Origin of the sequence: Sphingopyxis sp. HIX (assembly GCF_001468285.1) — a bacterium.
GTDB lineage: Bacteria > Pseudomonadota > Alphaproteobacteria > Sphingomonadales > Sphingomonadaceae > Sphingopyxis.
Window position 1 is genome coordinate 1 of record NZ_LNSB01000016.1, and the last position, 91659, is coordinate 91659.

The window sequence follows — 91659 nt, forward strand, 5'->3', positions numbered from 1 at the left end:
GGGCTGATGGGCAGGGGCGGACGCTCTTCTCCCCTCCCGCAAGCGGGAGGGGAGAAGAGCGTCCGCCCCTGCCCATCAGCCCTCCCCAGCCCGATCGATCAGATCCATGAAGTCGCGCGCCGAATTGCGGTCGGCCTCGTCCTTGAATGCGACATCCAGATCGGGCGCCGCGCCGAGCATGTAGAGCAAGGCCCATAAGGCGAACCGCCGCGCGCCGTTGGTTTCCAGCCCGAAATCGACCTGCATGTGCTCGGTTCCCGCGACGAGCGCCGCGGGCGGAATCGCCCCAAGGTCGGCGGTGCCGAAATAGCGGCGGAGCTGGTCGTCGAAATCCATGCCCCCTCCTCGCCCCACGCGCTGTGCTTGGCAAGCATCGTCCCAGCAAAAATCGGACCAGCCGCGCCGCGCTCCGGTTGTCATCGGCATGTGCGCCCGATAGGGCGGCGCGCGTGAACATCAGCATCGAAATCGGAACCGACGCCGGGGGGCAGCCGGTGCAGATCGACGTCCAGGAACTGCTGGCGACGCGCTTGCTCGTCCAGGGCAATTCGGGGTCGGGCAAGTCGCACCTCTTGCGCCGCCTGCTCGAGGAAAGCGCCGCGATGGTGCAGCAGGTGATCATCGATCCCGAGGGCGATTTCGTCACCCTCGCCGACGCTTACACCCATGTCGTGATCAACGGCGGCGACTATAACGAGCGCGAGATCGCGGCGATGGGCGCGCGCATCCGCGAGCATCGCGCGTCGGTCGTGCTCAGCCTCGAATCGCTCGACCTCGAGGCGCAGATGACCTGCGCCGCGGCCTTCCTGAACGCATTGTTCGATGCGCCGCGCGAGCATTGGTTCCCCGCTTTGGTCGTCGTCGACGAGGCGCAGATGTTCGCGCCGAGCGTGTCGGGCGACGTTTCCGACACCGTCCGCCGCGCGAGCCTCAGCGCGATGACCAATCTGATGTGCCGCGGGCGCAAGCGCGGACTCGCGGGCGCGATCGCGACGCAGCGGCTCGCCAAGCTCGCCAAGAATGTCGCCGCCGAGGCGAGCAATTTCCTGATGGGGCGCACCTTCCTCGACATCGACATGGCGCGCGCTGCCGACTTGCTCGGCATGGAGCGCCGCCAGGCCGAGGCGATCCGCGACCTCGAACGCGGGCATTTCCTGGGTCTCGGCCCCGCCATCTCGCGCCGCCCGCTGTCGGTGCGCATCGGCGCGACGCGCACCGCCACGCGCATGGGCACGCACAGCCTGATGCCGCTGCCGAGCGCCGACGGCGCCGACATGCGGTCGATGCTGTTCACCGAGAGGGAGGCGCCGGTCGTGCCGCGCGTCTTTGCGCCCGAACCCGCGCCGGTCGCCGCCGACGAGCTGCTCGAACGCATCGCCGCGCAGGACGCGCCGCACGAGGGCGAGGCGGCGCCGCCGGTGCTCGACATCGTCGCCGCGGTCGAGGTCGCCGAGGCGAGCGACGCGGTGATCGTCGCGACGCTGGCGGAAATGCTCGCCGATCCCGACTGCGCCTTCCACCCCGAGGCGTTCCTCTACCAGGATTTCACCGTGCGCTGCCGGATGCAGCGATTGCAGAAGGTGCCGCTCGACCTCGCCGCCTTCCGCCGCCGCTTCGCGCTCGCCAAGGGCGGCGTGCTCGACCCCGGCGAGCCGCGCTGGCGCGAGGCGCTGGCGGTATCGGCACGCCTGCCCGACGAGATGGTCGCGCCCTTCCTGCAGATCGTGCGCGCCGCGATGGACGGCGAGCCGTGCCCCGACGACGAGATCCTCGGCCGCGCCTATGGCAGCCGCTCGCCCGGCCGCATCCGCCGGCTGGTCGACTATATGGAAAAGCAGGGCGCGATCGTCGTCCGCTCGGATTTCGGCGGCCGCCGCTCGATCGGCATCCCCGATCTGGGGCTGAGCACCGAGGCCGAATAGCGCTGGAAACGGCGGGCCCTTTTCCGTAGCTTGGGCGCGGGGGGAACGGCGGCCATGCAGGTCCTGATTTGCGACGATCATCCGTTCATGGCGCGGGCGCTCGCGATGGCGATGGAGCATGCGCTCGGAGCCGAAGTCACCGTCGTCCATCGCTTTGCGGACGCGGCGACGACCGCCGCGACGCTGGCCGACCTCCGCCTCTGCCTCGTCGATTTCCATATTCCGGGCGAGGATAGCGGCGCGGGGCTCGCCGCGCTGCGCGCCGCGGCACCCGAGGCGCGGCTGCTGGTCTTTTCGGGGTCCGAGTCCGACGCCGACCTGCGTATCGCGCTCGCCGCGGGGGCGCATGGCTTCCTGCCCAAATCGGCATCGCCCGACGTGATCGAGGCCGCGGTCAAGCTGGTGCTCGCGGGCGGCCGCTATTTGCCCGAGCGCGTCGAGACGCTCGCGTTCGGCAACGCCGAACCGGCCGCCGCCGCGCCCCGCGCCGAAGCGCTCACCGGCCGCCAGCGCGACGTGCTGGGCCATGTCGCGCGCGGGCTGTCGAACAAGGAGATCGCGCGCGAGCTCGCCATCTCGCCCGCGACGGTCAAGGTGCATGTCGCGCAGATCATCGGCATATTGGAAGCGAACAACCGTACCGAAGCCGTGGCGAACGCGCGCCGCGCCGGGCTGATCTGATTGTCCGCGAGCGACCCCGTAGCTGACGAGCGGCAGGCGCACCGCGAAATCCGCGCGAGCGAATCGCGGCTCGAATTCGCGATGGCGGGCATCTTCACGATCCTGATCGCGGGCACCCTCTACTATGTTTACCAGCTGTTCGCGCCGCTGGTGCCCGCGACGAACCTCCACATTTGGGCGTCGTTCACCGCCTTCGTCACGCTGGTGATGGCGGTGACGCCGATCGTCTTCTTCATCCGCCGCCCGAGCGCGCAAGCGATAGAGCGCTACTGGAGCCCGTTCGGCAAGCTCGTCGCGATCCTGTTCGACCTGTCGGCGGCGGCGAGCGTGTGGCTGCTCCTCCCCTTCGCCAGCGAGCCGCTGCAATTGCTGATGGTGATCTTCTATTCGGCGGCGATCAGCGGACAGGTGATCTCGACCGCCGAATCGATCGGCACCAACGTCTTCGCGGTGCTCAGCATCTTCGGCTCGGCGGCGATCTTCTTCCTCCAGTCGGACACCGAATATGCGGGGTCGGTCGCGGGTTTCCTGATGGCGTTCGGCGGGCTGATGATCGTCGTCGCGCTGATCTTGAAACAGGCGATCCGCTCGGCGATCGCCAGCCGCCTCGCCGCCGAACGGCTGTCGGGCGAACTCGCGGTCGCGCTCGAGGATGCGCAGGACGCGCGCGACGCCCGCACGCGCTTCATCGCCGCGGCGTCGCACGACCTCCGCCAGCCGCTGCAGGCGGCGATGCTGTTCTTCCAGCAGATGCGGCGCCATCCCGACCCCGCGCGCCGCGAGGAAGCCGCCGAGGGCGTGACGCACGGCTTTGCCGAGGCCAATGCCTTGCTCGAACGGATGATGGAGCACCTCCGCATCGAAAGCGGCGCGGTGACGGTGCATCCGGAAGCCGTGGCGCTAGCGCCGCTATTCGCCGCGCTCGCCGACGAGCTGCGCCCGGCAGCGGCGCAGGCAAAGTTGAAGGTCGATGTCGAGGCGACGCCCTTGTGGGTGTTTGCCGACCCGACGCTGGTGACGCGCATCCTGCGCAACCTGATGCAGAACGCGATCGTCCATTCGCGTGCTGCGCAGCTGCGCCTGTCCGCCGCGAGCGAAGGCGTGCAGGTGCGGATCACCGTCGCCGACGACGGCGTCGGTTTCGACGAGGATTTCGCGGCGGCGGCTTTCGACGCCTATTCGCAGGGCGGCCAAGGAACGGGCATGGGTCTCGGCCTGTCGATCGCGCGCGAACTGGCACGGCTGATGGGGGGCGAGCTGGCGCTCGACGGCCGCGGCAAGGGTGCGTGCTTCGCGCTGACGCTGCCCGCCGCCGAAGCCGTCGTGGCGCCCGCGGCCGAGAACACGACGAGCGAAGTCGCGCTGACCGGAATCGCTGTACTGGTGATCGACGACGACCGCGCCGGGGCGACGGCGCTGGCCAATCTTCTGACGCTTGCGGGGGCCGATGCGCGGGCGGTACATGACGCAGCGGAGATCGCGGCGGCCCGCGACGGCGCATGGCGCGCCGACGTCATCGTCACCGACTGGCATATCGGCCGCGAGATGACCGGCGCCGATGCCATCGCGATGCTGCGTCCCGGCTGGCCCGACGCGCGCGCGCTGGTGATGACCGGTGACGCCGCGCCCGCCACCGCGCGGGACATCGCGGCGACGGGCTGGCCCCTGTTCATCAAGCCGGTCGACCCGGCCGCGCTCGGCCGGGCCATCGTCGGCGGCTAGCGTCGCCGGTCGGCGCACTCGCCGACCTGCGTCGTGTAATTATAGGTCGTGTCGAAGACGTAGAAATTGGTGATGCCCGCGGGAACGTCGCTTTCGAGCTGCGCCCAGCTGGCGTCGGGGTTGTCGGTGATGCGCTGGCCGCGCGGGACCGAGACGACGCGCACCTTGGGCTCGCCGGCGAGCTTGATCCCGATCGGCAGCGCGCCGGGCGGCGGCGAGTAGAAGACCTTGTCCTCGACGGTCTGGTCCTTCCAGACGAGGTAGGGCCGATCGCATTTCACCGGGTCGCCGTTCTTGGGCAGGTCGGTGCCGCGTTCGGCCGGCGCGCTGCGGAAGAGATGCTTGCCGCCGAACTGCGCGACCGACAGCCGCCGGCGGACGGTGCGATCGACCTCGCTGTCGATCGTCGTGCTCACCGCATTGCTCTCGCCATAGGGCCCGGTCAGAACGATCCGCACGCTCTTGCCGCGGCCGATGTCGGGGACCTTCACCGTCAGCGTCGCGGGCAGACGATCAGGCGCGACGGGATTCTCGGTGTCGCAGGCATAGCGAAAGCTGCCATAGAGGCAGATGATCTCGCTGCCCGGATCGAGCGGATGCCAGTTGATCACCGAACCCGACGCGGGCCGGATCTGCACGCTGTTGTACGGCACGAAGGGCACCTCACCCGTGGGCACGAAATCGAGCTGCGCGGCGTTGAAGCCGGCCGAACGGTCGGTGACGCGCTCCTGGCTCGCGGTCGCCGAGGCGACGAGCGCGGGCTTGGCGGCGGCGCGCATGAAGCGGATGGTGAAGGTCCGGCTGATGCTGTTGCCGTTGCTCTCGCGCGCGGTGACGGTGACGCGGTGCTCGCCCGGCATCGTCGAGGGGAAGGCGCCGGTGCCGGTCACCTTGAGCATCCGGAACACCGGATCGGCCTCGAGGCTGGCGGCGGCCATCACGGGCTGCTGCTGGATGCCCGCGGTGACGATCGGCTGGCCGCCGACCGAGGTGATCGGCGGCGGGTCGACGAGGGTGAAGCGGCTGGCGTTCGCGCCGTCGACCGCGATCGACAGCGTCACCCTGCCCCCGCCGCCGACGGTGCGGATACGCAGCGGCACTTCGGTCGTCGACCCCACGCCGGTGCCGGTGGTGACGGGGAGCAGGATCGTCCCCGACGGCACCTCGGTGAAGCCGAGCGGCGCGATCTGCAGCGCGGGTTTCTTCGCCAGCGGGTTGTCGGGCAAGGGCTGGATCTGCGCCGCAAGCGGTGCGGCGATGGCGGCCAGGCTTATCGCCGCCAATATCAGTGGTTTCTGCATCATCTTTCTCCTCGAAGTTCAAAGGATGGGACGACCCCTTGTTCTTATGCCGGTCAGCCCTCGCCCGGCCCCTTGGGTTTGGGCGCCGCGGGCGCGTTCGGATTGATCGGCTTGGGCTTCAGCGTGTCGGGGACCTGCGGCACCAGCGGCTTCGGCTTGCTCAGCGTCGAATTGTCGAAGAAGCGCACCGCGACCGTCTTGGTCACGCCGTTGCTCGTCACCTTGATGTCGCCGCCGCCATTGGTGCAGGTCCCGGGCGCCGCGGCGAAGATCGGCAGCGTCATCTGCTTGGGATCGGTGGGCCGCAAGAAAGGCGAGAAGAAGCGCCCGCGCGCCGGCGAACCCGGCACCGCGCTCTCGAAACAGGCCGGAAGGCTGATCTGCACCTGCTGGCTCTGGCACGGCAGCGGCTTGTCGAACCTGAAGGTGAAACTGCCCTGGCCGCCCGCGCCGATCGCCTCGGTCGAAGCGGTGAGTGTGGTCAGTGCCGACGCGGTTTCCGTGATGTTGCTGCAGGTGATCCGCCCGTTGAACCGGATTGCGCCATTGGCCTTCGAGATGGTGAAGGCGACCGTGTCGCCGACCTGCGCGCCGCGCTGGACATTGACTTCGAACGCCTTGACACCCGCCGCCGCGACGCTCTGCCGCCCGCCGAACTCGACGATCGGCAGCAGCACGCGCGCGAGACGGCCGTCGCTCGAGGTGAATTCGCTGCCGCTGACATTGGCGTCATCGTCGCTGAACTGCGTCGGGATCAGGTTGATGCCATGTTCATAGACCCACAGGAATGTGTCGCTGCTACGTTCGATATCGACCGTCCCGCCCGGCGAGACGAAGGGCGTGTCGTTATCGTGGTCGGTCAGCTTGCCGATGTTCGCGCCGGGCGTGCTGTCGTGCGGCTCGACGATGATCCGCACTTCGGCGGATGCCGTCGCGATGGTCGATGTCGCCGCGAGCAGCGCTGCAAAATGTCTCCAGTTCATGTCTTCCCTCCTCGAAAAATGGTGGTGGTTCAGCTTCCCGGGGCGAGTTCCCCGATCATTTCGGCGGCGACCTGCCGCGCGCCGGGCATCGGCATCGCGACGTCGGCGCGGGTCATGCGCGTGAAAAAGGGCATGCGCGCCAGACGCTGCTCGGCGACGCGCGCGTCGCTCATCGGGTCGATGACGTCGGTCCATAATTTCGCGAGTCGCTCGACCTGTTCGGAGCGTGCCCAGGGCCGGCCGGGCAGCGCCATCGGCCGCGTCGGGGTGACGAGCACGAGCACCGAATCGCGGCGCTGCGTGCTATTGCGTTCGTTGAACAAATTGCCGACCAGCGGCACGTCGCCGAGCACGGGAGTCTTCGAGAAAGTCTTGTCGTCGACCGTCTCGGTCAGCCCCGAGAGCACGAGCGTCTCGCCGAAGCGGATCTCGGCGGTCGCCGCGACCTTCTGGCGGAAGGTGGTGAGCTGCTCGCTGAAGCTGCCCGCGGGGTCGCTGGTCAGGAAGCTGCGCCCCGTCTCGATGCGGATGCGCGTGCCCTCTGCGGTGATCTCGACCGGGGTGACCTTCATCTCGATGCCGATGTCGATCTGCTCGAGCGTGCCGAGGTTGACCCCGCTCACCGCGACGCGCACCTGGCGCCCGACGAAGAATTCGCTCTGCTCGCCGCGATAGGCGGTGAGCTGCGGCCGCGCGACGACCGAGTAGAATTGCCCGCCGCGGTTGAAGAGGTTGAGGTTGTAGTTGAGCTGCGGGATCGAAATCGAGGCGGTCAGCACGCGCTGGTAATTGTTGCCGTTATTGCCCTGCCCGTCACGGGTGATCGTGCGCGTCGACTGGCGCCCCAGCCCATATTGCAGCCCCAGCCCGTCGAGCAGGTTGATGCCGGTGCGCTCGCGGTGGGTGTTCTGCGCGAGGATGATCGCGACATCGAGCGATATCTGGTCGGGCGAGGCGGCGACGCCGGTCTCGCCCTCTTCGGATGCAGGCGGGGTATTGAGCGCGCCGGTCTGGAGCAATTGCATCGCGCGATTGCGGTCGCGCTCGGCCTCGGCGGGGACGAGCGCCGCGAGGCGGTCGAGACCTGCGAGTGCCGCCGCCCGGTCGCCCGACGCTGCGGCGGCGAAGGCAGCGACGCGCTGCGACGCAGCGTCGGCCGGGTCGAGCGCGACGGCGCGCTCGGCCGCCACTCCGGCTAGCCCCAGATCGCCGTTCATATAGGCCGCCGACGCCAGCGCCGCGAGCGCGCGACCGTCGGCGGGACGCAGCAAGGCGGCGCGCGCAAAATGGTCGGTGGCCTGGTCGTATTTGCCTTGGTCGAAGGCGACGCGCCCCGCCATCGCGGCGGGCCAATATTGCCCCGGCTCGGCGCGCCCGGCGAGGTCGTAGCCCGCCTGCGCGAGGTCGAGCGCCTGCGCGTCGGTCTCGCCGCGCATCTGCCAGGCGAGCGCCAGCAGCGCCTGATTGCCGCCGTGGCGCGGCTGGCGCGCGACGAGTTCGGAGAGCAGCCCGATGGCCCTGGCGCTGTCGCCGCTGCGCAGCGCCGCGGCGCCTTGCCCCGCGAGCGCGGCGGGGCTTTCGGCCGAGAGGTCGACGGGCGCGGGTTCGCGCTTGCGTGCCTCGGCGGGCGCCGCCGCGAAGGCGAGCAAGGACGCGCCGGCGAGCGCCAGCGTCAGCGAATGACGGTTCATGATCTTTCCCCCTGAGCCGCGGGGCGCCGGACACAGCGATCGGCGCGCCCCGCGGCGTCGATGCGATAGCTGTCGCTTTCGCGCGGGCAGGTCGTGGGCAGATAGCCCATCGCCATCGGCTGCCCCGCGCGATTGAGGCTGGCGCCGCACACGTCGCGCCCCTCGCGGACGAGCAGCCGCTCGTGGCTCGCGCGCTGACAGACGGGCGAGACCGAAGGCTCGGCCGCGGCGAACGCGGACGGTGCGCCCGCTGCCGCGATGATCGCGATGATCAAACCCACTGCCGGATCAGGCCGCATTGCCGACTCCCCTTTCAAGCAGGAGGAGTGTGCGGCGCCGCGGCGGCGGGCGCATCGCCCGGACGGGCTAGCCCGATGGCCTAGGCCGGCGGGCCCGGCCTATGGCGGCGGTGGCTGGGGCTCGGGCGGCGGCGTTTCGGATTTGGGGATCGGGAGCTTGAGATCGATACGCGTGCCGTTGATCTCGGTGGTGATCACCGCATTGCCGTCCTGCACACCGACCTGCGTCGTCTCGCCCACCGGGATCGCCCCGATGTCGGGGACGTCGAGCGGCTGCACCGGGTCGGTGGGCCGGCTCTTCACCGGCGGCGCGCGCTGGCCCTTGCCCGAGGCCTGGACCATGAAGTCGCGCCAGATGCGCGCGGGGATGCTGCCCCCGGTGACGCCCGCGAGCGGGGTGTTGTCGTCGTTGCCGACCCACACGCCGACGACGAGGCCATTGGCATAGCCGACGAACAGCGCGTCGCGGCTGTCCTGACTGGTCCCGGTCTTGCCGAAATTGGCGGTCGGCAGCCGCGCCGCGCGGCCGGTGCCGCGGTTGACCGCGGCGCGGAGCAATTGCTCGATCGCCTCATGATCGCCCGACGAGAAGCTGTCGGGGCCCGAGAAGAGGCTTTCGAACCAGCCCGGCTCATCGGCCTTGAAGGCGTGCGGCTCGACCGGATAGCGGTTGCCCGCGACCCCGGCATAGGCGGCGGTGAGCTCCATCAGCGTCATGCTCGACGTGCCGAGCGCGAGGCTGGGGTCGCCCTCGGCGAGCGGCGCGGTGACGCCGAGCGCGCGCGCCAGCGCGATGACCTTTTCGCTGCCGACCTCGTTGAAGAGGCGCACCGCCGCGACATTGCTCGACGAGGCGAAGGCATCCTCGAGCGTGATGCTGTCCGAATAGGCGCCGCCCGCATTTTTGGGGCGGTACGATCCCGTCTCGATCGCACGGTTGTCGATCGTGTCCTCGGGATCCCACCCGGCTTCGAGCGCGGCGAGATAGACGAAGAGTTTGAAGGTCGAACCCGGCTGGCGCCGCGCCTGCGTCACGCGGTTGAAGGGCGAGGCGGCATAGTCGCGCCCGCCGACCATCGCGACGACCTCGCCATTGGGGCGCATCGCGACGAGCGCGACCTGCGCCTTGCCGAGCGACGCGCCGTTGACCGCGCGCCGCGCCGCCGCCTGCAACCGCGAATCGAGCGTCGTGGTGATCGTTTGGCGCGCGTAACCGACGTCGCTCTGCTTGCGCGCCTCGGGCAGCGCCCAGTCGGCGAAATAGGTGCCCGTCGGCAAGGTATTGCGCGTACGCACGTCGATCCGCGGGGTGCGCATCGCCTTGGCCTCGGCCGCGGTCAGGTAACCGACGTCGGCCATCGCGCCGAGCACCAGCCGCATCCGCGCCTCGGCAAGCTTGGGGTTCTTGGTCGGCGCGAGGCGCGACGGCGCCTGCACCAGCCCCGCGAGCATCGCCGCCTGCGCCTTGGTCAGCTTTTCAGGCTGGCGGTAGAAATAATGCATCGACGCAGCGCGCAGCCCATAGGTGTTGTCGCCGAAATAGGCGTTCGAGAGATAGCGTTCGAGGATTTCGTCCTTCGAAAGCCAGGCTTCGAGCCAGAAGGCGATGAGCGCCTCGCGCGCCTTGCGGCCGAGCGTCTTCTTGGGCGAGAGGAAGGTGAATTTGGCGAGTTGCTGGGTGATCGTGCTGCCGCCCTGCGTGCGCCCGCCGGTGACATTGGCCCAGACCGCGCGCGCGATGCTGCGCGGATCGACCCCCCAATGGCTGTAGAAGCGCCGGTCCTCGATCGCGAGAAAGGCCTGCTTCACATGGTCGGGCAGTTGGCTCGCCTTCACCGGATCGTCGACGATCGCCCCCATGCGCGCGATCGGCGTGCCGTCGGAGGCGAGCAAGGTGATCTGCGGCGGCGCGATCGGCTCCAATGACTTCGACAAGGGGGCGGTGATCGCGAGCCAGCCGACGAGCAGCAGGAAGAGCAGGAAGGCGATGGTGAGGACGCGCAGGAAACGCCGCCAGCGGCGCCGGCGCGGCGACTCGGGTTGCGGCGCAGGTCCGGCGCCGGGGTCGGGGATCGGCGCGAGGCCCGGCTCTTCGGTCGCGGGCGGCATGGTCACGGGACGGCGGAATGAAAACATCTTCGGCGCCGTATTAAATGGCCAACACAGCCTTGGCAAATGCCTTGGTGGGTTGTGGGGGCGGGCGCTCTTAATCCTCCCTGCGGCGCAGCCGTGGGGAGGGGGACCATGCGAAGCATGGTGGAGGGGTCGAGGCTTTGGGCGCCGGCCTTATTCCGCCACCCCTCCACCACCGCTTCGCGACGGTCCCCCTCCCCATCGCTTCGCGACAGGGAGGATTAGGAAGGCCGCCTTCGCCCACGTCCCGCCCGCAAAAGCCGATTGCCAAAATGCGCCGCTTCGCTATGGGCCGCACCGCGGGAACCACAAACTCCCGCATGATCGCGCCGGTGCCCGAAAGGGCTTAAAATGGGAACGCGGTGAGGAGGCCTGCGAGCAGGTTCTTCGATTCCGCGGCTGTCCCTGCAACTGTAAGCGGCGAGCGCGATGCACCGGCCCGATGATATCGGGCCAGCCACTGGGGCAACCTGGGAAGGCGTGCATCGAGCCCTGACCCGCGAGCCAGGAGACCTGCCGGCGTGGGTCGCTCAATGCCTCGGTCCAGGGAAAGGCCAGGGCACGGAGACTTCCGTCGAGCGACGACCAAGGCGGGCTGGAGCCGCCTTCGGTGCGAGGGATGCGGCGCCGACGCCCGTCCGCCCCTCGCCCGGCCGGTCGCGCCCGCGCCCCGGCAGGCTCCCGCCCTCGCTCATGGCGTTCGGGGGTTTTCGATGTTCAAGCCGCTTCTGCTTTCCACCGCCGCGCTCGCGGCTGTCACGCCCTCTTTCGCCGCCGAGAGCCCCGAGGGCGACATCGTCGTCACCGCGTCGGGCATCGAACAGCCGCGCGACGAGGCGGGCCAGGCGATCACGATCATCGACGCCGCGACGATCGAGACGCGCCAGGCGGTCGATGTCGTCGACCTGCTCGCGACCACCCCCGGCGTGCGTTTCAGCCGCACCGGCGGCACCGGATCGGTCACCGGCATCTCGCTGCGCGGCGCCGAGACGACGCAGACGCTCGTGCTGATCGACGGGGTCAAGGTCAACGACCCGAGCGGCATCGGCGACGGCTACGACTTCGGCCATCTGCTGACCGCCAATATCGACCGGATCGAGGTGCTGCGCGGCTCGAACTCGGTCGTCCACGGCAGCCAGGCGATCGGCGGCGTGGTCAGCCTGACCACCGCGACCCCGGCCGAGGGCTTCGCCGCCCATGCCTCGGCCGACTATGGCTATAGCGACACGCTCGGCGCCAAGGCCGATGTGTCGGGCACCGCGGGGCGCATCTCGGGCGGCATCGGCGCCGCCTATTTCCGCACCGATGGCATCCCGGCGGTCACGGTCGGACCCGAGAAGGACGGCTACAAGAATTTTGCGGGCAACGCCCGGCTCAATATCGCGCTCGGCGACGCGCTCAGCCTCGACCTGCGCGGCTACTACATCCACGCCGACCTCGATTATGACAGCTTCTTCGGCGTGCCCGCGGACAGCCCCGACGTCGCGAAGCTCGACCAGTACACCGGCTATGCCGGGCTCAACCTCGCGCTGTTCGACGGGCGCTTCACCAGCCGCGCCGCGGTGACCTGGCTGCAGAACGACCGCGACTATTATTTCGTGCGCGGCACCGCGCCCGACTATGGCTATTCGGGCACCAACCTGCGCTTCGAATATCAGGGCGTCGTCGCGCCGAGCGAGGCGGCGAAGCTGATCTTCGGTTACGAGCACGAACGCCCCGATTACGACTTCTTCGGCTTCGGATCGACCGACAGCCAGAAGGCCAACATCGACAGCGTCTATGCGCTCGCCATCGTCCAGCCGCTGGCCGGCCTGGCGCTGACCGGCGGGGTGCGCCGCGACGACCACAGCCAGTTCGGCGGCGCCACGACGCTCGGCGCCAACGCCAATTATTCGCCCAACGGCGGCGCGACGAATTTCCGCCTGAGCTATGGCGAGGGGTTCAAGGCGCCGTCGCTCTACCAGCTGTTCGATGCGTTCAGCGGCAATGGCGCGCTGCGCCCCGAACGCTCGAAAAGCTATGACATCGGCGTCGATCAGAGCCTCGCCGACGGGCGCGCGACGCTCTCGCTCACCGCCTTCCTGCGCAACACCATCGACCAGATCAATTTCGACAATGCGACCTTCACCTATGGCAATATCGACCGCATGCGCGCGAAGGGCGTCGAGGCCGCGCTGGCGCTGCGCCCGGTCGACGCGCTGAACGTCACCGCATCGTACAGCCTGATCGACGCGCGCGACCGTTCGGGCCGCCCGGGTTTCGACGGCAACCGCCTCCCTCGCCGCGCCGAGCATGCCGCCAGCCTGTCGGTCGATTATGACTGGGCGTTCGGCCTGTCGACCGGCGCGACGCTGACCCTGGTCGGCGACAGCTTCGACGATTTCGCCAACAACACCCGCCTCGATGGCTATGCCCTCGCGGGCGTGCGCGCGTCGTTTGCGATCGGCGACCATCTCGAGCTTTACGGCCGCATCGACAATCTGTTCGACGTCGATTACGCGACCGCCTTCAATTACGGCACCTACGGCCGCTCGGCCTATGGCGGCGTGCGGGTGCGCTTCTGATGAAGCCGCCCCGCACCGACGCCGAGCATAAGGCGAAGATGCAGAAGCTGCAGGCGGCGCAGGCGAAGAAGGTCGCGAAGAAGACCGTCGAAAAGGGGCTGGTCATCGTCCATACCGGGCCGGGCAAGGGCAAGACGTCCGCGGCGCTGGGCATGGCGATCCGCGCGATCGGGCACGACATGAGGGTCGGCATCGTCCAGTTCGTCAAGGGCGCGATGGCGACGGGCGAGCGGGCGGTGTTCGACCGCTTTCCCGAGCTTGCCGAATTCAAGCCGATGGGCGAGGGCTTCACCTGGGACACGCAGGACCGCAGCCGCGACATCGCGGTCGCGCGCACCGCATGGGAAGAGGTCAAGCGCATGATCGCCGACCCCGCGTACAAGATGGTCATCGCCGACGAGCTCAACATCGTGCTGCGCTACGACTATCTGCCGGTCGACGAAGTGCTGGCGGCGCTCGCGGACAAGCCAGCGATGACGCATGTCGTGATCACCGGGCGCAACGCGCCGCAGGCGCTGATCGACGCCGCCGACCTCGTCACCGAAATGGGACAGGTCAAGCATCCCTTCCGCGAACAGAATGTCCGCGCGCAGGCGGGGGTCGAGTTTTGAAGCGGGCCTGGCTCGGCGGTGCCACACTGCTGCTCGGCGGCGCGGGGGTGCTGTGGGCGGCTGCCCCTGCCCCGGCCGCCAAGGCGCCTGCCACACCGCAGCGCATCGTCTCGATCAACCTCTGCGCCGACCAGCTCGTGCTCGCGCTCGCCGACCGCGGGCAGATCGCGGGGCTGACCAAGAATGCGACCGACGTGGAAATGTCGGGCGAGGCCGCGAAGGCGCGGGGCATCCCGCAACTCAGCAATTCGGCCGAGCAGATACTGGCGATCGAACCCGACCTCATCGTCGGCATGCCCGCGAGCCGCAGCGCGGCGCTCGCGGCACTGCCCGAGGCCGATTATCCGCTGCTCGACCTCGAAACCGCCGATCGCGTCGACCAGATCTACGCGTCGATCCACCAGACCGCCGCCGCGGTCGGCCATCCCGCGCGCGGCGAGGCGCTCGTCGCCCGCATGCAGGGCGAGCTGGCGGGCCTGCCCAGGCCCGGGCGCGGGCGGGTCGCGGCCTATTATCAGCGGCGCGGTTATATGACCGGCACCGGCACGCTGATCGACGAGCTGATGGACCGCGTCGGCCTGGTCAATCTCGCGGGCAAGCTCGGCAAGCCGCCGCTGTCGCAGCTGAGCCTCGAGGAAATGGTCGCCGCGCGGCCCGATTTCCTGATCGTCGAAAGCGCGACCGACACGGTCACCGACCAGGGCAGCGAGATGCTCCACCACCCCGCGCTCAAGGACATCCCGCGGATCAGCGTGCCGCAAGCGTGGACCGTCTGCGGCAGCCCCGCCTACACTTTGGCCGCGCGCAGCATCGTCGACCAGATCGCGCGCCACGATGCGGGAGGCGCGTCATGAGCCGCTTCGCTTTGCCGCGCTGGACGCTGGTGGCGTCGCTCGCCGCGCTGACGCTGGTGGCGGCGGTTGCGTCGCTGCTGTTCGGCGCGGTCGACCTGTCGGTGCCGCGCCTGGTCGCCGCCGCGACGGGCGATGGCGACAGGGTCGCGACGATCATCCTTTTCGACCTCCGCCTGCCGCGCACGGTTTTGGCGCTCGCAGTCGGCGCGATGCTCGGACTCGCGGGCGCCGCGCTCCAAGGCTATCTGCGCAACCCGCTCGCCGAGCCCTCGGTGCTCGGCACCTCGAACGCCGCCGCGCTCGGCGGGGTCGCGGCGATATATTTCGGGCTCGCCGAGTTGCATCCGCTGATGCTGCCGGTGCTCGCGACGGGCGGCGCCTTGCTGTCGCTGGTGCTGCTCTTCGCGCTCGCAGGACGCGCCGAGAGCCCGCTCACCCTGATCCTCGCCGGGATCGCGGTGGGCACGCTCGCGGTCGCTGGGACCAGCCTCGCGCTCAACCTGTCGCCCAACCCCTTCGCGGCGATGGAGATCATGACCTGGCTGCTCGGCAGCCTCGAGAACCGCTCGTTCGACCATGTCTGGATCGCGCTGCCGTGCATCGCGATCGGCGGCGCGATGCTGCTGTGGAACGGCCGCGCGCTCGACGCGCTGACGCTTGGGGAAGACGCGGCCCAGGCGCTCGGCACCGATATCGGCAAGCTGCGGCTGCGCCTCCTCGTCGGCACCGCGATCGGGGTCGGCGGCGCGGTCGCGGTGTCGGGGGCGATCGGCTTCGTCGGGCTGATCGTGCCGCACCTGATCCGCCCGCTCACCGACCGCAGCCCCTCGGCGATCCTGCTGCCCTCGGCGATCGGCGGCGCGGCGCTGCTGACCTTCGCCGACCTCGGCGTGCGGATCATCCCGACGACCAACGAGCTCAAGCTCGGCGTCGTCACCGCCTTCCTGGGGGTGCCGGTCTTCCTCCTCCACCTGATGCGGGAGCGGCGGATATGGTGAGCCTGACCCTCGACGATGTCGGCGTAACGCTCGGCCGCCGCGCGGTGGTCACGGGCGTCAGCGCGGCCTTCGCCCCTGGCACGCTGACCGGCATCGTCGGCCCCAATGGCGCGGGCAAATCGACGCTGGCGCGCGCGATGCTCGCGCTGGTGCCAGCGACCGGGCGGGTCTTGCTCGACGGCGAAGATGTCGCCGCGACCCCGAGGGCGACGCTCGCGCGGCGAATCGCCTATCTGCCGCAGGGCCAGACCCTGCACTGGCCGCTCACGGTCGAACGGCTCGTCGGATTGGGCCGCCTGCCCCACCTCGCGCCGATGTCGAAGATCGCCGAGAGCGACAGCGCCGCGATCGCCCGCGCGATGGAGCGCGCCGACGTGCTCGGCCTCAAGGACCGCATCGCCACCGAATTGTCGGGCGGCGAGCGCGCCCGCACGCTGTTCGCGCGCGCGCTGGCGGTCGAGGCGCCCGCGCTGATCGCCGACGAACCGCTCGCCAGCCTCGATCCCGGGCACCAGATCGACGTGATGGAGCTGATGCGCAGCGAAGCCGACGCCGGCGCGCTGGTGATCGCGGTGCTCCACGACCTCACCATGGCGGCGCGCTATTGCGACCGGCTGCTGCTGGTCGACGGCGGCACGGTCGCCGCCGACGGGTCGCCCGCCGATGTGCTGACGCCCGAGCGGCTGCGCGCCGTCTATGGCATCGACGCACGCGTCGAGACCGGCGGCGCGTGGCCGACGGTGACCACCTTCGGCCGCGCACGGCCGTGAGCGCCGAGGATTTTGCTGCCGAGGGCTATGCCACCCTGCCCTTGTTCGACCGCGAGCAGGTGCTCGCCGCGCGCGCGGATATCGCCGAGCATATCGACCGGGTGTCGCGCGCGCTCTACCTGCCCTTCGACCAGACCGCGCCCGATGCCTCGCTGACCGAGCGCATCGACCGGGTGTTCGCGCACGAGCGCAGCGTCGCGAACCTGCTGCGCGTCGCGGTGTGCACCGACGCGCATCGCGGGCCGCGGCTGCAGGCGCTCGCGAACGACCCTCGCTTGATCGAAACCGCCGAAACGCTCTGCGGCCGCAAGCTTTCGGGCAGGATCGTCCGCGTGCGCGCCAGCATCGCCTGTTTCCCCGAGCATCGCCACGCGTGGCACAGCGACGTCGCGCGCGACGACGGCACCGGCTGCGGCAAGGTGCTGGTCACCGCGTGGGTCCCGCTCGGCGACGCCGGGCCCGGCAGCGGCGGACTGGAAGTCGTCGCCGCGCGCCAGCCCGCGCCTCTCGGCGAGCAGGTCGATGACGGCTTCGAGATCCCCGACTATCGCCTTGCCGGGCTGCCGCGCGTGCGCCCCGATTGCCCCGCGGGCACGGCGCTGTTCCTCGACCGCTTCACCCCGCACCGCACCTTGCCGACGCGCACGACGCGCTTTGCGCTCGTCGTGTGGATGAAGGCCGCCTGAGCGCTGCTGCAACGCAGCAATTGACCGCCGCTACGGAATCGCGTTAGGGGCGCGACCAGCGACAGGTTCCCCGAGAGGGGATCAAAAGGGAATGGGGTGCAAAGCCCCGGCTGCCCCTGCAACTGTAAGCGGAGAGCCATCGGGCCACATGCCATTGGGACGAAAGTCCTGAGAAGGCGGCCCGGACCGGCACCGACCCGCGAGCCAGGAGACCTGCCCGTCGCCGTCGTCTTTCGTGCGGACAGGGTGTGCCGGGCGGACGGGGAGTGAACCCGAGCGACGACAAAGGTGGCCGTGCGCGTGCACGGGCCGATGTCGCGCGTCCGATCCCGGACCATCGCATCGACCCGGCGCGCGAGCGGCCTTGTCGATGGGGTTATCATGTTCAGGACTATCATTCGTACCACGCTTTCCGTGGCCGCACTCACGGCCGCGCTGCCCGCCTTTGCCGAAGAAGAAGCGGGCGAGGCCGACAGCATCATCGTAACCGCGACGCGCGCGCCGCTGACGCTCGACGAGATCCCCTCGTCGGTCGCGGTGCTCGACAAGGAAGCGATCGACCGCAGCCAGGATATCGGCGTCACCGAATTGCTGCTGCGCACGCCGGGGATCAGCATCGCGCGCAACGGCGGTTACGGTACCTCGACCTCGCTGCGCATCCGCGGCGCCGAATCGGAGCATACGGTCGCGGTGATCGACGGGGTCAAGCTCAACGATCCCTCGTCGACCGGCGGCGGCTTCAACTTCACCAATTTGCTCGTCGGCGACATCGACCGGATCGAAGTGCTACGCGGACCGCAGTCGATCCTGTGGGGCAGCCAGGCGATCGGCGGCGTGGTCAACATCGTCACCGCCTCGCCCGAAAAGGCGCTCGAAGGCAGCTTCGATCTCGAGGCCGGATCGCGCGATACGGTGAGCGCGCGCGCCGCGCTCGGCGGCAAGACCGGCCCGCTCGCGTGGCGCATCGGCGGCCAGCGCTTCACCACCGACGACATCTCGTCGCACGCCAAGGCGTTCGGCGGGGTCGAGGCCGACGGCTATCGCAACAGCAACGTCTCGGGCCGCGCCGAACTCACCCTCGCCGACAATGTCAGCGTCGACCTGCGCGGCTATTATTCGAGCGGACGGGTCGAATTCGACGGCTTCAACACCGACAGCGCCGACTATGGCCTCAACAAGGAGTTGATTGGCTATGCGGGGCTGAACCTCGATCTGGCGGGCGGGCGCTTCCGCAACCGCTTCGCCTATGCCTATACCGACACCAACCGCGACAATTTCAACCCGACACGCGCGCGGCCGCAAAGCTTCGAGGCCGACGGCAAGAACAAGCGCTTCGAATATCAGGGCAGCTTCGACATCGCCGATCGCATCACCGCGATCTTCGGCGCCGAGAACGAACGCTCGACCTTCCGCAGCCGCTCGCCCTCGGCGTCGCTCGTGGTACCCGTCCCGGCCTTCGCGCGCGGCGAGGCCGAGATCACCAGCGCCTATGGCCAGCTCAGCGTCGAGCCCATCGATGGGCTGACCCTCAACGGCGGCGTCCGCTACGACGATCACGACCGCTTCGGCGGCCAGACCCTGTTCGCCGCGGGCGGCGTATGGCGGCTGTCCACCGGCACCGTGCTGCGCGCCAGCTATGGCGAGGGGTTCAAGGCGCCCAGCCTGTTCCAGCTGTTCAGCGAATTCGGCAACACGGCGCTCGACCCCGAGGAGGCGAAGGGCTGGGAAGCGGGCATCGAGCAGCAATTGTTCGATCGCAAACTCGTCGTCGGTGCCGCCTGGTTCGATCGCCGTACGACGAACCTCGTCATCTTCAACAGCTGCAGCGGCACCTCGACCAACCCTTTGTGCTTCGTCCCCGGCGATCCCGCCACGCGCCGCTCGGGCTATTATTCGAACGTCGCGCGCGCCGAGGCGCATGGCGTCGAGGCCAGCGCCGCGCTGACGCTCGGTGGGCTCAGGCTCCACGGCAATTACAGCTGGATCGTCGCCGAGGACCGCTCGCCCGGCGGCGCCAATTTCGGCAAATGGCTGCCGCGCCGCCCGCGCAATATGGCGAACGCGTCGGTCAGCTATGGCTTCGATTTCGGGCTCGAACTCGGCGCCGCGCTGCGCTGGTCGGGCAAGAGCTTCGACAACGCCAGCAACGCCCAGCGGCTCGACGATTATACGCTCGTCGACCTGCGCGCCGAGATGGCGCTGTCGGACGCGGTGAAGCTGTTCGCGCGCGCCGAGAATATCTTTGACGAAAGCTATATGACCGCGTTCCGCTACGGCTCGATCGGCCGCAGCTTCTACGCCGGCATCAGGGGGCGCTTCTGATGGCGGCGCTGTCAGACCGCGGCGCCTTGGCGCTCTGGGTGTCGCTGCTCACCGCGGCGAGCACAGCGACGACGCTCGTGCTCGCCTGCGCGACGCCCTTCCCTTCGCTCGCGGCGCTCGCGGCGGTGCATATGCGCCGCCGCGACGGCCTCGCGCTGATGCTGCTCGCCTGGGCGGCGAGCCAGTTCATCGGCTTTTTCCTGCTCGGCTATCCGCGCGACGGCAGCACGCTGGCGTGGGGCGTCGGGCTCGGCACCGCCGCGATCGGCTCGGCGCTCGCGGGCTATGCAGCGCTGCGCGTCGCGGGATACCGCTCGGTCGCGGCGCAGCTGAGCCTCGCCTATGCGGCGGGTTTCACCGCGTTCAAGGGGATCATCCTGCTCTGGGCGCTCGTCCTCGGCGGGCTGCACACCGCGATGGCGCCCGACCTGCTCGTCGAGCAGTTCCTGCGCAACGGCGCGATCCTGATCGGGCTTTACGCGCTCTATCGCCTACTCGTCTTCGTCGGCGTCCCCGCGCCGCCGAAGCCGGCGGCGGCATGATCGGCGCATGCTGACCCCGGTCGACCCCGGCCCCGCGGTCGTGGCGTGCAGCACCTGCCGCCACGACCGCCTGTCGCGCACCGATGCCGCGGGCGTCGCCGGCGGCGCGCGGCTGGTCGAGGCGCTCGATCGCGTCAAGGCATCCAACCCGCGCTACGCCGGCATCGCGGTGCAGGCGATGCCGTGCCTCTTCGCGTGCCAGGATCATTGCACCGTCCACCTGCGGGCGCCGGACAAGGTCGGTTATGTCCTCGGCCGCTTCGCCCCCGACGAGGAAGCGGCGCGCGCAATCCTCGATTACGCCGTGCACTATGCCGCCAGCGAGCATGGCCGCGTCGCCTACGCCCTGTGGCCCGAAGGCGTGAAGGGCCATTTCATCACCCGCACCCCGCCGGCAGGATTTATCGCCGAATGACCATCTTCGCCTCCATCGCCGCCTTCGAGGCCGCGCTCGCCGACCTGCCGGGCCCCGACAGCGAAGCGCAGCATGCCGCCCGCGCACGGCAGGCGCAGCTCACCAAACCCGCGGGATCGCTCGGGCGACTTGAGGAGATCGCAATCTTCTTCGCCGGCTGGCAGCGCCGCGAGCGCCCGCGCGTCGAGCATGGCCGCGCCGCGATCTTCGCGGGCAATCATGGGATGACCGTCCACGGCGTCAGCGCCTTTCCGCCCAGCGTCACCGAACAGATGGTCGCCAATTTCCGGAGCGGCGGCGCCGCGATCAACGCGCTCGCGGGCGCCGCGGGGCTGGACCTCGTCATCGTCCCGCTCGACCTCGATCGCCCGACCGCCGATTTCACCGTCGGCGCCGCGATGTCCGCGACCGAATGCCTCGACGCGCTCAATACGGGCGCCGCGGTGGTCGACGAAGGCCTCGACCTGCTGCTGCTCGGCGAGATGGGGATCGGCAATTCGACCGCCGCCGCCGCGCTCTGCGCGCGCAGCTTCGGCGGCACGGCGGTCGACTGGACCGGCCCCGGCACCGGGGTCGATCGCGATGGTATCGCGCGCAAGATCGCGGTGGTCGCGCGCGCGCTCGAAGTCCACGCCTATGCCGCGACCTCGGCGTTCGAGAGTTTGCGCCGCGTCGGCGGGCGCGAGATCGCGGCGATGGCGGGCGCGGCACTGCGCGCGCGCCAGCTCGGCGTGCCGGTGCTGCTCGACGGTTTCATTTGCAGCGCGGCGCTCGCCCCGCTCGCCGCCGATAATCCGGCGATCACCGACCATTGCCTCGCGGGCCATTGCTCGGCCGAGCCGGGGCATCGGCGTCTGCTGGACAGCCTCGGGCTCGAACCCATCCTGTCGCTCGGCATGCGGCTCGGCGAGGGCAGCGGCGCGGCGGTCGCGGCGAACATAGTCCGCGCCGCGCTCGCCGCACATGGCGAGATGGCGACCTTCGCCGAAGCCGCGGTGTCGGAATCGCTGTGAAGCCATACGCGCTCCACCTGCTCCGCCACGGCGCGCCCGAAACGCCGGGATTGCTGCTCGGCCGCACCGACATGGCGCCCACGGCAGACGGCATCGCCGCCTGCGCGGCGCAGGCCAAGGGTCTTGCGATCGAGACGCTGATCAGCTCGGACTTGGCACGCTGCCATGCCGCCGCCACGGCGATCGGCGAGGCGGCTGGCCTGCCCGTGACGACCGACCCGCGCTGGCGCGAACTCGACTTCGGCGACTGGGACGGCCAGCCCGGCTCCGCGATCGACGCCGAAGCGCTCGGCCGCTTCTGGAGCGATCCCGACGCCAACCCGCCGCCCGGCGGCGAGCCCTGGTCGGCGCTCGCCGCGCGCGTGGCGGCGGCGCTCGCCGACCTCGCGCCATGCGCCACCTTGGTCGTCACCCACGGCGGCACGATCCGCGCCGCGCTGCACCGCCTCTGCGGCTTCGACCAGCGCCAGCTCTGGTCGTTCGACCTGCCCTATGGCGTGCTCGTGTCGTTGCAGGTCTGGCCTGATAGCGCGCAGCTCGTGGCGATCCGGCCATGAAAGGGCTCGTCGTCGCGATCCAATTCCTGACGCGCCTGCCGACGCCGCGCATCGCGGTGTCGAGCGAGGAATTCGCCGCCTCGATGCGCTGGTTCCCCGCCGTCGGCCTGATCGTCGGCGCGCTCGTCGCGGCGGGCGGCTGGGCGGGCGCACGGCTCGATCCCTGGACCGGCGCGCTCGCCGCACTGCTGCTCTGGGTCGCAGTCACCGGCGCGCTGCACCTCGACGGGCTCGGCGACATCGCCGACGCCGCGGGCGCGGCACACAAGGACCGGGACCGGATGCTCGAAGTCATGTCGGACCCGCATGTCGGCAGCTTCGCGGTGGTAGCGATCGCTCTGCAACTCATCGCCAAGCTGGCCCTGCTGCACGCGCTGATCGAGGGCGAAGCCTTCATTGCCATCGCGCTCGTCCCCTTCGTCGCGCGCATCGGCCCCCTGCTCTGGTCGCGCTGGTTGCCCGACCTCCACGCCGGGCTCGGCGCGCGCTTCCGGGGTGTGATCCGCCCCGTCGATCTCGCGATCTGGGCGCTGCTGCTTTTCACCGCCGCCTGGTGGTCGCCATCGCTGCTGCTTACTCCGCTGCTGCTCGCCGCATGGGGCTGGTGGCTGCTTCGCAAGATCGGCGGCATCTCGGGCGATGGCCATGGCGCCGGGATCGAGATCGTCGAAAGCGCGCTCCTGCTCGCCGCGCTCGTCTGGCCGCACGTCGCATGACCGGGGCCTGGACCTGGCACGGCGGCAACCTCGCCGCCGCCAAGCGCCGCTTCGGCGGCGGCGATTGGATCGACCTGTCGACCGGGATCAATCCGTTGCCTTGGCCGGACGCAAACCGAATTCCTATCGACTGGCAGCGCCTGCCCGACCGCGACGCGCTTGCAGAACTGGAGGCCGTCGCCGCCGCCTTTTTCGGCGCCGATCCCCACCACGTCTGCGCCGTTCCCGGCACCGAAATCGGCCTGCGCCTCGCCGGGCGGCTGATCGGCGGCGAAGCGCGGCATGCGGCGCCGAGCTATCGCACGCACAGCGAGATGATCGCGGGCAGCCTTGCCGCCGCCGACGCCGACCTCGCGGTACAAGGCGGCACGATCATCCTCGCCAACCCGAACAACCCCGACGGGCGTATCCTCGCACCGGAAGCCCTCGACGCACTCCTCGCTACGCGCGGCGACGCCGGCTGGCTGCTCGTCGACGAAGCCTTCGCCGATTGCGACCCGGCGCCGAGCATCGCCGCGCGGATCGCCGACGACCGCCGCCTGCTCGTCTTCCGTTCCTTCGGCAAATTTTTCGGCCTCGCCGGGGTGCGGCTCGGTTTCGTCCTCGGCCCCGAGCCCTTCCTGCAAGACCTGCGCGCGATGCTCGGCGCCTGGCCGCTTTCCGCGGCTGCGATCGCCATCGGGACTGCGGCCTATGCCGATACCGACTGGATCGCCGCCGCCCGCCGTCGCCTGCCCGGCCAAGCCGCTGCGCTCGATGCCATACTGGCTGGAGCTGGCTACCGCCCGCAAGGCGCCTGCCCGCTGTTCCGGCTGATCGAAACCGAAGCCGCGCCCGCGCTGTTCGACCGCCTCGCCCGCCGCGCGATCCTCGCCCGCCCCTTCGCCGACCAGCCGCATTGGCTGCGCCTCGGCCTGCCCGCCGACGACGAAGCGCTCGTCCGCCTCAGCGCCGCGCTCGCCGATGGCTGAGCCGGTCGCTCTTGCCGCGCTGGCGCTCGATGCCGCGTTCGGCTGGCCCGCCGCGCTCTATCGCCGCGTAGGTCACCCGGTCGGGCTATTCGCATGGCTGATCGAGGGGCTCGAGCGGCGCTGGAACCGGCCCGAACAAAGCTTCGCCACCCGCCGCCTGCTCGGCCTGTTCGCGCTGCTCCTGCTCGTCGCGCTCGTCGGCGGCACCGCATGGCTCATCCAAAGCACGCTGCTCCGCCACCTCGGCACCCACGGCTGGCTCGCCGTCGCCTTCCTCGCCTGGCCCGCGCTCGCGCAGCGCAGCCTCTTCGAGCATGTCCGCGCCGTCGCCGACGCGCTCGAACACCACGGCCTTCCCGCAGCGCGCGAAGCCGTCGCCGCGATCGTCGGGCGCGATACCGCCGCGCTCGACGAAAGCGGCGTCGCGCGCGCCGCGATCGAGAGCCTCGCCGAAAGCTTCTGCGACGGCGTCGCCGCACCGCTCCTCTGGCTCCTCCTCCTCGGCCTGCCCGGCATCTGGATCTACAAAGCGGTCAACACCGCCGACAGCCTGATCGGCCACCGCGAGCCCCGCTGGCGCGCCTATGGCTGGGCGTCAGCCCGCACCGACGACGCGATGAACCTGATCCCCGCGCGCCTTGCCGCTGTCCTTATCTGCCTCGCAGGAAGCAGCGGCTGGCGCATCATGGTCCGCGACGCGCGCAACCACGCCTCGCCCAACGCCGGCTGGCCCGAGGCCGCGATGGCGGGCGCATTGGGGCTTCGGCTCGCGGGACCGGTCGCCTATGAGGGCGTCATGCACGACAAGCCCTGGATCGGCGACGGCAGCTCCGCCGCCACCGCCTTCGATATCCGCCACGCGCTCCGCATCTACCGCATCGCCTGTGCCCTGCTCTGGCTGATCGCGGGAGGCGCCGCATGGGCGCGCTGATGCTGCAGGGTACCGGCTCGGACGTCGGCAAGTCGGTGCTCGTCGCCGGCCTCTGCCGCGCCTTCGCCAACCGCGGGCTGACCGTGCGCCCCTTCAAGCCGCAGAATATGTCGAACAACGCCGCGGTCACGATCGATGGCGGCGAGATCGGGCGCGCGCAGGCGCTTCAGGCGCTCGCCTGCCGCACCCAGCCGCACAGCGACATGAACCCCGTGCTACTGAAACCGCAGGCCGACCGGACGTCGCAGCTGATCGTTCACGGCCGGGTCCGCGGCACGCTCGGCAGCGGCAATTTCCGCGAGGCGCGCGGCAGCCTGTTGGCCGAGGTCATGCAGAGCTACGACCGGCTCCGCGCCACGTGCGACCTCGTCGTCGTCGAAGGCGCGGGCTCGCCCGCCGAGATCAACCTGCGCGCCGGCGACATCGCGAACATGGGTTTCGCGCGCGCCGCGGCCGTCCCCGTCGTGCTGATCGGCGACATCGACCGCGGCGGCGTGATCGCCTCGGTCGTGGGGACCAAGGCGGTGATCGATCCCGCGGATGCCGCGATGATCCGCGGCTTCCTGATCAACAAGTTCCGCGGCGACCCCGCGCTGTTCGAGGACGGCTATCGCGAAATCGAAGCGCGCACCGGCTGGCCGGGTTTCGGCGTCATCCCCTGGCTCGCCGCCGCCGCGCGGCTGCCGAGCGAGGATGCGGTAATCCTCGAACGCCCCGCCGATCTGCGCGAGGGGCGCAAGCTGATCGCCTGCCCGATCCTGCCGCGCATTTCCAACTTCGACGACCTCGACCCGCTCAAGCGCGAACCCGCGGTCGAGCTGGTCATGGTCCCGCCCGGCCGCCCGATCCCCGCCGAGGCGGCGATGATCGTCCTGCCGGGATCGAAGGCGACGATCGCCGACCTCGCCGCGCTGCGCCGCGAGGGCTGGGACATCGACATCAAGGCGCACCACCGCCGCGGCGGCATGATCCTGGGGCTGTGCGGCGGCTACCAGATGCTCGGCCGCAGCGTCGCCGACCCGCTCGGCATCGAAGGCGAAGCCATGCACGCCGAGGGGCTCGGGCTGCTCGACGTCGAGACGATCCTGTCGCCCGCGAAAAGGCTGCGCCATGTGAAGGGCGAAGCGCTCGACGTCCCCGTTGCGGGCTACGAGATGCATATGGGCGAAACCGGCGGCCCCGGCACCGCGCATCCTTTCGCGCGCCTCGACGACGGCACGAGCGACGGCGCGATCAGCGCCGACGGCCGCGTCATCGGCTCCTATCTCCACGGCCTGCTCGCCGCGCCGGACCTGCGCAGCGCCCTGCTCGCGCGGCTCGGCCTCACCGGCAACGGCCGCGACCATAAGGCCGACGTCGACGCCGCACTCGATGACATCGCCGGCGAACTCGCTGCGCATGTCGACATAGATGCCTTGCTCGCGCTCGCGAGGCGCGGCGCATGACCAGCCTCTTCGTCCTCGGCGGCGCGCGCTCGGGCAAGAGCCGCTACGCGCAGGCCCGCGCCGAGGCCATCGCGGGGCGCCATATCTTCGTCGCCACCGCCGAAGCCTATGATGCCGAAATGGAAGAGCGCATCGCGCGCCACCGTGCCGACCGCGACGCGCGCTGGACGACGGTCGATGCGCCTTACGACCTGCCCGCCGCCATCGCCGATCACAGCGCCCCGGACGCGGTATTGCTCGTCGACTGCCTGACGCTCTGGACCTCGAACCTGCTGCTCGCCGGACGCGACATCGACGCCGCGACCGCCGACCTCTGCGCCGCGATCGCGCGTTTCGAAGGCCATGTCCTGCTCGTCGCCAACGAGGTCGGGCTCGGCATCGTGCCCGACAATGCGCTCGCCCGGGCCTTCCGCGACGCGGCGGGACGCCTCAACCAGGCGGTCGCGGCAACCACCGCCGAAGTCGTATTGATCGCCGCGGGCCTGCCGCTGACGCTCAAGTCCCCGCCCTCCTTTCGCGAGTAACCATAACAAGTTGGTCGACTTCGCTTCGCTCGCTGTTAGGATGGCGCGGGTGTAGGGGATCGCAGTGCTCGGCTTTTTCGCTTTTCTGTCGACTGTCGTTCTTTTCCTTCTGCTGATGGACGCACGGGCCCGGCTCAAGCGGGCCGAGGCGACGCTCGCCGAAGCCGCCAAGCGCATCGGCGCGTTGCAGCGCCACGCCGGATTGCTGCCTCCCAAGGAAGGCGAGAGCCCCGAACAGGCGCGCGCCAATGCGGCCGCCCCGTTGCCCACGGCGACCCCGTCGCCCGCTCCCGCACCGGCGCCCTCGTGGGTCGCGCCCTCGCCCGAAACGATCGACCGCTGGAAGCCGAAGCCCGACGTACCGGCGCCCGAAGAACCGGCACCCGCGGAAATCGAGCCCGAGGCGGCTGTCGAACCCGAAACCGAAGACCTGCCCGCACCGGTCGCCGCCGCGAGCGCGCCGCTGCCGTCGATCGAGCAGGAAGCCCCGGTCGAGGATGAGCCGATCGTTCCTGAACCCGTCGCCGCCGAACCCGCGGCGCCGGAACCGGTTGCCCCCGAACCCGCGGTCGAGGAGCCCGTTCTCAAGGCCAAGTTGCCCGAGCCCGAACCCCCTGCCGGACCGCCCCCCGCCCCGCCCGGACCGCCGCCGACGATGGCGTCGCGCTTCGAGAACCTGTTCGGCAAGACGCTGCCGATCTGGGCCGGTGGCATCACCCTCGCGATCGCGGGCGTGCTGATCGTCCGCTATGCGATCGACGCGGGCTTCTTCGCGCGCGTCTTCACCCCCGGTGTCCAGGTCATCGCCGGCATGCTCTTCGGCCTCGGGCTGATCGGCGGCGCCGAATATGCCTGGCGCAACGAGGACAAGGTGCGCGACCTCCGCGTGCCGCAGGCGCTGTCGGGCGCGGGCATTGCGACGCTCTATGCCGCGATATTGGTCGCGGCCAATGTCTATGGCCTCATCGGCCCGCTGGCGGCCTTCGTCGGGCTCGCCGTGGTTACCGCGGGCGCGCTCGGACTGTCGCTACGCTTCGGCCCGCCCAGCGCGCTGCTCGGGCTGGCAGGCGGTCTCGCCGCGCCCGCGCTCGTCGGAGCGATGGAACCCAATGTGCCGCTGCTCGCGGTCTATCTCGGCCTCACCATCGCAGGGCTCGCGGGGGTCGCGCGGATGAAGCGCTGGCCGTGGCTCGCGCTCGCCGCCTTCTTCGGCGGGGTGGGCTGGAGCCTGTGGATGCTGCTCGCGACCACCGCGCTCGACACTTTGGGCTCGCTGTCGATCGGCGGCTATGTGCTGCTCCTCGCGCTGGCGCTGCCGATGATCGCCTTCGACGGCCCGCGCGCCGCGCTGCTCCGCGCCGGATCGGCGATCGTGGGCGCGTTGCAGCTCGCGCTGCTCGTCGGCATCGGCGGCTTCGCGCCGCTCCACTGGGGGCTGTTCATCCTGATCGCCGCGGCGGGCCAGTGGCTCGCCTGGCGCGAAAAGGACTTCGCGATCGTCCCCTCGATCAGCCTCGCGCTGTCGATCCTGCTGCTCGCCGTCTGGCCCGATCCGGCGGCGGGCTGGTTCGCCACCATCGGCCTCGCGCTCGCCGCGATCCACGCGCTGCCCCTGCTCGCGAAGCTGTGGGGCGAGACGCGGACCTTGCGCCGCACGCTCGAGCTTTGCGCGCTGGCGCTCGCCGCGCCGCCGCTGGTCAAATGGCATTTCTGGGATATCGCCGACAGCGCCCTGGCGCTCGTCGCACTCGGCGCCGCGCTCGTCGCCGGCACGGGCATCGCGCTCGGCTGGAAGGCCGAGGATCGCACCGCCGACAGCCGCTTCGCCTGGCTGACCGCGACCGGCGGCATCCTGCTCGCGCTCGCGGGCATCCTCCTGCTGCCGCACTGGATGACGCCCTTCGCGATCGGCGGCGTGGCGGCCGCGCTGCTCTTCTTCGGCAAGACGGCGGGCGACAAGCGCATCGAGCCGATCGCTGCGGGTTTCGCGGCCACGGCGCTGGTGTCGCTGGTCGCGACCCCGCTCGCTTTCGCCGAACTGCCGCGCCTCTTCGTCGGCGCCGGTGACGGCTTCGCCACGCAGGCGCTGCTGCGCTGGGCGGGCCTGACGGCGCTGCTGGCGCTGTTCGCCGGCAAGGCCGAGGGCCGCGTCCTGCGCGCCGCCGCGCTCGCCATCGCCGGCGGCCTCGCCTATGGCATGCTCGCACAGGTCGTCCCGGGATGGAGCCTGACGCTCGCGATGGGCGCGGTCACGCTCGGTCTCTTCCTCCTCGCGCGGCGCGGCGCCTCGCTGCCGGTCGAACTCCTCTCCGCCGCCTTCGGCCTCGCCGCGCTCGCGCTGCTCGCCGCGACGGGCCCCAATCTGCCCGCGCAATGGAGCCGCTTGTTCGGCAGCGACGCCGCGGTCGCCGCGACCGACGTCATCCGCTGGGCGGGCATGACCGCGCTGTTCGCGCTGTTCGCGGCGAAGGCCGGCCATCGCGCCCTGCGCTTCGCCGCGCTCGCGACCGCGGGCGCGCTCGCCTATGGCACGCTCGCGCAGGTCGTTCCCGGCTGGAGCCTGCCGCTCGCGATGGGCGCCGTGGCGATGGCGCTCTTCGCCATCGGCCGGCGCCGCGCCGCCTATCCGGTCGAATTGCTCTCGCTCGTCTATGCGCAGCTCAGCCTGTTGCTGCTCGCCGGAACGGGCCCGAACCTGCTCGCGCAATGGACCCGCCTCTATGGCAGCGACGCCGCGGTCGGGGCGACCGAAGTGCTGCGCTGGGCCGGCCTCGCTTTCGCGGGCCTCGCTTATGCGCTCCGGTCGGACACCCCCGTCATCCGGCGCGCCGGCCAGATCGCCGCGGCGCTACTCGCTTATGGCGCCTTCGCGCAGATCGTCCCCGGGGGCTGGCTGATGCTGGTCCCGGCGATCGGCGGCGCGACCGCCTTGCTCGCGGTGCGGCGCATCGCCTTGCCGCGCATCGACGGCGCGGCCGCCAGCTTTGCCGTGCTCAGCCTCGCCTGGGCTGCGGTCCCGGTCGCGGCCTGGGCGCTCGAGGCGCTGATGTCGATCGCGGGACAGCCGATGCTGCTCGCCCACCCCGCGCTCGCGGTCGACCAGTTGCTGCTGCGCCTGCTGATCCCCGCCGCGCTGTTCGCCGCGCCCCTGTGGCTGATCCGCGACCGGCTGCCGCGCTGGCTGCTCCTCGCCGGCTTCGCCATCGCGGGCATCGTGGGCGGCATCGCGGTCCATTGTCTCTATCGCCTCGGCTTCGCGGCGGTCGCCGGCGACGATTTCGTGACGACCGGCGTCGGCCAGCGCGTACTGTGGGAGGCATTGCTGATCGGCGGCGGCTGGCTGGCGATGGCGCGGCAATGGACAGGCCTCGCCCGCGCGCTCGTCTTCGCGGGGACGGCGCATGCGGTCTGGTACGGGCTGATGCTCCACAATCCCCTGTGGAAGGCGCAGGCGGTCGGCGACTGGCCGGCCCTCAACCTGCTCATCCCCTTCTTCCTGCTGCCCTGGCTGGGGCTGAAGCTGATCCAGCGGCTTTTCCCGAACGCCCCCGCGCTGCTCGACCGTGTGGTGCAGGTTGCGACGATGCTGCTCGTCGCGGGTTTTGCCTGGGCGACGCTGCGCCAGCTCTTCCACGGGGGCCTGCTGGTCGAACCGGGGGTCACCGCGACCGAGAATATCCTGCGCTCGATCCTGATCCTCGCGCTCGCGATCGGCTTCCTGCTCTGGGGTATCCGCCGCAACCGCCACGACTGGCGCATCGCGTCGCTGATCCTGATGCTCGGCGCGGTGGGCAAGGTGTTCCTGTTCGACGCCTCGGGGCTCGAAGGATTGCTGCGCATCGGGTCGTTCGTGGTGCTGGGGTTCAGCCTGATCGGCATCGGCTGGCTCTACAGCCGCCAGCTCGCGCGGCCATCGGCACCGGCGCCAGAGGCACCTGAAAAGCTGGAGTGACGGGAAAAGGTGGGACGATTCTGTTGCCCGGCTCGTCCCCAGCCGCTGGTATCCGATTCTGTTGCCCGGTTCGGTCCGAACCGCGTTCTATTTGAATAACCTTAGGCCGTGAGGCTTATCGGTTACGCAGCCAGAGCGAGTGCTTCGTTATCGTTAGCACTTATTGGTTTTGAGCCTTTAACGGGTTACTCAGCCCGGAAGAAACCACCGTCTTTGAACACACGTCGATCCTGGTTCGGCCCCGTCAGAAACCCGCGCACCCCTTCTGGAAGGGCGCGGGTTCGTGGTGGAGCCGCCGGGTACTGCCCCCGGGTCCGCTGTGCCTATTCCACGGCAACATTTATCCTCATAGTCGGCCGAGGCCGACCTTCCCCATATAGGAAGCCCGCCCGCGCTTGGAAAGGGCGCGGACGGGCTTGCCGTTGAAAAGCGGTGGAAAATTATTTCTTGCGCAGTTCGTCGCGGATTTCGGCCAGCAGTTCGACCTCGGTCGGGCCCGCGGGCGCGTCGGGTTCCCTGCGCACGGCCTTGTTCACCGCCTTCACGAGCAGGAAGATGATCCACGCCAGGATCAGGAAATTGATCGTCGCGGTGATGAATGCGCCATAGCCGAACATCGCGACCCCGGCTTCCTTGAGCTTGGCATAGTCGGTCGGCGAGACGCCCGCGGGCACGTCGCCCAGCAGGATGAACATGTTCGAAAAATCGACCCCGCCGAAGATCCAGCCGACGACGGGCATGATCAGATCCTCGGTCAGCGACTTGGTGATCGTCGCAAAGGCGCCGCCGATGATCACACCGACCGCGAGGTCTATGACATTGCCGCGCGCGATAAATTCCCTGAACTCTGCCAACATCTTGGCTCTCCCCGGATGGTTGGTCCTGCGTGCCGAAGGTGCCGCGCGGATTGCACAAAGGCAAGCACCATCCTATTATCTGTATTGTTGCGGCAAAACGCCGCCGGAGGGAGCCTCGATGACCATGACCATGCGTTCCGCCCGCTGGATGATCCTGCCCGTCGCCGCGCTGAGCCTGTCCGCCTGCGGCATCAACAGCGTGCCGACCAAGGAAGAGGCGGCGAAGGCGAAATGGGCGAATGTCGAAAATGAATATCAGCGCCGCGTCGACCTCTACCCCAATATCGAAGCGCTGGTGAAGGGCGCGATGAACCAGGAGAAGTCGGTGTTCGTCGGCGTTGCAGAGGCGCGTTCGAAAGCCTCGTCGATCCAGCTCACCGGCGACGACCTCAAGGACGCCGCCAAGGTCGAGCAATATCAGCAGGCGCAGGACCAATATGGCAGCGCGCTGAGCCGCCTGCTCGTCACGGTCGAGCAATATCCGAACCTCGTCTCGCCCAAGAATGTCGAGACCGCGCAGATCCAGATCGAGGGCACCGAGAACCGCGTGTCGCGCGCGCGCGAGGAATATAATGGCGCGGTGCAGGACTATAATACGACGATCCGCACCTTCCCCGACATCATCGGCGCGAAGATCGTGCACGGCGCCGAGCCGATGGTGCCGTTCAAGGCGGTCACCAAGGGCGCCGACGAAGCACCGAAGATGAACCTCGGCCAATAGGGTGCGCGCAGGCGCGGTCCTGACGGCTTTGGCAACGGCCTTGCTGCTCGTAGGCTGCAAGGCTGCCCCCGCCCCGGAGAAGGCAGCCGCGGCCGAGGACGCCGAATGCGCGCCGGTGCCGAAAGTGGAACTGGCCGGCCGGGTGACCGACGCCGCGGACATTCTCGCCGCGGCCGATGAAAGCCGGCTGGAAGCCCGCCTCGCCGCCTATGAGCAGGCGACGCGCCACCAGATGGTCGTCCTGACCGCGGCGAGCCTAGCGGGCCAGCCGATCGACACCTTCGCCACCTGCACCGCCAACCGCTGGGGCATCGGGCGCAAGGATGCGGACGACGGCATCCTGGTCCTCGTCGCGCCGGCGGAAAGGCAGGTGCGGATCGCAACCGGCCTCGGCATGGAAAAGACATTGACCGACGCGAAGGCGGCAACGGTGATCGACAGGATGACCCCGCATTTCACGGCAGGCGACTATGCCGGAGGCATCGACACCGCCATCGCCGCGATCGAAGCGGAAACGGGAGGGAGCCAATGATCGGGCGCTTGCTCGCGCTGCTCACGATGCTTGCGGCATTGGCGCTGTCGCCCGCCGCCGCGCAGACGATCCCCAAGCTCACCGGCCCGGTCATGGACCTCGCCGACCAGCTCGACCCCGCGCAGGAGGCGGCGCTCGACGCCAAGCTTCGCGGTTTCCAGTCGGCGACACAGCAACAGTTCGTCGTCGTCACCCTGCCCGACCTCGAAGGCTATGACATTTCCGACTGGGGCTATCGGATGGGTAATGCCTGGAAGCTGGGCGACGCCGAGCGCGACGACGGGCTGATCCTGATCGTCGCGCCCAAGGAGCGGCGCCTGCGGTTCGAGGTCGGCGACGGCATCGAGGGCGCCTTTCCCGACGCCATGGCGTGGATCATCATCCGCGACGACATCACCCCGCGATTCAAGGCGGGCGATATTCCCGGCGGCATCGACGCCGGGGTCGACGCCGCGATCAAGCAACTGCAACTGCCCCCCGAGGAGGCCGCCAAGCGTGCCGCCGCCGCCGACAAGGCCGAGCGGGACAGTGCCGACGACGGCGACATCGGCGGGCTGATCTTCGTCGCGATCATCATCTTTTTCTTCTTCGTCCTGCCGATCCTCTCGAGCCTCGGGCGCAAGGGGAAGAAGCGGCGCCGCAAGAACAGCCCGTGGGGCGCCCCGATCATCATCTGGGGCGACGATGACGACTGGGGCGGCGGCGGCGGATCGTCGGGCGGCTGGTAGGAGGACGGACGATGCCACGCAAAGTGAGCCATGTGAGCAGCGCCGATCACGACCTCGTCACCGCCGCGGTCGCCGCAGCCGAGGCGCGCACGAGCGGCGAGATCGTCACCGTCGTTGCGGCGCAGTCGAACGATTATGACGATGTCGCGCTCGTCTGGGCGAGCGTCATCGCCTTCATCGCGATGTCGGTGATCGCGCTCTTCCCCGAATTCTACCGCGGGCTTTACGACCGCATCACCGGCGGCTGGGGGCATGAGCTCACCGCCAATCAATGGCTGGGCACGGTGATCGCGGTCGGCGTCATCAAATGGATCGGCATGTGGCTGATCCTGCTGTGGCGCCCGCTGCGGCTGTGGCTGACCCCGCGCGCGATTCTGGCGGGCCGCGTCCGCGCGCGCGCGGTCGACCTGTTCAAGGTCGGCACCGAGGCCAAGACGCAGGGCCGCACCGGCGTGTTGCTCTACGTCAGCCTCAAGGAGCACCGTGCCGATATCGTCGCCGACCAGGCGATCGCCGCCAAAGTGTCGCCCGAGGTGTGGGGTGACGCCATGGCGGCGCTGATCGACCATGTCCGCGCGGGCCGCCCCGGCGAAGGCATGGCCGAAGCGGTGCGCCAGATGGGCGCCGTGCTCACCGAGCATTTCCCGCGCGGCAGCGAAAATCCGAACGAACTGCCCGACCGGCTGATCGAGCTCTAGAAAGAGAATAGCCCATGTCCCGCCCCGCCCCCGGCACCCCCATCGAAACGCGCTGGGAGGGCCGCTTCGTCACGGTGAAGCAGCAGGGCACGTGGGAATATGTGTCGCGCGCGCGCGGCATCCATGCCGCGGTGATCCTGGCGATCGACGATGCCCCCGACGGGCGCCATGTCATCCTGGTCGAGCAATATCGCGTGCCGATGGGGATGAACTGCCTCGAGATGCCCGCGGGGCTGGTCGGCGACGACACCGCGGGCGAGGCGGCCGAGCTCGCCGCGGCGCGCGAACTCGACGAAGAGACGGGTTATGCCGCCGCCCACTGGCGCAATGTCGGCGAATTCTACTCCTCGCCCGGCATGGTCAGCGAAAGCTTCACCCTGCTGGTGGCGACCGGCCTCACCAAGGTCGGCGAAGGCGGCGGGGTCGATAGCGAGGATATCATCGTCCACCGCGTGCCGCTCGCCGGGATCGAGGATTTCGTCGCGGCGAAACGCGCCGAGGGCTGCGGCATCGACGTGCGCGTCGCGATGCTGCTGGTGGGCGGGCTGCTCGCGGGGGTCTAGCGCCCCTTGAAGCGCCAGCGCAGCAGCGGGCGCGCCAGCAGCAGTCCGGCGAGGAAGCCGCCGACATGCGCCCAGATCGCGATATTGGCGAAGTCGCCGCCGCCCGCGATGCCGATGAGCAGTTGCAGCCCGATCCACGCCGCGGCGAGCCACAAGGCGCGCACCCAGGGACCGGGGATCGGCCCGATCGCCGAAGTCCGCGTGCGGCTGAAGATCAGCGCATAGACCGCGAGCAGCGCCGAAATCGCCCCGCTCGCGCCGATCACCACGACGAGCGATGCGGGATTCGCGATCCATTGCGCGAGCGCGCCGGCATAGGCCCCGGCGACGAGCAGGAAGGCCGTCGCCGAGGAACCGAGCGGCGTTTCGAGCTGGCGTCCGATGAACAGCAGCATCACCATGTTGAAGACGAGATGCAGCACCCCGGCGTGCAGGAAGGCCGAGGACAATGGCGTCAGGGCGAAGGGCAGCAGCGTCCCGGGCGGCGCGATCAGCTCGCTGCCGAAACGCCCCGGGATGAACCCGGCGCCGACGAAGGCCTGCTGCTCATAACCCGTGATCGCCAGCAGCACGAAGATGACGACGCACGCCACCGCATAGCCGGTGATCACGGGGGTCCGGGCGGCGTTCATCGACGCGGGCACCCGGTCAGACGAATTCGATCTTGGTCACCAGATAATATTTGTCGCCCGCGGGCACGGTCACCTCGATCTCGTCGTCGACGCGGCGCCCGATCAGCGCGCGGCCCAGCGGCGAGTTGTAGCTGATCTTGCCGTCCTTGGCATCGGCTTCAGCCTGCCCGACGATCTGGTAGCGGATCGGCTTGTCGTCCTCGTCGGCGAGGGTAACGGTCGCGCCGAACACGATGCGGTCGCCCGACAGCGTCGTCGGGTCGATCACCTGCGCGCGCGACAGCCGGTCCTCAAGGTCGCCGATCGTCGCTTCGACCTGGCCCTGACGCTCTTTCGCGGCGTGATATTCGGCATTTTCCGAAAGGTCGCCATGCGCGCGCGCTTCCTCGATCGCATCGACGATCAACGGTCGCTCGGCCTTGAGAGCGCTGAGCTGTGCGCTCAGCTTCTCATAGCCTTCTGCCAGCATCGGCACCTTTTCAACGCTTGCCATTATCCTGTTGTCCTTCGTCAATAATCCTGCCCCGGCGGGAGAGCGCCGGGCGGCAGAGCCGCTGGTTCCGTCGATGTCGGGGGGTGGAGCGGTCCCTCAATAATAGTCCTGAAGCGGCTTTACTTCAAGACTGTGCGCGCGCAGCGCCCCGATCGCCTGCGTCGCGGCTTCGCTTGCGGCGGCCGTGGTGTAATAGGCGATGTCGGCCGCCAGCGCCGAGGCGCGGATCGACTGCGAGTCCTGCAGCGACTGCCACCCCTCGGTGGTGTTGAAGATCAGCTGCACGTCGCCGTCCTTGATCCGGTCGACGATATGCGGGCGTCCTTCGGCGACCTTGTTGACGCGCTCGACGGCGATGCCCTGTCCATCGAGATAGTCGGCGGTGCCGCCCGTCGCGATGACGCGCCAGCCCCAGGCGCGCAGCTGCCGCACCGCATCGACGATGCGCGGCTTGTCGCTGTCCTTGACCGACACGAACAGCCGCCCGTCGGTCGGCAGGCGGTCGCCCGCGCCGAGCTGCGCCTTCGCAAAGGCCAGGTTGAAATTGCTGTCGATTCCCATGACTTCGCCGGTGGACTTCATCTCGGGCGACAGCACCGGGTCGGTGCCGGGGAAGCGCGCAAAGGGGAACACCGCTTCCTTCACCGCGACATGCGCGATGTCGCGGTTGATCTTCGGCAGGTCGGCGAGCTTCTCGCCCGCCATCACCCGCGCCGCGATCTTGGCGATCGGCGACCCCACGGCTTTCGCGACGAAGGGCACGGTGCGGCTCGCGCGCGGGTTGACCTCGATCAGGTACACCTCGTCGCCCTTGACTGCGAACTGGATGTTCATGAGGCCACGGACTTCGAGCGCGCGCGCCAGCGCATCGGCCTGGCGCTCGATCTCGGCGACGATCTCCGCCGACAGGCTGTACGGCGGGATCGAGCAGGCGCTGTCGCCCGAATGGACCCCGGCTTCCTCGATATGCTGGAGCACCCCCGCGACGACGACGTCGGTGCCGTCGCACAGTGCATCGACATCGACCTCGATCGCATCGCGCAGATAGCGGTCGATCAGCACCGGCGAGTCGCCCGACACCTGCACCGCGGTCTCGATATAATTTTCGAGCTGCGCCTGGTCGTCGACGATCTCCATCGCGCGGCCGCCGAGCACGTAGCTCGGGCGCGTCAGCACCGGGTAACCGATGCGCGCCGCGACCGCGACGGCTTCCTCGCGGCTGCGCGCGATGCCGTTCTCGGGCTGCTTGAGCCCGAGCTTGTTGACCAGCGCCGCAAAGCGCTCGCGGTCTTCGGCAAGGTCGATCGCATCGGGCGAAGTACCGAGGATCGGGATGCCCGCGGCGGCGAGCGCCTGCGCGAGCTTGAGCGGTGTCTGCCCGCCGAACTGGACGATCACGCCGACCAGCGTGCCCTTCGACATCTCGACGTGCAGGATCTCCAGCACATCCTCGGCGGTCAGCGGTTCGAAATAGAGGCGGTCCGAGGTGTCGTAATCGGTGCTCACCGTTTCCGGGTTGCAGTTGATCATGATCGTCTCGTAGCCCGCATCCTCGAGCGCAAAGCACGCGTGGCAGCAGCAATAGTCGAACTCGATCCCCTGCCCGATGCGGTTCGGGCCGCCGCCGAGGATGACGATCTTCCGCCGCTCCGACGGATTCGCCTCGCACTCGGGGGTGCCGAAGGTCGGCGCCTCATAGGTCGAATAGAGATAGGGCGTCTGCGCCTGGAATTCGGCGGCGCAGGTGTCGATCGTCTTGAACACCGGCCGCACGCCCAGCTTGTGGCGCAGGTCGCGCACCTCGGCCTCGGTCACGCCGCCGGTCATCGCCTTCACCGCCTCGTGGATCAGGCCCGAACCACGCGCGGTCGCGCGCTGGGCGCCCGGATGGAGGTTCGCCGACTGGAGCGCCAGATAGGCGAGGCGCTTGTCCGAAAAGCCCATGGCTTTGAGCTTGCGCAGCCCCTCGGCATCGCGCGGCAGGCCGTTGGTGCAGACCTCGGTCTCGGCTTCGACGATCTCGGCAATGCGTTCGAGGAACCACATGTCGTAGCCCGCGACGCGGTTGATCTCGGCGAGCGGCAGGCCCTCGCGGATCGCCTGCGCGGCGTTGAGCAGCCGGTCGGGGGTGCGCTGCGCGAGTTCGCTGCGCAGCTGGTCGTGGCTCGCGCCCTTGAGGCGGTCGACGAAGTTGAAGCCCGAAAGGCCCGTTTCCAGCCCGCGCAGCGCCTTCTGCAGGCTCTCGTGGATCGTGCGCCCAATCGCCATCACCTCGCCGACCGACTTCATCGCGGTCGACAAGGTCGCCTCGGCGCCCTTGAATTTCTCGAAGGCGAAGCGCGGGATCTTGGTGACGACATAATCGATCGTCGGTTCGAACGACGCCGGGGTCACCCCGGTGATGTCGTTCATGATCTCGTCGAGCGTATAGCCGACCGCCAGCTTCGCCGCGACCTTGGCGATCGGGAAACCCGTCGCCTTCGACGCCAATGCCGACGAGCGCGACACGCGCGGGTTCATCTCGATCACGATCAGGCGGCCGTCCTTCGGATTGACCGCGAACTGGACGTTCGACCCGCCGGTCTCGACCCCGATCTCGCGCAGGCACGCGATGCTCGCGTTGCGCATGATCTGATATTCCTTGTCGGTCAGCGTCAGCGCCGGCGCGACGGTGATGCTGTCGCCGGTGTGCACGCCCATCGGATCGACATTCTCGATCGAACAGATGATGATGCAATTGTCCTTGCGGTCGCGCACCACCTCCATCTCATATTCTTTCCAGCCGAGGAGCGATTCCTCGATCAGGACCTCGGTGGTCGGCGAGGCGATCAGCCCGCCGCGGACGATATGTTCGAACTCCTCGCGGTTATAGGCGATGCCGCCGCCGGTGCCGCCGAGCGTGAAGCTCGGGCGGATGATCGAGGGCAGCCCGGTGCGTTCGAGCACCGCAAAGGCTTCCTCCAGCGTGTGCGCGACGCCGCTGCGCGCGCTTTCCAGGCCGATCTTGTCCATCGCGTCGCGGAACTTCTGCCGGTCCTCGGCCTTGTCGATCGCCTCGGCATCGGCGCCGATCATCTCGACGCCGTACTTCGTCAGCGTGCCGTCGTTGAACAGCGCCAGCGCGGTGTTGAGCGCGGTCTGCCCGCCCATCGTCGGCAGCACCGCATCGGGACGCTCCTTGGCGATGATCTTCGCGACGATCTCGGGCGTGATCGGCTCCACGTACGTCGCGTCGGCGAGGTCGGGATCGGTCATGATCGTCGCCGGGTTGGAGTTGACGAGGACGATGCGATAGCCCTCCTCCTTCAGCGCCTTGATCGCCTGCGTCCCCGAATAGTCGAACTCGCACGCCTGGCCGATAACGATCGGGCCGGCGCCGATGACGAGGATGGATTGGATGTCGGTTCTTTTGGGCATTATTCTTTTTCTCGAAATTCGATTTGAACGTCGTGGCCGTTTTTGCGGGCGACTTCAAAAATGCAGGAAAATGCTTTGCTATTTTTTTTGACGACCGGAACTTCGGTAGCCCCAGGGCTACTGTGCGGAGTACGCGGATGTGCTCGAAACACGTAGTCCTCGCCGCCACATCCATGCACCAGCTTCGCGCTGACCGATCCATTCCGGCCGTCTTCGTAGACCATCGAAGGCAGGCTTGTTCCGTAGTCGTCGATAATCAGAACCGCTTGCTCCACGGGGCGCTGGCTCCATGCGAGGTAAGCAACGCACGAGATCGCGCTGGCCGTTGCCGCACCAGCCAAAAAAGCGCGTAGCAAACTGATCTTCACTGCACATTCCGATCAACGCCGATCTGCGGGTCGGTCCCGCCGACCTCGGCGATGAAGTCGAGCACCGGCCGCGCCGTCGCCGCAACCCAGGCAGAGTCGGGCACGACATCCTCATATTCGAAGATCAGATGATGCCGCCCGACCCCGCGCGCTTCGGCAAAGCCACGCGCCTCTGCAAGCTGCACCGCCTCATAGGGCAGCCGCCGCGCGCAGGTGATGTTGAGCCGCACCCCCGCGCCCCAGCGCTCGGGATGCGCCGCCGCATCGGCCGCCAGCGCGTCGAGCTGGTCGGCAAAGCTCACTTCAGCCCACCCACGAACTTCTCGAACAGGTAGAAGCTGTCCTGCGGCCCCGGGCTCGCCTCGGGGTGATATTGCACGCTGAACGCGTTCTTGCCGGTGATCGCGATGCCGCAGTTCGATCCGTCGAACAGGCTGCGGTGCGTCTCGACCACGCCCTTGGGCAAGGTCGCGGTGTCGACCGCGAAGCCGTGGTTCATGCTGGTGATCTCGACGATTCCGTCCTCGCTGCGCTGTACCGGGTGGTTCGCGCCGCGGTGGCCCTGATGCATCTTCACGGTCTTGGCGCCCGCCGCCAACCCGAGCAACTGATGGCCGAGGCAGATGCCGAAGATCGGGACGTTACGCTCGAGCAACCCCTTGATCACCGGCACCGCATAGTCGCCCGTCGCCGCGGGATCGCCCGGGCCGTTCGACAGAAACACCCCCGCGGGGCGCAGCGCGACGATCTCGTCGAGGCTCGTCTTCGCGGGCACCACCGTCACCCGCGCACCGGCCTTGACCAGATTGCGGAAGATATTGTCCTTCGCGCCATAGTCGACCGCGACGACATGCGGCGCAGCGTCGGCGGCGCGCTTGTGATCCGAGACCTCATAGCCCGACCCCAAATGCCAGACGCCCCCGTCCCAGCTTCCCTGCCGTTCGCGCGTGACCGTCTTGGCCAGGTCCATGCCCTCCAGCCCCGGCCAGCCCTGCGCGAGCAGCAGCAGCCGGTCGATGTCGAACTGGCCGTCGGGGCTGTGTGCGACGACCCCGGTCGGCGCGCCCGCATCGCGGATGCGGCGCGTCAGCGCGCGCGTGTCGATGCCGGCGAGCCCGATCAGCCCCTGCGCCTTCATCCAGTCGGGCAAGGTCTGCACGCTACGAAAGCTGCTCGGCGCGGTCGGCAGTTCGCGGGTGATGCAGCCGATCGCGGCGCGCTTCTCGCGCTCCATATCCTCGGGATTCGCGCCGACATTGCCGATATGCGGGAAGGTGAAGGTGATGATCTGCCCGGCATAGCTCGGGTCGGTCAGGATTTCCTGATAGCCGGTCATCGCGGTGTTGAAACAAATCTCGCCCACACCCGCGCCCGCGGCGCCATAACCCACGCCCCACAGGATCGTGCCGTCGGCGAGGACCAGGACGCCGGTCGCGCCATCGGGCTGACTTTTGGGCGCGACTTTAGGCGCCTCTGGGGGGTTGGCTGGTGCCATTCAACATGCTCCGGACGGGGGGCTAAACGGCCGACCAAGTAGGAGGCAAAAAAGTGATTCACAAGCTATCGGTTTTGGAAACTTGCCGCTAGAGAGGGCCTTTCCGAAATTTGCAGCGCATGGGAACACGCAATGATTCGTGACGACATCAAGGCTGCGCAGGTTGCCGCGATGAAGGCCGGCGACAAGGCGCGGCTCGGTACCATCCGGCTGATGCTGGCCAAGATCAAGGACAAGGACATCGAACTGCGCACCGGCACCGCGCCGGCCGACGACGATGTGCTGGTCACCGATGTCCTGCAGAAGATGGTCAAGCAGCGCCGCGAGTCGATCGCGATGTACGAACAGGGCGGGCGGCAGGAGTTGGCCGACATCGAGGCGGCCGAGGTCGTGGTGATCGAGGATTTCCTGCCCGCGCAGCTCAGCGAAGCCGATGCGACCGCGGCCATCAAGGCGATCGTCGACGAACTCGGCGCGACGAGCCTCAAGGACATGGGCAAGGTCATGGCCGCGGTGAAGGACCGGCTGGGCTCGCAGCTCGACATGAGCAAGGCGAGCGGGTGGGTGAAGGCGGCGCTGAGCTGAACCCCAGCGTCCCGCCCCGCTTGCGGGCGGGCGCGGGGGTGGGCATATCCGGATTATGGCGCTCACCCCGCAATGGCTGGACGAACTGCGTTCGCGCATCACGCTGTCGACCCTGATCGGGCGCACGGTGAAGGTCACGCGCGCCGGCCGCGAATATAAGGCCTGCTGCCCCTTCCATAACGAAAAGACCCCCAGCTTCACGATCAACGACGAGAAGGGCTTCTACCACTGCCTGGCGGCGGACACGCCGGTCATCACCGAAAACGGCCGGATGCCCATAGCGACGCTTGCCGACCGGACCGTGCGTGTTCTGTCGCGCAACGGCGAATGGGTCGCCGCTCCCTTCAGATCCTATGGCGAGCAACAGCTCTGGAAAATAGGGCTTTCGCGTAACGGCGTCCGCAAGGAAATCTATGCCACGTCGGGCCACCGCTGGTTCGTGAACGATCGGTCCCGAACCTATACCACCGAGGAACTGAGACCGGGACATGCCCTTGAAGCGGCACTTCCGGCCAAGCGATCGGATTGGGCACTCGATCCGGACGGCGTGCGGCACGGCATCGTCTTTGGCGACGGGACCATCAGCAAGGCCGTTTACGGCACCCTGAACCTTCATGGCGAGAAGGATGCCCAATTGCGGCACTGGTTCCCGGCCCAGGAGCATCATGTCCACGAGCGCAAGGGTGGAGCCCTTTATCTGCGCATCTATGGCGGTCGCGCCTTTTCGCATATGAAGACGCTGCCCGGCGCCGGCCGGTCGCAAGCCTATCTGCTGGGCTTTCTCGCGGGATATCTGGCCGCCGATGGCCATGTCGCGAAAGACGGCACTGTGATTCTCAACTCATCCTCGGCAGAACATCTGGAAGCGGTCCGCGACATCGCGACGACGCTGGGCATCACAACCTATGGCCGGACGACCCTGATGCGCAAAGGCTATGGAGCCGACCCGAGCCCATTGCATCGCATCCATTTCGTAACCTCCACCCTGTCGGAGGAATTGTTTCTGCTCGATACGGCGCGGCAGCGCTTTGCCGCACGAACGAAGAAGTTCGACCGGTTGCGCTGGGTGGTGCGCTCGGTCGAACCCACGGACCGCATCGAAACCGTCTATTGCGCCGAAGTCCCACGCCACCATGCGTTCGCGCTCGACGACAATATCCTCACCGGCAATTGCTTCGGCTGCAGCGCGCATGGCGACGCGATCCGCTGGATGACCGACCAGCGCGGCCTCAGCTTCATGGATGCGGTCAAGGAACTCGCCGCCGAGGCCGGCATGGAGGTGCCCGCCGCCGACCCGCGCGCCGCGAAAAAGGCCGAGGAGCAGGCGAGCCTGCGCGACGTGACGCAGGCCGCCGCCGACTGGTTCACCCAGCAGCTCGGCAGCAGCAACGGCGCCCCGGCGCGCGACTATCTGGCGAAGCGCGGCATTTCGGAGGCGACGCGCAAGGCCTTCGGCTTCGGCCTTGCCCCCGACAGCCGCAGCGCACTCAAGGAAGCGCTCAAGAAATTCCCGACCGCGATGCTCGTCGAATCGGGGATGCTCATCGCGGTCGACGACAAGGAGCCCTACGACCGCTTCCGCGGGCGGCTGATGATCCCGATCCGCGACGCGCGCGGGCGCGTGATCGCTTTCGGCGGCCGCATTTTGGGCGACGGCGAGCCCAAATATCTGAACTCGCCCGACACGCCGCTCTTCGACAAGGGGCGCACGCTCTACAATCTCGACAAGGCCTCGCCCGCCTCGCGTCAGACGAACCGGATCATCGTCGTCGAGGGCTATATGGACGTCATCGCGCTCGCCGAGGCGGGGATCACCGACGCCGTCGCGCCGCTCGGCACCGCGCTCACCGAGAACCAGCTCGGCATGATCTGGCGCATGGTGCCCGTGCCCGTCCTGTGCTTCGACGGCGACGCGGCGGGACAGAAGGCCGCGATGCGCGCCGCCAACCGCGCGCTGCCGCTGCTTCGCCCGGGCTTCAGCCTCGCCTTCGCAACGCTGCCCGCGGGGCAGGATCCCGACGACCTCGTCCGTGCACGCGGCGCCGCGGGTTTCCTCGAAGTTCTCGAAGACGCGCAGCCGCTCGTCGAGCGCCTCTGGGCGCATGAGGTTGCCGCCGGCCCGCTCGCGACCCCCGAGGAGCGCGCCGCGCTCAAGACGCGCCTGCTCGCGCATGCCGATGCGATCGAGGATGCCGACGTCCGCCACCATTATCGCGAAGCCTTTCGCGAGCGGCTCGACACGCTCTTCACGCGCAAGGCGCCCGAGCGCGGCCCGCGCGTCCCCTGGGCGCCGCAAGGCCCGCGCGGCGGTGGCCGCGGCCGCTTCGCCCCCGACCCGCGGCTGCAACCTCCGGCCGACGAGACGCGTAGTATCGGCCAGGCCGGAATCGCCGCGCCGCTGATCGCCGCGCTGCTCGGCGGATTGCTGCGCCACCCGGAGGCGCTGCGCCGCCACGAGGAGGCACTTTGCCGCCTGCCGGTCGGCGATTCCAGCGACGCCGAACTGCTCGGCACAATGCTTGACACGGCCATGCGCCAAGAAGGGCTTGATACTGAGGGCTTGCTTGCCATATTGGAGCCGATGAAAGTGTATAATAGGGCGACGACATTGCTCAGAGCCGATGGAATGCACTTCTCGTTCAATCGCAGGCTGGACAGCAAGGACGGGGCCGATGCGGCGCGGAAGGCCGCGCTTCGCGACCTCGACGAATTTATCGGCGTGCTCGTGACGCAGCCCGAAATCCGCGCCCGGCTCGCCGAGGCGACCGCGGATTTCCAGCGCACGATGGACGACGCAGGATTGGAGCGACAGCAAAAGCTGCGCGCGATGGACGAGGATCTGACCCGCCGCCTGGCCGCGCTGTCCGAAGACAGCCCGCAGGCTTGATGACTTTTCGCCTCTAGGCAGGAATGAATATGGCCACCAAGAATACCGAAGCCGATACCGACGCCCCGCTGATCGACCTCAACGAGGCCGACGTCAAAAAGCTGATCGCGCGCGGCAAGAAGCGCGGTTACCTGACCTATGACGAATTGAACGCCGCGCTGCCGCAGGACGAGATGTCGTCGGAGCAGATCGAGGACATCATGTCGGCGATCAGCGACATGGGCATCAACATCGTCGAGAGCGACGAGGACGTCCAGGAAGAGGCCGACCAGGAAGCCGACGACGATGTCGACGTCAGCGCCGGCACCGGTTCGCTGTCGAACCCCGCGGTCGAGAAGAAGAAGGAAACGGTCGATCGCACCGACGATCCCGTTCGCATGTACCTGCGCGAGATGGGCGCGGTGGAACTCCTCAGCCGCGAGGGCGAGATCGCGATCGCCAAGCGCATCGAGGCGGGCCGCGACACGATGATCCTGGGGCTCTGCGAAAGCCCGCTGACCTTCAACGCGATCATCGAATGGTCGAACGCGCTCAACAACGGCGACATGCAGCTGCGCGAGATCGTCGATCTGGAAGCGATGCTCTCGAAGGACCCCGCGCCCGAAAACCTCGACGAAGAAGGCGCCGAGGACGACGGCGAGATCAGCGAGAAGACCGCCGGCGTCTCGTTCAAGGACGAGGACGAGGTCGAGGAAGAGCCCGCCGCCGATTCGGATGACGAGGACGGCGAAGGCACTTCGGGCAAGCGCGAGAGCTTCGAGGAAGACGACGAGGACAATACGCTGAGCCTCGCGGCGATGGAGGAATTGCTCAAGCCCGACGCGCTCGAGAAATTCGCCAACATCACCAAGAGCTTCAAGGCTTTCTCGAAGCTGCAGGAATCGCGGCTCGAAGCGCTGTCGCTCGGCGGCGAATTCCCCTCGGCGTCGGAAAAGAAGTACCACAAGCTGCGCGAGGAACTCACCGCGCAGGTCGAGAGCGTGCAGTTCCACGGCACCAAGATCGAATATCTCGTCGACCAGCTCTACAGCTACAATCGCCGCCTGACCGCGCTCGGCGGCCAGATGCTGCGCCTCGCCGAGCGCCACAAGGTGCCGCGCAAGGCCTTCCTCGACAATTATGTCGGGCGCGAGCTCGAGGAAACCTGGCTCGAGGCGGTCGGCTCGATCGACAAGAAATGGGCGGCCTTCGCCGAGAACGAAGCGAGCGCGGTCGACCGCATCCGCATCGAGATCAGCGAAATCGCGCAGGCGGCGGGCATGAGCCTCGTCGAATTCCGCCGCGTCGTGAACATGGTCCAGAAGGGCGAGCGCGAAGCGCGCATCGCCAAGAAGGAAATGGTCGAGGCGAACCTCCGCCTCGTCATCTCGATCGCGAAGAAGTACACGAACCGCGGCCTGCAGTTCCTCGACCTCATCCAGGAAGGCAATATCGGCCTGATGAAGGCGGTCGACAAGTTCGAGTATCGCCGCGGCTACAAGTTCTCGACCTATGCGACCTGGTGGATTCGCCAGGCGATCACCCGCTCGATCGCCGACCAGGCGCGCACGATCCGCATCCCGGTCCATATGATCGAGACGATCAACAAGCTCGTGCGCTGCAGCCGCCAGTTCCTCCACGAGAGCGGCCGCGAGCCTACCCCCGAGGAAATGGCCGAGCGCCTGTCGATGCCGCTCGAAAAGGTCCGCAAGGTAATGAAGATCGCCAAGGAGCCGATCAGCCTCGAAACGCCGATCGGCGACGAGGAAGACAGCCACCTCGGCGATTTCATCGAGGACAAGAATGCGGTCATCCCGGTCGACGCCGCGGTGCAGTCGAACCTCAAGGAGACGGTGACGCGCGTGCTCGCATCGCTCACGCCGCGCGAGGAACGCGTGCTGCGCATGCGCTTCGGCATCGGCATGAACACCGACCACACGCTCGAGGAAGTCGGCCAGCAGTTCAGCGTGACCCGCGAACGCATCCGCCAGATCGAGGCAAAGGCGCTGCGCAAGCTCAAGCACCCGAGCCGCTCGCGCAAGATGCGGTCGTTCCTCGACCAGTAAGCGGGATTTGCTCGGTTAGATTTAGGGCGCGGGGTAAAACCCGCGCCCTTTTGTTTGGAGCGCATCGTCGAGGACCGATATCGGGCGACGGTTTGGGGAACGTCCGCTCTCCACCCCAACACCGCCATCCTGCGACAAATGCTTTGAACCCCGCCCCCGTATTTGCCATTGGCGTAAATAATGCCCGCCACGCCGACCTTCGCCGAAACCGCCGCCGAGGCCTGGGCGCCCATAAGCGGCTGGGGCGCCAAAGCGCGCAGCGCCGCGCGCGCCGCGCGCATCCGGCTCGAAGCGCTGAAGCGGCGCCCGCAAACCGCGCCCTTCGTTCGCTGCCTCTACGCCCACGCCGTCTTTCCCGACACCGTCCCGACCTTCCGCGCCTTCCTCAAGGCCGCGAAGCAGGAAGGCGAGTTCGTCGACACGCCGACGCTCCGCGCGATCATCGCGGACGGCAGACCCAGCGACGGCCGCTTCTTCCACCTGAGCTTCGACGACGGCTTCGCCAGCGTCTACGAAGCCGGCGGGCCGGTGATGGAGGAGGAGCTTGTCCCCTATACGATGTTCGTCGCGACCGACCTGATCGACGCCGACCCCGACACGCTCGCCGCCTATTTTGCGCATATGCCCGCCTACCGTGCGCGCGTCCGCACGCTCGACTGGCCGCAAGCGAAGGCGGCCGCCGCGGGGATCGGCGAGATCGGCTGCCACACGCGCACCCATGCCCGGCTGTCGAAGATCGCAAACGACCCCGCGCGTCTGACCGACGAGATCGCGGGCGCCAAGGCGATCATCGAGGGGCATGTCGGCCGGCGCTGCGACAGCTTCGCCTGGCCCTATGGCACCGCGAGCGACATCGACGCCGCGGGCCGCGCGGCGATTGCCGACGCGGGCTTCACCAGCAATTTCAGCGCGGTGCGCGGCGCGGTCCGGCCCGGCGCGACCGACGTCATGGACATCCCGCGCCACCAGCTCGAATTCCACTGGCCGCTGCACGAACTGATGGTCTGGGCGCGGGGTTTCCGCGAGGGATGACGCTGCGCGTCGCCCTGATGACCAGCGGCCCGATCGGCGGCTCGGGCGTCGTGCTCGAACGGCTGACGCGCGTTCCCGAGGTCGATCTCGTCTGCCTGATCGTCTCCGAGACGATCGTCGCCAAGCGCAGCCGCAAGAAGATGCTCCAGAAGATCTGGAAGATCGGGCCCCTCGGCGCGCTCAACGGCATCCGCATCCGCAAATGGTTCGGCCACGACATGCGCACCGACGCGCGCGAGGTCGCGAAGGCGCACGGCATCCCGATCGTCACCGTTCCGCGCGTCAATTGCGACGAGACCGTCGAAGCACTCAAGCAATACGCCCCCGACGTCGGCCTCTCAGTCGGCAACTCCTATATCGCCTCGCGGGTTTTCAGCGTGCCCGCGCAGGGCTTCGTCAATTTCCACGGCGAGCTGCTCCCCGAATATCCGGGCGCGCAGAGCGTCGTCTGGCCGATCTATTTCGGGCGGACGCAGTCGGGCTACACGATCCACCGCATCAACAAGGGCATCGACACCGGCGACATCCTCTACAAGCGCGCGGTCGACATCGAATTCCAGCCGAAGCTCGCCGACACGATCCGCCGCACCAACGACAAGGTGCGCGAGGAGTTGCCCGAGGCCTTCGCCGCGCTGCTCACCGACTGGGACACGCACGCCGCCGCGGCGGTTCCGCAGCAGGCCGGGCGCCATTTCACGACCCCGACCTTCTGGGAATATCTGCGCATGGAGCGCAACAACAAAAGGCTGTGGCGCGAAGCCCAGCGCTAAGCATCGGCACCCGCGATTGTGCATCGCACAATTTTTTCCGCCAAGCCTCTTAAAATCTTCATCTTTGCGCCCCAGATAGCGCCCCGGCCATGATCGCGGCGGGCATGTAACCATCGGCATTATCGCTGCGAACAAATGGTCGATTTTCCCGCTCAATGGGAATTCGCCCAAGACTAAAAACACCTGCCCGCGCGGCCAGAACCCGAAAAAGCCCGGAAATCCGGGACTGCGCAAAATTGGCACGCCCATTGCTTAACATGGGACAGAGCCGCGGTATCCCCCAACCGCGGGCAAGAGGAAAGACGAGACACATGAGCCAGGACAATCTCTTCCAGCGTCGCGACACGATGTTCGGCATCTGCGAAGCCGTCGGTCAGGACTTCGGCTTCAACCCGACCTGGCTGCGCCTGGCGTTCATCGCCCCGCTCTTCTTCTTCCCGGTCCAGACCTTCGCCGCCTATTTCGGCCTCGGCGCCGTCGTGCTCGCCTCGCGCCTGATCTTCCCCGCGAAGAAGGCCGCGGCCCAGCCCGCGCTGACCGCGGTCGAGGGCTCGCGTCCGGCCGAAGCCACCGAAGAACTCGCGCTCGCAGCTTGATCGACGCCGGGCGGGCACTCCCTCTCCCCGCGCCCGCCCGCGCTTCGATCCGCCCGGCCGCCGGACGATCTCCCGGCCGTGCAGCAACCGGCGCCGGCAAGCATCCCCCGCTTGCCGGCGCCTTTGTGTCTCGGCCTGACACACAGATTCCGCAGATGGCGGACCCCTCATAAACGCGCTGTTTACTGCGTTGCGCTATGCCGTCCGGATGAAGTTCGGCAGCATCGCTGCCCGCAGGCAAGGAAGTCGCGTTGAGCCAGTCGCCCCAGCTCCAGCCGCAGGCGCGCAGCGTCGCCGAAATGCTCGATTCGCTGGTCGCCAGCGAGGGCACCGGCGCGCATCGCCATGTGCGCGCGGGCGGGTTGTCGAACGGCCCCGACGCGATGCGCAACCTCGCCGACGCCGTCCATTTCCTCTGCCTGCTCCACGGTCGCCATCCGGGCGTGATCGACCTCGCCGCGCGCAAGTCGGTCGACCCCGTGTCGCGCGAATGGATGGACGAGGCCGCCGACGCCTTCGTCCAGGAACGCGCCTTCCTCTCGAAGATCGCCGCCGCGGTCGGCCCGGTGCCCAGCACCCAGGGCCAGGACCAGTGCGAGGCCGCGGTCGCCGCGCAGCGCAAGGCGCTCGACATGCTCGCCGAATCGGACCGCCACGGCTGCGCCGTCGGCGCCGCGATCGCGCTGACGCTCGACTGGCGCACGATCCGCGTGCTGCTCGACATCAGCGCGCAGCGGCTCGACATGGCACCGCCGCGCTGCGCCCTCCCCGACCTCCGCGACACCGCGCGCCTTGCCGGCGCGGTCGCCGACACCCCCGCCGCCGAACGCGCCTTGGTCTTCGGTGCGCAGCAGCTGATCGCGCAGCACAGCGGCCTCTGGGACCTGCTCGAAGCCCGCGCCGCGAGCCGCCACCATTAAACCATATCTCCCCTCCCGCAGGCGGGAGGGGAGATTAGATTTGCACCCTCCCCCGCCCCCCGCTATGCCCCTTGACGTTCACGTTAAGGGAAAGGCTCTCCGCCCATGCGCTTCGAAGGAACCAGCGCCTATATCGCGACCGACGACCTGAAGGTCGCGGTCAACGCCGCGACACTGCTGCGCCGCCCGCTGCTCGTGAAGGGCGAACCCGGCACCGGCAAGACCGTGCTGGCCGAGGAAATCGCGAAGGCCTTCGACGCGCCGCTGATCACCTGGAACATCAAGTCGACTACGAAAGCCCAGCAGGGCCTCTACGAATATGACGCGGTCGCGCGCCTCCGCGATGGCCAGCTCGGCGAAGAGCGCGTCCACGACATCCGCAACTATATCCGCAAGGGCAAGCTGTGGGAGGCGTTCACCTCGCCCAAGCTCCCCGTGCTGCTGATCGACGAGATCGACAAGGCCGACATCGAATTCCCGAACGACCTGCTCCAGGAACTCGATCGCATGGCCTTCCATGTGTACGAGACCGACGAGACGATCGTCGCGAAGGAACGCCCGATCGTCGTCATCACCTCGAACAACGAGAAGGAACTGCCCGACGCGTTCCTCCGCCGCTGCTTCTTCCACTATATCAAATTCCCCGACCGCGACACGATGGCGTCGATCGTCGAGGTTCACTTCCCGGGCATCCAGAAGACGCTCGTCAGCCGCGCGATGGACATCTTCTACGAAGTCCGCGACGTCCCCGGGCTCAAGAAAAAGCCCTCGACCAGCGAGCTGATCGACTGGCTGAAACTGCTCCTCAACGAGGACATGCCGCTCGAGGTGCTCCAGAACCGCGACGTCGGCAAGGCGATCCCGCCGCTCCACGGCGCGCTGCTCAAGAACGAGCAGGACGTGATGCTGTTCGAAAAGCTCGCCTTCATGGCGCGCCGCCAGGGCAGCTGACCGCCTGCCTTCCGCTCATATGGCGAGCGCTGCGGAATTGCAGCGCCCGCGCGGTCTGATATCCTTCGCGCCGATAACGACGGGGTGAGGCATGGCGGACACGAACGGCAAATCCTTTTCGGGCAGCTGCGCCTGCGGCGTAGTGACCTATCGCATCGCGGGCGAGCCCTTTGCGGTGCGCCAATGCTGGTGCCGCCATTGCCAGAAATTGTCGACCGGCGGCCCGACGCACAACGCCTTCTTCCGCACCGACGCGATCACCGCCGAGGGGACGATCGCATCGAACGTCCACGCCGCCGACAGCGGCAACCAGCTGACATGGTATTTCTGCCCCGCCTGCGGGACGCAATTGTTCGGCGCGTCGTCGGCGCGGCCCGAGATGCGCGCGGTGCGCCTCGGCAGCCTCGATCAGGCGCACGAGCTGGAGCCCACTATCGCGATCTGGGTGCAGGAAGCGCCCGCCTGGGTCCGCATCGACCCCGCGCTGGAACAGCATCCGGGCCAGCCATAGGCCCCTCGGTTCAGAGCTGGTACGCGACCTCGACGTCGCCCCAGCGGCGCCCGCCGATCACCACCGGCATATAGACGTTGCGCACCGTGACATAGTTGGTGCCGTCGCCTTCCTGGCGATAGACCGCCATGAAGAAGGGCGCATTGCTCTTCTTCGCGGCCTTGTCGGTGTCGTCGAACAGGATGCGCCCGTTGCGGCAATGCGCGGTGTCGTGGACGACATCGCCGGTCGGCGCGCGCGAGCAGTCGGTGATGTGCGTCGGCAAAAAGCCGTTCATGTCGCCCGCCGAGGACATCTTCACCTCGGGATGATTGCTCACGATATGGTCGAACAGCGGCCGCCAATTGGTGTCGGCCCAGTCGCAGAGGCTCGTGCGGAAACGTTCGGGGTTCGACCCCGGCACGCGGACATAATTGGTGTCGAACAGCTGCTCGGTCGACAGCTCGCCCTTGGCGAGCGCCAGTTCGGCGATCGCGACGAACTGGTCGCGCACGCGCGAGGCAAGCTCGACCACCGCCGAATCCTTCGGCGACACCCCGGCCGAGATCACGGCGTTGAACATGCGGTTCGACACATGCTCCATCTTCAGGATCGAATCGCGCGTGCCGTCGAGGGTCGCGCTATTGTCGCGCACCGACGCGACGACGCGGTCGACCGCGTCGCGGACCTTGGCGCCATTGGCATGCACCATCGCGCTCGACTGCGCGATGCGGTCGCTCTGGTCGTCGAGCAAGGCGACAAGGTGCGTCGCGTCGTGCAGCGCGTCGGTGATCGTCTCGAACTGCGCCTCGGCGCGGCTCGACTGCTCGACCCCCGACTGGATTTCGGTGACGAGGCCCGACGCCTCGGTCGCGAGGCTGCCGATCGACCGGCGAATCTCGTCGGTGGCGCTGCGCGTATTCTGCGCCAGCTTCTTCACCTCGGCGGCGACGACGGCGAAGGTGCGCCCGGCATCGCCCGCGCGCTCGGCCTCGATCGCGGCGTTCAATGCGAGCATGTTGGTGGTCTTGGCGATCGACTCGATCGACTGGCTGACCTGCTGCACCTGCTCCATCACCGCGGCGAAATTGGTGACGTGCGTGCCGAGCCGCGCGATCAGGTCGATGACCGAACGGAACTCGCTGACCGCGGCGTTGACGCGTTCGGCGCCGGTGTCGAGCTGCTCGCAGGCGCGCGCCGACAGCAATTTCGCCTCATCGGTCGAATCGGCGATCTGGCGCTGGTCGGCCTCGAGGCCGACGACAAATTCCTCGAGCCGCCCGAGCTCGACGATCTGGCGGTCCATCTGGTCGGTCGAACGCTTGATCCGCCCCGCCGCCTCGCTGCACCCGACGGCGAGCTCGCCGCAGTCGCCCGCGACCGACTGGTCGAGGATCGGAGCCGCCGGATTTATGGACTCGAATTTCATTGCGCCACCCACTCTGAATTAATCCGCAGGTGATGACCGATAATGGTTAACGGGGGGTCAATGGGAAGCGAGAGCCAAAAGTCGGCTTTGGGGTGGGAAGCCGACGCCCCCTCAGCATAACCTAATTGCGGCTCTGATCCCCTCTTTGGAGAGTGCGTGGGCCAGCCACTCGGCTTCCGCTTTCGTGCCAATTCGGAAATGAGGAAAGGATTGTAGCAAGGCGGCGGTATCAGCGTTCGATAACGACAATGTGCGTTTTGCAATGTGAACGGAATTTGGCTTATCCGCACCCTCTACCAAAACTTCCCACGTACCTTGAGATTTAAGCAACTCAGCGCGCAGGTCGGCGGGACCGCTCCCAGTCCCGTCCTCTTCTGCTTTCCCCGAAATTGGGCATGTAATCGAACGGTACCACCGTAGCTTACCGTCGATGGCCGACTGCCCGAAGACGGCGTGATCGAGCCCGCCGCAGTAAGGGCAGGAAACTGCCGTCACAGATTGATCGAAATTTGTGCCCACGGGTCTGCTGATGACAGTGCTTTCGAATGTCCGCAACCGGTCGTTAGCGGCCATTTGCGCCAACCCGATCAAAAACCGCTTTCCGAATAAATCCCGCTGTGGCATGTTCTTCTTTCGTTCTTTGATTCCGTGGATATCCGCCCGCCGTCCCCGCCGTCCGGGGCAATCCTCGTGGTCGGCCACCGGAGACAAAACCCGTCGCCCAACCAGCAGGGAAGACCTCGGAAAAAATGCGTCATTGGGCTGAACTTTCCTGAACTTTGCCCCGGCGCCGGTTAAAAATCGCGCCGCATCGCTAATTCGCGAATGAAGGTGCGCCGGTTTCCGCCACTCTGTCGCGATCCAATGGCGCGCACTTTCCGTTTACGTAAAGCAGTTGCGCCCGCCCCCGCGACCGTTTACGCTTTACCCCATGCTGTTCGGCTTCCTCGAAGAACTCCGCACCGCGGGTATTCCCGTGAGCATGAAGGAGCATCTGCTGCTGCTCGAGGCGCTCGACCGCGAGGCGATCGACCGCAGCCCCGAGCAATTCTACTACCTCAGCCGCGCGATCTATGTGAAGGACGAGGGCCTGCTCGACCGCTTCGACCAGGTGTTCAACAAGGTCTTCAAGGGCCTGCTCACCGATTACGGCCAGAACCCGGTCGACGTCCCCGCCGACTGGCTGAAGGCGGTCGCCGAGAAATTCCTGACCCCCGAGGAAATGGCCGCGATCGAATCGCTCGGCGACTGGGACAAGATCATGGAGACGCTGAAGGAGCGGCTCGAAGAACAGCAAAAGCGCCACGAGGGCGGCAGCAAGTGGATCGGCACCGGCGGTACCTCGCCCTTCGGCAATTCGGGATATAACCCCGAAGGGGTGCGCATCGGCGGCGAGAGCAAGCACAAGCGCGCGCTGAAGGTCTGGGAAAAGCGCGAGTTCCAGAATCTCGACAACACCAAGGAGCTCGGCACCCGCAACATCAAGATCGCGCTCCGCCGCCTCAGGAAATTCGCGCGCGAGGGCGCGGCCGACGAGCTCGACATCCCGGGAACGATCGACGGCACCGCGCGCCAGGGCTGGCTCGACATCCGCATGCGCCCCGAGCGGCGCAATGCCGTCAAACTGCTGCTGTTCCTCGACGTCGGCGGCTCGATGGATCCCTTCATCAAGCTCTGCGAGGAACTCTTCAGCGCCGCGACGACCGAGTTCAAGAATCTCGAATTCTTCTATTTCCACAATTGCCCCTACGAAGGCGTGTGGAAGGACAACAAGCGCCGCTGGTCCGAACGCCACCAGATGTGGGATATCCTCCACAAATATGGCCATGATTACAAAGTGATCTTCGTCGGAGACGCGTCGATGAGCGCCTATGAGATCACCCATCCGGGCGGCAGCGTCGAACATTTCAACGAGGAATCGGGCGCGGTTTGGATGCAGCGCATCACCCATGTCTATCCCGCCGCGGTGTGGCTCAATCCGGTGCCCGAGGCGCATTGGGGCTACACCCAGTCGGTCAAGCTGATCAAACAGCTTATGAACGACCGCATGTACCCGCTGACGCTCGCCGGCCTCGACGACGCGATGCGCGAGTTGACGCGCAAGCATTGACGCGGGCCATGGCGGCGCTAGGGGCGCGAAGATGTTCGACCTCCCTCTCCTGACCATCCTGCTGCTCACCGGCTTCATCAACCTGATCGGCGCGCTCGCTTATGCCGCGCGCATCGCCGGGGTGCGGACGCGGCGGATCGCCATGTCCTTCGCGCTGTTCAACATCCTCGTGCTCTTCTCGCGCACCTCGAACAGCTTCCTCGGCCCCTTCCTTGCCAAGCGCATCGAGACGCGCATCCACGACGGCAGCGGCCTCTCGCTCTTCCTAGACATGCAGTTCGTGCTCGCCGCGGCGAGCGTCGCGACGCTGGTCGGCATCCTCCTCGTACCCACCGGCCAGCGCATGTTCGCCGCGGCGATCGGCTGGTATCAGGACAACCGCTCGACGACGCGGCTCGCGCTGAAAGCCGTCAGCCCGACCGGCCTGCGCACGCTCCGCCAGTCGCTGACCTTCCCCAGTCTGTCGCACCTCAAGAGCTGGAAAATGCCGAAGGGCATCGGCTGGGGCGTGCTGATCGCCAACTGCCTCGCACAGTCGCTGCTCGCCGTCGGCGTCGTCGCCTCGCTCTACGCCGGCTACCTCGCCCCCGAATTCCGCGTCACCGCGTCGCAGCTGTCGGCGCTGATCAACGGTTTCGCGACGATATTGTTGTTCGCCTTCATCGACCCGCAATTGTCGGTGATGACCGACGACGCGGTCGAGGGCAAAGTCGACGAGGCCGATTTCCGCCGCGCGATCACCTTCATCTCGCTGAGCCGCCTCGCCGGCACGGTGCTGGCGCAGGCGCTGCTGCTCCCCGCCGCGATGCTGATCGCCTGGGTCGCCGTGCATGTCTGAGCCCGCGTCGGGCCAAGGGGGGGCGCACAGCCGCTTCCACACGGTCCGCTCCCGGCTCGAGGCGATGGCGGTCGAGCCAGGGCCGCGCGGCTGGTTCCTCGAATTCCTCGTCTTCGGTTTCAAGCAGGGCTGGGCATGCCTGTTCGGCGGCCTGATGCTCGCGCTGCTGCTCGGCACGCATCTCTTCTGGCCCGAAAGCGCGCCGCTCCATCGCTACGACGCGATCACGATCGGCGCGGTGCTGATCCAGCTCTTCATGCTCGCCTTCCGGCTCGAGACACCGAAGGAAGCGCTGGTCATCCTGATCTTCCACATCGTCGGCACGGTGATGGAATTGTTCAAGACCGCCGCGGGCTCGTGGCAATATCCCGAGGCGAGCCTGCTCCACATCGGCGCCGTCCCGCTCTTCTCGGGCTTCATGTACGCCGCGGTCGGCAGCTATATCGCCCGCGTCTGGCGCATCTTCGATTTCCGCTACACCGGCTATCCGCCGCTATGGGCGACCTATGCGCTGGCGGCCGCGATCTACGTCAATTTCTTCGCGCACCACTGGCTGCCCGACATCCGCTGGCTGCTTTTCGCCGCGACCGCGTGGCTCTTCTGGCGCTGCCAGGTGTGGTTCCGCCCGCTCCACATCCACCGCCGCATGCCCCTGCTCGTCGGCTGGGCCATGGTCGCGCTGTTCATCTGGTTCGCCGAAAATATCGGCACTTTCGCCAGAGCCTGGACCTACCCCAGCCAGGACGGCGGCTGGCACATGGTCGGCCTGGAAAAGCTCGGCAGCTGGTATCTGCTGATGATCATCAGCTTCGTGCTGGTCAGCCTCGTGCAGCGACCGAAGGCGCCCGATTAAGCGAACGGCCGGTCGATCGACGGCGGCGGTTCGCTGAACCATTTGGGGCCCGTCTCGGTCATGTAGAAACAATCCTCGAGCCGGATCCCGAATTCGCCGGGGATATAGATGCCCGGCTCGTTGGAGAAGCACATGCCCGGCGCGAGCTTCGTCGTCTCGCCGCGCACCAGGTTGACCGGCTCGTGCCCGTCGAGCCCGATGCCGTGGCCGGTGCGGTGCGAGGTGCCGGGCAGCTTGTAATGCGGCCCCCAGCCGAGCCCCGCATAATAGCGGCGCACCGCATCGTCGACCGCCCCCGCCGGCGTGCCGAGCTTCGCCGCGGCGAAGGCGACGTCCTGCCCCTTGCGCATCTGGTCCCACACCTGCCGCTGGCGCGGGTTCGCCTTGCCGTAGACGAAGCTGCGCGAAATGTCGGACTGATAGCCGTGGACGGTGGCGCCGCAGTCCATCAGCACGACTTCGCCGTCGCGCACCGCCTGCGGCTTGCCCGACCCGTGCGGATAGGCGCTCGCCTCGCCGAGCAGGATCAGCTCGAACTCGCTGCGCCCGCCGAGCGCGGTCGTCGCGGCCGCCATGATCGCGCCGATGTCGGCGGGGGTCATCCCCGCCTCGATCCGCGGCGCGGTGTGGCGATAGGCGGCGATGGTGATGTCCGACGCGATCTGCATCAGCGCGATCTCGGCTGCCGACTTGTGCATCCGGCACCCGCGCACCACCGGCGCACCGTTGACCACCGTCGCCTCCGGCATCGCCTTTTCGAGCCCGTCGACCGCGAAATAGCGCACCGTTTCCTCGACGCCGATCTTGCCCTTCGCCAGCCCGCGCTTGCCGAGCCAGGCCGCGACCGCCGCGAGCGGATTCTCGTCCTCGTTCCACGTCAGAACCTCGGCATCGATGCCTAGGCTCTCGCGCACCGACGGTTCCTCGAAAAAGGGCGTGACGACCGCGACCTCGCCTTCGCGGGTCAGGATCGCCGCGGTCAGCCGCTCGCTGCGGTTCCAGCGCACCCCGGTGAAATAGATCAGGCTCGACCCCGGCTCGATCAGCAGCGCGCCGATGTCGTTCGCGGCCATCAGTTCCTTCGCCTTGGCGAGGCGCGCCAGACGCTCGGGCTTGCCGATCGGCACCGCCTTCGCCGCGAGGTTCGGGAGGCCCGCGGTGTCGGCGGCGAGCACCGATGCCGGCAGCGTCGCCGCCAGCCCGGTCAGCGCCGCGGTTCCCAGAAAGTGCCGCCGGTACATCGTTTTCCCCTCAGTCATAGATCAGCAGATCGGCGATCTCGGCGCGCCACGCCGCCTCGTCAGGCCCCGCCAGTGCATCGAGATCCCCCGCCTCGGCCGCGGCATCGTCGACCCATTCGCGCAGGCCCGTGCCGCCGTTGATCACGTCGATCGCGAGCACATCGTCGGTATATTCATATTTGAAATCCTTGCCGCGCCAGATCGGATAGTCGGGATAGAGCGACCGGATCGCCTTGAACCCCAGCGCCTGCACGCGCCACGGCCGGAACGCCGCATGATCGTACCAGCCGCCCTCGGCATGGATGAACACGCCGTTGTTCAGCACCTTCATATGCTTGTGGAAGGTCGGCTCGAACCAGATGTCGCGCAGCCTGCACCCCGCGAGCCATCCGGGCGCGAGCCGCTGCATCTCGGCGATCACCCCCTTGGCGTCGATATCGGGCGCGCCGAAGAGTTCGAGCGGACGCGTCGTCCCGCGCCCCTCGCTCAAGGTCGCGCCCTCGACCATCACCGTCCCCGCATAGGCGCGCGCCATGTTGAGGTTCGCGGCATTGGGGCTGGGGTTGATCCACACGCGCTCGGTGGGCCAGCCGAAGCCCGGGCCATCGGGCTGCCACCCCTCCATTTCGATCACGCGGTACTCGACGTCGAGCCCGAAATGGCGGATGAACCAATGCCCCATCTCGCCCATCGTCAGCCCGTGGCGCATCACCATCGGCCCCGCGCCGACAAAGCTTTCCCAGCCCGGCTGCAGTAGAGTGCCTTCGACCGGTCGCCCGGCGGGATTGGGCCGGTCGAGCACCCACACGCCCTTGCCATGCGCCGCCGCGGCTTCGAGCACATAGAGCAAGGTCGTGACATAGGTATAGATGCGGCAGCCCAGGTCCTGCAGGTCGACCAGCATCACGTCGAAGGTGTGCATCGACTGCCCGCTCGGCCGCCGCACCTCGCCATAAAGGCTGAACACGGGCATGCCATAGGTCGGGTCGGTGAAGTCGGGCGACTCCATCATATTGTCCTGCAGGTCGCCGCGCACGCCATGCTGCGGCCCGAACACCGCGGTGACGTCGATCCCGGCGGCGACCAAGGCGTCGATGCTGTGCGTGAGGTCCGCGGTAACCGAAGCCGGATGCGCGAGCAGCGCGACCCGCTTGCCCTCGAGCGGTTTGCGAAGCGCGGGGTCGGCGAGCAGGCGGTCGATACCGAAGGCAATTGTCATGCGGGCGGAGGTGCCCCAAGCGTCAGCGCAAAGCAATCGGGATGATGGAAGTCGGGCTTGCCCGGCGGATGGCGCAGCGCCCAGTAGCTTTTGGTGCCGTCGGTTTCTTCGACGACGGCGGAGAGGGCTGCTAGGAGCGGAGCATCCGTCCACCCCCGCGGCAACTGAACCGTCGCCTCCAGCGCGAGATGCGAGGCACTGCAATCAAGGAATATCGCGGGGGGCTCAATATCGAGATTCTCGCCGCCGTCGCGATAGCTCGCAAACCGGTACGCCGCCCATTGGCTCGACGGCGAAAAGTTGAACTCCAGATATCCCGGCTCGCCGGGCTGCTTGAGAAAGAGTTCACAGCACGTCGTTTTCCAGAGCCCGTCGGCCCGGTCGCGTTCCGCCGGGTCAGGAAGCGTGAGGTCAGTCTCGGGCACTTCGATATGATAGCGCAGCCACAGGGCGCCGTCGGGAGACAACTCGAATTGCACTTCGACGCTCTCAACCGCGCGCGCCGGCGCTTCGGGGTGCGCGATGAGCATCAAGCCTACGGTAGGCTCCGGCCAATCCGGCTCGAGATCAAGCGGCATCATATTCTCCCTGGCTGCCGCGAACTAAAACCAAGGACCGTCCGCATACAAGCTTGAGACAAGCCGATTGGTCGGAAACGAACCGAGTTGGGTTTACCCGTTTCCCATGCTAAGCGCCCGCGCGCTATGACCAGTTACAAATCCGATCTGCTCCGCGTGCTCGACAGCCGCGGCTATATCCACCAACAGACCGACGCGGAAGGGCTCGACGCCCTTGCCGCCAAGCAGATCATTCCCGCCTATATCGGCTTCGACGCCACCGCACCCAGCTTGCACGTCGGCAGCCTGGTCCAGATCATGATGCTGCGCCGCCTGCAGCAGACGGGGCACAAGCCCGTCGTGCTGATGGGCGGTGGCACCACGCGCATCGGCGACCCCACGGGCCGCGACGAGAGCCGCAAGATGCTGGACGACGCGACGATCGAGGCCAATATCGCGTCGATCCGCACGATCTTCGAACCCTTCCTGACCTTCGGCGACGGCCCGACCGACGCGGTGATGGTCAACAACCACGACTGGCTGGGCCAGCTCGGTTATATCGAGTTGCTGCAGGAGGTCGGAACCCACTTCACGATCAACCGCATGCTGACCTTCGACTCGGTCAAATTGCGGCTCGAGCGCGAACAGCCGATGACCTTCCTCGAATTCAACTACATGATCCTGCAGGGCTACGACTTCCGCCACCTGTCGAAGGCGATGGGCGTGCGGCTGCAGATGGGCGGGTCGGACCAGTGGGGCAACATCGTCAACGGGATGGAGCTTGGCCGCCGCATGGACGGCGCCGATCTCTATGGCCTGACGACTCCTCTGCTGACCACCGCGGCGGGCGCCAAGATGGGCAAGACCGCCGCCGGCGCGGTATGGCTAAATTCGGATCAACTGTCCCATTTTGATTACTGGCAGTATTGGCGCAACGCCGACGACCGCGACGTCGGCAAGTTCCTGAAGCTGTTCACCGACCTGCCGCTCGACGAGATCGCCCGCCTCGAAGCGCTCGAAGGCGCCGAGATCAACGAGGCGAAGAAGATCCTCGCCGACGCCGCGACCGCGCTGTGCCGCGGCGACGAAGCGGCGCGCACCGCCGCCGAGACCGCCGCGCAAACCTTTGAAAAAGGGCAGATCGGCGGCGATCTCCCGCAGGTCGCGGCGCCCGCCGAAGGCATCCGTATCCTCGATGCGCTCCGCGAACTCGGCTTCGCGGCGTCGAACAAGGAGGGGCGGCGCAAACTCGACGAGGGCGCAGTCAAGGTCGATGGCGTCGTGATCCGCGACCCCAATCATGTGATTTCGCCCGCCGCCGACCCGGTGCCGCTGAGCCTCGGTGCCAAGAAGCACGGGCTGGTCACACGCTGACGGCTTGCCGCAGCGTTTACCACTTCTTAGGTGAATCGCGGCGATCACTTCGCGCTCGACCAGCGAGAGTGATGGAATGCGCAAGATCGACACCAACAAGGCCCATTATGTCGGGCTCGACCAGCGGCTTTCGCCGCGCAGCGACGTCTATTGCCGCCTGCCGATGATCCTGCCCGACGGCGGCCAAGATATGTGCACCTGCGTCAACATCAGCTCGGACGGGCTGCTGATGCGCTACGAACGCGGGCTCGAAATCGGCGACCTCGTGGTGTTCCGCATGCCGATCATCGGCCGCATCGCCGCCAAGGTCATCTGGTCGCTCGCCGGCAAGACCGGCGTCCAGTTCGAAAAGATGATCGCGGTCGAGGATTATCTGCCGATGATCCGCGCCATGGGCGCCCGCGGCGACCTCTAACCGCTCCGGAGCAGCGGCACCGCCGCATCGCGTTCGAACAGATAAAGGCAGAGCCGCACCGCCTCGCCGCGTGCGCCGTCCATGCCGCCGTCGCGCTCGACGAACAGCCGCGCATCGTCATGCGCCACGGGCAGCAGCCGCACGAGCTGCTCGGCGCTCGCGACGCGGTAATCGGCGTCGCCCGACTGCTTGAGCCCCAGGAGTTCGCCGCCGCCGCGCAGTTCCAGATCCTTCTCGGCGATCACGAACCCGTCGTTCGTTTCGCGCATCAGCGCCAGCCGCTCGCGCGCGGTCTCCGAGAGGGTCTGCGAGCGCAGCAGCAGGCACACCGATTTCGCCGCGCCCCGCCCGACGCGCCCGCGCAGCTGGTGGAGCTGCGCCAACCCGAAATTCTCGGCATGCTCGACGATCATCAGGCTGGCGGCGGGAACATCGACCCCGACTTCGATCACCGTCGTCGCGACGAGCACGCCGATCCGGCCCGCCTGGAAGCGCGCCATGACCTCGTCCTTGTCGGGGCCCTTCATCCGCCCGTGCACCAGCCCCACACGATCGTCACCGAGCCGCAAGCGCAGCAGCGCCGCCCGCTCCTCGGCCGCCGCCAGCTCGCTCGCCTCGCTCTCGGCGACCAGCGGGCACACCCAGTACGCCTGCGCCCCGCTCGCGAGATGGCGTTCGAGCCCGCCGATCACCTCGTCGAGCCGGTCGACCGAGACGACGCGCGTATCGACCGGGGTGCGCCCCGGCGGCATTTCGTCGATCCGCGACACGTCCATCTCGCCATGATTGGCGAGTTGCAGCGTGCGCGGGATCGGGGTCGCGGTCATCACCAGCAGGTGCGGCGGCCGCTGGCCCTTGGCGGTGAGCATCAGCCGCTGTGCGACGCCGAAACGATGCTGCTCGTCGACGACGACCAGCGACAGGTCGCGGTAATTCACCGCCTCCTGGAAGATCGCATGCGTGCCGACCAGGATATCGATGCTGCCGTCGGCCAGCCCCATCAGCGTCGATTCGCGCACCCGTCCCTTGTCGCGCCCGGTCAGAATCGCGATGTTCACCGGCAGCCCCGCGAGCATCGCCTGCAAGGTCGCGAAATGCTGGCGCGCCAGTATCTCGGTCGGCGCGAGCAGCGCCGCCTGCGTCCCCGCCTCGACCGCGGTCAGCATCGCGCGCAGCGCGACCAGCGTCTTGCCCGACCCGACATCGCCCTGCAGCATGCGCAGCATCGGCACGTCCTGCGCCATGTCGCCCGCGATCTCGCGCCCGACGCGTTCCTGCGCACCCGTGAGTCCAAACGGCAGCTTGAGCGCCCCGGTCAGCCGCCCGTCGCCGGCGATCCCGCGCCCCTTGCGTTTGCGCAGCCCCTCGCGGATCAGCATCAGCGCGACCTGGCTCGCGAAAATCTCGTCATAGGCGAGGCGGTCGTGCGCCGCGGCATCGTGCGGGCTGGCATGCGCGCGCGCCAGCGCCTCCTGCCACGCCGGCCAGCTGCGCAGCGCCAGCAGCGGTCCGTCGATCCACTCGGCGAGCTCGGGGCGCCGTTCGAGCGCGATCTCGACCAGCTGGTTCAACCGCGCGTTGGTGAGCCCCTCGGTCAGCGGATAGACCGCCTCGCTCGTCGCGATCTCCCCCTCGCCCGGCTCGCCGACATGGTCTGGATGGACGATCTGGCGCATGTCGCCATAGGCGTCGAGCCGCCCCGACACCTGCCGCGGCTCGCCCAAGGGGAAAAGCTTCTTCGCCAGCCCCGCGGTGCGCCCGAAATAGACGAGCCGGACATGGTCGCCCGCGCCGTCGAAGGCCTCGACGCCGAAAGGCGCGCGCGGGGACCGCCCGGGGCGATAATCCTGCGCGGTCAGCGTCACGATGATCTGCTGCCCGACCTGTGCTTGGTCGAGCCGATCGACCGGATAGCGCTGCACCAGCCCGGTCGGCAGGTGGAACAGCACGTCGACCACGCGCTCGAGCCCGAGCCGCGTCAGCGGCTTGGCGAGCTGCGGCCCGACGCCCTTCAGGTCGGTCAGCGCGGCAAAGAGCGGATTGAGTATCTCGGGTCGCATGGCTAGTGCATCCCGTCTATCGCTTGCTTGCCCCGTGCGCCACTCCCGGCGTCATGGGCTATCGGGATTCGTACCGTGCCCATGACCGACCGTCTCAAACGCCTCAAATTCCGCGCCTGGCATCGCGGCACGCGCGAGGCCGATTATATGATCGGCGGCTTTTTCGACCGCTATTCGCCCGAATGGAGCGACGACGACATCGCATGGTACGAACTGGTGGTCGAGGAGGATGACGTCGACATCATGGCCTGGGCGCTCGGCACCGGGCATCCGCCCGCGCATCTCGACCGCCCCGACATGATCGCCGCGATGCGCCGGCTGGACTATATCCCGCTGCCATGACTCGAAGTGCCGCCGACATCTTTGCCGCCATCGCGTCGGCACCCGCGCCGCTGACGATTTCGCGCGCGGCCGACGGTTTCCTGCCGCTGCTGCTCGCCGACTTGGCGCGCGCCAGCGACAAGCGCCTCGTCTATGTCGCGACCGACGATGCCGCGATGCAGGCGGTCGCCGACGCGGCGCCCTTCTTTGCGCCCGACCTCACCGTCCACCGCTTCCCGGCATGGGACTGCCTTCCTTATGATCGCGCGGGTCCGTCGATGCGCGTCAGCGCCGACCGGCTCGCGACGCTCTCGGCCCTACAGGCGGCGCCGAAGCGCGGCGAGCTGATCCTGACCACCGTCGCCGCGGTTACCCAGCGCACGCTCACCCCCTTTCGCGTCCGCCAGCTCGCGACGACGCTCGCGCCCGGCCAGCGGATCGACCGCGACGCGCTCGCCGAGCTGCTCGTTTCGAACGGCTTCAGCCGCGTCGATACCGTCGCCGACCAGGGCGAGTTCGCGGTGCGCGGGGGCATCGTCGACCTCTTTCCCGCGGGCGAGGAAACGGGCCTGCGCGTCGATTTCTTCGGCGACGAGATCGAGAGCATCCGCCGCTTCGACCCCGCCGACCAGCGCAGCCTCGGCCCCGCCAGGGCGCTGCAACTGCTCCCCGCCGCCGAGACCCTGCTCGACCAGGACACGATCAAGCGCTTCCGCTCGGCGTACCGTGAAATCTTCGGCGCGCAGGCGACCGGCGATCCGCTCTATCAGGCGGTCAGCGAAGGGCGGCGCCAAGCGGGCATGGACCATTGGCTGCCCTTGTTCGAGGAGCGGCTCGCGACGATCTTCGACCATATCGACCCGGCGACCCCCGTACTGCGCGGCCACCGCACCGAGGCGACCGCCGAGACGCGCTTCGCCGCGATCGCCGACTATCATGCGAACCGTGTGGCGGCGGCGCAGGAACAGGCGGGCAGCTATCGTCCGCTCAAACCCGAGACTCTCTACCTGACCGAGAGCGAGTGGAGCACCGCCGCGGCGAGCCGCCCGGTGCATGTCGTCACGCCTTTCGACGTGCCCCCTGCCGCTACCGTCGTCGACCTCGAAACCTTCGCCGCGCGCGACTTCACCCCCGAGCGCACCGCCGACCTCAACGTCTACGACAAGGTCGCCGACCATCTCTCCGACGAACGCCGCAAGGGGCGCCGCACAATCATCGCCAGTTACTCGGGCGGCGCGCGCGAGCGCCTGTCGGGGCTGCTGCGCGACCATGGAGTGACCTCGCTCGCGCCCGCCGACAGCTGGCAGGAAGCGCTCGGCACCGCGTCGGCGGAAAGCGGCGGCACCACCGCGATGGTCGTCCTGCCGCTCGACCATGGCTTTGCCAGCGACGCGATCAGCCTGCTCACCGAACAGGATATCCTCGGCGAAAGGCTCGTCCGCCGCCAGAAGCGCCGCAAGAGCGCCGACGCCTTCCTCGCCGAACTCGCGACGCTCAGCGTCGGCGACCTCGTCGTCCACCTCGACCATGGCATCGGGCGCTACGAAGGCCTGACCTCGATCCCGGTCGGTAACAGCCCGCACGACTGTGTCGCGCTGACCTATGCTGGCGGCGACAAGCTCTATGTCCCGGTCGAGAATCTCGACGTCCTCTCGCGCTACGGCGGCGAGAGCGAGGGGGTCGGGCTCGACAAGCTCGGCGGCGAAGCGTGGCAGCGCCGCAAGGCGCGGATGAAGGAGCGGATCCGCGAGATCGCGGGCGAATTGCTCGCGACCGCCGCGGCGCGCGCGCTGCGTCCCGGCGAACTGCTCGCCGCCGATGCCGCTTACCCGGCCTTCGCCGACCGCTTCCCCTATCAGGAGACCGACGACCAGGACCGCGCGATCGGCGACGTGCTCGCCGACATGGCGTCGGGGCGCCCGATGGACCGGCTGGTGTGCGGCGACGTCGGTTTCGGCAAGACCGAAGTTGCGCTCCGCGCCGCCTTCGTCGCGGCGATGGCGGGGGTGCAGGTCGCGCTGGTCTGTCCGACCACGCTCTTGGCCCGCCAGCATTTCACCAACTTCGTCGAGCGCTTCAAAGGCTTCCCGGTCAACATCGGCCGCCTGTCGCGCCTCGTCCCCGCCGCCGAGGCGCAGAAGACGCGCGACGGCCTCGCGAGCGGCCAGATCGACATCGTCGTCGGCACGCATGCGGTGATCGCGAAGGCGGTCGAGTTCAAGAACCTCGGGCTCGTCATCGTCGATGAGGAACAACGCTTCGGGGTGGTCCACAAGGAGCGGCTGAAGCAGCTAAAGACCGACGTCCATGTGCTGACGCTGACCGCGACGCCGATCCCGCGCACCTTGCAGATGGCGATGTCGGGGCTGCGCGAACTCAGCGTCATCCAGACGCCGCCGGTCGATCGCCTCGCCGTGCGCACCTATGTCGCGCCCTGGGATCCCGTCGTCATCCGCGAGGCCTTGCTGCGCGAGCACGACCGCGGCGGGCAGAGCTTCTTCGTCACCCCGCGGATCAAGGACCTTCCCGATATCGAGGAGTTCCTGCGCACCCGCGTGCCCGAAATCAAATATGTCGTCGCGCACGGCCAGATGGCGCCGGGCGAAGTCGAGGAGCGCATGGGCGCCTTCTACGACCGCAAATATGACGTGCTCGTCTCGACCACCATCGTCGAGAGCGGCCTCGACATCCCGAGTGCCAATACGCTGATCGTCCACCGCGCCGACCGCTTCGGCCTCGCCCAGCTCTACCAGCTCCGCGGGCGGGTCGGGCGCTCGAAGACGCGCGCTTACGCCTATCTGACCACCCCCGACCATGGCGCGATCACCGACACCGCCGAGAAAAGGCTCAAGCTGCTCGGCGATCTCGATACGCTGGGCGCGGGGTTCCAACTCGCGAGCCACGATCTCGACATTCGCGGCGCGGGCAATCTCGTCGGCGACGAGCAGTCGGGGCATATCCGCGAGGTCGGTTTCGAACTCTACCAGTCGATGCTCGAGGAGGCGATCCTCGTCGCCAAGGCGGAGGGCATGGGCGCCGCGCCGCCGCGCGAGGCGCTGTCGCCGGTGATCACCATCGACGCGCCGATCCTGATCCCCGAGGATTATGTCCCCGACCTGCCGCTGCGCATGGCGCTCTATCGCCGCCTGAACGACGCGCAGGACCGCCCCGCGCTCGACGCCTTCGCCGCCGAAATGATCGACCGCTTCGGCCCGCTGCCGCCCGAGACTGCAAACCTGATCCAGCTAATGGAGATCAAATCCAACGCCAAGCTCGCGGGCATCGCCAAGCTCGACGTCGGGACCAAGGGCGCGCTGGTCAGCTTCCACGGCGACGCGTTCGCCAATGTCCCCGGGCTGATCGCCTATGTCGAGCGGCTGAAGGGCCGCGCGCGCATCCGCCCCGACAACCGCCTGTCGGTCAGCGGCGAATGGGCGAGCACCGGCGCACGCCTCAATGGCGCGCTGCAATTGTCGAAGGGTTTGGGGAAGCTGGCGAAGCAGGCCGGCTAGGCCTGGAGCAGCGCCACCAACTCACCCCCCGGCACCGGCCCCGACTTCAAAAACCCCTGCCAGGTTGCGACGCCGAGCTCCTTCAGCCGCGCGAGCTGCGGCTCGTGCTCGATGCCTTCGGCGACCACCAGCAGCCCCAGCGCGCGTGCCAGGTCGACGATCGCGCGCACGACGATGCGGTCGCGGTCGCTGCCGTCGATCGTGCGCGTGAAGCCGCTGTCGATCTTGAGATAATCGATCGGCAGCCGCGCGAGCAACGACAGGCTCGAATAGCCGGTGCCGAAATCGTCGATCGCGATCGCGCAGCCGAGCTCGCGGATCTGCGCAAGCTGCGCCGCGGCGCTCGCGGGGTCGCTCAGCATCGCCTGTTCGGTGAGTTCGAGCGTCAGCCGGTCGGGATCGACCCCCGCCTTCTTCGCCATCGCGGCGAAGCGGTCGGCGAAATCGGGGTCGCCGAGGTCGGCGGCGGTGATGTTGAGCGAGACGCGCAGCTTCGCCAGCGCCTTCGGCCACCCGGCCATCTCGTGGAGCGCGACGCGATGCGCATGCTCGGTGAGCTCGCACTCGAGCCGCGCCGCGCGCGCCGCGGTGACAAGCGCCCCCGCGCCGAGCAGCCCAAGCTCGGGATGCTGCCAGCGCAGCAGCGCCTCCACCCCGGTCATCGCGCCGCTCGCGACGTCATATTGCGGCTGGTAGTGGATCACGACCTCGCCCGCCGCGAGCGCCGCCTTGACCGTCGCGCCGTCGCGCGCCGAGGCAGGGCGCGCGAGCTGGTCGCTCGCGGTGCGCAGCTGCTCGGCCACCGGCTCGTCGCGGGTGATCCGCGCCGCGGCGATACGGATCGCGAGGCGGCCGTTGGGATCGCCGACCATCGGCTCGGCGAGCGCGACGTGCAGCGCACGCTCCTGCGCGCGCAAGGCGCCCAGCGACAGCGCCGCCGCGGGCACGATCAGGAAGCGCGGCCCGTCGAGCCGGTCGACGTGCGAGCCGCGCCCGAACTCGTCGCCCGCGAAATTTTCGAGCCGCCGCGCGATCTCCTCGAGCACCGCGTCGCCCGCCTCGGTCCCCGCGCTGTTGTTGATCCGCGCGAGCTGGTCGACCTGGACCAGGATGACGCCGATGTCGGCATCGTGGCGCAGATGGAGCTCCTCGAGATGCCGGACGGCCGCGGAAAATGTGTCAACTATGCGATTCATCGGCGCCGCCATAGCAGGCATTGCTTGCCAATCTCCCCCCTTTTGCAGCAAGATTGACAAGATGACGCGATTGTCAGCCTCGTCCACCGCTCCGCTGACCGACGGCCACGGCCGCCGGATCGACTATCTACGGCTGTCGGTGACCGACCGCTGCGACCTTCGCTGCCGCTATTGCATGGCCGAAGACATGAATTTTCTCCCGCGCGCCGCGGTGCTCAGCATCGAGGAAATGGGCGAGCTCGCGGCGCGCTTCGTCGCGCGCGGGGTGCGGCGCATCCGGCTGACGGGGGGCGAGCCGCTGGTACGGCGCGGCATCGACCTGCTCGCGGGCCGACTCGGCGCGCTGATCGGGCACGGGCTCGACGAGCTGACGCTGACCACCAACGGCATGCGCCTCGCCGAATATGCCCCGATGCTCGCCGAGGCGGGCGTTCGGCGGATCAACGTCAGCCTCGACACGCTCGACCCCGCCGCGTTCCGCCATATCACCCGCGTCGGCGACGTCGATGTCGCGCTGGGGGGCATCGCCGCCGCGCGCGCCGCGGGGATCGCGGTCAAGATCAACATGGTCGCGCTCGCCGGGCTCAACGAAGACCAGCTGCTCCCGATGCTGGACTGGTGCGCCGGAAACGGCTGCGACCTGACATTGATCGAGACGATGCCGCTCGGCGAGATCGAAGGCGACCGCAGCGACCATTATATCCCGCTCCACCAGTTCATCGCGCCGCTGCGCGCCGAGCATGCGATCTTCCCCATCGACAAGAAGACCGGCGGCCCCGCGCGCTATTTCGGAGTCGAGGACAGCCCGGTGACGCTCGGGCTGATCACCCCGCTCAGCAACAATTTCTGCACCACCTGCAACCGCATCCGCCTGACCGTCGAAGGGCGTATCTATATGTGCCTGGGGCAGGACGACCATGTCGACCTGCGCGCCGCGCTTCGCGAAGGCGGCGACGTCGATGGCTTGATTGATGCCGCATTGGCTGGCAAACCCCGCGCGCATGACTTTCATATCGAACGAAAGTCCGCACCGGCGGTCGCGCGTCATATGAGTGCAACGGGCGGGTAAAACCCCGCTCCACGGGGGACCAATATGCATCGCAAGATCGCGCTCGTCGCATCGAACGCGCCCGCGGGACTGGAGGCCGAGGCCGAGCTGCGCCCGCTCTACGACTTCGTCGATCTGAACGAAGCCGACATGCTGATCGTGCTGGGCGGCGACGGCTTCCTGCTCCACATGCTGCACCAGTTGCTCGACCAGCGGCGATCGATGCCGGTGTTCGGGATGAATCGCGGCACGATCGGCTTCCTGATGAACGAGTTCCGTATCGAGGGGCTGCTCGACCGGCTCGCCGCGGCGCGGCCCTTCCTGATCCACCCGCTGTCGGGCGACATCACGACGGTCGGCGGCGAGCGCCATATCCTGCCCGCGATCAACGAGATTTCGCTGCTGCGCGAAACGCGCCAGGCGGCGAAGCTCGAGGTGCTGATCAACGAGAAGTCGATGCTCGAGGAATTGTCCTGCGACGGCGTGCTGGTGTCCACCCCCGCCGGATCGACCGCGTACAACCTCAGCGCCAACGGCCCGATCCTGCCGCTCGAATCGCAGATGCTGGCGCTGACCCCGATCAGCCCCTTCCGCCCGCGGCGCTGGCGCGGCGCGCTCGTCCCCGAATCGACGAGCATCCGCTTCAACGTCCGCGAGGCCGCGAAGCGCCCGGTGAGCGCGGTCGCCGACCAGCGCGAAATCCGCGACGTGAAGACCGTGCTGGTCACCACCGACCGCAGCCGGCCGCTGACGCTGCTGTTCGATCCCGACCATGGCCTCGACGAACGCATCGCGATGGAACAATTTATCGTCTGAGGGGCGTTTGCGTGGCGGCACCGGCCCGCTCCCCCACCCGGCCTCCCATAGGTTACTATCGTCGGGGAGGCCCTCGGCGCCACGCGCCGCCTTGGGCGGTGGGGGAGCGGGCCGGTGCCACAACAAATAGTGCCGATACCCTCTTGCAAAATACAGCGCGCGGCGGCAAAGGGGCCGCCTTGCCCGCCACGGCGGTATGTTCCTCGGTAGCTCAGCGGTAGAGCAATCGACTGTTAATCGATCGGTCGTAGGTTCGAATCCTACCCGGGGAGCCAGCACTTTCCTGCAGCACGAAATGCTCCGCTGGAGCGCTCCGGGCTTCGCGTAGTGCGCGAAGTCCACTCATATCGCGCATGCGGCAGCCGCATCGGCTGCACCGGGCTTTGGTCCTATCGACCGCATGAGCGGCCAGCGCGATCGGGCGCCCCTCGGGCGTTTTCCTTTGCTGTGCGCGATTTCTCATCCCGGCCATATGACGCGCCAGCCGCGTCATTTATGTATTCATTTTTTTTGAAACACACCTCAATCTGCAGAAATATCGCGGGTTTTTCGCCAAAATCATGCCATCTGGACTCGCCTGCGTCAAAAAGTGTATCCATTATATTTGACAGGGGGTGGCAAGGCGCGTAGGCGTCCTCCTGAAACACTAGCATGCAACCAGCGAGTCGTATGCAGATCATGGGAGGGTGGAATGACTCTGGGTGGCCGGATTCTTTCGACAAGTGTGTTCGCCCTGGCAGCGCCGACGGCGCTGGCAGCGCAGGAGGCCGAGACCGAGGCCAGCGGCGGCATCGCCGAAATCATCGTCACCGCACAGAAGCGCGACGAGAATCTGCAGCGCACCCCCGCCGCGGTCACCGCGGTCAGCGGCGACCTGCTCGTCGCATCGGGGATCAAGGACCTGAGCTCGGCGCAGGAAATCGTCCCCGGCGCGCGCTTTCACCAGGAAGGCAATACGACGCAGGTCTTCCTGCGCGGCATCGGCTCGAACCTCGACTTCGCCAATGTCGAGCCGTCGGTGTCGTTCAACTTCAACGGCGTGAACATCCCGCGCGAGGCGACGAGCGTGCCCTTGTTCGACATCGAACGCTTCGAGGTGCTGCCGGGGCCGCAAGGCACGCTTTATGGCCGCAGCGCGATCGGCGGCACGGTCAACGTCGCCTTCAAGCGCCCCGCGTTCGAAAGTGGCGGCAATGCGACGCTGGAGGTCGGCAATTACGACCTGATCCACGGCACCGTCGTCGGCAATGCGATGCTGTCGGAGCAGCTCGCGCTCCGCGTCGGGCTCGATTACGCCTATCGCGACGGTTATATGGAGACGGGGTCGGACTCGCAGGACGACATCTCGGGCCGCATCGGCCTGCTCTATGACAATGGTGAGGGTTTCAGCCTCTATTGGTGGGGCAACACCACCCACAAGAACGGCAACACCCCGAACCTGGTGAACAAGGGATCGCGGCTGGTCGTCGATGCGAACGGCAACCCGGTGCGCGACGCCGGCGGCAACCTGCAGTTCGTGTTCGACGAGAACGCCTTCCTGCGCGACCGGCCGTGGGACGACCTGCGTCCCGGCGTGCTTGCGGAGACCGCGCCTTTCGGCCAGCCGACCCCCTCGACGCAGAACTACGAAAATTATGCGACGGGGCTGCAGATCGACGCCGAGCTGAGCGACACCGTCTCGCTGACCAACATCACCGGCTATGTCTATCTGGATGCTGAGACCGAGGTTTACTGGCTCGGCGTGCTGCCCGCCTACAAGCTCGACAAATATCGCATGCTCAGCAACGAACTGCGGCTGACCGGCGACACCGACAAATTGAAATGGCTCGTCGGGCTGTTCGCCTATCGCAACAAGGGCGTCGGCCAGGGCATCGTCGGCACCGCGGTCGGCCCGGGCGGCCCCGCGATCCCCGGCACCCCCTTCCCCTTCTTCTCGTCGAACGTGCAGAGCAATATCATGAAGGGCGGCGCGATCTTCGGGCAGGCGACCTACAGCGTCTCCGACCGCTTCCGCGTCACGCTCGGCGGCCGGTACGGCATCGACAACAAGAAGGCGCGCGGCATCGCGCTCGACGACCAGGTCTCGCCCTATACGTTCGAGAAGACCTTCCGCCGCTTCGATTACAAGGCGGGGATCGAATATGACGTCGCCGACCGCGTGATGTTCTACGCGACCTACCAGACCGGCTATCAGCCGGGGACCTTCAACGAAGTCGTCGACCTGCCCGGCCGCACCAACCTGGTGAAGACCGGCAAGATGAAGGGCATCTCGGGCGGCTTCAAGGCGCGCTTCCTCGACAATAGGCTGCAGATCAACAATGAGGCGTTTTTCTACGTCTACACCGATCTCGCGATCCAGGCCTATGACGCGAGCAAGCTGTACAACGAGATTTTCAACGCCGGGAAGGTCGAGATCCCGGGCAACCAGCTCGACATATTGTTCCAGCCGAACCCCGACACCAAGCTGAACCTGTCGATCAGCTATGTCCATGCGCGCAACAAGGATTTCATCACCCCCGGCGGGCAGAATTACAACGGCCTCGCCGGGCCGTACGCGGCCGACTGGACGATCGGCGGCGGCATCAGCCAGGATTTCCGGATCGGCAGCGGTTACCTCCGCGCCGCGGCCGACGCGCGCTACGAAAGCGAATGGTACGCCGACTTCATCCACAATCCGGGGGTGCGGCAGAAACCCTATGCCAAGGTCAATGCGTCGCTGACCTGGTATGGCGAGGACGAGCGCTGGAACATCGGCATCTGGGGCAAGAATCTGACCAACGAGGCGGTGATCGCGGCGACCGCGGCGGCGGGCATTCCGGGTCCGGCGACGGCCTATCTGTCGGCGCCGCGCACCTTCGGTGTCCGCGCCGGGTTCAATTTCTGACCATGGCGGGCGCGCTGTCCGGCAAGGTGGTGATCGTCACCGGCGCGGCCGGCGGGATCGGCCACGACGCGGCCCGAGTGCTGGCGCGCGCCGGGGCGCGGCTGATCCTGACCGACGTCGCCGCCGAAGGGGGCGAAGCGGCGGCCGAGGCGGTGCGCGGCGAAGGGGGCGACGCCCTCTTCGTCGCCGCCGACCTGGCGAGCGAGGCCGACGTCGAGTCTCTGGTCGCGCGGACGGTCGCGCATTACGGGCGGCTCGACGGCGCGTTCAACAATGCCGGGGTCGAGCAGAAGAACAAGCCCGTCGACGAACTCAGCCTCGCCGAGTGGAACCGCGCGATCGCGATCGACCTGACCGCGGTGTTCCTGTGCATCAAATATCAGGTGCGCGCGATGCTGGCCTCGGGCGGCGGTGCGATCGTCAACACCGCCTCGTCGCTCGGCCAGGTCGCGATCCCCGGCGCGAGCGAATATATCGCCGCCAAGCACGGCGTCGTCGGGCTGACGCGTGCGGCGGGCGCCGACTATGCCGCGCGCGGCGTGCGCGTGAACGCGGTGCTGCCCGGCATCATCGAGACGCCGATGATTTCGCGCCTGTCGACCGACCCCGACTTCTCCGCCATGTTCGACCGGCTGCGCGCCCGCCATCCGATCGGCCGCTTCGGCCAGCCGTCGGAAGTGGGCGCGGCAGTCGCCTGGCTGCTGTCCGACGCCGCATCCTTCGTGAACGGTGCCGCGATAGCCGTCGACGGCGGCTACCTGTCGGTCTGAGGTCCAGGATATGTCCATCCCGATCACCCGAGGCATCGACCATATCGGCCTGACCGTCGCGGACATCGACGCCGCGGAACGTTTCCTGATCGACGGGCTGGGCGCGGTCCTGGTCTATGAAGCGCTGAACGAAACCATGCCGCCGTTCAAGGGCGCCGAGTTCGAAAAGGCACTGGGCGTACCGGCCGGCGCCGAAGTCAATGCCATCCGCATGTACCGGATCGGCCAAGGCCCGGGGATCGAATTGTTCCGCTACACCGCCGACGCCCCGCGCCCCGCGCTGCGCGCCTGCGATCGCGGCTGGCAGCATATCGCGCTTTATGTCGACGATATGGAGGCTGCGATTGAACGGATCGGCACGGCGGGGGGCATATTGCTCAGCGCACCATGGGACCTGCAAGGCGCCGAAAGCGGTCCGGGCAATCGTTTTTGTTTCATGACGGCCCCTTTCGGCGCCCTGATCGAGCTGGTTTCCTATCCTTCCCCGCAACCTTACGAAGCGTCGACACCGCTCCGGCGATGGAAACCGCCGGTCGCTCGCACCTGAAAGGACGCCCCGATGTATGCTCTCTCCCACGCCATTCCGATAAACCCGCCGGGCGCCGTGCCCGTGCTCACGCGCGAGCAGGTGTGGCGCGGCCTCGAAATGAAGGCCGAGAATGCGATGCCCTTCGTCGACGGCATGACCCAGTGCGACGTCGACAGCCGCGAAGGCAATGTGCTGACGCGAACGATCACTTTCCGCGGCACGCAGCACCGCGAGAAGATCACCTTGTTCGCGCCGGTGAAGGTCCAGTTCGAGCGGCTCGACGGCACCGGCTGGATCGACAATGTCATCAGCGAAAGCGAAGGCGGCCTCCTCCTGACCTTCACCTTCGGCATCAGCTTCCCCGGCATCGCCGGGGGCAGCGCCGAAGAACAGGCGCAGGGCGACAGCATGCGCGGCGCCTATACGGGCGCGGTCGCCGCCACACTCAATCGGGTGCGCCAGATGGTGCAGGACGGAGAGTTCGCATGACCGGCCCGGCCCTTGCGCATGAGGATTGGGCGGGTGCTTTCTTCCGCGACGCCGATACGCTCGAACTGCCCCGGCTGATGCGCTGGTTCGGACCCGACATCGACCTCCGCCTCGCCAATGTGCCGCCGATCGCGGGGCACGGGCCGGTCGAGGTGACCTTCGCCGAATTCTGGTCGGGAATCCGCGGCATGCGCCATGAGCGCGAGACGCTCGTCGTCGACGGCGACAGCGCGTTCCAGGGGAGCCAGGTCACCTACACGCGGCCCGACGGACGCGACGTGACGATGCCCGTCGCCAGCCATTTGCGCCGCGACGCGGCGGGCACGCTCGACCGCCTGTGGATCTACATCGATTTGGGGCCGCTCTATGCCGACTGAAAACCCCGTGACCACCCGCCTCGAGGGCAAGGCCTGCATCGTCACCGGTGCGGGCGGCAGCATCGGCCGCGCGGCGTGCCTGCGCCTCGCCGCCGAGGGAGCGCATGTCGTCGGCACCGACCTGATCGCGGCGGGCGCCGAGGAGACGCTGGCGCAGGTCCAGGCGGCGGGCGGATCGATGATCTCGGTCCACCCCGCCGACCTCACCGAGCGCGCGCAATGCGACCGCGTCGTCGCGGCGGCGGTCGAGGCCTTCGGCGGCGTCGACATGCTCTTCAACAATGGTGCGATGGCCTATTTCGCGTGGATCGAGGACATGGACGCCGCGACCTGGACGAAGACGCTCAACGAGGAGCTCGATATCGTCTTCCACATGACGCAGGCGGCGTGGGAGGAACTCAAGAAGCGGCGGGGCAATATCGTCAACACCGCGTCGCTCTCGGCCTGGGCGGGGATCGAGCGGCTGCCCGGCCTCGCGCATGCGGCGGCCAAGGGCGGCGTGCTCGCGATGACGCGGCACCTTGCCATGGAGGGGCGCCTCTACGGCGTGCGCGCCAACAGTGTCTCGCCCGGCACGATCGAGACCAACCAGACGCGCTTCATCCTCGAAGACCCCGAATGGTGCCGCGTCCAGCTGGGCCGCTCGATGATGAACCGCATGGGCCAGCCCGAGGAGGTCGCCAATGTCGTCGCCTTCCTCGCGAGCGACGACGCCTCCTACGTCACCGGCGCCGACATCGCGGTCGACGGCGGCGTGCGCGCGTGGTGAGGGAGGAGCGACGATGAACAACGCCTGGGTGCTGGACCGCTTTGCCGCCGTCGACCGCAAGGATATCGACGGCTTCATCGACATGCTGTCCGACGACCATCATTTCATCTTCGGCGCCCGCCCGCCGGTGATCGGCAAGGACGACGCCCGCACCGTCGTCAATCATTTCTGGGCGATGATCGGGCGGCTGCGCCACAATATCTGGCGTGTCCGCGAGGCCGGCGACATCGTCACTGTCGAGGCGCTGATCGAATATGAAAGGCTCGACGGCAAGGTCGTGCTCGTCCCCTGCTGCGACGTCGTGCGCCACAACGGCCGCGAACTGGTCGAGCAGCGCGCCTATCTCGACCAGACCGCGATCTTCGCCGACCTGTCGTCGGGCGAGCATCCGTACAAGGATCATTGGATCGACGACATTCCCGCCGCGCGCGCCGCCCTTGGCCTCGCCCCTGAACCGGAGCTGCTGTGATGGATATCGAAGCAGAAATGCGCCGCCTGCTCGACGAGGAAGCGGTGAAGAAGATCATCCTGCGCTTCGGCCGCGCGCTCGATACCGGCGACTGGCCGGCCTATCGCAGCTGCTTCACCGACCGGTTGCTCGTCGATTTCGAGCGGCTGACCGGATCCCCGCGCATCCTCGTCGACGCCGACGAATGGACGCGTTTCGCCGACCTGATCCTGACCCCGGTGCGGCGCCACCACAGCTATTTCAACTTCCACATCGACGTCGATGGCGATGCCGCCTCCGCTATATGGTATTTCACCGCGCGCCACTGGAAGGCGACCGATATGGGGTCGTCGGTCTATAACCAGCACGGCTGGTACGACGGAAATTTCGTGCGCCAGGACGGCGCCTGGAAGATGAGCTACGTCAAGCACGACTTCCAGTGGGTCGAAGGCAATAACGCGCTGTTCGACATGGCCGAGCCCGGGCTGGCGGCGCAGATGGGACGCGTCTTCTCCCCCGAAAATATCGCCGCGGGCGCGGCGGCGCGCGTCTGATGCCGATCATCAACGCCTCGATCCTCGCCGGCCGCACCGCCGCGCAGAAAAGCGCGCTGATCCGCGAGCTGGCCGAGGGCGCGCAGCGCGCGCTCGGCGTGCGCGAAGAACAGGTGCGCGTCGTCATCACCGAAGTCGCGCCCGAACATTGGGGCGTCGGCACCCGCAGCAAGGCCGATCCGGAAGGACAAATATGAGCAGCCTCTATCGCCTGGCCGTCGTCAAGACCGCGGACGGACCGCTCGCCGTCGCCGAACGGGGTGGCCGCATGGCGCCGCTGCACGCGCTGCTGGGCGAGGCCGAACCGCGCACCGACCTCGGCCCGCTGCTCGCCGACTGGCCCGCGACGGCGGCGCGGATCGATGCCGCGGTCGAAGCGGGCGGCGCGGCCTTCGCGGGCGGGATCGACGCCGCGGGCGCGACCTTCGCCCTGCCCTTTTCCCATCCCGGCGCGCTGATGTGCATCGGCGCCAATTATCACGACCATGTCGCCGAAATGCCGGTGCCGATGACCCCCGAATATCCCTATGCCTTCGTCAAGCCGACGCACAACACGATCTGCGCCAGCGGCGACGGCGTCGAAGCGCCAAGGGGCGTCGCGATGATGGACTGGGAGGCCGAGCTCGCCGCGGTGATCGGCACGACCGCCAAACATGTCGGCGAGGAAGACGCGCTGTCGCACGTCGCCGGCTATATCAATTTCAACGACCTGTCGGCGCGCGACTGGGTCGCCTCGCGCCCGGCGATCGGGGTCGACTGGGTGCGGCACAAGGCGCACGATGGCTTCGCGCCGATCGGCCCCTATTTTGTCCCAGCGCGCTTCGTCGCCGACCCGCAGGACCTGCCGATCCGGCTGAGCGTCAACGGCACGGTCAAACAGGACAGCAACACCGGCCAGATGATCTATGGCCTGAAGGCCATCATCCGCCACCTGTCGTCGATCATGACGCTGCGCCCCGGCGACATCATCGCCACGGGCACGCCCGCCGGGGTCGGTCATGGCCGCAAGCCGCCCGAATATCTGAAGCCCGGCGACGAGATCCGCATGGAAATCGGCCCGCTTGGCGAACTTGTGACGCCGATCCTATAATGCGGAACCTGGCCCGTTCCCGAGGACTATCATGACGCAATCGCTCGCCGAAATCCTGAAACCCATCGACCGCGACAGCGACGGCAGCACCCGCAGCGCCGCGATCGAGGTCTATGATGTGCTGGAATCCTATATCCTGAACGGCACGCTGAAACCCGGCACGATCGTGTCGCAGGTGGCGATCGCCGACGCGCTCCAGGTCAGCCGCACGCCGGTGCGCGAGGCGATGCGCATGTTGCAGGAGGGCGGTCTGCTGACCGGCGAGCCCAATTATCGCAGCCGCGTCGTCGAATTCGATCCCGTCGACATCGACGCGCTCTATGCCAAGCGCATCGTGCTCGAAGCGCTGGGGGTCGCGATGACGGTCAAGCGGCTCGACGGGGACGGCGTGCGCGGGCTGGAGACCATCGTGCTGTCGCTCGAAAGCCCGAGGGCGCATGAGGATTTCGCCGAGTGGCAGCGGCTGCACCGCCAGTTCCACCGCGCGATCACCAGCGAGGCCGGCGCGACGATGATGGCCGACCTCGAGCAGCTCGAAAAGCGCAGCGAGCGGTACCAGTCGGCGTATAAGGGCGCGCACCTGCCTGGCTGGTGGCAGCGCGGCGAGGCCGAGCACCGCGAATTGTTCGAAGCCATGGCGAGCGGCGACGCGGCGCAGGCGGGCGAACTGGCGGCGCGGCACCTGGCGCGTACTGCGCTCGAGCTGCTGGCGGCGCTCGCGCCCGAATATGACAGCAGCCGCGTGCGCGACAGCCTGCGCTTCGCCGCGGCGGGAGCGAAGGGCATTTCATGAGCGATGTCGCGGCCTTCGATGCGCCCGAGGCGATGGTGGCAGCGACGCGCGAATTGCGCAACTTCGTCGGCAACCGCTTCGTCGAGGGCGGCGCGCCCTTTGTGGTGATCGACCCGGCGACGGGGCGCCAGCACGCCACCGCCTTCGAGGCCGATGCCGGACTCGTCGATGCCGCAGTGGCCGCAGCGCGCGCCGCGCTCGAAGGGCAGTGGGGCAGCATGACACTGGCCACGCGCCGCGCGCTGCTGATGAAGGTCGCCGACGGGATCGAGGCACGCTTCGACGAATTCCTCGCCGCCGAAATCGCCGACACCGGCAAGCCGCACAGCCTCGCCTCGCACCTCGACATCCCCCGCGGCGCCGCCAATTTCCGCGTCTTCGCCGATGTGATCGCGGCGCTGCCGACCGAGAGCTTCGAATTCGACACCCCCGACGGCGGCAAGGCGATCAACTATGCGATCCGCCGTCCGCTCGGCGTCGTCGGGGTGATCAGCCCGTGGAACCTGCCGCTGTTGCTGATGACCTGGAAAGTCGCGCCCGCGCTCGCCTGCGGCAATGCGGTGATCGTCAAGCCGTCGGAGGAGACGCCCTCGACCGCGACGCTGCTCGGTGAAGTCATGGCCGAGGCGGGGGTGCCCGAGGGGGTCTATAACGTCGTGCATGGGTTCGGCCCGGGGTCGGCAGGCGAATTGCTGGTGTCGCACCCCGGGGTGCGCGCGATCACCTTCACCGGCGAGACGCGCACGGGCAGCGCGATCATGCAGAGCGCCGCGCCGCATGTGAAGGCGCTGTCGTTCGAACTGGGCGGCAAGAATGCCGCGATCGTCTTTGCCGACGCCGATATCGACGCCGCGGTCGCGGGGCTATCGCGCGCGGTGTTCCTCAACACCGGCCAGGTGTGCCTTGCGCCCGAGCGCATCTATGTGGAACGGCCGGTTCTCGACGCCTTCGTCGCGGGCATGAAGGCGAAGGCCACGGCGCTGAAGGCCGGCCTGCCGAACGACGCCGGGGTCGATTTCGGCCCGCTGATCTCGGCCGAGCATCGAGACAAGGTGCTCGATTATTACCGCCTCGCCGAGCAAGAGGGCGCGACGGTCGTCACCGGCGGCGGCGTTCCCGCGCTGGGCGGCGAGGCCGCAAACGGCTTCTTCGTCGAACCGACGCTGTGGACCGGGCTGCCGCACGACGCGCGCGTGTGTCGCGAGGAAATTTTCGGCCCCTGCGCCGCGATCATCCCCTTCGATAGCGAGGAGGAAGCGATCCGCCTCGCCAATGACTCGGCCTATGGGCTCGCCGCCTCGACCTGGACCCGCGACCTGTCGCGCGGGCACCGCGTCGCGGCGGCGATGGAGGTCGGCATTTCGTGGGTGAACAGCTGGTTCCTCCGCGACCTGCGCACCCCCTTCGGCGGCGCCAAGCTGTCGGGCATCGGCCGCGAGGGCGGCGCGCATTCGATCAATTTCTATTCCGAGCCGACGAACATCTGCATCAAACTATAATCGAGGAGAGGCGTGGTGGCCGAAGCAGCAGCAACGACGAGCAAGGGCGCATTGAAGACGCGCTTCTATTCGCACGCGACGCTCGAATGTTTCGACATCGCGAAGACGCGTGCCTTCTTCGAGGAATTTCTCGGCTTCGACACCGTACAGATGGCCGATGTTTCCTTCTGGGCGCGGATGGGCGGCGACCAGGTGATCGTCGTGGTGAAGAGCCCGACAGGGAAGAAGGCCGACATGCCCTTCCTCAACCACAACGGCCTCGACGTCGCGACCGACGCCGAAGTCGATGCAGCGTGGGAGACCGTCCAGCGCGACAAGGAGAAGTGGGGCATCCAGAAGGTCACCAAGCCGATGGTCCAGCACGGCACCTATTGCTTCTACATGACCGACCTCGACGGCAATATGTGGGAGATATTGTCGAACCCCGAGGGCGGCTACAGCTGGGGCTTCGAGCGCGGCGACCAGAGTGGCAAGGGCCATATGGCGCGCGACTATGTGCGGCCGACGACCGGCTGACGCACGATGGGCGCCGACCTTCACGATATCCGTTACGTCCGCATCGGCTGCGAGGATCTCGACACGAGCATCGCCTTTGCGACCGACATCCTCGGCCTCGAGCTGATGGAGCGCGACGCCAATTCGGCCTACCTCCGCGGCGACGATCGCGACCATAATATCTGCTACACCCGCGGCCGCGAAAGCGGGCAGGCGACCGGCTGGGAGGTCGCGAGCATGGAGGCGCTCGATGCCGCCGCTGCCGCGCTAGAAGCCGAGGGTGTGCGCATCCGCACCGGGTCCAGCGCCGAGCGCGACCAGCGCCGCGTGCGCGGGCTGGTCATGGTCACCGACCCGACGGGCAACACGATCGAGCTCGTCGCGCGGCCCAATGCGTGCGGCCGCCGCTACTACGGCACGCGCGACGCGGGCATCAACGCCTTCAGCCACGTCGGGCTGCGCACGACCAACGCCGGCGCCGACGAAGCCTTCTGGACCGGCCATATGGGGGCGAAGGTCAGCGACTGGATCGGCGACGCGGCGCTGATCCGGATCAACGAAGTCCATCACAATGTCGCGCTGTTTCCATCGAGCTATGCGGGGATCCAGCACGTGAATTTCCAGGTCGATACGCAAGACGACATCATGCGCAGCTTCTATTTCCTGCAGGCGCGCAATGTCCGCATCGTCTTCGGCCCCGGCCGTCATCCGACTTCGGGCGCGCGCTTCCTCTATTTCCAGGGGCCCGACGACATCATCTACGAATATAGCTGCGGCGTCCGGTCGATCACCGCCGAGGACGAGAAGACCTACATCCCGCGCTCCTTCCCCTTCGAGCCGTCGAGCTTCTGCATGTGGGGGTCGAAGCCCGACATTCCCGAATTCGACACGACGCGTGGCTGATCCGGCGCTTGCCGTGCGGCTCGCCGCGCGCGCGATGGCGCGGCACGGGCTCGCGCATGCCTATGGGCATGTCTCGACGCGATTGTCAGCGACACATTTCCTGGTGAGTCCTGCGCAGCCGCTCGGCACGCTCGCGACCGGGCAGGCGGGCGTCGAGGTTCCGCTCGACGGCGACCTGCCCCCCGGCGCGCTGCCCGAGGTTCGCATCCACCGCGAAATCTATCGGGGCCGGCCCGAGGTCGGCGGCATCTGCCGCTTCCAGTCGCCCGCCGTCATCGCGCTGTCGACGCTTGGCGAGACGCCGCGTGTGCGCCACGGCCTCGGCGCCTATTTCGCGCCGCAGCCGCCGCTCTGGCCCGGCGTCGCCCTCGTCCGCGACGACGACAGCGCGCGAGAAGTTGCCGCGACGATGGGCGATGCCGCCGCGATCGTCCTGTCGGGCAATGGTGCGGTCACCGCCGGGCCGTCGATCGAGGATGCCGCAGCGCTCGCCTTCTTCCTCGAGGATGCGGCGCGGATCGAACTCGCGCTGCTTCCCGCCACTGCCGCCGGACGGGACGTGCGCGAATATACGCCCGAAGAGGTCGCCGCGCGCGCTGTCCGCGCCGGTGGGCTCTTCGAACGCATGTGGCACTATCTGTGCCACGGCGACCCCGAATTTGACGGAGACTGACATGGATATCGCCGCCATCGCCGAACGGCTCGACACCGCGATGCGCGACGCGCGCGCGGTGCCGCAGCTCGCCGAGCCGCTGAGCCTCGATCAGGCCTATGCGGTGCAGGCCGCCTCGCTCGCCCGCCGCTATGCGCGCGGCGAAAAGCGCGTCGGGGTGAAGATGGGCTTCACCAGCCTAGCCAAGATGGAGCAGATGGGGATAAGCGAGGTGATCTGGGGCCGGTTGACCGATGCGATGCAGGTCGCCGACGGCGGCACAGTGCCCTTCGACCGCTTCGTCCATCCCCGTATCGAGCCCGAAATCGCCTTCCTGCTCGCCGCCGACCTGCCCGGCGAGATAGGCGAGGCCGAAGCGCATGCCGCGCTGGCGGGTGTCGCCCCCGCGCTCGAACTGATCGACAGCCGCTACGAGAATTTCCGCTTCTCGCTCTCCGACGTCGTCGCCGACAACAGCAGTTCGTCGGCCTTCGTCGTCGGGCCGTGGCGCGCACCGTTCGCCGACCTTGCCGACCTGGACTTCGCCGTGGCGATCGACGGCGAGGCGAAGCAGGCGGGATCGAGCGCGGCGATCCTTGGCGATCCGATCCGCTCGCTCGTCCGCGCCGCGCGGCTCGCGGCGGCGGCGGGCGAACCGCTGAAGGCGGGCGATGTGGTGATGGCAGGCGGCGCGACCGCGGCCGAAGCGCTGGGGCCCGGCAATCGCGTGACGCTCGACGTCGCCCGGCTCGGCAGCGTGTCGGTGACGGTCGCCTAGGCCGACAGCAGCCAGGCGCGCGCCTCGCCCACATCGGCGAACGCCGCGCGGCCCGCCTTCGCGTCGAGCCGGCGCATCTGCAGCGTCAGCAGCGCCGATTCGGCGACGATCGCGATCCGGTCGTCGGCGCCGTAGATCGCGCTCGTCGCTTCGCGCAGCCGGTCGAATATCTCGCGCGACTGGACGCTGCTGACGCGAAGGTCGACGAGCACCCGCGCGATGCCGTGGCGCGCCCGCGCCGTATCGACCACCGTCTTGAGGTCGCCCAAATGCCCCTCCAGATCGGCGGGCGACCAGAAGCCGCTCGCGACGACGCCGACGATTCCCGCCTCGTCGATCATGATCGCGAAGGGGCCCGCCACCTCAGAAACTGCCCGGATAGAGGCCGCCGTCCATCAGGATATTCTGCCCGGTCAGATAGCCGGTATGCCGGCTGCAGAGGAAGGCGCATACCGCGCCCATCTCGTCGGGGTCGCCGACGCGCCCGGCGACCGCATTGCCCGTCAGATGCCGGGTGATTTCCTTCGAATTGCGCAGGCGTCCGGTGTCGAACGGGCCGGGGAGCAGATTGTTGATCGTCACGCCCTTGCCCGAATATTGCGGCACCAGCCCGAAGACGAAATTGGTCAGCGCCGCGCGCGTCGCGTTCGACAGGCCGATCACCGGGATCGGCACCCGCACCGCCGACGAGGTGATGTTGACGATCCGGCCGAAACCGCGCGCCGCCATATCGTCGGCGGTCAGCTTGATCAGTTCGACCGCCGCGAGCAGATTCTGGTCGATCGCCGCGATCCAGACGTCGCGGTCCCAGTCGCGATAATCGCCCGGCGGCGGTCCGCCCGCATTGTTGACGAGGATATCGACCGGGCCCGCCGCAGCGACGAGCGCGCTGCGCACGGAGGGCTCGGTGACGCTGCCGACGACGGTGGTCACCGTCACATCGGGCGCATGCGCGCGGATCTCGGCGGCCGCTTCCTCCAGCGTCTCCGCAGTGCGCGCGTTGATCACGACATCGACACCTTCGCTCGCGAGTGCCTTGGCGCAGGCCCGGCCGAGGCCGCTGCTCGCGGCGCACACGATCGCGGTGCGTCCCTTGATACCCAGATCCACCCAGTCTCTCCCAGACCTATTGTTTCAGCATGTCGAGCGCGACGTCGACGATCATGTCTTCCTGTCCGCCGACCATCTTGCGCCGCCCAAGTTCGACGAGGATCGCGCGCGTGTCGAGTCCGTGGTCCGCAGCGGCCTTCTCGGCATGACGCAGGAAGGAGGAATAGACCCCGGCATAGCCCAATGTCAGCGTCTCGCGGTCGACGCGGACGGGGCGGTCCTGCAGCGGGCGGACGAGTTCCTCGGCGGCGTCCATCAGCGCGAACAGGTCGCAGCCATGGTTCCAGCCCTCGACGTCTGCCGCGGCGATGAAGACCTCCAGCGGCGCGTTACCCGCCCCCGCGCCCATCCCGGCGAGGCTGGCGTCGACCCGCACCGCGCCATTCTGCACCGCGACGATGCTGTTCGCGACGCCGAGGCTGAGATTGTGGTGCGCATGGACGCCGCGCTGCGTCTCGGGTTTCAGCACCCGGTCGTACGCCGCGAGGCGCGCCGCATATTGATCCATCGTCATCGCGCCGCCGCTGTCGGTGACATAGACGCAGTGCGCGCCATAGCTTTCCATGAGCAAGGCCTGCTGCGCGAGCGCGTCGGGCTGCGACATGTGGCTCATCATCAGGAAGCCCGAGACGTCCATACCGAGGCTGCGCGCCGCCTCGATATGCTGCTTCGACACATCGGCCTCCGTGCAATGCGTCGCGATGCGCACCGAGCGGACGCCGAGGTCATAGGCCCGCTTCAGATCGTGAACGGTGCCGATCCCGGGAAGCAGCAAAGTCGTCAGCACGCTGTGCTCGAGCACCTCGGCGACCGTGCCGATCCAGTCCCAGTCGGTGTGGGCGCCGAAACCGTAGTTGAAGCTCGAGCCTTGCAGTCCGTCGCCATGCGCGACCTCGATCGCGTCGACCTTGGCCGCATCGAGCGCCCTGGCGATCGCCTTCACATGGTCGAGGCCATATTGGTGGCGGATCGCGTGCATGCCGTCGCGCAGCGTCACGTCCTGGATGTAGAGCTTGGTCGTGGTGGGATCGAAGCTCATGCGGCTACTCCTTCGTTCATCCGGAGCGCAATATTTTCGGCGGTCCTGAGCGCCGCCGAGGTCATGATGTCGAGATTGCCCGCATAGGCGGGCAGATAGTGCGCCGCCCCCTCGACCTCGAGGAAGACGCTGACCTTCAGGCCCGTGAAGCTGCCGCCCATCTCGGGGATGCGCAGCGGCGCGTTGCCGCCGACGCTCTCGAACTGCACCGCCTGCTTGAGGCGGTATCCGGGGACATAGGTCTGCACCTCGGCGACCATGTCCGCGACGCTCTTCGCGATCGCTTCGCGGTCGGCGTCGTCGCAGAGGCAATAGACGGTGTCGCGCATGATCAGCGGCGGCTCGGCGGGGTTCAAGATGATGATCGCCTTGCCGCGGGTGGCGCCGCCGACCTCGACGATCGCCTGGCTCGTCGTCTCGGTGAATTCGTCGATGTTCGCGCGCGTGCCCGGGCCCGCGCTCTTGGAAGCGATCGACGCGACGATCTCGCCATAATGCACCTTCGCGACGCGATTGACCGCCGCGACGATCGGGATCGTCGCCTGCCCGCCGCAGGTCACCATATTGACGTTCGCCGCGTCGAGGTGCGCATCGCCGTTGACCGGCGGGATCGTATAGGGACCGATCGCCGCGGGGGTCAGGTCGACGACGCGCTTCCCGTGTCCGATCAGCACCTCGCTGTGGCGCTTATGTGCGCCCGCCGAGGTTGCGTCGAAGACGATGGCGATATCGGCGAAGCCCGGCAGCGCGATAAGGCCGTCGAGGCCGTCGGCGGTGATCGGCACGCCGAGCCGGGCGGCGCGCTTGAGCCCGTCGCTCTCGGGATCGATACCGACGAACGCGCCCATCTCCAGCACGTCGGACAGCCGCATGATCTTGATCATCAGGTCGGTGCCGATGTTGCCCGACCCGATGATGGCAACCTTGGTCTTGCCATTGGGGATCCTCGCCATCGCCTCAGTCCTTGTAGGTGAAGCTGCAGGCGCCGATGCCCGCGACCTTCGCATGGACATAATCGCCCGGCGTCAGTGCAGCCATCGGGCCCAAGGCTCCGGCGAGCAGGATATCGCCCGCCTTCAGAGGCTCGCCCCTCGCCGCCAACGTCTGCGCGAGCCAGGCGGCGGCGTGGAGCGGGTTGCCGAGCGCGGCCGCGCCGACGCCGGTCGACACCGTCTCGCCGTTGAAGCGCATTTCCATCGCTGCGCCCTCGAGGTCGAGCCCCGCAAGCGGCTTTCCCTCGCGCGCGAGCACGAAGAAGGCCGAGGAGCCATTGTCCGACACGGTGTCGGCGAAGCTGATCTTCCAGTCGGCGATGCGGCTGTCGACGATTTCGATCGCGGCGTGCACGCTCGCGACTGCCGCCGCGACCTGCTCGACCGTGGTATCGGCATCGGGCAGGTCGGCGCCGAGCACGAAGGCGATCTCGGCCTCGGCCTTCGGCTGCAAGGTCCTGGCCGGATCGAGCGTGCCGCCGTCGGTTACGCGCATATCCTCGAACAGCACGCCGAAATCGGGCTGGTCGACACCCAGCTGCGTCTGCACGGCCTTGGCCGTCAATCCCGCCTTGCGGCCGACGATGCGGCGGCCCTGCGCTTCCCAGAAGCGGGTGTTGATCGTCTGCACCGCATAGGCGCCGTCGGCGTCGGTGGGATCGAGCCCGTCGCGCAGCGGCGGCACCGCTCCCCCGGCATAGGCATCGCGCAAGCGGCGCGCGAGATCATTGTGGCTGACCGTCATTCGAACATCCTCCCGTTGCGCCCTTGTTATGCGATCCCCCTTTGACCCGATAGCCACGGCGCGATAATTATGCTCACATGATGAGCGATTCTAACATGCAAGGTTCGCAATCGGCGGCGCGGACGCTGGCGCTGCTCGAAGCCGTCGCGCAAGACGGCGGGCGCACGCCAGCGGCCGAGCTGATCGAGCGCGCGGGGCTCGCCCCCGCGACCGGGCGGCGGTTGCTGGCGCTGCTGGTCGAACGGGAATATCTGATGCGAATAGCGCGCGGCCGCTATGCCGGAGGGGAAAAGCTGCGCCAGCTCGCGGCGCGGGTGAGCCCGCATGCGCGGCTGATCGAGACAGCGCGCCCGATCCTGCGGCGGCTCGCGCAGGCCGAGCGTGCCACCGCCTATCTGGGCGTGTTCGAGGGCGAGATGGTGACCTATCTGGTCAAGGAAGGCGCACAGACCGGCTTCACGCGCGAGCAGATGCAGCTCGAGGCCTATTGCACCGGCATCGGCAAGATCCTGCTCGCGCAGCTCGCGGGCGAGCGGCTCGGCGCCTATCTCGCCGCGCCGCTGGTGCCGCTCACCGCACACACGATCACCGACCCGGAAAAGCTGCGCGCCGAACTTATGGCGACGCGGGAGCGCGGCTATGCGATCGACGACCGCGAGATGGCCGAGGATCTGGGCTGCGTCGCGGTGCCGCTCCAGCATCTGCGCGGCAGCGATTATGCGATTTCGCTGTCGGGATCGCCGGCGCGCTTCCACCCTGGCAATGCGCCCGAGATCGCGGCGCGGCTGCAGCGCACCGCCGAACAGATCAGCCAGCGGCTTGGGCATTGAGCCCGCGCGCGTTCGCCCAGCTCGCCTCGACGAGCGCCGCAAGTACGTCCACCTCGCCCGCGTCGCGCGGCGCGTAGAGCATCACCGTGTCGGGCGAGACCGTCGGTTGCCCGGCGAGCGGATGCGGCTCGGCCCAGCCGGCGGCTATCGCGGCGCCGCGCAGCGGTTCGGGCAGGATGACGTGCAGGCTGCAATCATCGCCCAGATGGACATGCGCGAACTCGTCGCCGAGCAGAAAGGCTTCGCTGCGGCCGCAGCCCATGGCGGGATCGAGATAGAAGCCGACCGAGCCCGGCGGCGCACGCAGGCTGTGCCCCAGCTTCACATGACCCAGCGTCGCCAGCCGCTCGACGAGCCCGGTCGCGAGGGCGCGCGCTTCGGGCACGATCTGGTCGATCTGGCTGTGCGGGGCGCAGGGAATCGTGCGCGGTCGAACGCCCGCGCGCACCGGCAAAGTCTCTGCTAAATTCATTTCGCTCTCCCGCGCCGGCGCCCTGTTGACTCGGCGCAGCGAATATAACATGCTAGCATACAAGTTAGCAATGGGAGAGCGATCATGGATCAATTTGCCGTCTGGGCGACGATGGAAGCCCGCGAAGGGAAGGAAGCGGAAGCCCGCGCCTTCCTGGTCGAAGCCGCGCTGCGGCTGGAAAGCGAGCCCGGCACGACGAGCTTTCGCGCGATGCAGATCGGGCCACGCGAATTCGCGATCTTCAACAGCTTCGTCGACGAAGCCGCGCTGCAGGCGCATGTGACCGGGCCGACCGCAGCATGGGTGCAGGCGCAGAATCCCGAATTGTTCACCGCGCCCTATGCGATCACCCGCTGCCAGGTGTTCGCGGCCAAGCGCGTCGGCGCCGACGTCCTGTGACAGAGAATAGCGACTGCGAGGTCCTGGTCGTCGGGGCCGGCCCGACCGGGCTGATGGCGGCGAACCTGCTCGCCCGATCGGGCGTGCGCGTGCGCATCGTCGAGCGCCGCGGCGAGGCGACGCGCGAGTCGCGTGCGTTCGCGGTACAGGCACGCAGCCTGGAACTGCTGCAGTCGATGGGCCTGGCCGATCGCTTCGTCGAGCGCGGCGTGATCGCGCGCTCGGTCAATATCCATGTGAAGGGCAAGTTCGCGGGCGGGCTCGACTTCACGCGGGCCGAGGCGGGCGACACCCCCTTCCCCTTCATCCTGATGATCCCGCAGTCGGAGAGTGAGGCGTTGTTGGCTGCCGATCTCGAAGCCTTGGGCGTGGTCATCGAGCGCGGCGTCGATTGCGCCGACTTTACGATGGACGCGGGCGGTGTGCGCGCCGAACTGAAACACGGCGACGGCCGGACCGAGACTTTGCGCTGCGCCTATATCGTCGGCGGCGACGGATCGCGCAGCGTCGTGCGCAGCGGCGCCGGGATCGGCTGGGACGGCGAGTTGCTGCCGCAGCGTTTCCTGCTCGCCGACTGCCGCGTCGACTGGCCGCTCGACCATGACAATTTCCGCGTCTTCCTGAACGGCCCGCTGATCGGGCTGTTCCTGCCGCTGAAGGGCAGCGCCTGCTCGCGCGTGATGGCAACCGACATGTCGGGCGGCTTCGGCGACGAGGACGGCAGCGTCCCCGCGCCGCTCGATCTTGCCGAGATGCAGGCGGGACTGGCGGCGGCACTGAACCTGCCGGTCAAGCTCAGCGCGCCGGTGTGGGTCACGCGCTACCGCGCGCATCATCGCTTCGTCGATCGTTACAGCGCCGGTCGCGCTTTCGTCGCGGGGGACGCGGCGCATATCCATTCGCCCGCGGGCGGCCAGGGGATGAACACCGGCCTGCAGGACGCCGCGAACCTCGCGTGGAAGCTCGCGGCGGTGCTGCGCGGCGCGAACCCCGCGCTGCTGGAAAGCTATGACGGCGAGCGCCGCCCAGTCGGCGACGCGGTCGTGAAGAAGACCGGACGGCTGTTCGCCGCCGCCGCCGGGCAGGCGGGGTTCAAGGCGAAGATGCGTGATCGCATGCTGCCGGTCGTCCTGCCCTTCATCTCGAAGAAGAAGCCGTTCCAGACCAACGCCTTCAAGGGCGCATCGCAGCGCGGCATCGCCTATCCGCCGGGCGGATCGCTGGTCCCCGCCGATGGTGCGGGCGGCAAGGGGCCGAAGCCCGGCGAGCGCGCGCCCGACGCGCCCTGGCCCGGCGACGGCACGCTTTACGAGGCGCTCGCAGGCTATCGCTTCACCCTGCTCGCGCTCTCGCTCGATCCGGCCGACGACGCCAGCGGCCCCGCGCTCGCCGCGGCGCAGGACGCGCTGGCGAAGCTCGACCCGCGTGCCGAGCCGGTGGTCATCGACGCGATCCCGGCCGATGCGGCGCTGGCGACGCGTTATGGCCTGGGCGGCAAGCGCCGCCGCATGCTCTATGTCGTGCGCCCCGACGGCTATGTCGGGTGGCGCGGTACAGGCTGGGACGCCGCAGCCTGCGCCGAATGGATCGCCGGGCTCACTGCGAATGGCGGCTAAACGGCACGCGCTGCTCGGCGCCCTGCTGGCGAGCGTCTTTCCCGCAAGCCTGGTCGAATCCGCGGCGCCGCCGGCCCCCGCCGTTGCCGAGGAACCCGTGCTGCGCGTCGTCATCCTCGGATCGGGGACCCCGGTGCCGAGCCGGACACAGGCGGGGACCGCGATCCTGGTCCAGGCGGGCGGCGACACCCTGCTCTTCGATTGCGGGCGTGGCTGCACGACGCGGCTGGCGCAGGTCGACCCGGCGCTGCTGCCGAAGATCGACCGGCTGTTCGTGACGCACCTCCACAGCGACCATGTCGTCGGCATCCCCGATTTGTGGCTCAACGGCTGGATGCAGGGGCGCGCGGGGCCGCTGCGCGTGTGGGGCCCGAAGGGCAGCGATGCGATGATGGCGGGGCTGCGCCGGGCCTTTGCCGCCGACATCGGGTACCGCCGCGCCGACGGCATTCCCGCGAACGACGCCGGCATCGCGCCCGCGGTGTCGGTCGTGCGCCGCGACGGTGTCGTCTATCGCAGCAGCGACCTCCAGGTCACCGCCTTTGCGGTGAAGCATGGCGACGTCCCGGCCTTCGGCTATCGCATCGACAAGGGCGCGCATTCGGTGCTGATCTCGGGCGACACCGCCGCGACGCCCGCGCTCGCGCGCTATGGTCAAGGCGTCGACGTGGCGCTGGTCGAGGTCGCCTCGCCGCCAATGGCCGCCTATGTCCGGCGCAGCTTTTCGGCCGAACAGGCGAAGAAGATATTGGACCTGCACCTCAGCGCCGAGGAGGCGGGCGACGCGCTTGCGGCGATGCGCCCGGGCCTTGCGGTCTATTATCACAGCGTGACCGGCGAAGCGGCCGACGCGGCTTTGCTCGCCGCGACGCGGAGGCGTTATGCGGGGCGGATGGAGGTCGGGCGCGATTTGATGGCGATCGAGGTCCATGCCGACCGGGTGGTGGTCGATCCGGTGGATTGATGGCGGTTGGTTTTGGGGTGGGGAGCGGACGTTCTTAATCCTCCCTGCGGCGAAGCCGTGGGGAGGGGGACCGCCCGCAGGGCGGTGGAG

88 protein-coding genes, 1 tRNA gene, 1 other RNA gene and 2 riboswitches are annotated in these 91659 nt (G+C 68.0%); of the genes, 64 read left to right on the forward strand and 26 right to left on the reverse strand.

Going from position 1 to position 91659, the window contains the following annotated elements; all coding sequences use genetic code 11:
* Positions 1-75: 75 nt before the first annotated feature.
* Positions 76-336: a hypothetical protein gene (locus tag ATE62_RS09270; protein WP_058806378.1), complete on the reverse strand. Its 261-nt coding sequence runs from the start codon at positions 334-336 to the stop codon at positions 76-78.
* 113 nt (positions 337-449) lie between these two features.
* Here ATE62_RS09270 and ATE62_RS09275 point away from each other — a divergent pair, with 113 nt between their 5' ends.
* The 3 genes from ATE62_RS09275 to ATE62_RS09285 are packed head-to-tail and all read left to right on the forward strand — an operon-like array spanning position 450 to position 4325.
* Positions 450-1922 carry an ATP-binding protein gene (locus ATE62_RS09275; RefSeq protein WP_058806379.1) on the forward strand — a complete coding sequence of 491 codons (1473 nt, stop codon included), beginning with the start codon at positions 450-452 and terminating at the stop codon, positions 1920-1922.
* A 54-nt stretch (positions 1923-1976) separates the two neighbouring features.
* A complete protein-coding gene (locus ATE62_RS09280; protein ID WP_058806380.1) occupies positions 1977-2603 on the forward strand; it encodes a response regulator transcription factor in 627 nt (208 codons plus the stop codon).
* The gene (locus ATE62_RS09285; protein WP_058806381.1) at positions 2604-4325 is read left to right on the forward strand and encodes a hybrid sensor histidine kinase/response regulator; all 1722 of its coding nucleotides are present in this window, start codon (positions 2604-2606) and stop codon (positions 4323-4325) included. It begins immediately after the preceding gene.
* Here ATE62_RS09285 and ATE62_RS09290 read toward each other — a convergent pair.
* The 5 genes from ATE62_RS09290 to ATE62_RS09310 form a co-directional block, all read right to left on the reverse strand.
* Positions 4322-5629, reverse strand: a complete 1308-nt coding sequence (locus ATE62_RS09290; protein WP_058806382.1) for a hypothetical protein — start codon at positions 5627-5629, stop codon at positions 4322-4324. The genes ATE62_RS09285 and ATE62_RS09290 overlap by 4 nt on opposite strands.
* 50 nt (positions 5630-5679) lie before the next feature.
* Positions 5680-6609: a hypothetical protein gene (locus ATE62_RS09295; protein WP_058806383.1), complete on the reverse strand. Its 930-nt coding sequence runs from the start codon at positions 6607-6609 to the stop codon at positions 5680-5682.
* 29 nt (positions 6610-6638) lie between these two features.
* Positions 6639-8300: a type II and III secretion system protein gene (locus tag ATE62_RS09300; RefSeq protein WP_058806384.1), complete on the reverse strand. Its 1662-nt coding sequence runs from the start codon at positions 8298-8300 to the stop codon at positions 6639-6641.
* Positions 8297-8581, reverse strand: a complete 285-nt coding sequence (locus tag ATE62_RS09305) for a hypothetical protein (RefSeq protein ID WP_058806385.1) — start codon at positions 8579-8581, stop codon at positions 8297-8299. Before ATE62_RS09305 ends, ATE62_RS09300 begins: the two co-directional genes overlap by 4 nt.
* Before the next feature lie 117 nt (positions 8582-8698).
* Complete coding sequence (locus ATE62_RS09310; protein WP_156420393.1) at positions 8699-10708, reverse strand: transglycosylase domain-containing protein; 2010 nt, start codon at positions 10706-10708, stop codon at positions 8699-8701.
* Positions 10709-11046: 338 nt separating this feature from the next.
* Positions 11047-11267, forward strand: a riboswitch (cobalamin riboswitch).
* A gap of 178 nt (positions 11268-11445) precedes the next feature.
* On the opposite strand from ATE62_RS09310, the gene ATE62_RS09315 reads away from it, so the two are divergent.
* The 17 genes from ATE62_RS09315 to ATE62_RS09395 all read left to right on the forward strand — a co-directional run bounded on the left by ATE62_RS09315 (position 11446) and on the right by ATE62_RS09395 (position 30603).
* Entirely contained in the window at positions 11446-13296 is a 1851-nt protein-coding gene (locus ATE62_RS09315) for a TonB-dependent receptor plug domain-containing protein (RefSeq protein ID WP_058806387.1), read from the forward strand.
* Entirely contained in the window at positions 13296-13907 is a 612-nt protein-coding gene (gene cobO / locus ATE62_RS09320; RefSeq protein WP_058806388.1) for a cob(I)yrinic acid a,c-diamide adenosyltransferase, read from the forward strand. The genes ATE62_RS09315 and cobO overlap by 1 nt, the downstream gene beginning before the upstream one ends.
* On the forward strand, positions 13904-14761 hold the full coding sequence (locus ATE62_RS09325) for an ABC transporter substrate-binding protein (RefSeq protein WP_058806389.1): 858 nt from the start codon (positions 13904-13906) through the stop codon (positions 14759-14761). The genes cobO and ATE62_RS09325 overlap by 4 nt, the downstream gene beginning before the upstream one ends.
* Positions 14758-15759 carry a FecCD family ABC transporter permease gene (locus ATE62_RS09330; protein ID WP_058806390.1) on the forward strand — a complete coding sequence of 334 codons (1002 nt, stop codon included), beginning with the start codon at positions 14758-14760 and terminating at the stop codon, positions 15757-15759. The genes ATE62_RS09325 and ATE62_RS09330 overlap by 4 nt, the downstream gene beginning before the upstream one ends.
* Complete coding sequence (locus tag ATE62_RS09335) at positions 15753-16529, forward strand: ABC transporter ATP-binding protein (RefSeq protein ID WP_058806391.1); 777 nt, start codon at positions 15753-15755, stop codon at positions 16527-16529. The genes ATE62_RS09330 and ATE62_RS09335 overlap by 7 nt, the downstream gene beginning before the upstream one ends.
* The gene (locus ATE62_RS09340; protein WP_156420391.1) at positions 16526-17215 is read left to right on the forward strand and encodes a phytanoyl-CoA dioxygenase family protein; all 690 of its coding nucleotides are present in this window, start codon (positions 16526-16528) and stop codon (positions 17213-17215) included. The genes ATE62_RS09335 and ATE62_RS09340 overlap by 4 nt, the downstream gene beginning before the upstream one ends.
* A 46-nt stretch (positions 17216-17261) precedes the next feature.
* Positions 17262-17450, forward strand: a riboswitch (cobalamin riboswitch).
* 146 nt (positions 17451-17596) lie between these two features.
* On the forward strand, positions 17597-19537 hold the full coding sequence (locus ATE62_RS09345; RefSeq protein ID WP_082662706.1) for a TonB-dependent receptor plug domain-containing protein: 1941 nt from the start codon (positions 17597-17599) through the stop codon (positions 19535-19537).
* The gene (locus ATE62_RS09350) at positions 19537-20079 is read left to right on the forward strand and encodes a hypothetical protein (protein ID WP_058806393.1); all 543 of its coding nucleotides are present in this window, start codon (positions 19537-19539) and stop codon (positions 20077-20079) included. Before ATE62_RS09345 ends, ATE62_RS09350 begins: the two co-directional genes overlap by 1 nt.
* Before the next feature lie 7 nt (positions 20080-20086).
* Positions 20087-20494, forward strand: a complete 408-nt coding sequence (locus ATE62_RS09355; RefSeq protein ID WP_058806394.1) for a DUF1636 domain-containing protein — start codon at positions 20087-20089, stop codon at positions 20492-20494.
* Positions 20491-21507, forward strand: coding sequence for a nicotinate-nucleotide--dimethylbenzimidazole phosphoribosyltransferase (cobT, locus tag ATE62_RS09360; protein ID WP_058806395.1), 1017 nt, complete (start codon positions 20491-20493; stop codon positions 21505-21507). The genes ATE62_RS09355 and cobT overlap by 4 nt, the downstream gene beginning before the upstream one ends.
* On the forward strand, positions 21504-22064 hold the full coding sequence (locus tag ATE62_RS09365) for a histidine phosphatase family protein (protein ID WP_058806396.1): 561 nt from the start codon (positions 21504-21506) through the stop codon (positions 22062-22064). The genes cobT and ATE62_RS09365 overlap by 4 nt, the downstream gene beginning before the upstream one ends.
* On the forward strand, positions 22061-22780 hold the full coding sequence (locus ATE62_RS09370; protein WP_058806397.1) for an adenosylcobinamide-GDP ribazoletransferase: 720 nt from the start codon (positions 22061-22063) through the stop codon (positions 22778-22780). Before ATE62_RS09365 ends, ATE62_RS09370 begins: the two co-directional genes overlap by 4 nt.
* Positions 22777-23751 (forward strand): aminotransferase class I/II-fold pyridoxal phosphate-dependent enzyme, encoded by a 975-nt coding sequence (locus ATE62_RS09375; RefSeq protein WP_058806398.1) that lies wholly within the window; start codon positions 22777-22779, stop codon positions 23749-23751. The genes ATE62_RS09370 and ATE62_RS09375 overlap by 4 nt, the downstream gene beginning before the upstream one ends.
* The gene (gene cbiB / locus ATE62_RS09380; RefSeq protein WP_058806399.1) at positions 23744-24682 is read left to right on the forward strand and encodes an adenosylcobinamide-phosphate synthase CbiB; all 939 of its coding nucleotides are present in this window, start codon (positions 23744-23746) and stop codon (positions 24680-24682) included. Before ATE62_RS09375 ends, cbiB begins: the two co-directional genes overlap by 8 nt.
* Positions 24670-26127 carry a cobyric acid synthase gene (locus ATE62_RS09385; protein WP_058806400.1) on the forward strand — a complete coding sequence of 486 codons (1458 nt, stop codon included), beginning with the start codon at positions 24670-24672 and terminating at the stop codon, positions 26125-26127. Before cbiB ends, ATE62_RS09385 begins: the two co-directional genes overlap by 13 nt.
* Positions 26124-26651: a bifunctional adenosylcobinamide kinase/adenosylcobinamide-phosphate guanylyltransferase gene (cobU, locus tag ATE62_RS09390; protein ID WP_058806401.1), complete on the forward strand. Its 528-nt coding sequence runs from the start codon at positions 26124-26126 to the stop codon at positions 26649-26651. Before ATE62_RS09385 ends, cobU begins: the two co-directional genes overlap by 4 nt.
* Before the next feature lie 115 nt (positions 26652-26766).
* The gene (locus ATE62_RS09395; RefSeq protein ID WP_156422278.1) at positions 26767-30603 is read left to right on the forward strand and encodes a DUF2339 domain-containing protein; all 3837 of its coding nucleotides are present in this window, start codon (positions 26767-26769) and stop codon (positions 30601-30603) included.
* Positions 30604-30650: 47 nt separating this feature from the next.
* Here the strand turns inward: ATE62_RS09395 and ssrA are convergent.
* Both ssrA and mscL read right to left on the reverse strand, forming a co-directional pair.
* Positions 30651-31009, reverse strand: a transfer-messenger RNA (tmRNA) gene (gene ssrA, locus ATE62_RS22875).
* A 34-nt stretch (positions 31010-31043) separates the two neighbouring features.
* Positions 31044-31460: a large conductance mechanosensitive channel protein MscL gene (gene mscL / locus ATE62_RS09400; RefSeq protein ID WP_058810622.1), complete on the reverse strand. Its 417-nt coding sequence runs from the start codon at positions 31458-31460 to the stop codon at positions 31044-31046.
* A gap of 118 nt (positions 31461-31578) precedes the next feature.
* Between mscL and ATE62_RS09405 the strand changes: the two genes are divergently transcribed.
* The 5 genes from ATE62_RS09405 to ATE62_RS09425 are packed head-to-tail and all read left to right on the forward strand — an operon-like array spanning position 31579 to position 34702.
* Entirely contained in the window at positions 31579-32181 is a 603-nt protein-coding gene (locus tag ATE62_RS09405; RefSeq protein WP_058810623.1) for a LemA family protein, read from the forward strand.
* A gap of 1 nt (position 32182) precedes the next feature.
* Positions 32183-32713 (forward strand): TPM domain-containing protein, encoded by a 531-nt coding sequence (locus ATE62_RS09410; RefSeq protein ID WP_058810624.1) that lies wholly within the window; start codon positions 32183-32185, stop codon positions 32711-32713.
* The gene (locus ATE62_RS09415) at positions 32710-33441 is read left to right on the forward strand and encodes a TPM domain-containing protein (RefSeq protein WP_058818503.1); all 732 of its coding nucleotides are present in this window, start codon (positions 32710-32712) and stop codon (positions 33439-33441) included. Before ATE62_RS09410 ends, ATE62_RS09415 begins: the two co-directional genes overlap by 4 nt.
* Before the next feature lie 11 nt (positions 33442-33452).
* Entirely contained in the window at positions 33453-34139 is a 687-nt protein-coding gene (locus ATE62_RS09420; protein WP_058809980.1) for a TPM domain-containing protein, read from the forward strand.
* A gap of 14 nt (positions 34140-34153) precedes the next feature.
* On the forward strand, positions 34154-34702 hold the full coding sequence (locus ATE62_RS09425; protein WP_058809981.1) for an NUDIX hydrolase: 549 nt from the start codon (positions 34154-34156) through the stop codon (positions 34700-34702).
* Here the strand turns inward: ATE62_RS09425 and ATE62_RS09430 are convergent.
* From ATE62_RS09430 to carA, 6 genes are all read right to left on the reverse strand, one after another.
* Positions 34699-35334, reverse strand: coding sequence for a rhomboid family intramembrane serine protease (locus tag ATE62_RS09430; RefSeq protein WP_058809997.1), 636 nt, complete (start codon positions 35332-35334; stop codon positions 34699-34701). The genes ATE62_RS09425 and ATE62_RS09430 overlap by 4 nt on opposite strands.
* A gap of 16 nt (positions 35335-35350) precedes the next feature.
* Positions 35351-35827 (reverse strand): transcription elongation factor GreA, encoded by a 477-nt coding sequence (greA, locus tag ATE62_RS23260; RefSeq protein WP_058809982.1) that lies wholly within the window; start codon positions 35825-35827, stop codon positions 35351-35353.
* Positions 35828-35923: 96 nt separating this feature from the next.
* Positions 35924-39244 carry a carbamoyl-phosphate synthase large subunit gene (gene carB / locus ATE62_RS09440; protein ID WP_058809983.1) on the reverse strand — a complete coding sequence of 1107 codons (3321 nt, stop codon included), beginning with the start codon at positions 39242-39244 and terminating at the stop codon, positions 35924-35926.
* A complete protein-coding gene (locus ATE62_RS23265; RefSeq protein WP_156420654.1) occupies positions 39244-39612 on the reverse strand; it encodes a hypothetical protein in 369 nt (122 codons plus the stop codon). The genes carB and ATE62_RS23265 overlap by 1 nt, the downstream gene beginning before the upstream one ends.
* The gene (locus ATE62_RS09445; protein WP_058809984.1) at positions 39609-39914 is read right to left on the reverse strand and encodes a hypothetical protein; all 306 of its coding nucleotides are present in this window, start codon (positions 39912-39914) and stop codon (positions 39609-39611) included. The genes ATE62_RS23265 and ATE62_RS09445 overlap by 4 nt, the downstream gene beginning before the upstream one ends.
* A complete protein-coding gene (gene carA / locus ATE62_RS09450; RefSeq protein WP_058809985.1) occupies positions 39911-41107 on the reverse strand; it encodes a glutamine-hydrolyzing carbamoyl-phosphate synthase small subunit in 1197 nt (398 codons plus the stop codon). The genes ATE62_RS09445 and carA overlap by 4 nt, the downstream gene beginning before the upstream one ends.
* Before the next feature lie 132 nt (positions 41108-41239).
* On the opposite strand from carA, the gene ATE62_RS09455 reads away from it, so the two are divergent.
* The 9 genes from ATE62_RS09455 to ATE62_RS09495 all read left to right on the forward strand — a co-directional run bounded on the left by ATE62_RS09455 (position 41240) and on the right by ATE62_RS09495 (position 51404).
* On the forward strand, positions 41240-41692 hold the full coding sequence (locus ATE62_RS09455) for a GatB/YqeY domain-containing protein (RefSeq protein ID WP_058809986.1): 453 nt from the start codon (positions 41240-41242) through the stop codon (positions 41690-41692).
* Positions 41693-41747: 55 nt separating this feature from the next.
* Positions 41748-44579: a DNA primase gene (gene dnaG / locus ATE62_RS22880; protein WP_082662707.1), complete on the forward strand. Its 2832-nt coding sequence runs from the start codon at positions 41748-41750 to the stop codon at positions 44577-44579.
* A 29-nt stretch (positions 44580-44608) separates the two neighbouring features.
* Complete coding sequence (rpoD, locus tag ATE62_RS09465; RefSeq protein WP_058809999.1) at positions 44609-46624, forward strand: RNA polymerase sigma factor RpoD; 2016 nt, start codon at positions 44609-44611, stop codon at positions 46622-46624.
* 180 nt (positions 46625-46804) lie between these two features.
* Complete coding sequence (locus tag ATE62_RS09470) at positions 46805-47656, forward strand: polysaccharide deacetylase family protein (RefSeq protein ID WP_058809987.1); 852 nt, start codon at positions 46805-46807, stop codon at positions 47654-47656.
* On the forward strand, positions 47653-48426 hold the full coding sequence (locus ATE62_RS09475) for a formyltransferase family protein (protein WP_058809988.1): 774 nt from the start codon (positions 47653-47655) through the stop codon (positions 48424-48426). Before ATE62_RS09470 ends, ATE62_RS09475 begins: the two co-directional genes overlap by 4 nt.
* A gap of 311 nt (positions 48427-48737) precedes the next feature.
* Positions 48738-49022, forward strand: coding sequence for a PspC domain-containing protein (locus tag ATE62_RS09480; RefSeq protein ID WP_058809989.1), 285 nt, complete (start codon positions 48738-48740; stop codon positions 49020-49022).
* Between the two features lie 251 nt (positions 49023-49273).
* Positions 49274-49942: a DUF6975 family protein gene (locus ATE62_RS09485; RefSeq protein ID WP_058809990.1), complete on the forward strand. Its 669-nt coding sequence runs from the start codon at positions 49274-49276 to the stop codon at positions 49940-49942.
* A gap of 105 nt (positions 49943-50047) precedes the next feature.
* Positions 50048-50893, forward strand: coding sequence for an AAA family ATPase (locus ATE62_RS09490; protein ID WP_058809991.1), 846 nt, complete (start codon positions 50048-50050; stop codon positions 50891-50893).
* 91 nt (positions 50894-50984) lie between these two features.
* Positions 50985-51404 carry a GFA family protein gene (locus ATE62_RS09495; protein ID WP_058809992.1) on the forward strand — a complete coding sequence of 140 codons (420 nt, stop codon included), beginning with the start codon at positions 50985-50987 and terminating at the stop codon, positions 51402-51404.
* A gap of 10 nt (positions 51405-51414) precedes the next feature.
* Here ATE62_RS09495 and ATE62_RS09500 read toward each other — a convergent pair whose 3' ends face one another.
* Entirely contained in the window at positions 51415-52812 is a 1398-nt protein-coding gene (locus ATE62_RS09500; protein WP_058809993.1) for a methyl-accepting chemotaxis protein, read from the reverse strand.
* Between the two features lie 931 nt (positions 52813-53743).
* Here ATE62_RS09500 and ATE62_RS09505 point away from each other — a divergent pair.
* Genes ATE62_RS09505 through ATE62_RS09515 form a run of 3 tightly spaced genes read left to right on the forward strand, consistent with a single transcriptional unit; the run spans position 53744 to position 56613 of the window.
* Positions 53744-54922 (forward strand): vWA domain-containing protein, encoded by a 1179-nt coding sequence (locus ATE62_RS09505; RefSeq protein ID WP_058809994.1) that lies wholly within the window; start codon positions 53744-53746, stop codon positions 54920-54922.
* A gap of 31 nt (positions 54923-54953) precedes the next feature.
* Positions 54954-55760 carry a lipid II flippase Amj family protein gene (locus tag ATE62_RS09510; RefSeq protein WP_058809995.1) on the forward strand — a complete coding sequence of 269 codons (807 nt, stop codon included), beginning with the start codon at positions 54954-54956 and terminating at the stop codon, positions 55758-55760.
* Positions 55753-56613: a DUF817 domain-containing protein gene (locus ATE62_RS09515; RefSeq protein WP_058809996.1), complete on the forward strand. Its 861-nt coding sequence runs from the start codon at positions 55753-55755 to the stop codon at positions 56611-56613. Before ATE62_RS09510 ends, ATE62_RS09515 begins: the two co-directional genes overlap by 8 nt.
* Here ATE62_RS09515 and ATE62_RS09520 read toward each other — a convergent pair.
* The 3 genes from ATE62_RS09520 to ATE62_RS09530 are packed head-to-tail and all read right to left on the reverse strand — an operon-like array spanning position 56610 to position 59654.
* Complete coding sequence (locus ATE62_RS09520; RefSeq protein ID WP_058818504.1) at positions 56610-57854, reverse strand: M24 family metallopeptidase; 1245 nt, start codon at positions 57852-57854, stop codon at positions 56610-56612. The two genes, ATE62_RS09515 and ATE62_RS09520, sit on opposite strands and share 4 nt — an antisense overlap.
* A gap of 10 nt (positions 57855-57864) precedes the next feature.
* Entirely contained in the window at positions 57865-59067 is a 1203-nt protein-coding gene (locus ATE62_RS09525) for an exo-beta-N-acetylmuramidase NamZ family protein (RefSeq protein WP_058809030.1), read from the reverse strand.
* A 2-nt stretch (positions 59068-59069) separates the two neighbouring features.
* Complete coding sequence (locus tag ATE62_RS09530) at positions 59070-59654, reverse strand: DOMON-like domain-containing protein (RefSeq protein ID WP_231736223.1); 585 nt, start codon at positions 59652-59654, stop codon at positions 59070-59072.
* A 123-nt stretch (positions 59655-59777) separates the two neighbouring features.
* On the opposite strand from ATE62_RS09530, the gene tyrS reads away from it, so the two are divergent.
* Together tyrS and ATE62_RS09540 are read left to right on the forward strand one after the other, a co-directional pair.
* A complete protein-coding gene (gene tyrS / locus ATE62_RS09535; protein WP_058808983.1) occupies positions 59778-61004 on the forward strand; it encodes a tyrosine--tRNA ligase in 1227 nt (408 codons plus the stop codon).
* Positions 61005-61080: 76 nt separating this feature from the next.
* Positions 61081-61419: a PilZ domain-containing protein gene (locus ATE62_RS09540; protein ID WP_058808984.1), complete on the forward strand. Its 339-nt coding sequence runs from the start codon at positions 61081-61083 to the stop codon at positions 61417-61419.
* Here ATE62_RS09540 and recG read toward each other — a convergent pair.
* Positions 61416-63479 carry an ATP-dependent DNA helicase RecG gene (recG, locus tag ATE62_RS09545; RefSeq protein WP_058808985.1) on the reverse strand — a complete coding sequence of 688 codons (2064 nt, stop codon included), beginning with the start codon at positions 63477-63479 and terminating at the stop codon, positions 61416-61418. The genes ATE62_RS09540 and recG overlap by 4 nt on opposite strands.
* An 81-nt stretch (positions 63480-63560) precedes the next feature.
* Between recG and ATE62_RS09550 the strand changes: the two genes are divergently transcribed.
* Positions 63561-63821 carry a succinate dehydrogenase assembly factor 2 gene (locus tag ATE62_RS09550; RefSeq protein ID WP_058808986.1) on the forward strand — a complete coding sequence of 87 codons (261 nt, stop codon included), beginning with the start codon at positions 63561-63563 and terminating at the stop codon, positions 63819-63821.
* On the forward strand, positions 63818-67312 hold the full coding sequence (gene mfd, locus ATE62_RS09555) for a transcription-repair coupling factor (RefSeq protein ID WP_058808987.1): 3495 nt from the start codon (positions 63818-63820) through the stop codon (positions 67310-67312). The genes ATE62_RS09550 and mfd overlap by 4 nt, the downstream gene beginning before the upstream one ends.
* Here mfd and ATE62_RS09560 read toward each other — a convergent pair.
* Entirely contained in the window at positions 67309-68508 is a 1200-nt protein-coding gene (locus ATE62_RS09560) for a GGDEF domain-containing phosphodiesterase (RefSeq protein ID WP_058809032.1), read from the reverse strand. The two genes, mfd and ATE62_RS09560, sit on opposite strands and share 4 nt — an antisense overlap.
* Before the next feature lie 61 nt (positions 68509-68569).
* Between ATE62_RS09560 and moaA the strand changes: the two genes are divergently transcribed.
* The 19 genes from moaA (at position 68570) to ATE62_RS09655 (ending at position 83402) form a co-directional block, all read left to right on the forward strand.
* A complete protein-coding gene (gene moaA / locus ATE62_RS09565; protein WP_058808988.1) occupies positions 68570-69577 on the forward strand; it encodes a GTP 3',8-cyclase MoaA in 1008 nt (335 codons plus the stop codon).
* 24 nt (positions 69578-69601) lie between these two features.
* Positions 69602-70372, forward strand: coding sequence for an NAD kinase (locus tag ATE62_RS09570; RefSeq protein ID WP_058808989.1), 771 nt, complete (start codon positions 69602-69604; stop codon positions 70370-70372).
* Positions 70373-70572: 200 nt separating this feature from the next.
* Positions 70573-70647 (forward strand) — tRNA-Asn (locus ATE62_RS09575).
* Positions 70648-71096: 449 nt separating this feature from the next.
* Positions 71097-73256 (forward strand): TonB-dependent receptor, encoded by a 2160-nt coding sequence (locus ATE62_RS09580; RefSeq protein WP_058808990.1) that lies wholly within the window; start codon positions 71097-71099, stop codon positions 73254-73256.
* Between the two features lie 2 nt (positions 73257-73258).
* Positions 73259-74026, forward strand: a complete 768-nt coding sequence (locus ATE62_RS09585; protein WP_058808991.1) for an SDR family NAD(P)-dependent oxidoreductase — start codon at positions 73259-73261, stop codon at positions 74024-74026.
* A gap of 10 nt (positions 74027-74036) precedes the next feature.
* Positions 74037-74573: a VOC family protein gene (locus tag ATE62_RS09590; RefSeq protein WP_058808992.1), complete on the forward strand. Its 537-nt coding sequence runs from the start codon at positions 74037-74039 to the stop codon at positions 74571-74573.
* 12 nt (positions 74574-74585) lie between these two features.
* Positions 74586-75044 (forward strand): SRPBCC family protein, encoded by a 459-nt coding sequence (locus tag ATE62_RS09595; RefSeq protein WP_058808993.1) that lies wholly within the window; start codon positions 74586-74588, stop codon positions 75042-75044.
* On the forward strand, positions 75041-75421 hold the full coding sequence (locus ATE62_RS09600; RefSeq protein ID WP_058808994.1) for a nuclear transport factor 2 family protein: 381 nt from the start codon (positions 75041-75043) through the stop codon (positions 75419-75421). Before ATE62_RS09595 ends, ATE62_RS09600 begins: the two co-directional genes overlap by 4 nt.
* Entirely contained in the window at positions 75411-76190 is a 780-nt protein-coding gene (locus tag ATE62_RS09605; protein WP_058808996.1) for an SDR family NAD(P)-dependent oxidoreductase, read from the forward strand. Before ATE62_RS09600 ends, ATE62_RS09605 begins: the two co-directional genes overlap by 11 nt.
* A 13-nt stretch (positions 76191-76203) precedes the next feature.
* Positions 76204-76659, forward strand: coding sequence for a nuclear transport factor 2 family protein (locus tag ATE62_RS09610; RefSeq protein ID WP_058808998.1), 456 nt, complete (start codon positions 76204-76206; stop codon positions 76657-76659).
* A complete protein-coding gene (locus tag ATE62_RS09615) occupies positions 76659-77192 on the forward strand; it encodes a nuclear transport factor 2 family protein (RefSeq protein WP_058809000.1) in 534 nt (177 codons plus the stop codon). Before ATE62_RS09610 ends, ATE62_RS09615 begins: the two co-directional genes overlap by 1 nt.
* The gene (locus ATE62_RS09620) at positions 77192-77389 is read left to right on the forward strand and encodes a tautomerase family protein (RefSeq protein ID WP_058809001.1); all 198 of its coding nucleotides are present in this window, start codon (positions 77192-77194) and stop codon (positions 77387-77389) included. The genes ATE62_RS09615 and ATE62_RS09620 overlap by 1 nt, the downstream gene beginning before the upstream one ends.
* A complete protein-coding gene (locus ATE62_RS09625) occupies positions 77386-78282 on the forward strand; it encodes a fumarylacetoacetate hydrolase family protein (RefSeq protein ID WP_058809003.1) in 897 nt (298 codons plus the stop codon). The genes ATE62_RS09620 and ATE62_RS09625 overlap by 4 nt, the downstream gene beginning before the upstream one ends.
* A gap of 31 nt (positions 78283-78313) precedes the next feature.
* Positions 78314-79075, forward strand: coding sequence for a GntR family transcriptional regulator (locus ATE62_RS09630; RefSeq protein WP_058809004.1), 762 nt, complete (start codon positions 78314-78316; stop codon positions 79073-79075).
* Positions 79072-80574, forward strand: a complete 1503-nt coding sequence (locus ATE62_RS09635; RefSeq protein ID WP_231736225.1) for a 2-hydroxymuconic semialdehyde dehydrogenase — start codon at positions 79072-79074, stop codon at positions 80572-80574. The genes ATE62_RS09630 and ATE62_RS09635 overlap by 4 nt, the downstream gene beginning before the upstream one ends.
* Before the next feature lie 15 nt (positions 80575-80589).
* Positions 80590-81090, forward strand: a complete 501-nt coding sequence (locus tag ATE62_RS09640; protein WP_058809006.1) for a VOC family protein — start codon at positions 80590-80592, stop codon at positions 81088-81090.
* A 6-nt stretch (positions 81091-81096) separates the two neighbouring features.
* Positions 81097-81972, forward strand: a complete 876-nt coding sequence (locus tag ATE62_RS09645; protein WP_058809008.1) for a VOC family protein — start codon at positions 81097-81099, stop codon at positions 81970-81972.
* The gene (locus ATE62_RS09650) at positions 81965-82645 is read left to right on the forward strand and encodes a class II aldolase/adducin family protein (protein WP_197411709.1); all 681 of its coding nucleotides are present in this window, start codon (positions 81965-81967) and stop codon (positions 82643-82645) included. The genes ATE62_RS09645 and ATE62_RS09650 overlap by 8 nt, the downstream gene beginning before the upstream one ends.
* 1 nt (position 82646) lies before the next feature.
* A complete protein-coding gene (locus tag ATE62_RS09655; protein ID WP_058809009.1) occupies positions 82647-83402 on the forward strand; it encodes a 2-keto-4-pentenoate hydratase in 756 nt (251 codons plus the stop codon).
* Here the strand turns inward: ATE62_RS09655 and ATE62_RS09660 are convergent.
* From ATE62_RS09660 to ATE62_RS09680, 5 genes are read right to left on the reverse strand one after another with little or no spacing between them, the layout of a single operon-like run.
* Positions 83399-83764 (reverse strand): hypothetical protein, encoded by a 366-nt coding sequence (locus ATE62_RS09660; protein ID WP_058809011.1) that lies wholly within the window; start codon positions 83762-83764, stop codon positions 83399-83401. The two genes, ATE62_RS09655 and ATE62_RS09660, sit on opposite strands and share 4 nt — an antisense overlap.
* A 1-nt stretch (position 83765) precedes the next feature.
* Positions 83766-84512 carry an SDR family oxidoreductase gene (locus ATE62_RS09665; protein ID WP_058809012.1) on the reverse strand — a complete coding sequence of 249 codons (747 nt, stop codon included), beginning with the start codon at positions 84510-84512 and terminating at the stop codon, positions 83766-83768.
* Between the two features lie 16 nt (positions 84513-84528).
* Positions 84529-85551 (reverse strand): 4-hydroxy-2-oxovalerate aldolase, encoded by a 1023-nt coding sequence (dmpG, locus tag ATE62_RS09670; RefSeq protein ID WP_058809013.1) that lies wholly within the window; start codon positions 85549-85551, stop codon positions 84529-84531.
* Positions 85548-86504, reverse strand: coding sequence for an acetaldehyde dehydrogenase (acetylating) (locus ATE62_RS09675; protein ID WP_058809014.1), 957 nt, complete (start codon positions 86502-86504; stop codon positions 85548-85550). Before ATE62_RS09675 ends, dmpG begins: the two co-directional genes overlap by 4 nt.
* A 4-nt stretch (positions 86505-86508) precedes the next feature.
* Positions 86509-87288, reverse strand: coding sequence for a 2-keto-4-pentenoate hydratase (locus ATE62_RS09680; RefSeq protein WP_058809015.1), 780 nt, complete (start codon positions 87286-87288; stop codon positions 86509-86511).
* A gap of 77 nt (positions 87289-87365) precedes the next feature.
* Between ATE62_RS09680 and ATE62_RS09685 the strand changes: the two genes are divergently transcribed.
* Positions 87366-88118, forward strand: coding sequence for an IclR family transcriptional regulator (locus tag ATE62_RS09685; RefSeq protein ID WP_082662711.1), 753 nt, complete (start codon positions 87366-87368; stop codon positions 88116-88118).
* Here ATE62_RS09685 and ATE62_RS09690 read toward each other — a convergent pair.
* Positions 88096-88590: a luciferase domain-containing protein gene (locus ATE62_RS09690; protein ID WP_156420597.1), complete on the reverse strand. Its 495-nt coding sequence runs from the start codon at positions 88588-88590 to the stop codon at positions 88096-88098. The genes ATE62_RS09685 and ATE62_RS09690 overlap by 23 nt on opposite strands.
* An 84-nt stretch (positions 88591-88674) precedes the next feature.
* Between ATE62_RS09690 and ATE62_RS09695 the strand changes: the two genes are divergently transcribed.
* The 3 genes from ATE62_RS09695 to ATE62_RS09705 are packed head-to-tail and all read left to right on the forward strand — an operon-like array spanning position 88675 to position 91569.
* The gene (locus tag ATE62_RS09695; protein WP_058809018.1) at positions 88675-88989 is read left to right on the forward strand and encodes a putative quinol monooxygenase; all 315 of its coding nucleotides are present in this window, start codon (positions 88675-88677) and stop codon (positions 88987-88989) included.
* Complete coding sequence (locus tag ATE62_RS09700; protein WP_058809019.1) at positions 88986-90605, forward strand: FAD-dependent monooxygenase; 1620 nt, start codon at positions 88986-88988, stop codon at positions 90603-90605. Before ATE62_RS09695 ends, ATE62_RS09700 begins: the two co-directional genes overlap by 4 nt.
* A complete protein-coding gene (locus ATE62_RS09705; RefSeq protein WP_058809020.1) occupies positions 90595-91569 on the forward strand; it encodes an MBL fold metallo-hydrolase in 975 nt (324 codons plus the stop codon). Before ATE62_RS09700 ends, ATE62_RS09705 begins: the two co-directional genes overlap by 11 nt.
* The last annotated feature ends 90 nt before the right edge of the window (positions 91570-91659 follow it).

Bases quoted from the DNA above. Each gene is read 5' to 3' on its own strand.
- ATE62_RS09495 (WP_058809992.1), top strand. From the start codon at position 50,985: ATGGCGGACACGAACGGCAAATCCTTTTCGGGCAGCTGCGCCTGCGGC.
- ATE62_RS09600 (WP_058808994.1), top strand. From the start codon at position 75,041: ATGACCGGCCCGGCCCTTGCGCATGAGGATTGGGCGGGTGCTTTCTTC.
- ATE62_RS09395 (WP_156422278.1), top strand. From the start codon at position 26,767: ATGGACGCACGGGCCCGGCTCAAGCGGGCCGAGGCGACGCTCGCCGAA.
- cbiB (WP_058806399.1), top strand. From the start codon at position 23,744: ATGGCTGAGCCGGTCGCTCTTGCCGCGCTGGCGCTCGATGCCGCGTTC.
- ATE62_RS09475 (WP_058809988.1), top strand. From the start codon at position 47,653: ATGACGCTGCGCGTCGCCCTGATGACCAGCGGCCCGATCGGCGGCTCG.
- ATE62_RS09505 (WP_058809994.1), top strand. From the start codon at position 53,744: ATGCTGTTCGGCTTCCTCGAAGAACTCCGCACCGCGGGTATTCCCGTG.
- ATE62_RS09315 (WP_058806387.1), top strand. From the start codon at position 11,446: ATGTTCAAGCCGCTTCTGCTTTCCACCGCCGCGCTCGCGGCTGTCACG.
- cobT (WP_058806395.1), top strand. From the start codon at position 20,491: ATGACCATCTTCGCCTCCATCGCCGCCTTCGAGGCCGCGCTCGCCGAC.
- ATE62_RS09540 (WP_058808984.1), top strand. From the start codon at position 61,081: ATGCGCAAGATCGACACCAACAAGGCCCATTATGTCGGGCTCGACCAG.
- tyrS (WP_058808983.1), top strand. From the start codon at position 59,778: ATGACCAGTTACAAATCCGATCTGCTCCGCGTGCTCGACAGCCGCGGC.
- cobU (WP_058806401.1), top strand. From the start codon at position 26,124: ATGACCAGCCTCTTCGTCCTCGGCGGCGCGCGCTCGGGCAAGAGCCGC.
- ATE62_RS09470 (WP_058809987.1), top strand. From the start codon at position 46,805: ATGCCCGCCACGCCGACCTTCGCCGAAACCGCCGCCGAGGCCTGGGCG.
- ATE62_RS09620 (WP_058809001.1), top strand. From the start codon at position 77,192: ATGCCGATCATCAACGCCTCGATCCTCGCCGGCCGCACCGCCGCGCAG.
- dmpG (WP_058809013.1), bottom strand. From the start codon at position 85,551: ATGAGCTTCGATCCCACCACGACCAAGCTCTACATCCAGGACGTGACG.
- ATE62_RS09295 (WP_058806383.1), bottom strand. From the start codon at position 6,609: ATGAACTGGAGACATTTTGCAGCGCTGCTCGCGGCGACATCGACCATC.
- ATE62_RS09680 (WP_058809015.1), bottom strand. From the start codon at position 87,288: ATGACGGTCAGCCACAATGATCTCGCGCGCCGCTTGCGCGATGCCTAT.
- ATE62_RS09510 (WP_058809995.1), top strand. From the start codon at position 54,954: ATGTTCGACCTCCCTCTCCTGACCATCCTGCTGCTCACCGGCTTCATC.
- ATE62_RS09570 (WP_058808989.1), top strand. From the start codon at position 69,602: ATGCATCGCAAGATCGCGCTCGTCGCATCGAACGCGCCCGCGGGACTG.
- ATE62_RS09480 (WP_058809989.1), top strand. From the start codon at position 48,738: ATGAGCCAGGACAATCTCTTCCAGCGTCGCGACACGATGTTCGGCATC.
- ATE62_RS09350 (WP_058806393.1), top strand. From the start codon at position 19,537: ATGGCGGCGCTGTCAGACCGCGGCGCCTTGGCGCTCTGGGTGTCGCTG.
- ATE62_RS09375 (WP_058806398.1), top strand. From the start codon at position 22,777: ATGACCGGGGCCTGGACCTGGCACGGCGGCAACCTCGCCGCCGCCAAG.
- mfd (WP_058808987.1), top strand. From the start codon at position 63,818: ATGACTCGAAGTGCCGCCGACATCTTTGCCGCCATCGCGTCGGCACCC.
- ATE62_RS09630 (WP_058809004.1), top strand. From the start codon at position 78,314: ATGACGCAATCGCTCGCCGAAATCCTGAAACCCATCGACCGCGACAGC.
- carB (WP_058809983.1), bottom strand. From the start codon at position 39,244: ATGCCCAAAAGAACCGACATCCAATCCATCCTCGTCATCGGCGCCGGC.
- ATE62_RS09385 (WP_058806400.1), top strand. From the start codon at position 24,670: ATGGGCGCGCTGATGCTGCAGGGTACCGGCTCGGACGTCGGCAAGTCG.
- ATE62_RS09355 (WP_058806394.1), top strand. From the start codon at position 20,087: ATGCTGACCCCGGTCGACCCCGGCCCCGCGGTCGTGGCGTGCAGCACC.
- ATE62_RS09310 (WP_156420393.1), bottom strand. From the start codon at position 10,708: ATGCCGCCCGCGACCGAAGAGCCGGGCCTCGCGCCGATCCCCGACCCC.
- ATE62_RS09550 (WP_058808986.1), top strand. From the start codon at position 63,561: ATGACCGACCGTCTCAAACGCCTCAAATTCCGCGCCTGGCATCGCGGC.
- ATE62_RS09335 (WP_058806391.1), top strand. From the start codon at position 15,753: ATGGTGAGCCTGACCCTCGACGATGTCGGCGTAACGCTCGGCCGCCGC.
- ATE62_RS09705 (WP_058809020.1), top strand. From the start codon at position 90,595: ATGGCGGCTAAACGGCACGCGCTGCTCGGCGCCCTGCTGGCGAGCGTC.
- ATE62_RS09520 (WP_058818504.1), bottom strand. From the start codon at position 57,854: ATGTACCGGCGGCACTTTCTGGGAACCGCGGCGCTGACCGGGCTGGCG.
- ATE62_RS09610 (WP_058808998.1), top strand. From the start codon at position 76,204: ATGAACAACGCCTGGGTGCTGGACCGCTTTGCCGCCGTCGACCGCAAG.
- ATE62_RS09420 (WP_058809980.1), top strand. From the start codon at position 33,453: ATGCCACGCAAAGTGAGCCATGTGAGCAGCGCCGATCACGACCTCGTC.
- ATE62_RS09425 (WP_058809981.1), top strand. From the start codon at position 34,154: ATGTCCCGCCCCGCCCCCGGCACCCCCATCGAAACGCGCTGGGAGGGC.
- dnaG (WP_082662707.1), top strand. From the start codon at position 41,748: ATGGCGCTCACCCCGCAATGGCTGGACGAACTGCGTTCGCGCATCACG.
- ATE62_RS09370 (WP_058806397.1), top strand. From the start codon at position 22,061: ATGAAAGGGCTCGTCGTCGCGATCCAATTCCTGACGCGCCTGCCGACG.
- ATE62_RS09405 (WP_058810623.1), top strand. From the start codon at position 31,579: ATGACCATGACCATGCGTTCCGCCCGCTGGATGATCCTGCCCGTCGCC.
- ATE62_RS09270 (WP_058806378.1), bottom strand. From the start codon at position 336: ATGGATTTCGACGACCAGCTCCGCCGCTATTTCGGCACCGCCGACCTT.
- ATE62_RS09560 (WP_058809032.1), bottom strand. From the start codon at position 68,508: ATGAATCGCATAGTTGACACATTTTCCGCGGCCGTCCGGCATCTCGAG.
- ATE62_RS09330 (WP_058806390.1), top strand. From the start codon at position 14,758: ATGAGCCGCTTCGCTTTGCCGCGCTGGACGCTGGTGGCGTCGCTCGCC.
- ATE62_RS09585 (WP_058808991.1), top strand. From the start codon at position 73,259: ATGGCGGGCGCGCTGTCCGGCAAGGTGGTGATCGTCACCGGCGCGGCC.
- ATE62_RS09300 (WP_058806384.1), bottom strand. From the start codon at position 8,300: ATGAACCGTCATTCGCTGACGCTGGCGCTCGCCGGCGCGTCCTTGCTC.
- ATE62_RS09615 (WP_058809000.1), top strand. From the start codon at position 76,659: ATGGATATCGAAGCAGAAATGCGCCGCCTGCTCGACGAGGAAGCGGTG.
- ATE62_RS09690 (WP_156420597.1), bottom strand. From the start codon at position 88,590: ATGAATTTAGCAGAGACTTTGCCGGTGCGCGCGGGCGTTCGACCGCGC.
- ATE62_RS09685 (WP_082662711.1), top strand. From the start codon at position 87,366: ATGATGAGCGATTCTAACATGCAAGGTTCGCAATCGGCGGCGCGGACG.
- ATE62_RS09635 (WP_231736225.1), top strand. From the start codon at position 79,072: ATGAGCGATGTCGCGGCCTTCGATGCGCCCGAGGCGATGGTGGCAGCG.
- ATE62_RS09590 (WP_058808992.1), top strand. From the start codon at position 74,037: ATGTCCATCCCGATCACCCGAGGCATCGACCATATCGGCCTGACCGTC.
- moaA (WP_058808988.1), top strand. From the start codon at position 68,570: ATGACGCGATTGTCAGCCTCGTCCACCGCTCCGCTGACCGACGGCCAC.
- ATE62_RS09430 (WP_058809997.1), bottom strand. From the start codon at position 35,334: ATGAACGCCGCCCGGACCCCCGTGATCACCGGCTATGCGGTGGCGTGC.
- rpoD (WP_058809999.1), top strand. From the start codon at position 44,609: ATGGCCACCAAGAATACCGAAGCCGATACCGACGCCCCGCTGATCGAC.
- ATE62_RS09280 (WP_058806380.1), top strand. From the start codon at position 1,977: ATGCAGGTCCTGATTTGCGACGATCATCCGTTCATGGCGCGGGCGCTC.
- mscL (WP_058810622.1), bottom strand. From the start codon at position 31,460: ATGTTGGCAGAGTTCAGGGAATTTATCGCGCGCGGCAATGTCATAGAC.
- ATE62_RS09490 (WP_058809991.1), top strand. From the start codon at position 50,048: ATGCGCTTCGAAGGAACCAGCGCCTATATCGCGACCGACGACCTGAAG.
- carA (WP_058809985.1), bottom strand. From the start codon at position 41,107: ATGGCACCAGCCAACCCCCCAGAGGCGCCTAAAGTCGCGCCCAAAAGT.
- ATE62_RS09530 (WP_231736223.1), bottom strand. From the start codon at position 59,654: ATGATGCCGCTTGATCTCGAGCCGGATTGGCCGGAGCCTACCGTAGGC.
- ATE62_RS09645 (WP_058809008.1), top strand. From the start codon at position 81,097: ATGGGCGCCGACCTTCACGATATCCGTTACGTCCGCATCGGCTGCGAG.
- ATE62_RS09605 (WP_058808996.1), top strand. From the start codon at position 75,411: ATGCCGACTGAAAACCCCGTGACCACCCGCCTCGAGGGCAAGGCCTGC.
- ATE62_RS09595 (WP_058808993.1), top strand. From the start codon at position 74,586: ATGTATGCTCTCTCCCACGCCATTCCGATAAACCCGCCGGGCGCCGTG.
- recG (WP_058808985.1), bottom strand. From the start codon at position 63,479: ATGCGACCCGAGATACTCAATCCGCTCTTTGCCGCGCTGACCGACCTG.
- ATE62_RS09345 (WP_082662706.1), top strand. From the start codon at position 17,597: ATGTTCAGGACTATCATTCGTACCACGCTTTCCGTGGCCGCACTCACG.
- ATE62_RS09500 (WP_058809993.1), bottom strand. From the start codon at position 52,812: ATGAAATTCGAGTCCATAAATCCGGCGGCTCCGATCCTCGACCAGTCG.
- ATE62_RS09515 (WP_058809996.1), top strand. From the start codon at position 55,753: ATGTCTGAGCCCGCGTCGGGCCAAGGGGGGGCGCACAGCCGCTTCCAC.
- ATE62_RS09290 (WP_058806382.1), bottom strand. From the start codon at position 5,629: ATGATGCAGAAACCACTGATATTGGCGGCGATAAGCCTGGCCGCCATC.
- ATE62_RS09655 (WP_058809009.1), top strand. From the start codon at position 82,647: ATGGATATCGCCGCCATCGCCGAACGGCTCGACACCGCGATGCGCGAC.
- ATE62_RS09455 (WP_058809986.1), top strand. From the start codon at position 41,240: ATGATTCGTGACGACATCAAGGCTGCGCAGGTTGCCGCGATGAAGGCC.
- ATE62_RS09695 (WP_058809018.1), top strand. From the start codon at position 88,675: ATGGATCAATTTGCCGTCTGGGCGACGATGGAAGCCCGCGAAGGGAAG.
- ATE62_RS09675 (WP_058809014.1), bottom strand. From the start codon at position 86,504: ATGGCGAGGATCCCCAATGGCAAGACCAAGGTTGCCATCATCGGGTCG.
- cobO (WP_058806388.1), top strand. From the start codon at position 13,296: ATGAAGCCGCCCCGCACCGACGCCGAGCATAAGGCGAAGATGCAGAAG.
- ATE62_RS09625 (WP_058809003.1), top strand. From the start codon at position 77,386: ATGAGCAGCCTCTATCGCCTGGCCGTCGTCAAGACCGCGGACGGACCG.
- ATE62_RS09415 (WP_058818503.1), top strand. From the start codon at position 32,710: ATGATCGGGCGCTTGCTCGCGCTGCTCACGATGCTTGCGGCATTGGCG.
- greA (WP_058809982.1), bottom strand. From the start codon at position 35,827: ATGGCAAGCGTTGAAAAGGTGCCGATGCTGGCAGAAGGCTATGAGAAG.